Source organism: Deinococcus sp. Leaf326 (genome assembly GCF_001424185.1).
In the GTDB taxonomy this organism is placed as follows: Bacteria; Deinococcota; Deinococci; order Deinococcales; family Deinococcaceae; genus Deinococcus.
In genome coordinates, this window is sequence record NZ_LMOM01000001.1 from 275,251 (window position 1) to 387,660 (window position 112,410).

A 112,410-nucleotide genomic window follows, 5' to 3' on the forward strand; every position below is an offset into this window, starting at 1 on the left:
AAAGAACACCGCCAGCGGCCAACCTGCCGCCGGGGCCTCGCCCGACGGGGTATATAGGCGCGCGGGCAGTTCGGAGGCGGGGCCGGGCAGCGTCAGGTCGCGCACGGGGCCGATGCCCACGGGGCGGCCCGGCAGCGCCGAGACACTCTGGCCGGCGCGCATCTGCTCGATGCTGGTGGGCAGGGGCATCCCCGCAAGATGCTTCAGGAGAGCCTGGACGGAGGGATCAAGGGGCATGGTGAACCTCGGCTGTGAAAAGGGAGGGGCGAACAGGGCTAGAAGCCCGGCCACCGCAGGGCTGGGCTTCCAGGAACGACACCGGAAAAGGTGCGCGGAGTATACGCCTGGCCTATCGACTCTCTCCTGCGGGCACCTTTGAGGAGACCCCACGAAGTTCCAAGACCGTGCCACTACCTCGCCATTCCCGCTGCGGCGCCTTCTGTTCAATATTCGCGCTACCCAGTCGGTCCTAGACTTGGCGGTGTCCTCCCTACTCCAGCCGGTCGAGTCGGGTCCAGCCCAGACGCAGGCTGAGGGCCGTGCCCAGCACCGTCACCAGGGCCAGACCTGCCAGGCCCAGCAGCCCCTCGGGCGTGCCCAGGGCCGCGTAGCCGGGGTAAAGGTCGGGGCGCAGGACGCTGGCGGTCGCGGGCCGCGCGAGCAACAGCAGGCACAGCACCGAGTAGGCCAGCGACAGACCCATGAAGGCCAGTCCGCCGGGACTGACGCCGATCTCGCTGGGGTTGTCGGCCTCGAAACGCGGCGCGGCGGCCCCCAGCCCCACCCCCAGCGCCGTGATGACGAAGGCGTTGCTGACCGACACGAGCACGCTCAGCAGGAGCAGTGTGGGACCGAGGGCCATGCTCAGGGCGCTGGCGACCCCCATCACGAGGCCCAGCACGAGCGTGACCGGCAGCACGCCCAGAAACTTGCTAACCACCAGTTGCCGGGGGCTGAGGGGCGCGGTGCGCAGCAGCCAGTACGCCCGGCCCTCCTGCGACACGGCCGGAAAGGCGAGGCGCACTGCCACCCCGGCCACGATAAAGCCCTGAAACGCGAGCTGGATATACCCCAGGATGCTCCGGAACTGCGGCACCGGAATGGGCACGGCCCGCACGCTCACGAGGTATACGCCCGCCAGCGCCACCACGATCAGCAATTGGCTCCACTGCGTCGGGTCGCGCAGGGTCAGGCGCAGGTCCTTGAAGGCGAGGGAACCGCCGGTGCCCAGGCGCCCCAGCGCGCGCTCGCCCCAGGAGGCTGGGCGGGGCCGGGGATCAAGCTTCGGGCGGCTGGAGTCGAGTGCCCGCGCCCAGCCCTCCTGGTAGGCGCGGGCGGCCAGAGCGGCCGAGCCAAGCAGCAGCCCGGCCGTGAGCAACGCCAGTGGCAGCAGCGGCCAGACAAGCGTGCCGTGCGCCGCCCCCCAGATGCCCTGCGCGGCCCACGACGGCGGCAGAAAGGGGCTGGTGGGGCCGGCGAACTGCCGCAGCAGGGCGTCGAGCTTCTCGGGGTCCTGCGCGCGCTGCACGAGGACTTCGGGCCGCAGGGCGCGGATGGCGTACACCAGCCCCGCACTGATGAGGACGCCGAGCGCCGTGCTCACCTCGCGCACCCGGCCCACCGGGGCCACGCGCATGAGGAGCACCGCCAGCAGTGCCCCCAGCCCGACCGGCGCGGCAAAGGTCAGGAGATCGGCGAGCACCATGACCGGGTAGGCCCACGTGGGGGCACGGAAGTAGGCAGCGACGGTGAGGAGCAGCGGCAGGGTCAGGGCGACGGGCACGAGCGCTGCGTTCAGGAACGTCTCGAAGACCTTGAGGGCAAAGACGCGCCACGTGCTGATCGGCCCGGTGAGCAGAAAGTTCAGGTCGTCGCTGAGGTACAGCGTCTGGATGGCGGTGGTCGTGGCGCTGAAGGTCACGCCGCTCGTCAGGGTGATGAGGCCAATTTCGAGCACGCGCCCGAACACGTTCAGGCCCAGGTCGCCGAAACGGCCCAGGAACGTCAGCGCCTGCCAGGTGCCCCAGACCTCGGCCCACAGCAGTCCCGCGCCCAGCAGCGCCAGGAAGAGCAGCCCGGCGCGCGGCGCGCGGCGCAGGGCGTGCCCCAGGGCGGTGGCCTTGAGGCGCAGCAGGCTGGGACGGCGCGGGGACGTGCTCATGCGGGGCGCGGGCCGGACCGTCATCCGGCAGCCTGCTCGCGCTGGCGGGCGACCTCGGTCTGTTCGGCCTCCAGCAGCCGGAAGAAGATGCGCTCCAGGCTGTCGCCGTGGACGCCCCCCGCCTCGGTACCGGTCTGGGCGCGCAGGTCGTCAAGGGTCCCCTCGCCCAGCACGCGGCCCCGGTCGAGGACGACCAGGCGGTCGCACACGGCCTCGGCCAGCGGCAGCGAGTGGGTGGTGAGCAGCACCGTGCGGCCCCGGTCGGCGTGCGCCCGGAACAGTTCGCGCACCTGCCGCGCGGCGTGGGGGTCCAGGCCCACCATCGGCTCGTCCACGATCAGGACCGGCGGGTCGGGCAGCAGCGCGGCCACGATGGCGACCTTCTGGCGCATGCCGTGCGAGTAGGTTTCCAGCAATTCGTTGCCGAAGTCGGTCAGGCGGAAGAACTCCAGCCAGCGGTCGATCTCGGGGGCGGCGTTCGGCACGCGGTAGAGGTCGCCCACGAAGCGCAGCAGCTCGCGCGCCGTGAGCTTGCCGTACAGGTAGGGCCGGTCGGGGATGTACCCGAAGGCGGCCTTGGCGCGCACCGGCTCGCGCCACACGTCGAACCCCTGCACGCGCACCGTGCCCGAGGTCGGGCGGGTCAGGCCCACGAGCGCGCGGATGGTGGTGGTCTTACCCGCGCCGTTGCTGCCCAGCAGCCCGAACACCGCGCCCGGCTGCACCGTGAAGCTCAGGTCGGACACGGCCAGGTGGGTGCCGTAGCGCTTGCTGTAGTGGCTGACCTCGATCATGGCGCCCAGCGTAGGCGGCGGGGTCTGTCGGGGGTGTTACGGGGGGACGGGCAGACGGGTGAGGCTGCCTTTCAATCGCTGACCGGTTGCGGCTCCGGCAGCACCTCGCGGTAGATAAGGTCGCCAGTCACGCGCCGGGCCAGCGTCTCGAAGGCGGCCTGCCGCGCCGATGGCTCCGGGGCGGTCAGGAGGGTACGCAGTTCGGCGGCGAGGTCGGGCGCCCGGCCCCCCAGGTCGCGCGCCCAGTGCTCGCGCTTGACCATCCACCAGCCGTTCCGGGCATACAGCAGCGGCATGAGCTGGCGCGAGAGCGCCGTGAGCACCGTCACAGCGTGGACCGGGTCGCCTGCGTCAGCCTGCGCGCGTCCGTCCATCAGTTCCTCGATCAGGGCGAAGCGTTCGGCCTCGGTCGGCAGGCGTGGCGTGAGGCCGGCAGCGTAGCGTGCCCGCGCCTAGGCACACAGGTCGTCCAGCTCGGGGTGGGGCAGCGCGGGCCGCCCCTGGGCGAACATGGCGACGGTGGCCGCGTCCCCGGCGGCCAGCAGGGCGCGGATCTGGCGCGCGGGGTTGTGAAACACCTCGACGTGGACGCCCCGCACCGTGAAGTTGCTGCGCCAGCGCCGGTCGCCGTCCACCACAGCGTGGAAATCCAGGTCGCTGTGTTCATTCCCCTCGCCCCGCGCTGCCGAGCCACACCACAGCGCCGCGTACACGCCAGGGGTCGCCCGAAGGCGCTTTAGCGCACCGGGAAGAGCGGCTTCGAGGCGGACCTGGGCAGGGTCGGGCATGGGGCAGCGTAGCGGCTTCGCCCAGGCATCTGCCTGGGCCGAATGGCTCAGCCCCGGCCGCGCACCTCGAAGCCCTCGGCGCGCAGGATTTCGGCAGCGCGCGCGACCTCCTCGGGCGATTCGAGGCCGAGTTTCAGCGCGCCGCCCTCCTCGCGGATCGCCAGCACCTCGATATCCTTGATGTTCACGCCCGCCGCTCCCAGCGCCTGCGTCACCGCGCCGATCTGGTTGGGCCGGTCGGGCACCGCCACCACGAGGTCGTGCTTGGGGGGCAGCAGGCTGCGCTTGACCACCGGCAGGCTGTCGCGGGTGCGCTTGCCCTCGGTGGCGGCGGCAAGCAGTTCCTCGGGGTCGTCGAGATCGGCCTCCAGGCGCTCGAGCTGCCGCCGGAAACGCCCCAGGGCCTCGCGCAGGGCCAAGCGGTTCTCGACGACCATGTCGCGGCTCATACGCGGGTCGCCGCTCGCCACGCGGGTCAGGTCACGGAAGCCTCCGGCGGCCAGCAGGCTCAGACGCTCGTCGCGGGCCACCATGTGCGTCAGGGCGAGGCTGGCGAGGTACGGCAGGTGACTGACGGTCGCCACGAGCGCGTCGTGCGCGTCGGGCGGCATGACCACCGGGGCGGCTCCCAGGGCGACGACCAGTTCACGGGCGCGGCTCAGGGCGGTCAGGGGGGTGTGGTCCGTGGGGGTCAGCACCCACACGGCGTTTTCCAGCAGCGCGGCGCGGGCGTGCGTGACCCCGCCGCGCTCGCTGCCCGCCATCGGGTGCCCGGCGACGAACTGTCGCACGCCCAGCGCTTCCATCTCGGCGGCGATGCCCGACTTCACGCTGCCCACGTCGGTGACCAGGGCGGCCGGGTTCAGAAAGGGCGCGAGGTCGCGCGCCAGCGGCGAGAGGGTCCGCATCGGCGAGGCCAGCACCACGAGGTCGGCCGTGCGCAGCCATTCGCCGGGGCTGGTGCGAATCTCGTCGACCACGCCCAGCGCCTGGGCCTCGCGCAGCACCTCGGGGTTGGCGTCGTAGCCGATGACCCGGCGGGCCAGCAGCCGCTGGCGCAGCCCCAGCGCCACGCTGCCGCCAATGAGTCCCACGCCCGCCACCACCGCCGTCTCGAAGGGAAAGGTCGCGGTGTCGGGCAGCGAGGCGGCGCACATGGGGGCGAGGCTAGCACGGGCTTTTGTAGGCCGGACGTGGCCGGTTCAGACGGGCGGGGGCGTCCGGCCGGGCCGAACTCCCGCGCGGCGGCGGCTGCTACAGTCCGCTGGTGCCCGGCCCCGAAGTGCTGCTCTACGGTCTTCCCCTCGCCTTTCTGGCGGGCTTCATCGACGCGGTGGCGGGGGGCGGCGGCACCATCACGCTGCCCACGCTGCTCCTTATGGGACTGAACCCCGCCCAGGTCGTGGCGACCAACAAGCTGCTGGCCATCTTCGGTTCGGGCAGCGCCACCGTGCAGTACTGGCGCAAGGGCCATGTCGACCGGGCCCTGGTGCTGCGCCTGGTGCCGCTGGCCCTGCTGGGCAGCGCGCTGGGGGCCTACCTCGTGCACTTCGTGTCACCGGCCGCCTTCCAGACACTCGTCGGGGTGGTCATTCTGGGCGTAGGGGTGCTGGTGCTCGCCAACAAGCGCTTCGGGCTCGAAGACCGCTACCCCGGCCTGACGACCCGCACGCTGGTCCTCACCCTACCGGGCGCGCTGGTCATCGGCATGTACGACGGCTTTCTCGGCCCCGGCACCGGCACGTTCCTGATGTTTCTGTTCGCGCTCGCGGGCTTCAATCTGGTCCGGTCGAGTGGCAACGCCCGCGCCATCAACTTCGCCACGAACCTGGGCGCCTTCCTGTTTTTCCTCACGAGCGGCCAGATGGTGTGGTGGATCGGGCTGCCGATGGGCGTCGCCAACGCGCTGGGGGCCATGCTGGGCGCCCGGATGGCGATGCTGCGCGGCTCGGCGTTCGTCAAGTGGATGTACGGCGGCATCGTCTTGCTGGTGGCCGCACGCCTCTTTTTCCTGCGCTGAGGCCACTGACCCGGCGTCTTGACCTTGCTTTAACGCTCCGGCCCGACCGTGCCCTGCGTTTCCCTCCGCGGAGGCCGGACGCGCGAGACTGCCCCGATGACGAACGGACTTCAAGGCAAGGAACAGGCGATTTTCGCCGGCGGCTGCTTCTGGTGCACCGAAGCGGTCCTCAAGGATGTGCGGGGCGTGGATAGGATCGAGAGCGGCTACATCGGCGGCGCGGTGCCCAACCCCACCTACCGTGCGGTGTGCGGCGGCGAGACCGGCCACGCCGAGGCGGTGCGCGTGACCTTCGACCCTGCGCAGGTGAGCTACAAGGACCTGCTGGGCCTGTTTATGGCGACGCATGACCCGACCAGCCTCAACCGCCAGGGCGCCGACGTGGGCACGCAGTACCGCAGCGCCGTGTTTCCGCTCAGCGCCGAGCAGGAGCGTGAGACCCGCGAGGTCTTCGCCGAACTCGGCGAGCAGAACGTCTTCGACCGGCCCATTGTGACCACCATCGAGCCCGCGACCGAGTTCTACGTGGCCGAGGACTATCACCAGGACTACTACGCCAACAATCCCCGCCAGCCCTACTGCACCGCCGTGATCGCCCCCAAGGTCGCCAAGCTGCGCAAGTCCTACGGCGACCGCCTCAAGGCCCACACCCAGGTCTGAGCTTCCGGGCCGCGCCCCGCGGCCGAGCGGCGTTCTCCACAGCAAGTCGCTGGAGGACACTGTTCTTGTTCAGGATGTCCCGCGGCGTTCGGGGGTTCTCTGGCGGCCGTCTCCCGGCCTCAGAGGCCGCCCGGCTGGAGGGGTTTACGCGCCAGCTCCAGCAGTTCGGCCCGCACGGCGGCGGCGTCCCGGGGGCGGGCGCGGCGGTCCGGGCGCGTGAGCGAACGCCACAGCGGCGTCAGCGGGTCGCGGGTCATGGGCGCGGCGTCACCGGGCGTCAGGAGCTGACCGTGGATTCCCCAGCCCAGCAGCACGCCCACCCCGTACAAATCGCTCTCGGGACCCTGCGGCTCGCCGCGCGCCGCTTCGGGGCTCAGGAAGGCGCCGGTCCCGATCCGGGTGGGCAGCGGCAGCGGCTCGAAGGCACGGCCCGAGAGGTCGTAGTCCACCAGTTTGGCGGCGCCCTCCGGCTCCACGATGATGTTGTCGGGCTTGATGTCGCGGTGAACCAGCCCGCGTCCGTGCAGGTAGCCCAGGCCGTCGAGCAGATGCGTCAACGTGAGCAGGAAGGCCTGGCGCTCGGCCAGCAGCGCCGGACGCGAGACGTACCGCTGAAACAGGGTCTGCCCGCGCGCATAGGTCAGGATCAGGGCCGGGCTGCCCTCCAGGGTGGTGCGGGCCAGCACCGGAGCGAGGCGGGGATGGAGCAGCCCCGCACCGTGGGCGTATTCGCGCTCGGCAAATTCGGCGAGGTGATCCGGGAACACCTTGACCGAGCGCGGCTGGCCCTCCTGGTCCACGGCGAAATACACGGCGCTGTGCGACCCGCGCCCGAGCAGGCGAACGAGCCGCACGCCGTCTCCGATCACGCTTCCGGCAACTGCCATGCGTCTCACAATCTAGCCTATGTGCGGCGCAGGGAAGCCGCGAGGGCGGCGCGGGAAGGTGGCCCGGAGGTTCAGTTCAGGAGGCTCAGGGCGTATTCGCCCATGAGGCGCGGAATGTTCACGCCGGTGGTCGCCACGCTGTTCTTGAACTCCATGGTGTGGTTGATCTCGATGACCAGCAGGCCGCGCTGCGGGTCCTCGACGAGGTCGATGGCGACGATCTGGCCCTGCACCGCCGCCGCCGAACGCAGGGCAAGGTCGGCCAGTTCGGGCGTGACCTCGCACCGGCTCGCCTTGCCGCCGCGCGCCGTGTTCGTGATCCAGTGCCCCGAGGTCCGGTAGATCGCCCCGACGCACCGTCCGCCGATCACGAAGGCGCGGATGTCGCGTTCGGGCTTGTCGATCAATTCCTGCACGTAGAACACGCCGTGCTGCGGCCCGCCCAGCACTTCCTTGTGCTCGATGACCGCCTCGGCGGCGTCGCGGTCGTTGAGCTTGCTCACCATGCGGCCCCAGCTGCCGACCGTGGGCTTCAGGACCACCGGGTAGCCCATCTCCTCGATTAGCTCCAGCGCTGCCGCGCTGTCGAAGGCGACCCCCGTGCGCGGCGTGGGCAGACCGGCGGCCGCGAGACGCGAGTTGGTGGCGAGCTTGTCGCCGCACAGCTCGATGACGTGCGAGGGATTGACGACCTGCACGCCGAAGGCCTCGAGGGCACGCGTCACGGCGTGTCCCCGCGTCTGGCTCACGCAGCGCTCGATGGCGACGCGCCAGGGCACGTTTGCGCGCCCGGTTCCGTCGAAGGTCACCTTGAGCTGGGGCGTGTACACCTTGTCGTAGGGCACGCAGAGGTCGTCGAGCGCCTCGAAGAGCATCTTCTCGTCGGGACGGATGCGGTCGTACAGGACAGCGAGATCGGCCATGGCGTCTCCGGGGAAGGCTCAGGGCCGGGGGGCGGTCAACGGCGCACGCGCCCTGACCGCCCCCCGGTGCCCCGAGTCACTCGCCCCAGTCCTCCGCTTCCTGCGGAGCGGCTTCCAGACGGGGCGGGTCCACCGAGACGACTTCGTATTCCACGCCTGTGTCCTCGTCAATGACCAGTTCTCCCAGTTCGGGGTTGGTCAGTTCGATGAGGGCTCCAGTTTCAGGGTTTTCAAATTGAACAGTAGGCATCGTAATCTCCTTGCGTTTGATAGGTTAAAGGCAGATTCTTTTTTCGTTTGATATTGTCTAGGCAGCTTTAGAGCGTGGACATGTTCTGCTCGCCACCCTCCGCCTCGAACTCCAGTTCAATCCGCGCCTGGCAATGGGGACAGGCCACGAGGCTGACGGCCGCGCCGTCCGCACTCTCGATCATCGGCGCGGCGCTGAGCAGCTCATCTGTGACCTCGAATTCCTCGCCGCAGTTGGGGCACTCGGTGAGAATGCCCAGCAGTTCCAGCTCGAAGTCTTCTGCGCCGCCGTTACGGGTCACTTCCATCTCGGCGCTGCACGAATCGCAGACGATCACGTCGCCGGGGTGCAGCTCCGCACGGTCCTCGGCGCTGAGTTCCAGCACCTCGCCGCACACAGGACAGTCTATTTCCAGGGTTGCCATACCCCGATTCTACCGGGCGGCAAAAGGACCGGGCGGAGTGGCCTTCTTACTCTAGGTCGCCGGACTCCAGGGCGAGGCGGCCCAGACGCTGCGGGTCGAGCAGGTGGATGGTACCGCCGACCGTGCGCACCAGGCCCTGCTGTTCCAGGCGGCGCATGACGCGGGCGACCGTCTCGCGGCTGGCACTGATGCGGTTCATGATGTCCTGGGTTCCCAGAGGCAGAATCTGCGGCTGCGCGAGGCCCGCACCGACCCGCTGGGTGTGCAGGCTGCTCAGGACGTGGGCCAGGGCAGTCTCGGTGTTCTGGCCCAGGGCGATGAGTTCGTCATTGAGTAGGGTCACGCGGCGGGCCAGCAGGCGGCTGAGGTTCCACAGTACGCGCGGGTGCCGGCGCAGGATCTGTTCGAAGTGGTCGCGGTACAGCATCAGGACCGTCACGTCCTCCAGGGCACGCACGGTGGCGCTGCGCTCGCCGCCCTCCAGCACGGCCGTCTCGCCGACCACGCCGGGCGCGTAGATGTCGCCCATGACGCGCTCGCGGCCCGACACGCTCATGCGGATGACGCGCACCGACCCCCGCGTGAGCAGCAGCAGGGCGTCGCCGGGCACGTCCTGTTGCAGCAGGAGTTCGCCGCTGCGGAACTGGCGTTCGACGACGGCGCTGGCCGCGTCCTGCACCGCCTCGGGAAGGGCGTCTTGGAAAAGGAGGGATTGACGAAGGTCGTCCAGTCGGGACATCGGGGCGCAGTGTAGCGCAAAAACGCGTCCCACGCGCCGGATTCGTTCGGGCCGGCCCGTTCCCGGAGGCGGCCGGGGCGCGCGGCGGGTAACATGCCGCGCGTGAGCCTCCCCGCGTCTTCCGGAATCCCCGCCCTGCGGGGCGTCGAGCTGCGCCACGCTTTCGGGGAACGCGAGGTCCTGAGCGGCGTGACGCTGGAGGTGCGGCCCGGCGAGGTCGTGGCGGTCACGGGGCCGTCGGGCAGTGGCAAGAGCACCCTGCTGCACCTGCTTGGCGGCCTCGATACCCCGCAGAGCGGCGAGGTGTACTGGGCGGGCGAGCGCTGCGACCAGCTCGGTGTGCAGGAGCGGGCCTCACGGCGGGCCGGCCGCATCGGACTGGTGTTTCAGCACCACTACCTCCTCGAAGACCTGACGGTGCTGCAAAACCTCCTCATCCCGACGCAGCTTAGCGGGCGGGGCGGTCCAGAGCGGGCGCGCGAGCTGCTCTCGAGGGTAGGCCTGCTCGACCGCGCCGGCGCGCTGCCGGGGGTTCTCAGCGGCGGCGAGCGCCAGCGCGTGGCGGTGGCCCGCGCCCTGGCCGCGCAGCCCGCCGCCGTGCTGGCCGACGAACCGACCGGCAGCCTCGACCGCGCCGGGGCCGAGACGGTGGCCGGTCTACTCGTGTCTCTGGCCCGCGAGCAGGGCGCAGGCGTGCTGCTCGTCACCCACGACGACCGCCTCGCCGCGCGCGCCGACCGCACCCTGCACCTGCTCGACGGCCAACTTCAGGGCGGCGCCGAGGACTGAGGGGGCTGTTCCCGCGCAGGTAGCGGGTTTCGCCGCGCCTAACCCCGTTTTCGCCTGACCTAACCCTGCTACGCTCGCCGGATGGCCGCGTCTGCTCCCCCCTCCTCCGCCGTCTCCCCCATCCGGCTCGCCGCCCTGGGGGTCGTGGTCGCGCTGGGGGTGCTGGCCCTGAAATTCGTGGCCTACCGCCTGACCGGCAGCGTGGCCCTGCTCTCGGACGCGCTGGAGAGCATCATCAACGTGGTGGCCTCGGGCGCGGCGCTGCTGGCCCTGTGGGTCGCGGCGCGCCCGGCCGACGCGAACCATCCCTACGGTCACACCAAGGCCGAGTACCTGAGCGCGGTGGCCGAGGGTGTGCTGATCGTGCTAGCGGCGGTGGGCATCCTGCGCCTCGCCGTGCCGGACCTGTTCGCGCCGCGCCCGGTCGAGGCGGCGTGGCTGGGACTGGGCATCAACGTACTGGCGAGCGTCATCAACGGGGTTTGGGCGAGCGTGCTGCTGCGCGCGGGCCGGCGCACCCGCAGTCCTGCCCTGCTGGCCGACGGGCAGCACATCCTGACCGACGTGATCACCAGCGTGGGCGTGGTGGTCGGGGTGGTGCTCGCGGTGCTGACCGGCTGGGCGGTGCTCGACCCCCTGCTGGCGATCCTGGTTGCGCTGAACATCCTCTGGAGTGGCTGGGGCCTGCTGAGCCGCAGCGTGGGCGGCCTGATGGACGCGGGCGTGGACAGCCCCACCGAGAAGCGCATCCGGCACGCCATGCGCGAGCACGCCGAGGGCGCCCTGGAGATGCACGACCTGCGCACCCGGACCTCGGGCGCCGTGACCTTCATCGACTTTCACCTCGTGGTGCCGGGCGAGATGTCGGTGCGGGAGGCCCACGCCATCTGCGACCGGCTCGAAGACGCCCTGCGCGCCGAGCTGGAGGACGTGCAGGTCACCATTCACGTCGAGCCGCAGGACAAGGCCAAGCACCACGGCGTCCTCGTGCTGTAGGCCGCCGGGGCGCCGGAGCGAGGGTTGGTTTGAACCGGGACTATGTTTATACTGGGTCCAACATCAACCTGAGCGCGCGGCCCACATGCAGATGTGGCCGCCCTGTGGGCCGCCCGACCCGCCCGGGTGCCCGATCCACGACGAGGACCCCGCCAATGACCTTTTCCTCCCCTGCCAGCGCCACCCCGACCCCCCTGCCCGAACTGCCGCGCCCGTGGCTGGATCACTACGAGCCGGGTGTGCCGCGTGACTTCCGCGCCAGCGACCTGACCCTGCCGGAACTGCTGGAGCGCACGGCCGCCCGCGTTCCCGGCCGGGCCGCGATGACCTTTCTGGGCGCACAGACGAGCTACGCGGCGCTGTGGCAGGACGCCCGGCGCCTCGCGCTGGCCCTGCAGAAGATGGGCGTCAAGAAGGGCGACCGCGTGGCGATCATGCTGCCCAACTGCCCGCAGTTCGTAACCGCCTTCTACGGCACCTTGATCGCGGGCGCGGTGGCCGTGAATACCAGCCCGCTGTACGTGGCGCACGAACTCGAACAGCAGCTCGTGGACAGCGGCAGCGAAACGCTGATCGTGCTCGACACCTTCTATCCGCGCTACGAGGAGATCCGGGAGCGCGTGCCGGTCAAACGGGTGCTCGTGGCCGGGATTCAGGAGGCGCTGCCGTTTCCCAAGAACCTGCTGTATCCCCTCAAGGCCCGTAAGGACGGCAGCTGGACCGAGGTGGACTACGGCGACGCGGCGGTGCTGCCCTTCGCGGCCGCCGTGGCCTCGCAGCCGCCCGAGCCGCGCCCGGTCAAGCTGTCGAGCGAGGAGCCGGCGCTGCTCCAGTACACCGGCGGCACGACCGGGGTGCCCAAGGGCGCGGTCCTGACGCACGGCAACCTCATCGCCAACTGCAAGCAGTCGCGCGCGTGGATGAGCGACCTGCGCCCCGACGGGGAGATCACGCTGGCGGCCATTCCGTTCTTCCACGTGTACGGCATGACGGTCGGCATGAACCTGAGCGTCCTGACCGGCGCGACGATGGTGCTCGTCCCCAACGCCCGTGATATCCGCATGGTGCTGGGCCAGATTCAGGCGAGCAGGGCGACGCTGTTTCCGGGCGTGCCCACGCTGTACAACGCCATCAACAACCACCCCGACACCCCGAAGTACGACCTGAGCAGCGTGCGCGCGTGCATCAGCGGCAGCGCGCCCCTGCTGCACGAGACGGCCCGCCGGTTCCGCGAGATCACGAACGGAGCCAATCTGGTCGAGGGCTACGGCCTGACCGAGGCCAGCCCCGTCACTCACGTCAACCCGGTACAGGGCGGGCAGGAGGACGGCAGCATCGGCCTGCCGCTGCCGGGCGTGGACGCGCTGGTGGTCGGCGAGGACGGCCAGCCGGTGAACACGGGCGAGGTGGGCGAGCTGTGGGTCGCCGGCCCGATGGTCATGCAGGGCTACTGGCAGAAGCCCGACGAGACGGCCACCACCCTCAAGGAAGCCTTCGGGCGCATCTGGCTGCTGACCGGCGACATGGCGACGGTCGACGAGCGCGGGTTCTTCCGGATCGTGGACCGCAAGAAGGACCTGATCATCGCGGGCGGCCACAACATCTACCCGCGCGAGGTCGAAGAGGCGCTGATGTCGCACCCGGCCGTGCTGGAAGCCGCCGCCGTGGGCCTACCCGACGCCTACCGGGGCGAGACGGTCCACGCGGTCGTGGCCCTCAAGCCCGGCGCGCAGGCGACCGAAGCCGAGATCATCGCGCACTGCCGCCGCACCCTGAGCAGCTACAAGGCGCCGCGCAGCGTGGAATTCCGGGACGAGCTGCCCAAGAGCGCGGCCATGAAGATCCTGCGCCGCGAACTGGCGAAAGACGCCCGCGAGCGGCTCGGCAACGCGGCCGGCTGAGGCCCAGACCGGGCGGGCCTGCCAGGACAGTGTCTGGCAGGCCTTTTCTGTGGGCCCAGGCTGCGCGCTGCCTCCGGACCGCACCGTCTCGTCTGGCCTTCTGGCTCGCGTCTGTACGGTCCCGTCCTGCTAGCTATATGGTCGTCGCAGCCGCGGATGGGGCCGGTGAGGGGTTCCGGCCAGGAGGCCCGCCCCGCCGACGCACAAGCGTTGATCTAGGGAGCATTCATGCCCGCGGCGGGCGAGGTCTCTAGCGTGACCCTATGCCCGACCTTCTGCCAGACCTCGCCCGCCTGCGTGCCGACCAGACCACCGACGATCAGGCCTCGCCTTCGGTGCCCTACTACCACATGTGGACCGGTCCCGGAGGCGTCAGCCGACTGAACCCGGCCGCGATGACGGGATTCGGGCAGAAAAGCGTGGGCGGCGGCGCGGCCCCGCAGTGGCTGCGCCCCTTTCCCGGCGAGGTCGAGGCGGTGTCCTTCGCCGTGCTGCCGGTCGGCTGGGTGGGCGAGTGGCACGAAAGCCCGAAACCGCAGTGGGTCGTGCCGCTGTCGGGCCGCTGGTTTCTGGAGACGATGGACGGCGTGCGCGCCGAGATGGGCCCCGGCGACCTCCACTTCGGGCAGGACCAGGAGACGAACGGGGAGAAGGGCCACCGCTCCGGGCAGATCGGCGACGAACCCTGCGTGCAACTGATCGTGCAGTTCAGGGTCTCGCCCGGAGCGGCGACGCCCGAGCCGTTCTGAGCCGCCCGCTTCCCGCTCTTTTTCAGCGCGCAGCACGTCTATACTGCCAGGGATGACTTCACAGCACACCACCATTCGTGATCTCGCGGCGCATGTGGGCCAGAGCGTGACTCTGAGCGCGTGGCTGACCGACAAGAGCGGCAAGGGCAAGATTCAGTTCCTAAAACTGCGCGACGGCAGCGGCTTCGTGCAGGCGACCGTGTTCAAGGGCGACGTGAACGAGGAGGTCTTCGAGGCCGCCAAACGCCTGACGCAGGAGCAGGCCGTAATGGTCACCGGCGAGGTCCGCGCCGACGAGCGCGCCCCCGGCGGCGTGGAACTCAGCGTGCGCGGGCTCATGCCGGTGGGCGAAAACCACGCGGAGTACCCCATCACGCCCAAGGAGCACGGCATCGAGTTCCTGATGGACCACCGCCACCTGTGGCTGCGCCACCGCCGCCCCTGGGCGATCCTGCGGGTGCGTGACTGCATCCAGCGCTCGGTGGCCGAGTTCTTCCACGGCGAGGGCTTCGTGCGCTTCGACAGCCCGTTTTTCACGCCGAACGCCGCCGAGGATACGACCGAACTCTTCGAGATCGACCTGTTCGGCGAGGACAAGGCGTACCTGTCGCAGACTGGGCAGCTGCACGCCGAGGCGGGCGCGCTGGCCTTCGGCAAGGTCTACACCTTCGGGCCGACCTTCCGTGCCGAGAAGTCCAAGACGCGGCGCCACCTCCTCGAATTCTGGATGATCGAGCCGGAGGTGGCCCCGAGCAGCCACACCGAGAACATGGCCCTGCAGGAGCGCTTCGTGAGCTTCCTGGTGCGCCGCGTGCTGGCAGAATGCGCGACCGAGCTGGAGGTGCTGGGCCGCGACGTGAGAAGGCTGGCAGGCGCCGCCGAGGGCAACTACCCGCGCGTGAGCTACACCGAGGCGCTGGACATCGTGCGCCGGCACATCGAGGAGGGCGACCTGCCCGACAACGTGCAGGCCGACGTGCAGCCGGTCGAGTGGGGTGACGACCTCGGCGCGCCGCACGAGACGATCCTGGGCCACCACTTCGACCGCCCCGTGATCATCGAGAAGTACCCGGCGGCCATCAAGGCGTTCTACATGCAGCCCGACCCGGAAGACGCCCGCGTAGCCCTGTGCGACGATATGATCGCGCCCGAAGGGTACGGCGAGATCATCGGCGGCTCGGAGCGTATCCACGACTATGAGCTGCTGAAGTCGCGCCTCGAACACGAGGGCCTGCCCCTGGAAGCCTTCGACTGGTACCTCGACCTACGCCGCGTGGGCAGCGTGCCCCACGCCGGCTTCGGCATGGGCCTGGAGCGCTTCGTCGCTTGGATCACGGGCATCGACCACATCCGCGAGGCGATTCCCTTCCCGCGCATGCTGACGCGGATGAAGCCGTAAGCGAAAGCGCGTAGATGAGCTGTCGGCCCCCTCCCAGAAGTCGAGGGGGCCGTCCTCTGTTCTACAGGTCAGTGTTTGGTAGCGTCCCCCGAAGACCCTCGTGCACGAAGCGCGCAGGCCATTCCAACGGGCTCACAGCTGACCCCGACCTGAGCCGTCCCGCCGTACAACAGGGCGGCCTGCGCAGCGAAGACATTCCTGTCGGGGGGAAGATGGGAGGGAGGGCAAATAGACCCCGAACGCCTTCCAGAACCGGCTCTAACCTTCCCCCCGCTTACGCAGCAGCATCGTCCTCTTGCACCGCGCCACGAGGTCGCCGTGCTGGTTGAACCCTCGGTGCTCGACCGTCACCACCCCCTGCCCCGGCCGCGACCGGCTCTCCCGCGCCTCCACGACCTCCGACTCCGCCCGCAGCGTATCGCCGTGAAACACGGGCTTCGGAAACACCACGTCCGTCAGCCCCAGGTTGGCGACCAGCGTGCCGAGCGAGAGCTCGTGGACACTCAGGCCGACGAGCAGGCTCAGGGTCATCATCGAGTTGAACAGCGGGCGGCCGAACTCACTCGCGGCGGCGGCCTCGAAGTCGAGGTGCAGCGGCTGGGGGTTCATGGTCAGGGTAGTGAACAGGATGTTGTCCGACTCGGTGACGGTGCGCCGCAGCCGGTGGCGGATGACCGTACCGACCGGCAGTTCTTCGAAGTAACGGCCCTGGGGGCGGTCGAGGTCCTCGTTCACGCGCCCTCCCCCTGTGCCAGCAGCGCCCGCGCCGCCGCGAGCATCGGTTCGTCCACCATCTGGCCCGCGTAGGCGAAGGTGCCGCGCCCCTGCGCCGCAGCTTCGGCGGCGGCGGCCAGCAAGGCGTGGGCGCGCTCGCGCTCGGCCAGGGTCGCGCCGAATTCTCTGTGCGCCAGCGCGACCTGTGCCGGGTGGATGCACAGCTTGCCCGCGTAACCCAGGGCGCGGCCCTGCCGGGCGTCCTCCCGGAAGGCCGCCTCGTCGTTCAGGCGCGTGACCACGATGTCCAGCGCCGGCACGCCCGCGAGTCGCGCGGCGAGCGCCACCTGCGAGCGGGCGTACAGCACCTCAGCGTTGCCGGGGGTCCGCACGCCGCCCAGGTCGGTCACGTAGTCCTCGGCACCGAAGTACACCCAGGCGACCGGTGGCACCATGACCTCACGGGCGTTCCAGACGCCGGCCGCCGTCTCCAGACCCGCCATGATCGGCAGGGTCAGGCCGCGCGAGGCGAGCGCCGTCATCACCCGCGTCACGTCGCCGGCCGATTCCAGCTTGGGCACAACCACGCCAGCAAGCTCCGGGGTCAGAACCGCGAGGTCGTCCTCGAAATAGGGCGAGGCGACCGCGTTGACGCGCACGAACACCGCGAGGTGCGGCGCGGCGGCCACAAGGTCGCGCGCGGCGTCGCGGGCCACCGGGCGGCCTGCGGCCTTGGCCTCAGGTGTGGCGGGTACGGCGTCTTCGAGGTCGATGACCACTGCGTCAGGCGCGGAGCGCGGCAGCTTGGCGATCAGGTCGGCGCGGTTGCCCGGCGCGAACAGCACGCTCCGGGGGCGCGCGGGGGACTGGGCTGCCGGGGTCATCCTCTCCCCCGGTACGAACGAACGGTTGTTGGCACGGCCCCAGGATAACGGGGGGACACTGGGGACGCCCTAAGCTGGGGCCATGCGACTCGCCGTCTTCGGGGACATTCACGGCAACCTACCTGCTCTGCGGGGCGTGCTGGACGACATGCAGATCCAGAGCGCCGACGAGCGCCTGTGTCTGGGCGATGTGGCGACGGGCGGCCCCTGGCCCGGCGAATGCCTGCGCAAGGTCGCGGCGCTGGGGTGCCCGGTCATCTGCGGCAACGCCGACCGCGAACTGCTGGGGCCGCCCGTACCGTTCCGCGACCGGGGCTTTCCCGACGAGCGCGAACTGTACGACCAGGAACAGTGGTCGGCCACGCAGGTCACGGCCGCCGGGCGCGCGGCCGTGGCGGGCTTTCTGGCTACTACCACCTTTCCCGGCCTCCTGGCCTTTCACGGCAGTCCCGAGCGCGACGACGAGGTGCTGGACGCGCAGACGCCCGAGGGGAGACTGACTGAACTCCGCGCGGCCTTCGGAACGGCTCCCCTCTGGGTCGGAGGGCACACGCACCGGCCGCTGTTGCGCACGCTGGATGGCTGGACCCTGCTGAACCCCGGCAGCGTGGGCCTGCCCTTCGAGAAGCGCGGCGGGGTCTACGTGAACCCGGCCCGCGCCGAGTCCCTGCTGCTCGACCGCGTGCCCGGCGGGTGGCAGGCGACCTTCCGCCGCGTTCCCGACGCGGTGGAGGACATCCGCCAGGGCTTCCTCTCCTCGGGAATACCGCACGCAGAGTGGGCGGCGGCGGGCTGGGTGCCGGGCTGAACCGATCCTTTCAGGAAGGATGCTCTAAACTTCTGCGCGTGAGTGTCCACCTGAACGCCAAACCCGGCGAGATCGCCGAAACCGTCCTGCTGCCTGGCGACCCGCTGCGCGCCCAGCACATCGCCGAGACCTTCTTCGAGAACCCCGTGCAGCACAACTCGGTGCGCGGCATGCTGGGGTTCACCGGCACCTACAAGGGCCAGCGCGTGAGCGTGCAGGGCACCGGCATGGGTATCGCCAGCTCGATGATCTACGTCCACGAACTCATCAAGGACTACGGCTGCAAGAACCTGATCCGCGTGGGCACCGCCGGCAGCTACCAGGAAGGCGTGCACGTCCGCGACCTCGTGCTGGCGCAGGCGGCCTGCACCGACAGCAATATCAACCGCATCCGGTTCGGCGAGCGCACCTTTGCGCCCATCGCCGACTTCGAGCTGCTGCTGCGCGCCTACCAGATCGCCAAGGAGCGCGGCTTCACGTCGCATGTCGGCAACATCATGAGCAGCGACACCTTCTACACCGACGACGCCGAAGAGTTCAAGCGCTGGGCCGACTACGGCGTGCTGGCGGTCGAGATGGAAGCGGCGGGCCTCTACACCCTGGCCGCCAAGTTCGGGGTGCGCGCCCTGACCATCCTGACCATCAGCGACCACCTCGTCACACACGAGGTCACGACGGCCGAGGAACGTCAACTCACCTTCAACGGCATGATCGAGGTTGCTCTCGACGCCGCGCTGGGGCTGGACAAGAGCTGAGCACAGTAAGTGGTAGCGGGCAGATAACCGCTGCCCGCCCCTCCTTTAATTTTATTTTCGGCGCAACCGGGCGATGAAAAAGCCGTCCACTCCGTCCAGCGGTACGGTCAGCAGGCCATCGCCCGCCGGGACGTGCGGCACCTCGATGCCGGGCACGGCCTCGGCGGAAAAGTCGGGGTGGCTCGCCAGGAATCCGGCCACGACCTCCGGGCCCTCCTGCGGCGTCACCGAACACACCGAGTAGACCAGCACGCCGCCCGGCGCGACGAGGGCGGCGGCGTTGGGCAGCATCCGGGCTTGCAACTCGGCCATCTCGGTCACGGCCTCGGGGGTCAGGCGCAGCTTGATCTCGGGGTGGGCACGGAGGGTGCCGCTGCCCGTACAGGGCGCGTCGAGCAGCACGAAGGCGGCGGGCGGGGCGTCCAGCGGGGTGGTGAGGTCGTGGGACCGGAAATCGGCCCGGAGGTGCAGGCGTCCCAGGTTGGCGCGGGCCGCGTCGTGCTTGCGTGCCAGCAGGTCCACGCTCGTCACAGCCGCGCCGCGTGTGGCGAGCATGGCGGCCTTCACGCCCGCGCCGCCGGCGAGGTCGAGTACCCGCTCGCCCGCCACGTCGCCCAGTGCGTGCACGCACGCGAGGCTGGCCGGGTTGATGGGCTGGGCCTGACCCTGCGCGAAGGCGGCCGTCTCGCGCAGCGGGCGGTCGAGCTCGACGCGTTCCACGCCCTGCACACCCGGCAGCACGAGGCTGCCTTCCTCCTCCAGCGAGCGCACCCCCTCGTCCGAGAGGCTGAGCCACAGGGGCTGCGGCTCCAGCAGGCTCGCGGCCACCGCCTCCGCCTGGGCACCATAGGCTCCGGCGTACACGTCGGCCAGCCACGCGGGCAGCTCGGCGGTTCCTCCGTCCACTGCCCCGTCTGGCCGCTCGACGCGGCGCAGCACGGCGTTCACGAGACCGGGGGGTGCCAGACGCGCGCCGCGCGCGAGGTTCACGTACTCGCTGACCACCGCGTGGGCCGGGGTGCCCAGGTATAGCTTCTCGAACGCGCCGGCCAGCAGCAGGGCCCGCGCCTTGGGATGGGTGTCGCCGCGCAGCATGGGCGTCAGGGCGGCGTCCAGGCTGAGCACGCGGCGCAGCGTGCCGTACACGATATGGGTCGCCAGACCCGAGTCGCGCCCCGGCAGGCGGGCCGACTTCAGGGCGGCGTCCAGGGCCGGGGCCGCGAAGGTCTCACCGGCCAGCACGCGCAGCAGCACCCTCACCGCCACTTCGCGGGCAGGATTGAACGGACCAGGAGGACGGAAAGCGGCTTGACTCACCGGCGCAGCATACGGGGTCCGGCACCCAGGGAAACCGCCCCCACCCTCAGTCCGGAGGAGGGAGCGGCGCAGTCAGGCCCCGCCTAGGCGTGCGGCGCCGGGGCCACGGGCCGCACCTGCGGGCGGGCGACCAGGGTCCAGACCAGGAGCCCGAGCAGCACGCTGCCGCTGAGCAGGTACGGCGCGCCGTGCCCGACCGAGCCGTACAGCCCGGTGCCCAGCAGCGGCCCGGTCATGCGGCCCAGGGCCAGGGCGCTGCTGTTCAGGCCCGCGACCGCGCCCTGCTGGTCGTCGTTCGCGCTCAGGCTCAGGGCGGCGCTCAGGCTGGGGCTCAGGACCGCGCTGCCCACCCCGATCACCGCCAGGGCCAGCGTGATGGGCCAGTAGGCCGTCATGTGCGGCAGCAGCAGCATTCCGGCCGCCATGACGCTCAGCCCCACGGCGATCAGGGGGGCGGGAGGCAGCCGCTTGCTGAGGGGGCGGATGGCTCCGCCCTGCACGAGCGCCGCCACCACCCCGAACACTGCGAGCATCCCGCCGACCGTGCGGGCCGTCTCGGCGGGGGTGAGATTCAAGGTGTCCTGCACGTAAAAGCCGATGGTCTGCTCCATGCCCACACTGGCCAGAGTGGAGAGCGCACTGATCGCCAGGAACAGCAAAATCGGCCCACGCCCCAGCAGCTGCCGCCGGTTCGCCGGAGCCGCACTGGCCGCACCCGGACGACGGGTCTCGGGGAGGGTGCGCCACGCGACCAGGGCCGTCAGCAGCCCCAACCCCGCGCTGAAGAAGATGGGCGCCGTGAGCCCCAGCGTGCTCAGGAGCGCGCCGATCCCGGGACCGAACACCACTCCCAGACCGAATGCCGCCCCGATGAGACCCAGGCTGGCGGCGCGGTTTTCCTTGTCGCTCAGGTCGGCCATCATGGCCTGGGCAGTGGGCAGCGTGGCGCTCGACAGCACGCCGCCGACCACCCGCGACAGCACCAGCAGCCCGAACAGCGCGCCGCCCGCCAGGACGCCCTGCGTCCCGAGGTAGGCCAGCAGCCCGAACAGCCCGAAGCTGACCGAGAACCCCACCAGGCCCAGCAGCAGCACCGGCCGGCGGCCCACACGCTCGCTGCGGGCTCCCCACAGCGGCGCGAAGACGAACTGCATCAAGCTGTAGGCGGTCGAGAACCAGGCGGCCTGCGTCTCGCTCAGGCCCAGTTGCCGCGCGAGGGGCGCGATGATCGGAAACAGGACGCTCAACCCCAGCATGGCCGTGAAAATGGTGAAGAAGAGGATGACCTTGGTGCGGCCCATGGTCCTCTTTTGTGGAGAATCCGTCATGCCGGCGAGTATACACGTCCCCTGACCGCTCGGTCAGGACGGGAGGTCACCAGAGATCTGGGCGTGACCGTTCACACGGCCGGCCCTGATTGAACTCAGTCCATAAAAAGCAGAAAAGTCTGATTCATCGGTGAGAAAACGATTGCACCGACTTTCGCGGATCTCTTGTCTGCTGCCCACCGGACACGGTATGATCACTCTCGACCATTCTTCTGTTGGCCCCACCTTGACTGCCGGTGCATTTGTACAGTCGGCGCCTGGGTGTCTGCTGTGACGCCCATACGCGAAACCCTCTCTTGTCTGGAAGCGGTTCCTTTTCGGGCTCGCCCGGCGGCAGGCCGGCCGCCGCGTCTCTCCGGAACAGCAGGTGTTCAGTTTCTACTCGGCCGTCCTTATCCCGGATTCCCACTTTCCCCGGTTCGTCTCCGGATGAACTTTTTTCCCAGGAGTGCCATGAAAAAAGCCCTGACCATTCTCTCGCTCGCATTGCTGGGCCAGGCCAGCGCCGCCAACATCACCGTGTGGAGCCACTTCGGCACCGGAGAACTGACCTGGCTGCGCGAGCAGGCCGCCGCCTTCGACAAGAAGACCGGCAACAAGACCACCATCGTGACGGTGCCCTTCGACCAGATTCCCGACAAGCTCATCCAGAGCGCGTCGCGCGGCCAGGGCCCCGACGTGGTCGTGACACTGCCGCAGGACCGCCTCGGGCAGCTCGCGGCGGCGGGCGTCATCGAGCCGATGGACAAGTACGTGACGAGCAAGTCCGACCTCGACAAGACGGCGCTGCAGGCCATGACCTATCAGGGCAAGCTGTTCGGCATCCCGATGTTCGCCGAGTCGGTCGCCCTCGTCTACAACAAGAAGCTCGTGACCCAGCCCCCCACCACCTGGAGCGCCTTCCTGAGCGCCGCGCAGAAGAACACCGGCAACGGCACCTTCGGCTACCTCGCCGACCTGAGCAACGCCTACATGAACTACGGCGTGATCAGCGCCTACGGCGGCTACGTGTTCAAGAACACTGGCGGCACGCTGAACACCAAGGACGTGGGCCTCGCCAACGCGGGCGCCGACAAGGCCAGCGCCTTCCTGAACGACCTGCGCTACAAGTACAACCTCGTCCCCGAGGGTGTGGACGGAGCGGCGGCCAAGAGCGCCTTCACCGACGGCCGCCTGGCGATGTTCCTCACGGGCCCCTGGGACATGGGCGACATCAAGAAGGCCGGCATCAACTACGGCATCGTGTCCTTCCCCACCCCTCCCGGCGCGGCCGGCAAGTGGAGCCCCTTCGTGGGCGTGCAGGGCACCATGCTCAACGCCTACAGCAAGAACAAGGCGGCCGCCGCCCTGTTCGCCAAGCAGATCAGCACCGCCGACGCGCAGGTCGCCTTCAACAAGGCCGGCGGGCGCATTCCGGTGAGCCTCGCGGCGCGCACGAAGCTCAAGGCCGACCCGGTGGTCGCGGGCTTCGGCAAGAGCATCAGCGCCGGGACCCCCATGCCCAACGTGCCCCAGATGGGCGCGGTGTGGGGCCCCTGGAGCAACGCGATCGCCCAGAGCGTCCAGAAGGCCAACCAGAACTACTCGCAGATCCTGGACAAGGCCGTTCAGGAAATCAACGGCAACATCAAGTAACCGGCAGCACCTGGAGGCGGACAGGCCCTACGTGTCCTGTCCGCCTCTTCTGATTTTCCGGCCTCGCCCAGGCGTCCATGCCGCTCTCGACCGATTCTCGGCAGAGCGGCCTTATGTGGCCGGGAACCAAGATAGACGTTACATTTCAGCGCGCGTCTCGCAAAGGAGAGTGGATTTCCAAAATGACTGTCTCACAACGGTTGCCCGCCCGCCGGTCCGCCACCCCACCGGGCGGCGTGGCCGGCATCATGCTGGCGGTGCTGGTGCTCGCGGTGCTGCTCGGCGGCGCGGCCCTGATCGGCTGGGGCCTGAGCCTGCTCGTGGCCCAGGCCGTGCCGGGCGCACCCCCCTACCTGATCCTGGTGTTCATCGTCGCGGCCCTGCTCATCCTGATGCCGGTGGTGGGACGGCTGGTGCCCTGGATCGCCAACTGGTACTACCTGTTTCCGGCCATCGTCTTTCTGGCGGCCTTCACCATCCTGCCCATCGTGCTGACGGTGAACTACGCCTTTACCAACTACAACGCCGTCAACAGCGGCAACCCCGACTCGGCGGCGCGCACGGCCGCGGCCCTGAGCAGTGACCGCCGCGTCGTGACGTTGCAGGAGACGCCGGACGCCGCCAGCGTGCGCGAGTACCTGCGCTGCCGCGCCGAGAGCTGTGCGGGCGACACCATCGTCCTCTTCGACGAGGAGGCCTCGGTGCCGGTGCGCGCCCGAATCGAGAGCGTGAACGCCAATACCGTGACCCTCGCCGCGCCGCTCCCCGGCACGCTGGTCGTCGCCAACGCCACGCGCCTGAACCGCATCAGCGGGGTGGGGCTGGCGAACTTCCAGGAGATCTTCGGCAAGGCCAGCCGCGCGCTGTGGCCGGTGTTTCTGTGGACGGTGGTGTTCGCCTTCGCCACGGTGGTGCTGAACGCCGTCGCCGGCCTGATCCTGGGCATCCTGCTGTACAACAAGCGCCTCAAGGGCCGCAACGTGTACCGCACGCTGCTCTTTCTCCCCTGGGCCATTCCGGCCGTCATCAGCGTGCAGATGTGGGTGGCGCTGTTCAACCAGCAGTTCGGCATCGTGAACAAGACGCTGGGCCTGCTGGGCATCACCGCGATTCCCTGGCTGGGCGACCCGCTGTGGGCCAAGGTCAGCATCCTGCTCGTGAACCTGTGGCTGGGCTTTCCGTACATGATGACGGCCACCATCAGCGCCCTGGCGACCATCAACGACGACCTCTATGAGGCCGCCAGCATCGACGGCGCGAGCCGAGTACAGCAGGTCCAGGCCATCACGCTGCCCCTCCTGCGCGCGAGCTTCACGCCCATCTTGCTCTCGGGTTTCGCGTTCAACTTCAACAACTTCGGCATCATCTACCTGCTCACCAAGGGCGGCCCGGCCCAGGAAGGCCGCGAGGCGACCGCGCAGAGCACCGACATCCTGCTGTCGTGGGGCTACAACACGGCCTTTTCCAGCGGGGGCGGCCAGAACTACGCCCTGGCGAGCGCCATCGCCTTGATCATCTTCTTCCTGACGCTCGCCATCTCGCTGGTCAACTTCCGGGCGGCCGGCGTATTCCAGGAGGCCCGCAAATGACCGCCCTGCCAGATTCACAGTTGCCCCCCGGCGGCTATGTCCACCGCGAACCCGGTCCGCTGCGCCGCGCCCTGCCCTGGCTTGTGGGGGCGGCGGTGATCGTGGGCCTCCTCGTGCTCGGCTACTTCCTGGCGCGCAGCCTCCAGGGCTCGCAGCGCAGCTTCACCATCTTCTTCGTCGAGGGCGGCTGGAAACGCTTCTTACTGTTCCTGCTGGCGGCGGCGGGCGTGCTGGCCCTGACCAGCCTGCTCGGCCAGAAGATCGGCGAGGCGCGCCTGCGGCGCAAGATCAGCTACGCGGCGGTGCTGGGCGACCAGCTCACCCACCTGTTCCTGATGCTGGTCGTGCTCATCGCGGTCTACCCGCTGTTCTACGTGCTCGTGGCGGCCTTCGACCCGCGCAACAGCCTGTTCGCCTTCCCCAACTTCAGCGACCCCAACCTCTTCTACAAGACCGGTCTGCTCCCCCGGCTGGACGTGCTGAGCTTCGAGAACTTCCGGCAGCTGTTCGAGGGCGTGACCGTGCCCCTGTGGCAGTTGCTGCTGGCCATCGTCGGCGGAGCGGCGCTGGCCGCGCTGGGCCTGCTGGCGCTGGCCGGACGGTTCGGGCGCGACAGCGAGGGCCTGACGCGCACGCGGGCCTGGGTCACGCGCATCCTGATCGTGGCGGTGGCGGCGCTCGTGCTGTTCGTGACTCCGGCGCAGTTCCAGGGGACGACCAACGAGAGCAAATTCCTGCTGTCGGTGCGCAATACCCTGTTCGTGTCGGGCGTGACGGGCGCGCTGGCGATCCTGCTCTCGACGACCGCCGGCTACGCGATGGCGCGGCTGCGCTTTCCGGGCCGCTTCCAGACCCTGCTGTTCTTCATCTTCATCCAGATGTTCCCGGTGTTTCTGGCGCTCGTGGCCGTGTACTCCCTGATGGTCACGCTGGGCCTGAGCAACACCTTCACCGGCCTGATCCTGGCGTACTCGGGCGGGGCCATCGCCTTCAACACCTGGATCTACAAGGGGTACGTCGAGTCGCTGCCCGAGTCGCTCGAAGAGGCCGCCATGGTGGACGGCGCGACCCGCTGGCAGACCTTCGTGCGCGTGGTGCTGCCGCTGTCGGGCGGCATCCTGGTCTTCATCTTCCTCAACCAGTTCATCGGCACCTACGCCGAGTACATCCTGTCGAGCGTCCTGCTCACCGGGGTGGACAAATGGACGGTGGGCATCATGCTCCAGTCGTTCACGCAGGGGCAGTTCAACACCAAGTGGGGCGTGTTCTCGGCCGCCGCCACGCTGGGCGCCCTGCCGATCATCGCGCTGTTCTACGGCTTCCAGGGCTACTTCGTGGGCGGCACGGTGTCGGGCGGCGTCAAGGAATAACGGCGCTGCACGACAAAAGAGGGCTCCCATCATAGGGAGCCCTCTTCGTTGGTCGGGGTGGACAGACGGATAGACCAGAGGCGGCCCCGGCCGGGGGTCACACCACCTGGGGCAACAGCTGGCGCAGCAGCGCCTGGAGGGCATAGGTGAACTCGTCCTCGAACAGCGACTCGCCGATCACGCGGCTCGGGGGATCGTGCGGCTGCTGGAGGCGCGGGCCGAGCTCGGCGACCTGATGCCAGCCCACCGACAGGGCGTAGAGGTGCATGATGAGCCGCGCCGAGGTCTCGGGCGGGTAGGGCAGCTCCTGCACGATGTCGCGCAGCACCTGCCACATCAGCTGCTGGGCCTGCCGGATCCAGGTCTGCGAGGCGTTGCGCTCGAGCACGGAGCCGTAGAGCAGCAGCAGGCGGCGCAGCGGCTGGGCCGACTCGTGCCCGCGCAGAAGCGCCTCAGTGAGAGCGTCGGGGGTGCGGGGACGCTCCTCGCGCAGCCGCAGGACGCAGTCGGCGGCCCAGCGCTGGAGGTGGCTGGTCAGGAGGGCGAGAAACAGTTCTTCCTTGGTGTCGAAATAGAGGTACAGGGTTCCTTTGGCCAGCCGGGCCTCGGCGGCCACCTGGCTCATGCTCAGTTCGCTGTAGGAGGCGGTGGACCACAGACGCTCGGCGGCGTCCAGGATCTCAGTACGGCGGCGTTTTTTCTCATCTGCATTACGGGCGCGCAGGGGTCTGGGGGTGTCGTCGGGCACAAAGGCGAGCATATGCCGCCTGTGGGAATACCGGCCATGAAAGGCTTCACGTCCGCGCTACACCCGGGGTCAGCATGAAGTTTTGCTGAAGACAGGCCACTTCCGGACTGGACTCAAAGTCGGTCCTCATGGAAGACCCATAGCATGCGCGCTATGCGTCTCTCGACCCTGAACTCCCAGCTCGCGCTGGGGGCCCTGCTGTGCGCCTCTGCCGGCTTCGCCCAGACTGCGCCCACCACCCCGGCCCCCGCTACCCCGGCTCAGGCCACGCCGGCCCAGACTGCTCCTGCCGCCCGCCCGACCAATCCCGCCTCGGGCGCAACCAACCGGGTAGCAAGCGCGGTCGCCGTAACGGTCAGCAAGGCGGTCTCGGGCCAGATCGTGGGCTGCCCCGCCGGCCTGAAGGTCAGCGCGCAGGCCGTGTGTCTCTACAGCAAGCAGGCGGCGGCGACCGTGCGCCCGGCGGTGCGCGGCGCGCTGGGGACCCTGGTCCTGGGCGACTGGAAGACCTCCGGGCAGGCCAGCAGCCTGCTGGTGCGTGCCAGTGCAGGCGGGCCCCTAGGCGCCTACGTGCTTCTCAGTCCTGTGACGGCCCAGGAGACCCTGCTCGTCGTGGACGCGGCGGCCCCCTCGGCGGCGGCCAGCAGCGCCAAACCCGCCGCACCGGCCGGCGTGGTCAAGGGTCAGCCCTACCTGCTGGGCCGCGACCTGACCGGTGTAGTCAACGTCGTGAGCCTGGGCGCCGGCAAGTTCCGCCTGAACGTGGCGGGCGAGACGGCCCTGACTGTGACGGCCGGCCAGAAAACCGCGCAGCGGGCAGGCGGCAACATCGAGCTCCCCCTGACCCCGGCGACCGACGGCAAGAACCTGATCTTCCCGGTCGCAGGTCTGCGCGCCCTGGGGTGCACGGTCAGCGACAACGCGGGCGGCCTGACCATTGCCTGCGGTCCGGACAGCATCGGCGTCAAGCCCATCGTCTTCTGAGTCCGGGTACCTACGCCAGTCCTGCGCCGGCCCCACCTTCATGCTCTCTTGACCCAGGGCGCGCAGGCTGGCGGCCGGGAACGGCGCGGCCCCCCTACGCGTAATGATGACCGAGGAGGAACACCATGAGTATTTTTGACCGACTGTCCCGACTGCTGCGCGCCAACGTCAACGACATGATTTCCCGCGCCGAGGACCCCGCCAAGATCATCGACCAGGCCCTGCGAGACATGCGCGCGGCCTACACCGATGCCCGCAGCGAAGTCGCCGAGGCGATGGCCCAGAACGCCAAACTCGAGCGCGAGGCCAACACCAACCGCACCCTGGCGTCCGAATACGAGGGCAAGGCCGAAGAAGCCCTGCGCGGCGGCAGCGAGGACCTCGCCCGCGAGGCGCTGCGCCGCTCGCAGAACCACAAGGACCTCGCCAAGGGCTTCGACGAGCAGCGGGCGCTCCAGACGAGCACCGTGGACCAGCTCAAGACCCAATTGCGCGCCCTGGAAGCCAAGATCGACGAGATGGAGTCGAAAAAGACCCTGCTCGCGGCCCGCCAGAAGACCGCGCAGGCCGGCGCCACCCTGGGCCGCGTCTCGGGCTTCGACAAGTCCGGCAGTGCCATGGACGCTTTCAACGACATGGAGCGCAAGGTGGCGGGCATGGAAGACCGCAACCAGGCGATGACAGAGCTGAGCACCGAGAACGACCTCGACGCGCAGCTGCGTGACCTGGGCCGCAACAAGGACATGGACGACGCCTTCGCGGCCCTCAAGGCCAAGGTTCAGGGCGACAAGAAGGACTGAGTCCGGCCTGAAGTGGGGGCCGGGACTGCGGGGATCTCTCCCCGCAGTTCCCGGCCCCCCTTCATACTTTTGGGTGCTGCGGGGCACATGCCGGGCGAGAATGCTGAGACAATGACCGGTATGACATTTTTCTCCGTTCGCCGCTTCCGGGCGCGGCACTGGGCCAGCGGGGGCCTGCTGCTGCTAGGGACGCTGCTGGGAGCCTGCGCGCCCCGCGCCGCCGCGCCCGTCCCGGTCGGTTCCAGCACGCCTGTGGGCAGCGTGTCCTTCTATCCCCAGGAAGCCGGCCTGAACTGGACCTATCTGGGTGAGGGCGAGGCGCCCGGCCAGCCCGCCTACACCCTGCGGGCGCTGGGCCCTACCCTGTTCCAGAGTCAGCCGGTCCTGGCCTCACAGCTCACCGGACGCGGCGCCGAACAGACGTGGTACCGCACGAGCAGCGCCGACGGCGTGCAGCTTCTGGGGTTCCGCAAGCCTGGCGTGACCGTCACCCTGAGCCCGGCGTGGCGCGAGGCTCCTCCCGAGACCGCGTGGCGCGTCGGCCTGAGCTGGGAAGGCACCAGCCAGATCACGGTGCTCAGCGACGACGGCAAGGAGCAGGCGCGCGGCAGCCTGCGCTACCGCTACGACGTGCAGGACCGCCGCGAGGTCCGGACCCCGGCGGGGACGTTCACCGTCTACGTGGTCACGCGCCAGATCAGCGACGACGTAGGCGGGCTGTTTCCGGCCACGCAGCAGTACTGGTTCGCGCCCTTCGTGGGCGAGGTCCGGACTCCTGAAGGACTCTTGCTCACGGGCCGCAACTTCGTGGCCAGAGGAGGTGGCCGGTGACGCCCGACCCCAAACCGACCAAGACCGCGCCGGCTCCCGCTCTCACCGCCCCGAGTGCCGCCCTCCCCGCCAGCCTCACACCGCTGCTTGACGGGGTGAACAGCCCCGACGACCTCAAGCTGCTCTCCCGTGACCAGTTACCCGAGCTGACCCAGGAGGTACGCGACGAGATCGTGCGGGTGTGCTCGCAGGGGGGGCTGCACCTCGCGTCCTCGCTGGGGGCCACCGACCTGATCGTGGCGCTGCACTACGTCCTGAACTCGCCGCGCGACCGCATCCTGTTCGACGTCGGGCATCAGGCCTACGCGCACAAGATTCTCACCGGCCGCCGCCACCAGATGTCGACCCTGAAAAAGGAGGGCGGCCTCTCGGGGTTCACCAAGGTCAGCGAGTCGCCGCACGACGCGATCACGGTGGGGCACGCCAGCACCAGCCTCGCCAACGCGCTGGGGATGGCGCTGGCGAGAGACGCCCAGGGACAGGACCACAAGGTCGTGGCCGTCATCGGGGACGGCTCGCTAACGGGCGGCATGGCTCTGGCAGCGCTGAACACCATCGGCGACATGAATCGCAAGATGCTCATCGTGCTCAACGACAACGAGATGAGCATCTCGGAGAACGTGGGCGCTATGAATAAGTTCATGCGCGGTCTCCAGGTACAGAAATGGTTTCAGGAGGGCGAAGGCGCCGGCAAGAAAGCGGTCGAGGCAGTCAGCAAGCCGCTCGCCAACTTCATGAGCCGCGCCAAGAGCAGCACCCGGCATTTCTTCGACCCTGCGAGCGTCAATCCCTTCGCGGCGATGGGTCTGCGCTACGTGGGGCCGGTGGACGGCCACAACGTGCAGGAACTCGTGTGGCTCTTCGAACGCCTGCTCGACCTCGACGGCCCGACCATCCTGCACGTGGTCACGCGCAAGGGCAAGGGCCTGAGCTACGCCGAGGCCGATCCCATCTACTGGCACGGTCCGGCCAAGTTCGACCCTGAGACCGGCGAATTCAAGCCCTCGGACGCCTACTCGTGGAGTGCAGCTTTCGGTGACGCCGTGACCGAGCTCGCCGCGAACGACCCACGCACCTTCGTCATCACCCCGGCCATGCGCGAGGGCAGCGGCCTCGTGGGCTACAGCAAGGCGCACCCGCACCGCTACCTCGACGTGGGGATCGCCGAGGAGGTCGCCGTGACGACCGCCGCCGGCATGGCCCTGCAGGGGCTGCGTCCCATTGTGGCGATCTACAGCAGCTTCTTGCAGCGCGCCTACGATCAGGTGCTGCACGACGTGGCCATCGAGAACCTGAACGTGACCTTCGCCATCGACCGCGCCGGGATCGTGGGCGCCGACGGCGCGACCCACAACGGCGTGTTCGACCTGAGCTACCTGCGCAGCATTCCGGGCCTGCATATCGGCCTGCCGCGCGACGCCGCCGAGCTGCGGGGCATGCTGAAGTACGCCCAGGAAAATCCCGGCCCATTCGCGGTCCGTTACCCGCGCGGCAACACCGAGCGCGTGCCCGAGGGCACCTGGCCCGACATCGTCTGGGGCAAGTGGGAGCGTCTGAAGGCAGGCGACGACGTGGTCATCCTGGCGGGGGGCAAAGCGCTGGACTACGCCCTGAAAGCAGCGGCAGGTCTGGACGGCGTGGGTGTGGTCAATGCCCGTTTCGTCAAGCCGCTCGACGAGGAGATGCTGCGCGAGATCGCCGGGACGGCGCGCGCCGTCGTGACGGTCGAGGACAACACGGTCGTCGGCGGCTTCGGCAGCGCGGTTCTGGAAACCCTGAACGCCCTGCGACTGAACGTGCCGGTGCGCGTGCTGGGCATTCCCGACGAGTTTCAGGAACACGCCACCGTCGAGAGCGTGCACGCCCGCGCGGGCATCGACACCCAGGCCATCCGCACGGTCCTGGCGGAGCTGGGCGTGGACGTGCCACTGGGCGTCTGAGCCCGTCGCGGGCAGGGGGGCAGGGGCTCCCCTGCTTCCCATCCGCTCAGTCGCTGCCCGGTTCGTCCGGCTCGGGCACGTCACAGCTCTCGCGGCTCACGAACTGCGAGAGCCGTTTGCGGTGGCGGCTGCTCCAGTCGATGGACGGGCGTTTCTGGTCCTCGGGCAGGTACCCCAGGCGGTAGACGGCCATGAGTTCGAGGTCCTCGGGCACACGCAGCAACTCGCGCACGGCCTGCCACTGGCGCGGAATCTCCATCGGGGTGCTCACGAACTGGATGCCCATACTCAGCTCGCCGACCGCGTTCCAGACGTTCTCGACAGCCGCCCCCAGCCCAAACGCGCTGTAGAAGCCCGACAGCTCGCCGGGACGGTACTCGGCGCGGTCGAGCAGGGCGGCGAGCAGCAGCGGGCTGCCGGCCACCAGCTTGCGGTTGTCCTCCCCCAATTTCCTGGGGACGCCGAGCTGGCGCATCACGCGCAGGCCCGTATCCGAGAACACCTGCCGCGTGAAGGGCTTGAGCGGCCCCGGCAGGTGGTCGATGTGAATGCCGTCGCGCCGCGCGTCCATCTCGGCCTCGGTGAAGCGGAAGTAGCGGCGGTAGCGCTCGAAAAACACGCCCGCGTCGATGAGTTCGGTCATACTCTCGCCGGAGATGCGGGCGACCTCCGCGATGGTCTGCGGGTTCTCGACGAGCACGAAACGCCAGGGCTGCGAGTTGAAGTGGCTGGGCGCGGCCTGCGCCACGCGCATGAGGAGGTGCTGGTGCTCGCGCGACACCGGGTCCGGCCGAAAAGGCCCGTTGGTGGTCCTGCGGGCAAGCATGCCGTCGAGAAGGTTCATTGCGCGCCCAGGCTAGCAGGCACGGGCCCCCCTCTGGAGGCTCCGGGGAACGGTGCCCACGGCCCGGCCCGGCAAACCCGACACCCCCTGACCGGAATTGGGTGCACAGTGGGCGCATGGACGCTCCCGCCTTCTATGCCTACCTGACCCGCGCCCGCCGTGAGCTGTGGGACATGCTGCGTGCGCTGCCTGACGAGGAAGTCTCGCGGGGCGTCATACCGACGGAGGGCGCGCGCTGCCTCAAGGACCTCGCCATGCACGTCGCAGTGGTCGAGGACGGCTGGTTCCGGGGCGACCTGCTGGGGCAGCCGCTGGTCCTCGACGGCTTCGGCTGGCCCGAACCGGCCTCGGCCGACGAGTACTGGCACCACGGAGATAAACCGTTGGAAACCGTACTGGCCTACTGGGAGGCGGTCGAGGCGGCGACCCTGGCCGGGTGGCCCGAGCTGTTGGAGGTGGCCGCCTCCGACCGGCGGATTCCGGTGGACGAGAGCCGCCCGGAGACGCTCGCGGCCGACGAGGTGCTGTGGCACGTCATGCAGCATGAGGTGCGGCACACGGCCCAGATGGTGCAGATGCTCCGGCTGCTGGGGCACAAGCCGCCCTCGCTCGACCTAGTATTCCTCACGGCGCGCTAGGCCGCCCCCCACGCTCCCAGCCCGAAAGCCACCGCGCAGGCCAGGGCCAGCCGCCAGTGGGCCGGGGACCCCGGACGCGGGCGCGGCATGGCGAGCAGCAGCGCGAGCGCGGGCAGCAGCGCCCACCAGCGCCGGCCCGCCAGCGCCGCCAGCCCGCCAGACACGAACACACCCGCGCACACGGCAAAAAACAGCGCGTGATGCGGCCAGCGCGCCCGGCCCCGGCCATAGCCCAGTTGCAGCGACACCCCCAGCCCCATGAGCAGGGTCAGCAGCAGTCCCGTGACGAGCAGGGCCGCGCCGGCCACACTCACGGATCCGGCTCCTCTTCGAGCCGGGCCGTAACGCGCTGCTCGATCTGGCCCAGGCGGCGGGTGCTTGAGTCGCCCGCAACCACCACGGCGACCCCCACCGCCAGGGCGGCCGAGAGCGCGTGTAGCCGCAGGGGATCGAGGTCGGTGGGTCCCAGCAGCGCCGCCAAGCCGGCGCCCAGCAGCAGCGCCCACAGGCTGCGATCGGCGCGGCGCTCGGTGAGGCGCAGGGTGGTCCAGCGCAAGAAGGCCAGCGTGGCGAGAGCGCCCGCCAGCGGCCACGCCACGAACTGCTGCAGGGTCGCCGCCTGCTGCGCCGAGGCGCTGCTGATGCTGTGGCCCGCCCCTACACTGAGCATGACCACCGACAGCGTGAAGGGAAAGTGCCCGTACAGCCACGCCAGCATGGTGTTTACCCGCCCCTGGAGGTGCGCGCCGAGGAGCGGCAGGCTGCGCGCCTGATCGAAGTACAGCCGCCACAACGCCACGGCCAGGATGATGGCGCACAGCGCGGGCAGCAGCGTGGCGACGCTCAGGCGCTGCTGCCGGGCGCCGCCCACCACCTCGGTCACGATCTCGCCGAGCGCGATGATCTGGAGCAGGCCCACCCGCTCGGGCAGGTGGCCTGCATGTGGCAGGGCCGCGCGGCCTGCGTCGCGCGCCAGGACCGGCGTCAGGACTTCGAGCAGCAGGGCAAAGGTCCAGGCCAGCAGCTGTGCGCCGCCGCCCCACGGCAAAAGGGCCGAGGCGCACCACACGAGCGACGAGAGGCCGGTCGCCAGCCCCAGTCGCCGCGCGAACCCCCGCAGTTCGGGCGACTGGCGCGCCACCCACAGGTGCAGCCCCGCCTGAATGGCCCGGTTGATCCCGAAGGCCAGCGCGAAGAACCCGGCGATGTCGCTCAGGTCCCCGCGCAGCGTCAGGGCGATCATGCCCATCGAAACCAGCTCGCCCAGGGTGCCCCAGCGGTACAGGCGCCCAGCGTTGCCGTACCGCGCGGCGTAGGTCGTGTTGCCGGACCACGCCCACCACACCGCCGCGAACAGCAGCGTGAACTCCGCGACGTTCTCGAAGGTCGGCGCGCTCCCCAACCGCTTGGCGAGCTGGTCGAAGGCCACTACGAACACGAGGTCGAAAAACAGTTCGAGCCAGCTGACCTTCTGTTCCTCGGCGGCGTCTGTGCGGGCCGCTGCCGCCTCCAGTTCGCCGGCCACCCCGTGACCCGGGCCGCCGGGCGGCTGGCCGGCGCCGCGTTCGAGGTCGACGGTGTCCCCCACCGAGGGGTCCAGCCCCGAGGTCCCCGCTCCCGGCCGCCGGTCACTCAGGGGCGGGCCACCCCTCACCTCAGTTTGCCGAGCGACTTGCGGATCAGGGCGTCGGCGGTCTGCGCCGGGTCGGCGGCCAGCAGCTCGGACACGGCCGAGCGCACCTGTGCCTCGCGGAACCCCAGCGCCAGCAGCGCGTCCACCGCGTCGCGCCCGGCGGTGCTGTCCACCTGGGCCGGCCGCGCGCCGCCGGCCACCGCCCCGGCCGCGAGGTGCTCGGGCACCTTGTTCTGGAGTTCGAGCACCAGGCGCTCGGCCGTCTTCTTGCCCACGCCCGACACGCTGGAGAGCAGTTTCACGTCGCCCGAGAGCAGGCCCTGCGCCACCGCCGAGGGCGGCAGGGCCGAGAGCAGGGCGAGCCCGAGCTTGGGCCCCACCCCCGACACTCCGGTGAGCAGATCGAAAAGTTTGAGACTGTCGGCGTCGGAAAAGCCGAACAGGAGCTGGGCGTCCTCACGCACCACGAAGCGGGTGCTGAGTTCGGCGATTTCTCCCACCTTCAGGCGGCCCAGGGTGCTGGCCGGGCACTGCACTTCGTAGCCCACGCCGCCCGCCACGACGACGGCGCTCCCCTCTCGTACCTCTCGCACCATGCCGGACAGGTAAGCAATCATGTGGGCCGATTCTAGGGGCTGAGGTGGCCGTAACCTCGGGCGGCATTGACAATCGGGCGGGCTCGGGGCCAGGGTGACCCATGACCCCGCCCGACCTGCGCCTCGCCCGGCCCGACGACCGCGACGCCCTGTACCGCATCTGTCTACTGACGGCCGACAGCGGCGAGGACGGCACGGCGATGTACCGGGACCCCGAACTGGTCGGGCACGTCTACGCCGGGCCGTACCTGGCCGGGCAGCCGGACCTGACCTTCGTGCTGGAGGACGCCGGAGGCGTGTGCGGCTACGTGCTGGGCGCGCAGGACACGCGGGCCTTCGGGGCGTGGGAGGAGCGGGAATGGTGGCCGGACCTGCGGCGGCGCTCTCCCGACCCGGCCGGAATTCCGGCCGCGCGGCGCAGCCCCGACGAGCGGCTCGCCTTCCTGATCCACCATCCGCCACAGATGCCAGCGGAGGTACTGGACCGCTATCCCTCGCACCTGCACATCGACCTGCTACCGCGTGCCCAGGGCGGGGGCAATGGCCGACGGCTGCTGGAAAAGCTGTTTGCGGCGCTGCGGGAAGGCGGTTCGCCGGGCGTCCACCTGGGGGTGGGCATCAAGAACGTGCGCGCACAGGGGTTCTACCGGCACCTCGGCTTCACGGAGCTGCGCCGCGAGAACGGAGGCGCGCTGCTGGGGCTGCGGCTATAGCGGGGGCCAGGACCGCCAATGACCGACCCAGGGCGAAGAGGGCTGTTGTCGGCCGCCGGAGACGTCAGACACCTCCAGCCCTACCGGGAGGATTTTCCGTATTCTGGAGGGGTTGCCCGGCCTGCCTCCCATCAGGGTATGGCCGGGAAGGGAGCGCACATGACGAGCAGTCCGGTACAGCACAGCAGCCTAGAGCAGGGCATCGAATTTTTCATCACCACCGCCATCGACTACGCCAACGGGGCGCCGCATATTGGGCACGTCTACGAGAAGATCCTCGGGGACGCCATCGCGCGCTACCAGCGCCTCGCCGGACGCGACGTAACCTTCGTCATGGGCACCGACGAGCACGGCGAAAAGATCAGCAAGGCCGCCGCGAAGGGCGGCGTGACCCCGCAGCAGCTCGTGGACGACCTCTCTAACCGCGCCTTCCAGGGACTGTGGAAGCGGCTGGAGATCAGCTACGACGCCTTCATCCGCACGACCTCGCCCCGGCACAAGCAGTTCGTGCAAGAAGTCTTGCAGCGGGTCTACGACGCCGAGGACATCTACTTTGCCGAGTACGAGGGCCTGTACTCGGTGGGCGCCGAGCGCTACGTCACCGAGAAGGAACTCGTGGAGGGACAGGACGGCGTGCGCCGCTACCCCGGCGACAAGGACCCACCCGAGCTGCGGCGCGAGGCCAACTACTTTTTCCGCATGGAGAAGTACCAGGCCTGGCTGCTGGAGACGCTGCGCGCCCAGCCCGAGCTGATTCAGCCGGCCGGCTACCGCAACGAGGTGCTGGAGATGCTCAAGGAGCCCATCGGGGACCTCAGCATCAGCCGCCCGAAAAACCGGGTGCCCTGGGGTATCGAACTGCCCTGGGACCCGGACCACGTGACCTACGTGTGGTTCGACGCGCTCCTGAGCTACCTCACCCCCACGGTCAGCCAGGGCCGCGATCCGGCGACGGTCAGCGGGCTGGCGTGGCACGTGATCGGCAAGGACATCCTCAAGCCGCACGCGGTGTTCTGGCCGACCATGCTGCGCGCCGCCGGACTGCCGCTGTACCGCCGCCTGGTGGTGCACAGCCACATCCTGGCCGAGGACGGGCGCAAGATGGGCAAGTCGCTGGGCAACGCCATCGACCCCGAGAAGCTCGTCTCGGAGTACCCGGTAGACGCCATCCGTTACGCAATGCTGCGCGAGGCGACCCTGAGTGCCGACAGTCCCTTCGGCGAAGGCATCCTGATCTCGCGCCTGAACAGCGACCTCGCCAACGACCTGGGCAACCTGCTGTCGCGCACCCTGAGCATGATCGAGAAGTACCGGGGCGGCGTGATCCCGGTCCCCGGCGAGCTGGCCGAGCGTGAGAAGGCGATAGAGGCGGCGGCCCTGGCCTTGCCCGGCGAGGTCCTGCGGCTGGTCGACGAGCTGAAGGTGAACATGGCCATTGAGGCCGCCATGAACTTCGTGCGCGACCTGAACCGCTACATCGCCGAGAGTGCACCCTGGAACCTCGCCAAGTCGCCGGAGACGCAGGGCCGCCTGGACACCGTGCTGCACACTGCCGCCGAGGGCCTGCGCGTAGCGAGCGTGGCGCTCGAAGCCGTGATTCCGGCCAAGGCGCGCGAGCTGCGTGCCCAGCTCGGCCTGGGCCGGCAGGGCTACCCTCTGCGCGCCGCCTGGGGCCTGATTCCGGCCGGTACCCGCATTCAGCCCGGCAGCGTGCTGTTCCCCAAACCCGAACCCCGGACCGAGGCGACCCCCGCTCCCGCCGCCCCGAAAAAAGAGAAGAAAGCCATGACCCAGACCCAGGACGTTCAGCCATCCACCGAAGCCCCCACGACGCAGCCCGCCGCGCCCACCCAGGCCAGCGACACCCCGGCCGAGACGCAGGCCCTGATCTCCATTGACGACTTCGCGCGCATCGACCTGCGGATCGCGGAAGTGGTGGCCTGCGAAGCCGTGCCCAAGGCCGACAAGCTGCTCAAGCTGACGGTGAAACTGGGCGACGAGACCCGCACGGTCGTCAGCGGCATCCGCAAGTGGTACGAACCCGAAGCTCTGGTGGGCCGCAAGGTCGTGCTCGTCGCCAACCTCAAGCCGGCCAAGCTGCGCGGCATCGAGTCGCAGGGCATGATCCTGGCCGCCGAGGACGAATCGGGCAACCTCGACCTCGTGGGCACGGGGCTGGACCTGCCGAGCGGCACGAAGGTCCGGTAACGGCGCGCCGGCTACCGCCGAGGACGACTCAGGCCCCCTCCCCCGCCGGGTGGGGGCCTTTTCTTTCGGATGACCTCCACCCGGCAGGGCGCGCACTACACTGCCCCCATGCCGTTCGTGATCGTTTCCGGGCTTTCGGGCAGTGGCAAGAGCACCGTGCTGCGGACCCTGGAGGACGCCGGATTTTTTATTACCGACAACCTGCCGCCCGAGCTGTGGGGGGCCATGCACGACCTCGTGCGGGCGCGCGGCCTGAGCCGCGTGGCGGTGAGCACCGACGCGCGCACCCGCGACTTCCTGGCCTCGCTGGAATCGAGCTACGAGCGGCTCTCGCGCCGGCGCGAGGACCTGCAGGTGCTGTTTCTGGAGGCGACGGCCGAGGTGCTGCTCCAGCGCTACAACCTCAGCCGCCGCGAGCACCCGCTGGGCGAGAACCTGATGCTGGACTTCTCGCGCGAACGCGAGCTGCTCGCGCCGCTGCGCGCGATTGCCGACACGGTGATCGACACGACCAAACTCAGCGCGCCCGAGCTGTCGCGCCGGGTGATGGAGCTTTACCGTCTGGAACAGGACTTTTCGCTGCGGCTGCTGAGCTTCGGGTTCAAGCACGCGCCGCCGCGCGACGCCGACCTCGTCCTCGACGTACGAACGCTGCCCAATCCCTACTACGACCCCGAGCTCCGGCCCCGCAGCGGGCGCCGGCCCGAGGTGGCCGCCTACGTCTTTCAGGACGCTTCCAGCGAGGCCTTCTACGACGAGCTCCGGGGGTTCGTGCGCAGCGCCGCCGAGCGGGCGCAGGCCTCGGGCCGCCGGGGCTATACGGTGGCGGTCGGGTGCACGGGGGGGCAGCACCGCAGCGTGGCCGTGACCGAGCGCCTGCGCGGCGACCTGGCCGACCTGCACGCCGAGATCACCGAGCACCGCGACATGCACGAGCCGGAAGGCCTGTGAACCGGCCCACCGGGCGGGCCGGGGCGTGAGCCTGTCGCCGCCCCCGGAACCGGCCCCGCACGAGGACCCGGCCCTGCCCTCGCGGCTGGACCGGGCCACCCAGCGTGGTCAGGCAGCGCAGCGCCGCGCCCGGATGTGGCTGGAACCGGGCATCGGGGTCAAGCGCTGGCTGGTGCTGTTCGCCGCCTGCACCCTGGTCGGCGCAGTGGGGTTCCTGCACTTCACCTGGACGGGGCCGCTGCACTTTTTCGCCACGCGCTGGATCCTGTACCTCAATAATTTCACCAGTCCGGAGATCATGCCGCTGTACGTGGTGGGCATCGCGGTGATGGCGCTCGCGCTGCTTGGGGCCTTCACCTCCATCGTCATGCTCAACCGCAGCATGTTGCGCGGCACCGGCACGGCGCCCGAGACGGCCGTGGACCTGCTCTACGAGCGCCGCACCCTCGCGCGCGGGGCGAAGGTGGTCGCGGTGGGCGGCGGCACCGGCCTATCGAATCTCCTGAGCGGCTTGAAGGTGCACACGCGCAACATCACGGCGGTGGTCACGGTGGCCGACGACGGCGGCTCGTCGGGCCGGCTGCGGCAGTCGCTGGACATGGTGGCGCCCGGCGACCTCACCGACTGCTACGCGGCGCTCTCAGATAGCCCGGTACTCGCGCGGCTGCTGCTGCACCGGTTCGGACGCGGCGAAGGCCTCGAGGGCCACACCTTCGGCAACCTGCTGCTCGCCACCCTCAGCGAGGAGCAGGGTGGACTGGGCACCGCCATGCAGGATATCCACGACGTGCTGCGGGTGCGCGGCGCGGTGTTTCCGGCGACCACCCAGCCCACTACACTCGTCGCGCAGCTCGACGACGGGCGGGAGATCCGGGGCGAGAGCCAGTTCGCCTCTCTCGTGGACCCCTCGCGCATCCGCCGGGTCCAGCTTGACCCACCGGGCGTGCCCGCGCTGCCGCAGGTCCTCGAAGCCATCCGCGACGCCGAGCTCATCGTCCTGGGGCCGGGCAGCCTCTATACCAGCATCATTCCGGTCCTGCTGGTGCCGGAGATCTCACAGGCCATCCGCGATTCGGCCGCGCCCGTCCTGTACGTGGCCAGCCTGATGACCGAGCCCGGAGAGACCACCGGCCTGACGCTGGAGGGTCACGTTCACGCCGTGGTGGGGCACCTGGGCCGTATGCCCGACTGGGTGCTCATGAACAGCGCGCCCATCCCGGCCGACGTGCGCGAACGCTACCGCGCCGAGGGGGCCGAGGTCCTGACCCTCGACGGGGCCAGCCGCGACCTGAAGGAGCGGGTCCGCTACGCCCCACTGCTTCAGCCGGGCGCGGCCCGCCACGACCCAGCCGCACTGGCGAGTGCCATCGTGGGCCTCACCATCCGGCAGCGTTAGGACGCGCGAGGCGGCGCCTCAGAACCAGCTCGCCGTGCAGGTGCCCAGACGGACGTCGTTGGAGACCAGGGTGCCCCGGAAGGTCTGGCCGCCGGGTTCGGGATCGGCCACGCGGCACTCGTAGTCGGTGCCGCCGTCGTTCCAATAGAACAGTAGGGCGCTGCCCGTGGTGTTCAGGGCCACGGCTGCCTTCGAATCTCCGCGTCCCTGCTCGGCGGCGTTCAGGTCCGCGAGGCCGAGGTTGCTATAGATCCCGGGGCGCGCGTTGACAACCTGCGGCAGCGCGATGGTCACACTCGACCCCAGCAGGCGGCCCATCCCTTCGACCCGCCAGGTCTGCCCGGCGGCCAGCGGCGCCGAGGGCGAGGGAGCCTGACCGGCACGCTCAAGCAGGGTGGGCGAGCAGGCCGCCAGAAGCAGGGGCAGAGCCAGGGGCAACAGCTTGTTCATGGCCCGACTCTACGGGCTGGGGGCAGACCGGACATGACGGATTCTTAAGAAAAGGAGCGCACGCCGCCTCCCTGCAGGCTTATCCTGCGGGCATGGGATTCGTCATTCGTCTGCTGGTCAGTGCGCTGGCACTGTACCTGCTGACCCAGGTCTACAGCGGCGTGTATTTCGTGCCGGGCAGCGGTGCGGGCTCGGTCGTCATCGCGGCTCTGGTCATGGGCGTGGTCAACGCGCTCATCCGTCCCGTGCTGCTGCTGCTCTCGCTGCCGGTCAACGTGCTCACGCTGGGCCTGTTCACCCTGATCGTCAACGGCGTGGTGCTGTGGCTCGTCGCGGCCCTCACGGCCCTGAACGTCGCGGGATTCGGCGCGGCTGTGATCGGCGCCCTCATCCTCACGCTCATCTCGTGGGTGCTGGACGCGGCGGTCGGCGCGCTGGGGCTGGACGGCCGCCGTGGCTGAGGTCCTTACGCGGCCCGCGCCGCGCTGCCCCGAGCCGCTGCTGGTGGACACCCCCCAGGCGCTGCGCGCGGCCCTCGACGGGCGCGGGCGTGTGGGGCTGGTGCCCACCATGGGCTACCTGCACGAAGGCCACGCCGCCCTGATCCGGCGCGCCCGCCAGACCACCGACCGTGTGGTGGTCAGCGTGTTCGTCAATCCCCTGCAGTTCGGCAAAAACGAGGACCTGGGGCGCTATCCCCGCGACCTGGAACGCGACCTGCGGGTGGCGGGTGAGGCCGGCGCGGACGTGGTCTTTCACCCGGAGCCGGACCTCATGTACCCGGCCGGTTTCGCCAGCACGGTGCAGGTCGCGGGCGTCAGCGAACCGCTCGACGGCGCGGCGCGGCCGGGCCACTTCGCGGGGGTGGCGACGGTGGTCCTCAAGCTCCTGAACCTCGTGCAGCCCACACAGGCCTTTTTCGGCGAGAAGGACTGGCAGCAGCTGGCGGTCGTGCGGCGCATGGTCGCGGACCTCAATGTGCCTGCCGAAATCGTCGGGGTGCCCACCGTACGCGCCGACTCGGGCCTGGCTCTGAGCAGCCGCAACAGCTACCTCTCGCCCGAGCAGCAGGCCCAGGCCACGGCCCTGTCCGCCGCGCTGCGCGGAGTGCAGGAGGCCTACGCGGCCGGCGAGCGCGACGTGGCCGTGCTCAAACGGATCGGGTTGGACATCCTGGGCCGCGACTCCGCCGTGCAGCCCGAGTACCTGAGTGTGGTCGGGCCGGACCTGACCGAGCCCGCCGTGCTCAGCGCCCATCCCCTGAACCGGGTGCTGGTCGCGGCGCGGGTGGGCGGCGTGCGGCTCATCGACAATCTGCCCCTGCTGCCGGCCAGCGCCTCCGGCTTAGGCCGTGCGGATGCCCCTCTATGAGCTGCTGCGCGAACTGCTGACCCGCCGGGTCTCGGACATCCATCTTCAGGGGGGCGCCCCTCCCCTGGGCCGAATAGAAGGCCAGCTTCATGTCTTCGGCACGCAGCCCCTGTCCCACGCCGACGTGCTGGCGCTCGCCCAGTCGCTGCTGACCCCGGAGGAGTTCGGGTATTTCGAGGACCGCGGCCAGTACACCGCCGCCTGTCAGATCAAGGAACTGGGGCGTTTCCGCTGTCATGTCTTCCGGCAGTCGGGCGCGGTAACGCTGGCCCTGCGCACCATCGGCGCGACCGTGCCCAGCCTCGCCTCCCTGGGACTGCCGACCGACCTGATGACCGGGCTGGCCCTCGCGCCGCGCGGCCTGCTGCTGTTCGCCGGCCCCGGCGACAGTGGACGCACCACGAGCGCTGCCAGCGTGGTGGACCACCGCAACCGCCAGACCACCTCGCGTATCCTGACGGTCGAGGACCCGCCCGAGTACCTGTACGCGCCGGCGCGCAGCCTCGTCGCGCAGCGCGCGGTGGGGCACGACGTCCGCAGCGCTACGCAGGGACTCGCAGCCGCCCGCGTGCAGGACGCCGACCTTGTGTTCGTAGGCGAACTGCTCACGGCCGAGGAGGTGCGCGCCGCCCTGGAGGTCGCGCAGTCGGGGCGGCTGGTCGTGAGCACCTTTCTGGCGCGCGACAGCGGACATGCCCTAGCCCGGCTCGAACGGCTGTTCCCGCCCCACGAACGCGCCGACCTGCGCGCCGCCCTGGCCGAGACGCTGCTGGCCCTGGTCAGCCAGCGCCTGCTGCCGGGGCTGTTCGGCGGCGACCGCGTGCTGGCCCACGAGGTCCTGCCCGGCACCCCCGAGGTGCGCGCGGCGCTGGAGAGCGGCTCACCCGCGCGGGAACTGCGCGCCCTGCTCGCCGGCAGCCAGACGGCCGTGCTGCACCCGCTGGAGGCCCACCTCGCCGCGCTCGTGCGCCAGCAGCGCGTCTCGCCCGAGTCGGCCCTCGCGGCGGCGAGCGACCCGGCCGATCTGCGGGCGCGCCTGCCCGCGCTGGGCTGAGCGAACGCGCCTGCGGGCGCGGCGCCCCAGACCCTATACTCTGGCGGCATGACCAAGCAACGCATTCCCATGACCCAGCGCGGGCACGACAAGCTGACCGAGACGCTCCAGCATCTCAAGACGACCCGGCGCGAGCAGATCAGCGAGTACATGGGATCGGCCATCGCGGACGGTGACCTGCGGGAAAGCGCCGCCTACGACGAGGCCCGGATGCAGCAGAGCGAGAATGAGGGCCGGATCATCGAGATCGAGCATCAGCTCGAACGCGCCGTGATCGTCGCCGAGGACTCGACCGGAGCCATTGGCCTGGGCGCGAAGGTCACTCTGAAGGACGAGAAGGGCGCCGAACGCCGCTTCGAGCTCGTCGGTACATACGAGGTCGACGTGCTCAAGGGCAAGATCAGCGACGCCAGCCCCATCGGCGTGGCCCTGGCCGGCAAGCACGCGGGCGACGTCGTCGAGTTGCAGGGCCCCAAGGGCAAGACGGTGTTCACGGTCGTCAGCGTGGACTACGACTGAAGCCGGCTCCGGAGAGGCCTGATTCCAGCTACCGGGCGGCGCCCGGTCCCGGTTCAGGCCTCCTCTACTGCGGGCCACGCCCTCACGGCGGGCCGTGAACATTCGCTCAGTGTGCGCTTCCCCACGTTCTTCGGCCCTCTCCGGTAGACTCGGACCGACAGACTGGAACCCATTCCATTTTCCCAGTCGGATGGAGGACTTTACATGACGCTTCAACGCTCAAGCGGGGTGCTGCTGCACCCGACCAGCCTGCCCGGCCCCTACGGCATCGGGGAACTGGGGGCTCAGGCCCGGCATTTCGTGGACTGGCTCGCGCAGGCCGGACAGACCTACTGGCAGGTCATGCCCTTGGGGCCGACCGGCTACGGCGACAGCCCCTACCAAGCCTTCAGCGCCTTTGCGGGCAACCCCTACCTCATCGACCTCACGGCCCTCAAGGCCGAGGGACTGCTGCAGGAGAGCGACTTTGTCGCCATGCCCGACTTTCAGGCCGCCAAGGTCGATTTCGGGGTGCAGTACGTGTGGCGCAACCAGATGCTCGACCGGGCCTACGCCGCGTTCGCGTTCGGCGGCGCCCAGGACCTGCGCGCCGGCTTCGACGCCTTCCGGACCGAGGAAGCCGAGTGGCTCGACGACTACGCGCTATTCATGGCCCTCAAGGACGCGCACGGCGGCCTGCCCTGGAACGCCTGGGAAGCGGGCACCCGCGACCGCGACCCCGAGGTCCTGGCGGCCTCGCGCGAGCGGCTGGCCGGCGCCGTCGAACGTGTGCAGTTCGTGCAGTTCCTGTTCTTCCGGCAGTGGAACGCGGTGCGCGCCTACGCCCGCGAACGCGGAGTACAGGTCATCGGGGACATTCCGATCTTCGTGGCGCTGGACAGCAGCGACGCCTGGGCCAACCGCGACCAGTTCTACTTCGACGACCAGGGCCAGCCCACCGTCGTGGCGGGCGTGCCGCCGGACTACTTCAGCGAGACCGGGCAGCTCTGGGGCAACCCGCTGTACGACTGGGACGCCATGCGGAGCAGCAACTACGCGTGGTGGGTCAAGCGGTTCCAGGGCAGCCTCAAGCTCTACGACATCATCCGGATCGACCATTTCCGGGGATTTGCGGCCTACTGGGAGATTCCCTTCCCGGCCGAGACCGCCATCAACGGCCGTTGGGTGCCCGCGCCCGGCCACGAGATGTTTCAGGCCGTGCGTGACGCGCTGGGCACGCTGCCCATCATCGCCGAGGACCTGGGCGTCATCACGCCGGACGTCGAGCAGCTGCGCGACGATTTCGACTTCCCCGGCATGGCAGTGCTCCAGTTCGCCTTCGGCGGCGGGGACTTCAGCGTGAACGACTTCCTGCCGCACAACCTGCGCGAAAATCAGGTCGTGTACACCGGCACGCACGACAACGACACCACACGCGGCTGGTGGGTGTCGGCCGACGACAGTGAGCGCCACAACTTCCGCATCTACACGAGCAGCGACCCCAATGAGCAGACCTTCACGGCGCAGCTCATGCGCATGGCCTTCGAGAGCCGGGCCAAGCTGGCCGTCGTGCCGCTTCAGGACGTGCTCAATCTGGGCACTGAGGCGCGCATGAACCTGCCGGGCACGACCGGCGACCACAACTGGACGTGGCGTTACGACCCGGCCACCCTCCTGCCCAGCCTCGCCACGTCGCTGCGGACCCTGACGGAGAACACGGGCCGGCTCCAGCGCGGCGAATAACCTCCTCTTCCAGAGAAGGCCGTATCCATGCCCCCTTCCGCCGACAGGCTGGTTGGGGGCGTTCTTGTCCACGCTGGGAGCGCCTGTGGCCTCCGCGCGCCTTTACCGAGAGGCCACAGGCGTCCAGGCCGCCCCCCATAACCGACTACCCTGTGCCCATGAAGCTGTATACGAAGACGGGCGACGGCGGACAGACCGGACTGTACGGGGCCGACCGCGTGAGCAAGGGGCACCCCCGGGTCGAGACCTACGGCACGGTGGACGAACTCAACAGCGTGCTGGGTATGGCCCGGGCCGAGAACATGCGGCAGGAGGGGCCGGACACCGGCCTGGAGGCGGACCTCGAATACCTGCAGAACGCGCTGTTCGACCTGGGGGCCGACCTGGCTACCCGCGCGGGCGGCCCCTACGAGAGGCGGCTGAGTCGCCTGGACGCCGGCGACGTGACCCATCTCGAAACCCTGATCGACCGTTACCAGGAAGAGGCCCCGCCCTTTACCGGCTTCGTGCATCCGGGGGGCACGCCGGTCGCCGCCGCGCTCCAGCTCGCCCGCGCTGTGGCCCGCCGCGCCGAGCGGGATTTCGTTCGTCTGCTGGAGGTCGAGGAAGCCAACCCCCACGCCGGGGTGTACCTCAACCGTCTCTCGGACCTGCTGTTCATCATGGCCCGCGCCGCCAACGCCCGCAGCGGCATACATGAGGAAGCGTGGCTGGTCAAAGGACGGCGTTAGGAGGAAGGGCCACCCCTGAGCAGCCCGCCCCTTAGTCCATGTGCAGAAAGGTCAGGATCGCCCGGGCGATCGCGTTGCCGATGCGGTCGCGGTAGGCGGGGGTGGCGAGCAGCGGACCTTCCTTGGGGCTGCTCCCGAACCCGATCTCGGTGAGGATGGCGGCCGTATTCGGGTTGCGGATGACGTAGAAGGCGTCGGTATGCACGCCCCGGTTCAGCGCCCCCGTACTGCTGACGAGATTTTGCTGCACCTGCTGGGCGAGCTGTCGCGAGAAGCTGAGCTTGGCCTGCGCCACGATGTCGCCCAGTACGTTCTGCGCCTTGCCGGCGGCCTGGCGGGTCAGCTCCTGACCCACGCTGCCGCCGCCGTTTTCCGCGACCGCGAGGCTGCGGCTCTGGCCCCCGAGCGGCTGCCCGAAGTAGTAGGTCTCGATTCCCTGCGCCGAGGCTCCACCCGCATTGACGTGAATGCTGATGTAGGCGCTGACCTCGCCGGTCGTGGCGAGGCGGGCGCGGGCGTTGAGGTCCGTGGCCTTGTCGGCGCTGAGGTGCCGGTCGTTGTCGCGCACCATGACCACGTCCACGCCGCGCGCGCGCAGCACGTCGCGCACCCGGCGCGCCACGTCCAGGGTCACGTCCTTCTCGGTGACCCAGCGGCTGGTCATGCCGGGGTCCACGCCGCCGTGTCCCGCGTCAATGACCACCCTCGGGCGCGTCACGGTCCGGGTGCTGGCGGGGCGCACGGTCGCGGCGGCCGGACGGGGGGCCTGGGCCACCGGCCCGGCCGTCCCCTTCGCAGCGCTGGTCCGGGCCGCTCCGGCGCCGGTCGGTATGTCCACGACGAGCCGGGCCGGCTGCGCGCCGCTGCGGGGCAGGACGCTGGCCGTCGCCCGGGCGTGGCCGGGGGCCAGCGTGACGGTCACGGCGGCGCCCTTGACCGCGTAGGCGCGCACGCCCGGCGCCGAGAGGCTGCCCGACTCGGTCCGCAGCGTCTGGCCCAGCGTCACCTGAAGGCGGGTCCCCGTGAGGGTGGTCCTGGGCTTCGCCGCCGTCCCCGCGGCCGCCGGCAGGTCGAACACGAGGCGGGTATAGCCGCTGTGGGTGCCCACGCGCGGCGCGGCCTGTGCCCCCGGTGCCAGGAGGCCCAGTGTCAGCGCGCCCAGGGCGAGCACCGACCGGAGAGACGGCACACGGACAGCGGAAGAAGAACAGATCACGTCGCGCGGAGTTTAACGTTCAAGCCTTGGCTTTGCATGGGAACGCCGTGGCTGCGCCCCGGGTCACCCTCTTTCCGGGTGCGGCCCAGCCCACCTGAACTGGAACTGACGCACGCGCTCACGCCGCTCAGGGCCGCTCCGCTACCCTGCGGGAATGAAGTCGCTTCCCTTTGCCTCCACCCTCCGCAAGCCCGCCCGGCTCCTGACACTGCTGGCCTCGCTGTCGCTGGCCTGGGGCCTGGACTCCGCGCAGGCCGTGGCCTTCGGCAGCCTGAACGTCACGCCGCGCGGCGCGCAGAACCTCAACCTCGAAACGGGCTTCACCGACCTGCCCCAGGGCGGCACCGCCACCGACGCCAAGGGCGGCCTGACCCTCACGGCTCAGAAGATGCAGCTGCGGCCCAACGACCGACTGAACGCCCAGGGCGCGACCCTCAAGACCCGCCAGGGCGGCACCCTGAGCGCCGCGCAGCTCACATACGACCTCAAGAACGGCACGGTGACGGCCTCGGGCGGCGTGACGTACAGCGACGCGCGCATCCAGGGCCTTCAGGCGGCGGGTGTGGTGCTGTACGTGTCCAGCGGCTTCGTGGTCGCCTCGGGCGGCGTGAAGGCCGCCGCGCCCACCATGACGGGCGCGGCCCTCGTGTTCGACCCGCAGACCATGCAGGCGGTCGTAAGCGGTCCCTTCGACCTTCAGGCCCGCCTGGGCCGCAGCGCCGGCAAGGCGGGCGAGAAGCTGCTGCTCACTTTCGCAGGCAACACCCTGACGAACGCGACTGCCAAGCCCACCACCGACGATCTGGCGCGCTTCTCGGCCTACCTGAAGTGATCCCCTGAGGTGAACCCGCGCCGCACCCGCACCTGCTCAGGCAGCCCGGGCCTGATAGCCTGGGGGCATGTTGCGGGTGCTGTTTATCGGGGACGTGTTCGGCCAGCCGGGCAGGCGGGTGCTCGGCGCGCAGTTGCCGCGCATCCGTGCGGAGTTCGACTTCGTGATCGTGAACATGGAGAACTCGGCCGGGGGATTCGGGATGCACCGCGATGCGGCCGACGCCGCACTAAAGGCCGGGGCGAACTGCCTCACGCTGGGCAACCACGCCTGGCACCACCGCGACATCTACGCCCTCATGGGCGACGAGACGCGCTATCCCATCGTGCGCCCGCTGAACCTCAGCGACCCCGGCGCGCCCGGCCTGGGCTGGCGCACCTTCGAGGTCCGGGGCGAGCGCCTGACGGTCGTCAACCTGCTCGGGCGCGTCTTCATGGAGGCGGTCGCCAATCCCTTTCGGGCCATGGACGAACTGCTGGAACGTGACGACCTCGGGCACGTCTTCGTAGATATGCATGCCGAGGCCACCAGCGAGAAGATGGCGCTGGCGTGGCACCTCGACGGCCGGGTGGCGGCCGTAATCGGCACGCACACGCATGTGCCCACCGCCGACACGCGTCTGCTACCGCGCGGCACCGCGTACCAGACCGACGCCGGTTTCACTGGGCCGCACGACTCGGTGATCGGCTCGGCCCCCGCCGGCCCCATCGAGCGTTTTCTCACCGAGCGGCCCCACCGTTTCGGGGTGGCCGAGGGCCGCGCGGAGATGAACGGCGTGATTGTCCAGATGGAGGGGGGGCACGCCACCCACCTGGAGCGCTACCGTTTCGTCGAAGAGTAGGTGGGAACGGGAACACGGCGGGGGGCGCGGCGCAGGCCCCCCGCACCCGCGCCCGGGGGGAACGTATGGGCATTCGCAGTGACGTGAATCTGCTGGGACGCACGCTGGGTCAGGTGCTGAGGGAACAGGAGGGCGAGGCCTTCTTCGAGCTGGTGGAACGCACCCGCGCCCTGGTGCGCGACGTGCGCGCCGGTGGCGACGACCGCGCCCTGCGCGAATTGATCGCCGGGCTGAGCAGCGACGACGCCTCGAATCTGGCGCGGGCCTTCACGTGGTACTTCCAGCTTGTGAATCTGGCCGAGGAATACGAGCGGGTGCGCGTGCTGAGCGCCCAGACCGGCGTGCGGCCCCAGAGCCTGGAGCAGGCGCTGCTCGACCTCAAGGCGCAGGGCGTGAGCGCCGACGAGGCCGAGGCCCTGCTCGCGCGGCTGGAACTGGAGCTGACCTTCACCGCCCACCCGACCGAGATGCGGCGGCGCACGGTGCGCAACCACCTTGTCGAGGTGGCGCGCGACATCCCGCAGCTCAGCAGCACACATATTGACGAGGCGGCGGGCGAGCGCATCGCCGCGCACGTCGAGGCGCTGTGGCGCACGCCCGAGCTGCGCCGCCTGAAACCCACCGTGCAGGACGAGGTCAAGGGCGGCCTGAACTACGTCACCAGCATCGCCCAGGCCCTGCCGATGTTGCAGCGCGACCTCACGCGGGCCTTTGCGCGGGTGTACGGCCGCCCGACGGACGCGCGGCTGCCGCTGCGCTTCTCGTCATGGATGGGCGGGGACCGCGACGGCAACCCGTTCGTGACACCGCAGGCCACCCGCGAGACGCTGGCGCTGCACCGCGAACGCGCCCGTGAACTCATGCTGCGCGCCATCAGCCAGGCCTACGCCGACCTGAGCCAGGAGGACGAGGCGCAGGAGGACGGCCCGGAAGGCGGACAGACCCCCGAACACGCCCCCTACCGCACCGAGCTGCGCGAACTGCACAACGCGGTACGTGACGGGCAGGCCGTCGAGCTGCTGCCCCGCCTGGAGGCCCTGCGCGCACGCATGGAGGCCGACGGCCAGCACCGCAGCGCCGAGCAGCTCCTGACGCCGCTGCTGAGCCTCGCGCGGGTGTTCGGGCAGCACCTCGTGAGCCTGGACATCCGCGAGCACTCGGGCCAGACCGGCGCGGCCGTGGCCGAGCTGCTGCGCGCGGCGGGTGTGGAGGCCGACTACCTCGCGCTGCCCGAGCACGCCAAGCAGGAACTCCTGACGCGCGAACTCGGCTCGCGCCGCCCGCTATGGCCGGCGGGCGAGCCGATGTCGGAGACGCTGGACACGGCAGTCGGCCCCATCCGCGAGGTGCGTGACGCGGCGCGCACCGCCGGGCCGGGGGCCTTCGGGCACTACGTCATCAGCATGTCCGAGAGCGTCAGTGACGTGCTTGAGCCTCTACTGCTGGCGCGCGAGGTGGGCTTCCGGGTGCTGCCAGTGCCGCTGTTCGAGACGCTCGGCGACCTGGAGCGCGCCCCACAGGTCGTGTGGGAACTACTCTCGCTGCCCGAGTACCGCGCGGTGCTGGGCGGCGACGTGCAGGAGATCATGCTGGGCTACAGCGACTCGAACAAGGACGCGGGCTTTCTGGCCGCCAACTGGGCGCTGCACGAGGCCCAGCGCAAGATCAGCGACGTGTGCCGCCGCGCCGGGGTGCACTGGCGCTTTTTTCACGGCCGCGGCACGAGCATCGGGCGCGGCGGCGGCCCGGCCAGCCGCGCGATTCTGGGGCAGCCGGCCGGCACTATCGACGCGGGGATCCGCATCACCGAGCAGGGAGAGGCTCTGGCTGACAAGTACAGCCACCCTGTGCTGGCGCGGCGCAACTTGGAGCAGGCCATGTACGGCCTGATGCTGGCAGCGGCCCGCCCCACCCAGGACCCCCCCCAGGCCTGGATGGACGCGATGGACCGCGCCGCGTCCAGCAGCGCCGGGGCCTACCGCGCCCTGGTGGACGACCCCGATTTCATCGGCTTTTTCGAGCGGGTCACGCCCATCCACGAGATCTCACGCCTGAACATCGCCTCACGTCCAGTGCGGCGGCCCGGCGCCCCTACCCTGGGCAACCTGCGCGCCATTCCCTGGGTCATGAGCTGGACCCAGAACCGCGCCAACCTGCCCGGCTGGTACGGCCTGCACGGGGGCCTGGGCGAGATTGGGCTGGAGACGGCGCGCGACATGTACGCGAACTGGCCCTTTTTCCGGACCGTGCTGGACAACGCCCAGATGAGCCTCGCCAAGAGCGACCCCCTGATCTTCACCGAGTACCTGCGCCTGCTGAACGGCGTGGCAGGGGGCGAACGGCTGGCCACGCACCTGCAGGAGGCCTACCGCGACACCGTGGAGGCCGTGCAGGCGGTGGTGGGTACCGAACTGCTAGGCAATGAACCCCGCCTGCGCGAGAGCATCGGGCTGCGTAACCCGTACATCGACCCCATTCACCGCATCCAGGTTGAGCTGCTGCGCCGGTCGCGCGCCGAGGAAGGCGGCCTCGACGAGTACGAGCGCCCCCTCATGCTGAGCCTTCAGGGTGTCGCGGCAGGGGTGCGAAACACGGGCTGAGCCCTGGGCCGGGCAGCCGTGGGGCAGGGGGCGAGGCGTGACCGGCTTCGCCCTCCTACCCTTCATTCGAGCCGCAGGCGCAGCGGAACGTCTTGGCGCGGCGGCCACGCGCGGTTGTGGCCAGGCACAGGCGAACCGGGTCCGAGCAGGCCGAGGAAAGGCGGCGGGGCAGCGGCTGGGGGCAGAGGCAGCAGTGGGAGACCGGGCAAGGGAATAGAACGGACCATGGCAGACCTCCGCCAACAACAGATTGCTTGGCTTGGTTACGCCTTAAGCATAACAAAAGGTGACTAGGGTGTCAAAGTCGGGGTCGGGAGAAAGGCAAGCAGCAGGCCTGTCTGCTCCTCTGGTCGGTTTACCCCCCGTTCAGGCGTAGCCTGGGACCATGACGGACACGACGGTCAAGCGCAAACTCAACTGGAACTCGCACCACGTCACCCAGGGCGACGAACGCGCCCCCAACCGCGCCATGCTGCGGGCCGTGGGCTTTCAGGACGGCGATTTCGAGAAGCCGATCATCGGAGTGGCGCACGCGCAGAGCAACATCACGCCCTGCAACAACGGCCTGGGCGAGCTGGCCGGGCACATCACCGACGCGATCACGGGCGGCGGCGGGATGCCCCAGGTCTACGGCACGATCACCGTGTCGGACGGCATTTCGATGGGCACCGAAGGCATGAAGTGCAGCCTCGTGAGCCGCGAGGTCATCGCCGACAGCATTGAGACCGTCTCGCGGGGCCAGTCCCACGACGGCGTGATCGTGGTGGGCGGCTGCGACAAGAATATGCCGGGCGCCATGATCGGCATTTCGCGCCTGAACATCCCCGCCATTTTCGTGTACGGCGGCACCATCAAGCCGGGCAAGCTGAACGGACAGGACCTGACCATCGTCAGCGTGTTCGAGGCGGTCGGGTCCTTCGGCGCAGGCAAGATCACCCGCGAGGAGTTCGAGGCGGTCGAGAAGAAGGCCTGTCCCGGCAACGGCTCGTGCGGCGGCATGTACACCGCCAACACCATGTCCTCGGCCTTCGAGGCGATGGGCATGAGTCTGCCCTACTCCTCGACCATGAGCGCGGTGGACGCCGAGAAGGCCACCTCCAGCGCCGATAGCGCCCGCGCCCTGCTGAAACTCATCGAGAACGATATCCGGCCCAAGGACATCATGACCAAGGAGGCGTTCGAGAACGCCATCACGGTCATCATGGCGGTCGGCGGCAGCACGAACGCGGTCCTGCACCTCATGGCGATTGCCCACGCCGCCGACATCGACCTCACGCTGGAGGACTTCGAGCGCATCCGCGAGCGCACGCCGGTGTTCTGCGACCTCAAGCCCAGCGGCAAGTACGTGGCGACCGACCTGCACGACGTGGGCGGCATTCCGCGCGTGATGAAGATGCTCCTGAAGGCCGGGCTGCTGCACGGCGACTGCCTGACCGTGACCGGCAAGACGGTGGCCGAGAATCTGGCCGACGAGCCCGACCTGCCGGAAGCCGGCCAGGACGTGATCCGCGACTACAGCGACCCGCTGTACGTGCAGGGCCACCTCGCCATCCTGCGCGGCAACCTCGCGCCCGAGGGCAGCGTCGCCAAGATCTCGGGCCTCAAGAGCATCAAGATCACCGGCCCGGCCCGCGTGTTCGACAGCGAAGAGGACGCCATGCACGCCATCATGGGCGACCAGATCCGAGCCGGCGACGTGCTCGTCATCCGCTATGAAGGCCCCAAAGGTGGCCCCGGCATGCGCGAGATGCTCAGCCCGACCTCGGCCATCATCGGCAAGGGCTTGGGCGACAGCGTGGGCCTCATCACCGACGGGCGCTTCTCGGGCGGCACCTACGGCCTGGTCGTGGGCCACGTCGCGCCCGAGGCCTACGTGGGTGGCCCCATCGCCCTGGTCCATGAGGGCGACACCATCGAGCTGAACGCCGAGACCTGCGAGCTGACACTGCACGTGCCGGAAGACGAGATTGAGCGCCGCCGGGGCGAATGGGTGGCCCCGGCTCCCCGCTACACGCGCGGCGTGCTCGCCAAGTACGCCAAGCTGGTCAGCAGCGCGGCGGTGGGGGCCTACACCGACTGAGGACTGGGTGCCGAAGGGAGGGCCGTCCACCTGCGGGTGGGCGGCTTTTCCTTTGCCGGTAGCATGGGGACGTGCCCGTTCCCGATTACCAGACGTTCATGCGCCCGGTCCTCCTGATTCTCAGCGACGGCCAGACCTGGAAGATGCGTGACCTGTACGCCCGGCTGGCCGCCGACCTGTCTCTGACCGACGCCGACCTGGCCGAGATGCTGCCCAGTGGCCGGCAGTCGACGTACATGAACCGCATTGGCTGGGCCAAGACCTATCTGGTCAAGGCCGGAGCGCTGCACAGTCCCCAGCGCGGCACGGTCGAAATCACCGGGCGCGGACGGCAATTGCTCGCACAGTTTCCGGAGAGGGTGACGACCAGAGCGCTGTCCGCCTTTCCAGAGTTCGCGGAGTTTCAGATGGGTGGTCCGGCGCCTTCCGCAGAGCAGAACGGACCTGCCGTACCGCAGACCCTCTCGCCCGAGGAACAGCTCGACGCCCTGTATGCCGACCTGAACGCCTCGCTACACGCGGACCTGCTCGCGCAGGTGCGGGGGCTGACGCCCGCGCAGTTCGAGCGGCTGGTGGTGCAGCTTCTCGTGGCGATGGGGTACGGCGGCAACGTGCGCGACGCGGGGGCAGCGCTGGGCCGCAGCGGCGACAACGGCATAGACGGGGTAGTCAAACAGGACGCGCTCGGCCTGGACAAGATCTACCTTCAGGCCAAGCAGTGGGCCGGCAACGTCGGCAGTCAGGAGGTCCGCAACTTTTCGGGCAGCCTGACCTACCACAAGGCGGGCCGGGGCGTCCTGCTGACCACGGCCGGCTTCAGCCCCAGCGCGGTCGAGACGGCCCGTCAGATCGGCAATATCGTCCTGATCGGCGGCGAGCAGCTCGCGGAACTGATGACCGAATACGGCGTGGGCGTGCTGACCCGCAGCACCTACCTCGTGCGGCGGGTCGACGGCGAGTATTTCGAGGAGTTGTGACCTGGGGCGGCTGGCTAGGCATTGCCGACTCACGCCGTCCCCTCGTCACCTCAGAACCCCAGGACCGGGTGCGGGCGATACGGCTCCTCGAGGGCCGCCATCTGCTCGGCCGTGAGCCGCACCGACAGGGCCGCCACCGCGTCTTCGAGGTGGGGCATCTTGCTCGCGCCGATGATGGGCGCGCTCACGCCCGGCTGGGCCAGCAGCCACGCGGTCGCCACCTGGGCGGCAGGCACACCGATCTGCGCGGCGATCTCGGCCACGCGGGCCTGCACGGCGTAGTCGTCCTCGGTGCGGTACATCGACTCGCCGAACTTGTCGCTGCGGGCCCGGGTGGTCTGGGCCTCGCCGGCCTTGCGGTTGCCCGCCAGGAAGCCGCGAGCGAGCGGACTCCAGGGAATGACGCCCACCCCGTCCTCGCGGCACAGGGGCAGCATCTCGCGTTCCTCCTCGCGGTATACGAGGTTGTAGTGGTTCTGCATACTCACGAACCGGGTCAGGCCGTGCAGGTCGGCGGCATGCTGCATCTTGGCGAACTGGTAGGCCGCCATGCTGCTCGCGCCGATGTAGCGCACCGCCCCCATCCGCACGAGGTCATGCAGGGCCGTCATGGTTTCCAGAATGGGCGTCTCGGGGTCGAACCGGTGAATCTGGTACAGGTCGATATAGTCGGTGCCCAGGCGTTTCAGGCTGGCCTGCACGGCGCTCATGATGTGCCCGCGTGAGAGACCGTGGTCGTTGGGACCGTCCCCCATCTTGCCGTGCACCTTGGTGGCGATGACCACCTGATCGCGGCGAGCGAAGTCTTTGAGTGCCCGGCCGGTGATCTCCTCGCTGACACCCTGCGAGTACACGTCGGCCGTGTCGAAAAAGTTGATGCCCAGTTCCAGCGCACGCTGGTAGAAGGGACGGCTCTGGTCCTCGGGCAGCACCCAGTCGCGCCACGCCGGGTCGCCGTAGGTCATGGTGCCCAGAGAGATCCGCGACACCCTCAGGCCGCTCTGTCCCAACCGTACATAGTCCATGCGTGCACTGTAGGCCCGCGGGCGGCGGGTCAGATGGGCGGGGCCGTGGGGCCTTCTTCACCCCGGCCTTCCCCGGCACCCTCATCGGGGGCATCGGCCGGCGCAACCGGGGCCGGCGGACTCAGGCGGCGGTACACGGCGGCGGCCACCAGCCCGCCGGCCAGATACCACGCGGCGGTCAGCAGCGGGGTCAGGGGGCGGCGCTCGCCCGGCTGCCGGCCCAGACCCATCGGCTCCGGCAGCGTGACCGCTCCCACACCGGCCAGCAGCCCCAGTGCGGCGCCCCGGGTCATGGCCCCGGACGCGGCCCCCAGTCCCACCAGCCCGAAATACAGCGAGTTGGAGAGCAGATCGGCCCCCAGGGTCCAGCGGTAGAGCGCCGCGCCGCGCGGAGGCCGGGCGCCGGCGGCACTCACTACACCGCTCAGGGCGCGCTTACCGATCACCTCGACGCGCGGCGCGTGGGGCAGCACCTGACGCACGCCCTCGTTGAGGAGGTTGACCGCCAGGGCGCCTGCGAGCCCACTCAGCAGCGCCGGTCTCCAGGACGGTGCGGTCGAGGCGGAGGGCTGGGGGCCACGGGCAGGGTGAGAGGTCATAGCCGACTTGTACCCGATGACCCCCGGTTCAGCACCGTTCCTGAAGAAGCTCTCTGGACCGGGCAGGCCTCCGCCGTCGCTATACGTCTCCGCCCGGCTGGGCGAGCAGGCACCCTGACCTGAGATGAAGCGCGTTTCCAGGCCCCTACAAGCGACCGACGAACTCCTCTCGGGCGGTGCCCGACCCGCAGAGTCAGGGTGCCGGGCACCTGCTCCGAGTCCAGATGACCAGACCACGCCGTTCCTTCTCTCAATTGTGTTGTCTCTGTAGAAGTATCACCTTCATAGACGCAGTGCGCTCTAGGCTGGTCTGCATGACGACTTCCCTGCCCGGCGCGCGGCCGGGACCCCTGCCGGAGGGCGATTCGGCGGGTGGCCTTCCCCCCGAGCCCACGCCGGCCCTGCTGCTACGAACCTTCGTGGGGGTGGCCCTGGCGGGGGTCGGAGGCGGCCTGCCGGCCCATACCCGCCGGGCGGTGACGACGCGGGGGTGGCTGAGCGAGGAGGACTTCGCCGAGACGTTCACGCTCGCGCAGCTCACGCCCGGCCCGAACGCGGTGAACTTGGCGGCCATGATCGGCGCGCGGCTCGCCGGACGCGACGGAGCGCTGGCCGCCGTGTGCGGGGTCCTGCTGCCGGGGTTGATCGCCATGATGGCCGTGACCCTGGTGACGCTGAGCCTGCCCGGCGGCCTCCCCGCCTGGCTCCAGAGCGCGCTGCACGGCGCGGCCTGCGCGGCGCTGGCGATCATGCTCACGGCGGCGTGGCCGGTGGTGCGGGTGGGCGCGCGGGTGCGCGGCGGGCCGGTGCTCACCGCGCTGGCCTTCGCGGCACTGGGCGTGCTGCGGCTGGACCTGCTGCCGGTGCTGCTTGTGCTCGTGGGCGCCGGTCTGGTCCTGAACTGGCCCCGGCCCCAGGCCCGGCCGGAGCGCGGCGCGTGAGTGTGCCGGTCGGTCACGCCCTGAACGAGTGGCCCGCCCTGCTGCTGGAGTTCGCGCGGCTGGGCCTGATCTCGTTCGGCGGCACGAACATTGCCGAGATGGAACGCGTCCTCGTGGGTGAGCACGGCTGGATCACGGCGACCACCCTCGCCAACGGCTTCGCACTGGGCCAGCTCATGCCGGGGCCGAATATGCTGGCGGTCACGCACTACGGCTACGTGGCGGCCGGCCCGTGGGGCGCGCTGCTGGCCACGCTGGCCTTCTACGGCCCCACCGCCCTGCTCAGTGCCGTGGCCGCGCTGCTGTGGCGCCGGCACAGCGCGCATCCCTGGATGGGCGCTTTCCGCAACGCCCTGCTGCCCTTCGGCGGCGGGGTGATCCTGTCAGGGGCTCTGGTCCTGGGCCAGACAAGTGTGCGCGGCACGCTGGCGGCGGCCCTGGCCCTGGTGTGCCTGCTGCTGCTGTGGAAGACGAAGGTCAACTCGGCCCTGGTGGTGCTGGGCGCGGCGGCAGTCGGGGCGCTGCTGGGGCTGTAGCCGGCGGTCCCGCGTCCCAGTTCCCCCTATCCTCTTTCCCATGCCCTTTTCCGGAGCCCGCCCCTGATTCCGCGTACCTTGCAGGCCCGCGCCGTCATTCCCGGCACCCGGCAGGAGCTGCACCTCTACCGCCGGGGTGAGGACTACGCCATCACCATCGGCGGCGTGGACGGCGAGCTCATGAACAGCCGAATGCACGCCTCCGAGGACGCGCTGGCCGAACTCGGCTGCGCGCCCATCGCCGGGCGACCGGCGCCGCAGGTCCTCATCGGCGGTCTGGGCATGGGCTTCACGCTCGCGGCGGCGCTGCGGGTGCTGGGGCCGGGGGCGCAGGTCACAGTGGCCGAACTCGTACCCGAGGTCGCCGAGTGGAACCGGGGCGACCTCGGCGCGTGTGCCGGGCGACCCCTGGACGACCCACGAGCTGCTGTGGTGGTGGGCGATGTGAGCGCGCAGATCCGCGCGGGGGCCGGCCGCCTCGACGCCGTGCTGCTGGACGTGGACAACGGCCCCGGCGGCCTGACCAGCGAGTCGAACAGCTGGCTGTATTCGGCCGCCGGCCTGAAAGCGGCCGCACGCGCCCTGCGGCCCGGCGGCGCCCTCGCCGTCTGGTCGGCGCACGCCGCGCCCGCCTTCGCCGCCCGCTTTCAGGCGGCCGGATTCGGCGTGCAGGCCCACCGGGTCCGCGAACGTCCCGGCAAGGGCGCGGTGCATACTGTGTGGGTGGGGGTCCGGGGCGGCTGAGCGCTGAGGCCCCTTCCGAGTCCCGCCCTTCAGTCGGTGGGCACGCTGGGTACGTCCCTCAGCTCGCGCGCGTGCCTCAGCGCCGCTTCCGAGGTGTGGCCGCCCAGCATCCGGGCGATCTCTTCGAGGCGCTCGTCCTCGCCCAGCAGGCGCACGCGGCTGACCGTCCGGCCACCTTCGACCGTTTTCTCGACCTTGTAGTGGTGGTCGGCGCGGGCGGCGATCTGCGCGAGGTGGGTCACGACGAGCACCTGCCGGCTGCGCGCCAGCCGCGCGAGCTGCGAGGCCACCGCCAGCGCCGCCGAGCCGCCGATACCCGCGTCCACCTCGTCGAAGACCACCGAGGGCGTGTCGGCCCCCAGCACCGTGCTGATGGCCAGCATCACGCGCGACAGCTCGCCGCCCGAGGCCACGTCCGACAGCGGCCCCAGCGCCTCGCCGGGGTTCGCGCCGAACAGCAGCGTCACGTCGCTCAGGCCGTGCGCGGCGGGCTGCTCCAGCGGACTGAGGGCAAAGGTCATGCGCGCGTGCGGCATCCCCAGTTCACGGATCACCGCGAGCAGTTCCTCGGCCAGCGGTCCGGCCGCCGCCTGCCGCGCGGCGTCAAGTAGCTTCCCCTCGCGGCGCACGTCCCCGAGCAGGGCCGCCACCTCGTCCTCCAGCGTGCCCGCATCGCGCTCGTCCTGCTCCAGCGTCTCGAGCTCGGCGGCGGCCATGTCCCCGAAGGCCACGACGTCGTCCAGGGCCGGACCGTACTTGGCGCGCAGCTTGCCCAGCGCCGCGAGCCTCGTCTCGACGCGGGCGAGTTCCTCGGGGTCGGGGGCACTGTTCTCGGCTCGCTCGCGCAGCTCGCCCACGACCGCCCGGATGGCCTCCTGGGCCACGCGCAGCTCGTCTTGCAGCTGGGCCGTGAGGGGATCGTATTTCGCGCCGGCGTTCAGGGCGCGCACCGCCTCGGCGATCATACCCAGGCCGTTCATCTCGCCGTCGCTGAGCAGTTCCAGGCCCGCCGCCGCCGACTGCGCGACCGTGTCCAGGTTCGAGAGCCGCGCGAGATCGGTCGCCAGCGGCTCCTCCTCGCCCGACTGCGGCGCTACCTCACGGATCTCCTGGACCTGGAAGGTCAGCAGGTCGATCTGGCGGGCGCGCTCGCGCATGGTGGCGCGCAGGTCGTCGAGACGCGCGCTCGCCGCGCGCCAGCGGGCGTAGGCCTCCGCATAGGGCCGCGCCCCCACCCGGCGGTCGAGCAGCCCCCGCTGATTGGCGGCCGAGAGCAGACTCACCGCGCTGTGCTGCCAGTGGATCGTGAGGCGGCCCTGCGCCCACTCCTGGAGCTCGCGCAGGCTCACGACCTCGCCGTCCAGCCGCGCGTTGCCCCGGCCCTGCGCACTCAGGCGGCGGCTGGCGCTCTGCTCGCCGTCCCAGAAGCCCGTGACGAGCAGATCGTCCTCGCCGCTGCGGATGAGGTCGCTGCTGGCCCGCGACCCCAGGAGCAGTCCCAGCGCGTCCACGATGATGCTCTTGCCGGCGCCCGTCTCGCCGGTGAAGGCGCAGAACCCGCCGCCCAGCTCCAGCGACAGCTGCGCGATGGTGGCGAGGTTGCGGACCTCCAGCCGGGCGATGCCGGCGCCGGCCGACCCTGGCGCGTCGGGAGGAGAAACGGGCATGGACCGCCGGGCGGGGGCGTCCTGGGTCGGGGTGCGGGCCTTGCGGGTCACGCGCAAGAGTCTAAGCCGCCCTCCCCGGCCGGGTCGGCGACCAGGGCACAGTCGCGCGGTCGGGCGTGGCCCCGGTCCTGACCCGATGTCCACCCGAACATGAACCGGACGTTACATTTCACCCATAAACCGCCCCCGTAAGCGGGCGCACAATGGCTCTCATTGAACGCTGGACACCTTCGCCGGCGGGACCAAAGGAGCGAGACGATGACGAACGACACGACGGGCGGCAACAAGCGCAGCCTGATTCTTCTGGGGGCATTTGCCGCCCTGGCATTGAACAAGGACCTGCGCCGCCGTCTGGTGGAAGGCACCCATACCGTCTGGGATACGGCCCAGACCACCCTCGACGACACGGTCAAGCCCGCGCTGGAGCAGGCTGCCGCGCAGGCCCAGCAGCTCGGGGCCGTCGCCGCGCAGCAGGCGACCCAGGTGACCCAGACCCTGCGCGAAGAAGCCCCCGTGCGTGCCCAGCACCTGCTGGAAACCGCCCAGGCCGCCGCGACCACCCTGGCTGGCAGCGCCGCCGACCTGCGCGACGAGGCAGTCCAGACCGTGCAGAAGGCCGGGCACGATTACGGCCACAAACTCGGCGAACTGACGGCCGACCTGCGCGAAACCGCTGAGGACAAGCGCAAGGAAGCCGAGAAGGCCATCGCCGAAGCGCAGAAGACCGCCAGCCACCGCATCGCTGACCTTCAGGACGCAGCCGAGGCCCGGCGCCGGGACGCCGAGAAGGCGGCCGCACAGGCCAAGAAGGAAGGTCGCTACAAGCTGGCCGAGTTGCAGGGTGCCGCCGAGGACAAGCGCCGGGATGCCGAAAAGGCCCTCTCGCAGGGCAAGAAAGCCGGCACCGCGCTCGTCGCCGAACTGGGCAGCAAGGTCCTGTCCGTGCGTGACGAGGCCCAGGATCACTTCGCCTCGCAGCGCCGCGCCGCCGAAAAGCAGCTCTCGCAGGCCCGCCGCGACGCCGAGAAGGAACTGCGCCGTGCCCGCAAGAACTGGAACCCCGAGCAGCTGGAACGTGAAGTCGGCCGCCGCGTTGCGCCGCTGAGCAAGCAGCTCGACCGCGACCTCTCCCGTCTCCAGAAGCAGGCCGGGAAAAAGAGCCGCGAGCTGCAGCCCCGCTTCGAGCCCGAACCGAGTGGTGGCGTGAGTGGCGGCGTCGTGACGCTGGCCCTGCTGGGCACGACCGCCGTGGTGCTGGCCCGCGTGCCCGCCGCCCGCCAGGGCCTCCTGAAGGCCGTCGAGTCGGTCAACCCCCAGTGGGCCGAGTCGCTGCACCAGGCCGGGCGCACCGCCCGCAACCTCGTGGGCTCGATGTGGCTCGAACGCCTGGAAGAACCGGGCCAGGCCCCCAACGCCGGGGTCGCCAAGAGCACCCAGGGCGCCACGACCGGCGCGACCTGGGGCGCGACCCCCTCGCCCACCTCGGATGCGGCCGCCAAGCCGGCCCAGGCACCTGCCGACGCGGGCAAGCCCGGTGCCGGCAAGACGGACGCCCCCAAGCCCGACACCGACAAGAAGACCAACTGAGCCACTGAGGGCTGACAGGGGGGCGTGGCCGTCAGGGCCCGCCCCCTTTTCCGAAAACCTTCCGGCGTTTACAGGCCATGCTCTAGACTGCCGGCAGCATGTCCAAGTCCGACACTCCCCTGGCCCTGGTCGGGTATCCGCCCGCCGCCGCCCTGGCCCTGCGAGAACTGGGCCTGACTGCCCTCAGCGTGCCAGCCGCCGCCCCCGAGGAAGTGGTGCAGGCCTGCCGCGTCCTGGGTTTCGGCGGCGCCCTGATCGCCCCCGCGCACCAGGCCGCGTGGCTGGGGGCCGTGTCGCCCGACCCCGAGGCGCGGCGGGCCGGGCGGGTGGACGCGGTCACCTTTGGCGGCCTGACCCCTCAGGGCACCTTCGCCCACGCTGACGCCCTGAGCGACGCCCTGAGCAGCAGCGACTACGCCGCGCGCGGAGCTGCCCTGCTCGTACTGGGGCAGCAGGCGGGCGACCTGCTGCTCGCCGCGCCGCTGACCCGCCTGGGCTTCGCACAGATCGCTCTGGCCGCCCACTCGGCCCCCGAGGCCGAGAAGGTGTTGCGTGACCTGCCGGTAGGCCCCCGGTACTTTCCGATCAGCCGCCGCGACGGATCAGTGCAGGCCCTCGCCGAGCGCAGTGACCTCGTAGTCCTGACCTCCGGTGAACTGCCGCCCCGGCTGCTTCAGCCCTACCACACCCTCCTCGACCTGACTGGGCAGGCCAGGGCGGAGGGCACGGGCGCCACGGTGCTGGACCTCGAACATCTCGGCGCGCACCACCTGACCCGGCAGCTCTCACACGCGACCGGCCAGCGCCTGCACGCCCCCGAGGTGGCGGGCGCGGCGCGGGTGCTGCGGGGCGAGGGCAGCTGAGGGCAGCGGTAAGGGAGGCGGCTGAGCAAAGCCGCCTCCCTTACCGCTGCCTCTTAAGGCTCAGACCATCTGGAGCGGGCTGCTCAGGGCGGCCGACTCGGGGGTGAACCGCGGCAGCTCGGGCAACGGTAAACCGTCGGCGCCCAGAATCTTGCCGTACATCATGTGCGGTGTGGCGTGCTCGATGCGGACCCGCACGATGCCCGCGCCGTCCGCCCCGACCGCCTTGGGGACCACGGTGGGATGGTTGCCGCGCGTGTGACCTTCGAGAAACCCGGACTCGTGGGCGTCGCCGCGCAGCAGCACCTCCTGCACAGTGCCGACCTTCTCGGCGTTCTTGCGGTTGGACCACTCCTTCTGCCGGGCGATCAGGCGCTGGAGCCGCTCGGTCTTGAGCTCGCGCGGCAGGTCGGCAAAGTGCTTGTAGCTGGGCGTGCCGGGCCGGGGCGAGTAGATAAACATGTACGCCGAGTCGTAGCCCACCTCGTCGTACAGGGAGAGGGTCTCCTGAAAGTCTTCCTCGGTCTCGCCGGGAAAGCCCACGATGATGTCGGTCGCCAGAACGGCGTTCGGCATGTGCCTGCGAATCTGGGCGATGTGCTCCAGGTACTTCTCGCGGGTGTACTCGCGGGCCATGCGCCGCAGCACGCGGTTGGAGCCGCTCTGCACCGGCAGGTGCACGAACTCGCACACGGCGGGCGTCTCGGCCATCGCGGCCGCCACGTCCTCGGTGAAGTTCATGGGGTGCGAGGTCGTGAATTTGACCCGCCGCACGCCGCTCCGGCCCACCTGCCGCAGCAGGTCGGCGAAGGACGGGTAGCCGGCCAGCCGCGCGCCGCCGTCCACGCCGTAGGCGTTCACGTTCTGGCCCAGCAGCGTCACTTCCTGCACGCCCGCCGCGAGTTGCAGGTCGAGCTCGCGCAGGATGTCGTCCGGCGAGCGGCTGACCTGCGGGCCGCGCGTGGTCGGCACGATGCAGTAGGTGCAGTGGTGATCACAGCCGCGCATGATGGTCAGGTGGGCCTGCAACTTGCCCGCGGGCGACGGCGGGATGTGGCCGTGCAGCTCGTCTTTGAACTGCAGGCCCCAGAAGCGCTCGCTGCTCTCCAGCGCCTTGCCGATGTCGAGCAGACTGCCGGGTCCCAGCAGCACGTCCACCTCGAACTTGCGGGCGATCTGCTGGCCCTCTTCAAGCTGCGCGAGGCAGCCCATCATGCCGACGACCAGCGAGCGCTGCGCCTTTTGCTTACGCAACTCGCCCAGCAGCGAGCGGACCTTGTCCACCGGCTTGCCGCGCACGGCGCAGGTGTTGACCAGGACGAAGTCAGCCTCGTCCACGCTATCCACGATGTCCGCGCCGAAACTCACGAGCTGGCTCTGCACCAGGTGCGTGTCGTACTCGTTCATCTGACACCCGTAGGTGATCAGGTGTGCCTTCATGTCACTCCTCCCGGCCGAACGGAGGGATTCCGGGGCCGTCTTTCCGCCTGGGGGGCACTTTCTGTGCCGCCGCGCGGGCCGCTCGCCAGCATACCAGAGCGGAGAAACGGGGCCGGCCGGGAACCGGAGGCGCGTCCGGGGCGTACCGGGAGCATGCAGGGCTTCCTGGATTTCCTAGAAGGACTCGTGACCCTCTCGCAGCTCAGCGTCCGGGGCGGCGTGCTGCTGATGGGCCTGCTCGTTCTCGTGGCCGGTGGGCTCCTCGCCGTCGACGCGGTGGTGATCGCCGGATTGCTGCTCACCGCAGGCGCACTTCTGAGCTACCTCTGGAGTCTGCTGCGCTGGCTGGCCCGCCGGTTCTGAGCTTCAGGGCGTCGCCGTCACCTTGTTGAGCGTCACGTTGTAGGGAAACAGTTCCCGGCCCAGCAGGACGGTCTTGAGCTGCCCGGCGATGGTCCCGCCGCGCAGCTCACCGTGCAGCGCCGCGCGGTACTTGTCGCCGCCTTCGTACATGGTGAGGTCGATCGCCCCCCCACCCTCGGCCGGCCGGAAGCTGCCGGTCGCGGCGTAGGCCTTCTTGCTTTCCAGATTGGTCAGGACGCCGCTGGCCCGGCCCGCACGCTCCTGCACGTTCAGGACCAGCCGGTAGGGCACGCGGCCGGTGATGCCGTTGCCCACGCCCTCGTAGGTGCCGTTCACCGCCCGTTCCAGCGGCGTCTCGGGGTTGATGTACGCCCCGATGGCGCAGCCGCCCAGCGCGGGCGCGAGCAGGAGGGCGGCGAGGGGCAGTGCGGCGCGGGCAGGGGACATGGGCCGAGCTTACGGACCCCTCATGAACGGGGTCTGACGCGCGCCCAGACAGACGGCACTTGAGGTCTAGCGGCTGCGCCGCTCCTGCTGGCGCATGGGCATGGTATCGATGAGGCTGCCGACCGTCTTCAGACTGGGAGGCGAGCCGTAACGCGCCTTCACGCCCGTGTCCTTGCCGATCAGGGTCGCGGGGCCGTACTGCGCACCCGCCTGGCCACCGGGGTCGGCCAGCAGGGTGAGCATGAGGGTGCCGGGCCCCCGCAGCCGGACGTCGCCGGGCGGCAGCAGGGCCACCACGCGCAGGTCGTAACCCTGCAATACCGCGTCCTGGCGGCGCATCTCTGCCAGGTAGGCAGCGGAGGGCCGGTTTACGACGAGCACCCGCTCGCGTCCCAGGACGCCCGACAGCGACCAGGGTTGTCCGGCACCGGTCCGGAGATTCAGGGACGCGGTGCCGGCCAGCCCACTTCCCAGGGCCGTCACGGCGAGCAGGCGAGCAACGAGGGTCATACCCTCAGTGTGGGGCGGCGGGACGTGTGGGAAGTAGGAAGCAGAGCAAGGCCGCTTGAGGCCCTGGCCCCTGCCCCGCCCCAACTGCCCTACTCGCCCAGTTCCGCGAAGACGGCGCGGCTGATGACGAGTTGCTGGATCTCGCTCGTCCCCTCGTAGATTTCGGTGACCTTGGCATCGCGGTAGAGCCGCTCGACCGGGTACTCGCGGCTGTAGCCGTTGCCCCCGAAAATCTGGATGGCGTCGCGGGTCACGTCCACCGCCGCCTCGCTCGCCAGCAGTTTGGCGATGCTGGCCTCCTTGCCAAAAGGCCTTCCCTCCTCGCCCAGCCACGCCGCCTTGAGGGCGACGAGCCGCGCCGACTCGATGCGGGCGGCCATGCGCGCGACCTTGAAGGACACGCCCTCGAACTCGCGCAGCTTCTTGCCGAACTGCTCGCGCTCGCAGGCGTACTGCGCGGCGTGCTCCATCGCGGCGCGGGCGATGCCGAGGGCCTGCATGGCGATGCCCACGCGCCCGCTGTCCAGGCTGGCGAGCGCCACCACGAGCCCCTGACCTTCCTCGCCCACCATGTTTTCCGCCGGGACGCGCACGCCGTCGAAGGTGACGGTGGTCGTGTGGGCGGCGTGTAGGCCCATCTTCTCCTCGGGGCGGCCAGTGCTCAGGCCCGGCGTGCCCTTCTCGACGACGAAGCAGCTCACGCCGCGCGCGCCCGCGCCCCCGGTGCGCGCCATGACCAGAAACGTGTCGGCCTGGTTGCCCGAGGTGATCCAGGCCTTCGCACCATTCAGGACCCAGGTGTCGCCGTCGCGCTCGGCCCGCAGGCGCAGACTGGCCGCGTCGCTGCCCGCACCCGACTCGGTCAGGCAAAACGCCCCGAGGTGCTCGCCGCTGGCCAGGGGCCGCAGGTACTTCTCGCGCTGGGCGTCGGTGCCGTACCGCAGCAGCATCTTCTCCGGCAGGCCGTTCTGCACACTGACGATCACAGCCACACTGGCGTCGGCCGCCGCGATCTCCTCCAGGCATAGGGCGTAGGTCACGCCGTCCAGGCCCGCGCCGCCCCAGCGCTCGGGAACGGTCGCGCCCATCAGGCCCAGCTCGGCCAGCCCGCGTAACTGCTCGCGGGGAAATTCGCCGCTGCGGTCGTACTCGGCAGCCTTGGGAGCGATTTCAGCGCGGCAGTAGTCGCGGACATGCTGCACGATGAGACGCTGGTCGTCCGACAGGGCAAAAGCCATGCCGGGAGCGGCGGCGGTGGTGGTCATGATCCCAGGCTACCAAACGGTTGTTAGGAGATGCGGAGTGCTCGGTGCAGGGTAAGGGGCACAGGAAGGGCCGAGGAAAGAGGGAGCGGCTCCGTCCCCTCTGGCCTCACTCTCCGGCCACCTCCCGCGCCAGCGCCTCCTTGATCCCCCGGCCGCGCCACCCACTCTCGACGAAAACCGCCTCGCCGCCCTCCCAGCGCAGGTGTGCGCCGATCACAGCTCCACCGGCGATCGCCAGGGCGGCAGCGGCCAGGTCCGACAACGGCGCCCCGGGACACAGGCGGGCGGCGGCAGTTCTCAGCGCCGGGGCCAGAGGCAGAGGCGGGCGGGTCACGCGGACACGGGCAGGCAGGCTCACGCGGCCGAGTGTAGCGGGCGCGGCCTCCCCAAGGGGACCAGCACGCTCCTTCATGACGGCGCTCACGCCCGACCCGTACAATGCGCGCCGATGACAGGCCGCCCACGACCGACGGACCGAACCGGGAGGCGACCTTGCGTGCGCTGGCCTGGATACTGACTGTGCTGCTGGGGGTGCTGGGGCTGGGGCTGGCTGCGCTGGCGCTGGGCGCTTTCGCCTCGCTGAACCTCGCCGCGCCGCTGTGGCTGCGCTCGCTGGGCACCCTGAGCACCCTCGCGCTGGGCGGAGCTGGCGGTTTCGCGCACGCGGTCACCCTATCGTTGCTCGCCAGCGCGCTGCTGGGACTGGCGGCCTACCTCAAACCCCGCGCCTGAGCGGCGCGTGGGCCGGCCGCGTACAGGCACCCTACCCGCGCGGTAGAGGCCACCAGACCTCTGCTGACTGGCCGCTTTCCGCGCCAGTTCTCCGCGCTGCTCGGCCCCGGGCTTCCCCGGAGGCCGTATAAGATGGGACGGCCCGGGAGCGGGGCCCTGCCTGCCCGCCCCCGTCTGGAGGCCCCCTATGGAACCCCTGCTCATTCAAGACGTCCTGGCGACCCTCCCCCACCGCTTTCCCTTCGTCCTCGTGGACCGGGTCCTGAGTGTGGAGGGCGGCGTGGTCCACGCCATCAAGAACGTGACCATCAACGAGCCCTTCTTTCCCGGCCACTTTCCGCAGGAGCCGGTCATGCCGGGCGTCCTGATCACCGAGGCGCTGGCGCAGGCGAGCATGTTCTGCCTGCACGGCCAGACCGAACCCGGCACGGTGGGCTACCTCGCCGGCATCGAGGGCGCCCGCTTCAAGCGCAAGGTGATTCCGGGCGACCAACTGCACCTGCACGCCAAGCTGGAATTCCTGCGCCGGGGCCTGGGCAAGACGACCTGCCGCGCCGAGGTAGACGGTGTGGTGGCCGCCGAAGCGACGATCCTGTTCGCGGTGGCCAAGCCGTGACCGGGCGGTGGGCTGCGGGCCACGGGCCGTGCGCGTTCTCCGCTGCCCACGGCCCTGACGCCGCGGCCCCGGAGAGGGCCGCGTCTTGACCCGCCTCACCCGCCTCGTCACGGCCGAACTCGTACCGCCGCTGCTAGCGGGCACGCTGCTGTTCACGGCGATCCTGAGCTTCGGGTACTTCTTCATCTCCAGCCAGTGGCTCGCGGGAGTGCCCGTGAGCCTCATTGCGCGCTGGATCGGCTACCAGATGCCCGACACGCTGGTCAAGGTGCTGCCCATGGCGGTGGTCCTCATGACCGTGGTGGCCTTCGGGCGCATGAACACCGAGCGCGAGCTCGTGGCAGTGCAGTCGGGCGGCCTGAGCCTGGGGCGTCTGGCGCGGCCGGCGGCGGTGCTGGGGCTGCTCGTCACGGCACTGAGCGTATGGCTGAGCCTGTGGGTCGCGCCGCGCGCCAACGTCGAGACGCGTGGGCTGTACTGGGACGCCCTGACCGGCGCGGGTCTGTCGCAACTAAGCGGCAAGACGGTGGACCTGGGCGCGGGCCTGACCCTCTATATCCAGGGCTACGACGCGGCCAGCCGGGAGATGCGCGGCGTGCGCGTCGAGAAGTGGCAGGCCGACAACCCCAGACGCGGCACAGTCATCTTCGCCGACCGGGGCACCTTCGAAAACAACCAGCTCTCGCTGCGCGGGTACGGCGTGTACGGCGTGGACTACGGCGCGGTCAAGGCCCTGTCGGCCGTGCCGGACAACGACCCGGCGGCGCTCCAGGCCGCCGTGCAGGCCGTGTTTCCCAGCGTGGTGGTGCCGCAGAACGACACCGACCCGCTGAACGTAGACACGGGGCTGTCGCGCAAGCAGACGCTGGCGCAGTACGCCGATGCCATCGGCGCCGACAGTGAGGGCTGGCCGGAACTCATCACGGCCCTGACCGCCCCCGGCGTGAAGGACAGTGACCGCGCGGCCGCCCGGCTCAGCCTGAACCGCAAGCTGGCGCTGCCCTTCGCTAACCTCGTGCTCGTGCTCGCGGCCCTGCCCTTCGCCCTGCGCTTCGGGCGCACGCTGGGTGTCAGCCTGGGCGTGGCGCTCCTCATCGCGGTGGCCTACTACCTGCTGTTCTCGGTGGGCCTGAGCCTCGCCGGGCTGGTGCCGGGGCTGCCCGAGCTGGGCGTGTGGCTCGCCAATATCGTCTTCGCGCTGGGTGGGCTGTGGCTGCTGAGGCGCTCATGACGGGGGGCCAGATGGACGAACTGCGCGCGCTGTTCGTCTCGGCGTCCATCGGGTCGGGGCACCAGCAGGCGCAGCGGGCCGTGCAGGCGGCCCTGCGCGCGCGCGGCGTACCCTTTCAGGACTTCCACGGCGACGCGGTCGAGTACCTGAACGCTCCCGAGCGCACCCTCACGGTGGACCTCTACAACTTCGAGCTGCGGCACGCTCCATGGATGTACCAGGGCTTCTACCGCTTCACCGACCTTGAACATCCCATCAACTTCATCAGCAAGGGCTTTACTCGGGTGGGCCTGCGCGGGATGCTGGCCGATCTGGAGCGCAGCCGTCCCGACCTCGTTCTGAGCAGCTACTGGGCCTCGACGGCGCTGGCGGGCACGGCGCGGCGGCGCACCGGGCGCCAGTTCCTGAACGCCCTCATCGTCACCGACTACCGCGTGCACTACCACTGGGTCCGGCAGGAGGCCGAGTTGCTGTTCGTCGCCTCGCCCGAGACCAAGGAGCAGATGGTGGCGCGCGGCATGGCGGCTGGGAAGGTCGTCGTGAGCGGCATTCCTATCTCGCCGGTCTACCGTGAGCTGCTGGGCGCAGACCGGAATGACCTGCGCCGCCGCCACGGCCTGCGTGAAGACCGGCCCCTGATCCTGATCTCGGGCGGGGGCACGGGCACCTTCCGCGCGCAGGCGGCGGCGCTCGATACGCTCGCCAACCTGGGACGCGCGGTGCAGGTCCTCGTGCTGGCCGGCGCGCGTGAGCAGGGCACCGAGGTCCGCGGCGGCGCGACCATCCACCATCTCGGGTACACGGCCGCCTTTCCCGAGCTGCTGGCCGCCTCCGACCTCGTGGTGGGGAAAGCCGGCGGCCTGACGGTGGCCGAGGCGACTGCGCTGGGCATCCCTATGGTCGTCCACGCACCGATTCCGGGGCAGGAGGAACACAACGCCGACTACCTGGAACGCGGCGGCGCCGGCCTGTGGGCGCGCGGGCCCGCCGACCTGCGCCGGGCGGTGCTGCGCGCCCTGGACCCCGACGAGCACGCCCGCCTGAGTGCGGGCAGCCGCGTGCTGGGTGTACCCGACGCCGCCGACCGCGTGGCGGACGCCCTCCTGCGCGCCCTGGGCCGGGCGTGACCAGGGCTGGGAAGCGCGGCCGGGCGTGGGTGCCGGGCGCCGGCGCCGGACTGGGGCTGGTCCTGCTCGCCTCCATAGGCCTGCCCTACGTGCTCGTGCAGCTCGCCGGCCTGGGCCTGATCCGCGAGGGCCGCAAAGCCAGACGCGAGCTGGCCCTCACCTTTGACGACGGGCCCGATCCCCAGACCACACCCGCCGTGCTCGACGCCCTGGCGGCGGCTGGAGCGCAGGCCACCTTCTTCGTGGTCACACCGCGCGCACGCGCGCACCCGGAGCTCATCGCGCGGATGCTGGCGGAGGGCCACCAGGTCGAGCCGCACGCACAGCGCCATGTCCACGCCTGGCTGCGCACGCCCTGGGGAGCCGCCCGCGATCCCCTGTGGGCCGCGCGGCAGCTCGCGGCGATCACCGGGCAGCCCGCCACGTTGCACCGGCCGCCACACGGCGCCTACACGCTGGGCACGCTGTGGGGACAGCGCCGCGCCGGGGTCCGGGGAGCGCACTGGTCGGTCGAGGGCCGCGACTGGCACCCCGCCTCCACGCCCCGGAGCGTCCGCGAGCGGCTGGGACGGCTGGTGTACCCCGGCGCGGTGGTCGTGCTGCACGACGCCGGCCCCGGCGCCCGCGTGACCGTCCCGCTGCTGCCGGACCTGCTGGCCGACCTGCGGGCGCGCGGCTACGGTTTTGTGACCATGGGCGGGCTCGGCGGCGCGCAGCCCGGCGACCTCGCGGCGCTGCGGCGCCGGGCCTTTTTGCTCCTCGACCACCTGTTCGACCGCGCCGGCAACATCCGGCCGGTGGGTGGGCGGGCCGATACGCTGTTCCGGCTGGGTCCGGTGGCCTTTCCGCTGGCCGGCGTACGGCTGGCCGACGGCACGCCGGTCCCGAAGGGCACCCCCGCCGCCGAGTTCCATGTCAACAACCCGCTCATTGTAGATATCGGGCCGCGCAACGCCGTGCGGCAGGGCCGGTCGCGCGATCTGCCCTTCATGGCGCGCGACCTGGCGTCCCGCCCGGACCTGCGGGACGCCGAGGTGATCTTCTGCCTCTCGGCCCTGTCGCCGCTGCTGGGAATCGTGCATTTCGAGATGCAGACCATTCCGGCGGCCGACGAACGGCGGCTGCGGCGCTGGGCCAACGTGCTGCGCTGGGTATACGGCAGCCAGGGCGAGGCCCAGCCGCCGCGCCTGAGCATCCTGAGCCGCGCCGAATACCTGCGGCTGTACGGCGAACAAACGGAACCCGGCGCCTCCTGATCGGGACTGCGCCTGGTGACCTGCCGCGAACTCCTCCTGTTCTCCCTATTCCCTCTGGTTGGATGAACCCCGGAAGACTGCTGGGGACCGTGGAAGTCCGTATGAACGCTACCCTGGACAGCGTGGATTACGACGATTTCTCCGAGCTGTACGACCACCAGTACGACCTGTACCGCGACGACCTGCACTTCTACGCCGGGCTGGCGGAGCGCGCGCCGGGCCGCGTGCTGGAGATCGGCTCGGGCACCGGCCGCGTGACCGCCTTCCTGGCCCGCCGGGGGGCCCAGGTCACCGGCCTGGAACCCAGCGCCCGCATGATCGGGCGGGCGCGCGAGCGGGCGGAGCGCGAGGGTCTGAGCCTGGACTTCGTGCAGGGCGACGCGGGCAGCTTCGCGCTGCCGGAGCGTTTCGGCCTCATCCTGGCGCCCTTCAACGCGCTCATGCACCTCTACACGCCCGCCGAGCAGCTCGCAGCGCTGCGCAATATCCGCGCGCACCTCGCGCCGGGTGGGACCTTCGCCTTCGACCTCTACCTGCCGCGCTTCGGGGCACTGGGCACGCTGCGCCACGAGGGCGAGACCTTCTATGCGCCGGACGGCGCGCGTACCGACGTCTTCCTGGTGCAGCGCCATGACCCGCCCGCACAGCTGCTCACCACCGAGTATTTCGCCGATACGACCACGCCGCAGGGCCAGCTCTCGCGGCGGCACTACACCCTCACGCAGCGCTACTACACCCGTTTCGAGGCCGAGTGGCTGCTGCGCTGCGCGGGCTTCGCGGCTCCGCGCGTGACCGGGAGCTTTCAGGGCGGCCCCGTCACCGAGAACAGCGAGGTGATGGTCTTCCAGACGCAGGGCGAGTGACTCGGCGCGTTCCCTGGACCCGCTAGCCCTGCACCGGGTCGAGCTGCCAGAACGACGCGAGCTTCGGGCCCAGCGCCATGAAGTCGCCGAGCTGCATGGGCTTGGTCATAAAGGCGGTGGCTCCCAGCTCGTAGGCGCGCTGCTCGTCGCCCTTGGCCGTGGACGTGGTGAAGATGACGACCCGCAGCGCCCGCAGCGCCGGGTCGGCGCGCACGGCGCCCAGCACCTCGAACCCCCCCATGCGCGGCATGTTCAGGTCCAGCACGAGCAGGTCGGGCAGGCGCCCGCCGCCCGCCGCGCTCCGCAGGGCCGCCATCGCCTCTTCGCCGTCGTGGGCCAGGGCAATGTCCAGCGCCTCGCCGTGCTGCTCCAGAGCGGCTTCCAGCAGGTACAGGTCGGCTTCGCTGTCGTCCACGAGCAGCAGCCTGGGCACCTGACTCACCCCTCGCCTCCGGCCGAAGGCAGCGTGAAGGTAAAGGCGCTGCCCTGGCCCGGTCCCGACTCGACCGTCAGATCGCTGCCGTGCAGCTGCGCGATCTTGCGCGCTAGCGCCAGCCCCAGCCCGTTACCCGACGCGTCGTTGCGGCCCAGCCGCTGAAAAATCTGGAAGATCTTCTCGTGGTACTCGGGCGCGATCCCGGGGCCGTCGTCCCGCACGGTCACGGCCCAACCGCCCGCACCCGGCAACGCCCGCACTTCCAGCGCCACCCGCACCGGATACGGCGCGCTGAAGATCAGGGCGTTGCGCAGCAGGTGCGTGAGCAGTTCGCGCAGCCGCACCGGGTCGGCCCGGACGGTGGGCCACGTCTCGGGCAGTTCCAGCGCGGGCGTGCGCGAGGCGACCAGCGGCGCGAGTTCGGCAAGGGCCCCGCGCAGCGCGTCTTGCAGGCTGGTCTCGGTAGAGTGCAGCCGCGCGGCGGACTGCAACTCGGTGTAGGCGTACAGGTCGGTGGTCAGGCCACGCAGCCGCCCCGTCTCCCCCACGACGAAACCGATGAGCTGTTCGGCGCCGGGGTCGATCTGGCCGCCGTAGCGCAGCCGGAACAGCTCGACGAACTGCGAGATCAGCCGCACGGGCTCCTGCATGTCGTGCGCGATCACGAAGGCGTACTGCCGCCACTCGGCCGCCGAGCGTTCCAGCGCCTCGTTGAGCCGGCGCAGGGTACTCAGGCGCTCGCCCAGGGCGGCGCTCAGGGTGCGCTGCAGGTCGCGCGCCTCCTCCACCTCGCCGGGGTGCCAGGGCTCGCCGTAGGCCCGCACCCGCTCCAGATAGGTGTCGAAGGACCGCCGGGGGCCGAGGTCATCCTTGGCGCGGTCGGGAGTCGCGCCGCCCCAGGCGACCTCGCGCACGATCTCCGGCCGGAACCACAGCACGGCCTCATTCCAGCCGCGCCCCACACTCAGGGCCAGCAGCCCGCTCGCCTGCGCGATGACGGCCGCGCCCGGCGCCCAGTCGGTACTCAGCGACTCGGTGACGTACAGCGGATCGTCGCCCGCCTGCGCCCGCAGCCAGTCCAGCAGCTCACCCAGCAGTTCGGGCGCGGGGGCGGCTCCCAGGGTGCGCCACTGGCCCTCGAAGTGCAGGGCCGCCCCCCCGGCCGCGAGCAGGCCCGGCAGGTCCAGGGCAGGATCGGCCAAGGCCGCAAGGGGGGTCAGGGAGTGCGTGGCCGCCCCCGTGACCCGCTCGTGGCGCTCCCGCAGGGTCTCCCGGAAGGCGTCGGTGTCGGCGCGCGACTTGAGGCGCACCTGAAGGTTGAGCAGCCGCCCGAGGTCCTCCATGGCGCTGCGGACCTCGGGGGGTACAGCGTAGGGCGAGGTGTGGTGACAGGAGATCAGGCCCCACAGCCGACCGTCCACGACCACCGACACCGACAGGCTCGACGCCACGCCCATGTTGCGCAGGTAGCGCAGGTGCATGGGCGAGGTCGCGCGCAGCACCGCTCCGCCGAGCTGCGCGGGCGCGCCCGTCTGCGGATCGAGAAGCGGGCGCAGGGGCGAGGGCGGGGCGTCCACGTCGGCGGTCAGGCGCAGCAGGTGGCGCACATACAGCGCGCGGGCCTGCGCCGGAATGTCGGACTCCGGAAAACGGTGGCCCAGAAAGGGGTGCAGGTCTTCCCGGCGGTCCTCGGCGATCACCTCGCCGGTGTCGTCGGCCGCGAAGCGGTAGAGCATCACGCGGTCCAGCCCGCTGATCTCGCGCACGGCCCGCACCGCCGCCTCCGCGAGGGCCTGGAGCGTCGGCGCACTTTCCAGGGCGAAGACGGCGTTGCGCAGCGCGTGGGCCACCCGCCGGCTGGGCGTGCCCTCGGGCTCGAGCTCGACGATCAGGCGCTCGCCGGTCCGGTGGGCGGTCAGGGCGAGGTCGGCGGTCAGGGCGCCGCCACCAGCCACGACCCGCCCGCGGTACTGGAGGTGATCGGGCGAGCCGGGCGGCAGGGCCAGCTCCAGCGCTCCCGCCTCCTCCTCGCCGATGAGGCAGCCCAGCGGCTGACCCAGCACCGTTTCCGGACCGGCCACCAGGAACGCTCCCACATTCTCACTGGCCTGGACCACCTGTAGGCCGTCGCCGAGCACCAGCAGTGCGCCGTGCGGCTGGATGCTGCCCGGAATGTGGATCGCCTCCCGCTCGCAGTTGTCGGTGGTGATCTCGGGACCGCCCAGATAGATCGGAGGCAGCAGGTCGGTCACGGCGCGGGGACCGGTCATGAGGACCTTCTTTCGGAGGGTCCCCGGATGGGTCGCGTGGCGCGTGCAAGGGAGAGGGGGGCTCGGAGGTCAGGCACGGTCGTTTGCGAAGAATATCACACGGCCGACAGGGCATTTGGACTGCGGGTCAGTGGGAACGCCGCCCTATGGGGGTGTTCCCTTTCCCCAGGCATCCCAGTTTGGCCTGGGCCTGCGCGGCTCAGCGGCGGCGCAGTTTGCGGAGGCTGTGACGCACGCCGTGGTCGGGGTGGACACCGTCGGCGATGAGATGGAGCCACTGGCTGAGGTAATAGCCCAGCAGCAGGGGCACGGCAAATTTTGCACCCACGGGTTCGGGCAGCGCCGGCCACTGCCAGGCCGGAAAGAGGGCCCTGATCATACCAGCCACCAGCCCCAGCAGCACGGCCACATAGGCCAGCCGGGTCAGTGGGCCCAGCAGCCAGGTGTGCGACAGGCCCCGGTGGCTGAACATGCGCCCGTAGGGCACCCAGACGAACCCCAGGATGCCCCAGCGCCGCTTGCTGTCCACCCGGCCTTCCGAGAGGTCGAGGTCGGGCGAGAGCAGGAACGTCCCGGCCAGGAAACCCAGCGTGAAATTGATGGCCTGCGCGGGCGTCACCCCGATGAGGTCCTGACGGCTCGCGGCGAGCGCTCCGGCGGCCAGCACGGCGTAGGCGGCGAGGTTGATGAGGTTGTGAACACGGCCGCTGGGCATCGCGGCCCACTGTGGCACAAGTGGGCGGGCCGCAGCTAGGCGGAGCCGGACGCACGGTGCGCCGAGAGAGCTTCATGCAGCGGCGTCCGTTCATCTGCCGTCACGCTTCATACGCCATGCTGGGCAGGCATGAAGTTCATCACTCCGCGCCTGCTCCAGAGTCCGTCGGTTTCGCCCCTCGCGCTGCGCCGGGGCCTGACCGGCAGCCTGCTGGCCGCCGCCCTGCTGCTCTCGGCCTGCGACCAGACCCCGGGAGAGACGCCGAACACGGGGCTGTCAGGGACGGGGCTCCAAGCCCAGACCGTGCCGCTGGGGCAGGCAATCAGCGCGCCGGCCAGACAGCCCTTCTCCGGCACCTGGACGGTGCGGGGCGTGCCGGACTGGCTGACAGTCTCTCCGGCGTCGGGCAGCGGTGACGTGGCCCTGACGGTCAGTGCCGACCGCGCCGCCGGTACACCCCTGGACGCGGGGCAGAGCGTCCTGAACGGCAGTTTTCAGGTCGTGTGGACCCTGGCGAACGGCAGAGAGGGCCGCTCGACCTGGACCGTCCAGGCCGACCAGTTCCGCCTGAGCGGCCGCGTGGTGGACGCCGCACGTCTGGAGGGCGCCGACACCCGGACCAGGGACACCGACCTCGGTGTGGGCCGCGCCGCAGACAGCCGGGGAGTGATCGTCACCTACCGCGACGCCGGGGTCCGCGACGCCGTGCTGACGAAGAGGGGGAGTGTTCGGGCACAGGCGCAGGGCGGCGCGGCGGCCACGGCCCGCGCGACCCTGGACGGCCTGAGAATCGCGGCCGGGGCGCGCTCGCCGCTGGGAGGACGCGCGGCATTGCTCGGCACCCCAGCCACCGCCTCCACCCTCGCAGCGCTGCGGGCCGACCCGAACGTACTCACGGCGGTTCCCAACGTGACCCTCCACGCCCTGACCACGCCCTCCGCCGTGTCTCCCACCGACCAGTACGCCCCCCTGCAGTGGGCCTACCCGCTGCTGGGCTACGGCGCGGTGTGGCGCGACATGGAATCGGGCGGCTATACCCGGCCCGTGACGGTGGCCGTCGTGGATACCGGCGTGCGCTTCGATCACCCCGATCTCGTGGGACAGCTGTACGGCCCGGCCGACGGCGCCCTTGACGTGATCACCGACGCGGCCAACGGCGACGGCGACGGCGCCGACACCGACCCGACCGACCCCAGTGTCGCCGGGCGCACCAGCGGGAGCCACGGCACGCACGTCACGGGCATCATCGCCGCGCGCTGGGGCGAGAATACCGTCACCTGCGCCGGATGCAGCCCGACCGGCGTGGTGGGGGCCACCTACCGCGCGCCGGTCAAGGTGCTGCCGGTGCGCGCCCTGGACAGCAGCGGCGGCACGACGGCCGCCGACGTGGCGAACGCCGTGCGCTACGCCGCCGGCCTGAGCGTGACCCTGGACGGCAAGACCTATACCAACCCCCATCCGGCGCAGGTCATCAACCTCAGCCTGGGCGGGGCGGTGAGCGCGGCCGAGGGCCAGCCGATGTGCGACGCCATCGCCGACGCCCACGCCAGGGGCGCCCTGGTGGTCGCGGCGGCGGGAAACGACGGCACCACCCTGCCCTTCTATCCGGCGGCCTGTGCGGGGGCGGTGTCGGTCGCCAGCGTCACCCTGTCGGGCGCCAGCGCGCCCGCGCACGCCGTGTACAGCAACGCCTACCCACAGGTGCAGCTCAGTGCGCCGGGAGGCGCCAGCTATCTCGCGCGCACGACCTTCAACGGCGCGGTCCTGGGCGGCTCGCCCTTCCCCGACGAGATCTTCTCGACGAGCTGGGACTATGTCCGGGACCAGCCCAACTACGAGGCCGAGTCGGGCACCAGCCAGGCCGCGCCGCAGGTCGCGGCCCTGGCCGCGCTACTCCTGAGCAAGGGCGTGACCAGCGGCCCCGACGACACCCTTGCCCGCATGGTCTCTACCGCCACCGACCTCGGCGCGCCGGGACGCGACGACCTGTTCGGCTCGGGCATGATCAACGCCGCCGCTGCCCTGAATGCCCGGGCAGTCGGCGACACACTGGGCCTGCGCCTGCAGGACGACCGGGGCCGGGCCTTTCAACCCGCGCTGGACTCGCTGGGCCGCTTCACCGCGTACCTGGGGGACGGCAGCTACTCGGTCGTGGCCGGGCGCGACCGCAACGGCAACAGGGTCTACGGTGAGAGCGGCGAGCCACGCACCGAGCGCCGCGTGACGCTGGGGGCCACCGCGCCGGTCGCCGACCTGGGCGACCTGACGCCGGTTCCGTAGGAGATATGGGGGTCGGCCTGCCCCCCTGCCCCCCATACCCGAAAAGCGGCCCGGACAGATGAGGTCCGGGCCGCCTGCCGCGTCTTTCCTCAGAACGAGATCTGGGCCTGCAACTCCTCGGAGGTGCGCCACTCGCTTACCGTGGCTCCCGTCACCGAGTTGACGACCGAACCCCCGGCACTGACCTGCCCAAAGATGTTGGCGCTCGCGCCGATGCTCAGGTCCACGACGTTCCAGCCGGTCTTGGCGATCACGTCGATGGTCACGGGCAGGGTGGAAATCTGGGAGACGTTCAGCAGCTTGGCGCAGTCCACGCTGCCGCTCAGGCGGGTGTCCCGGTCCACGTACAGCCACGCGCGGCCGCCGACATTGCGGCTCAGGAGGCCGGTCTTGCTGCCCTGCACGGCGCTGACCGAGCGCGCACCCGCCGCGTCGCTCACCTGAAGGTTCGCCACAAGGTACCCCCGCGCCGAGGTGTCGCTGCTGCTCAGGCTGCCGGCGCACTGGAGGTTGGACATGACCTGTGCCGCGCCCTGCGAGCGGGACGCCATTTCCGTACCCTGCGGCAGGGTCAGGGTGAAGCGACCATCGGCGGCGGTGGCGGCCGTGACTCCCGCCAGATCCGCGACACTGACCGTGCCGGCGCCCGAGGCGCTCGTGACCCTGCCCTCAATGACGGTCACAGTGGGCTGCTCGGAGGCCTGGGGAGTCGAAGTGCCGCTGCACGAGGCGAGAACGAGCGCGAGGGTCCCGAGGGCCAGGAACTTCGGTGAGGGAAACATACCCCCCAAGGTAGGTACTCACCCTCACGCGTTTCTGACGAAAATGGGAGAGAACGCCGGGTTTCTTACACGCTCAGCATCATTAAGCCTTCAGGCGACCGGCTGAACAGGCGTCAGGCGTTCACATCTATCACGGTGCGCCCCCGCACCTGCCCAGCCAGAATGGCTTCAGCCAGGGCGGGCAGGTCTGTCAGCGACCGTGTCTGCACCATGTCCCCCAACTTCTCGGCCCCCAGGTCGCGGGCCAGCCGCGCCCAGGCGGCCCGGCGCCGGAGCACGGGGCAGGTGACCGAGTCGATGCCCGCCAGAGTCACGCCCCGCAGGATGAAGGGAAACACTGTTCCCCCCAGGGCGCTGCCCCCCGCCAGCCCGCAGGCCGCGACTGCGCCGTGGGTGCGCGTGCCGGCCAGAGCGCCGCGCAGGGTGTCGCCGCCCACCGTATCCACCACGCCGGCCCACTGCTCGCGCTCGAGGGGACGGGTGAGGGCGGGCAGGTCGCCGCGGCCGATCAGGCGGGCGGCGCCCAGACCACGCAGGTACGCCTCCTCCTGTAGGCGGCCAGTGCTCGCAACGACCTCGAACCCTGCCGCGGCAAGCAGGGCCACCGCCGCGCTGCCGACCCCACCCGCCGCGCCCGTGACGAGCACCTCGCCGCGTTCCGGGGTGACCCCGTGGTCCTCGAGGGCCATCACCGCCAGCATGGCCGTGAACCCCGCCGTGCCCACGCTCATGGCCCATTCGGGCGTGGTGCCAGGGGGCAGCGGCACCAGCCAGTCGGCATTGACCCGCGCGAGTTCGGCGTACCCCCCATCGCTGCGCTCGCCGATGCCCCAGCCGGTCAGCACGACCGCGTCGCCGGGCACATAGGCCCCGGTGGGGCAGCTCAGCACCTCGCCCGCGAGGTCGATGCCGGGCGTCATCGGGTACGTCTTCAGGACGCCGGGCCGGCCCGCCACGGCCAGCCCGTCCTTGTAGTTCAGGCTGCTGTAGGCGACGCGCACCAGGGTGTCGCCCGGCGGCAGGGCCGAGAGTGGCAGGGTCTGAATCTCGGGGTAGGCGCCCGAGTCGCCCCGGAGCATCCGCAGGGCGCGGAAGGTCTCGGGAAGGGGGCCGGAGACGGAAGACTGGGTCATGGACATTCACCTCGGGGGGAAGGGGTAGAGGCGGCGCGCCGAAGGAAGAAGGACCTGTAGGGTAGCGCCTGCTACGCCGCAGACCGGGTGAGGCGGCCGGAACGGGCGCCCTACCCCTTCATCTGGCCGGAGCCGTCCGGGTCATCCAAAAGTGGCTTGGGTTCCCTCATACCGGGCCGCTATGCTCGGGCCGTGCGCCGCCGTATCGTGATTTTCGTCCTCGTGCTCGCAGGTCTCGCTGCCCTGATCGCTCCCGCCGTACCTGCCCTGAGCCGCTACGCCACCCTGCCGCGCAAGGCCGACGCGCCGCTAAACATCGTGCTGGCCGGTCTGGACGCGCAGTACGACTGGAGTTCGGCCACCTGGCCGTATCCCGAGATTCCCCACAGCTTCGGCACCCGAACCGACACGCTGATTCTGGCCCAGTTCCGGCCGAACGGCGAGGTCAGGATGCTCAGCATCCCGCGGGACACGGTGGTCGACATTCCGGGCTACGGGCGGGCCAAGATCAACGGCGCGAACGTTCACGGAGGCCCCGAGATGGTCAAGGCGGCGGTGCAGAGCCTGACCGGGGTGCCCGTAGACGGCTACGTCTTTCTGGCCGTCAGTGCCCTGCGCGACCTGACGAACTCGGTGGGCGGCGTGAACGTGACCGTGGACAAGGCCATGAAATACGACGACAACGCCGGCAACCTCCACATCGACCTGCAACCGGGCCGGCAACGCCTGAGCGGCGAGCAGATGGAAGGCTACCTGCGGTTCCGCAAGGACAACACCGGCGATCTTGGCCGTGTCGGCCGCCAGCAGGAATTTCTGACCGCCGTCGCCGCCAAGATGAAAAACCCGCTGAACTGGTGGCGCCTGCCCGGCATGGTCGGCACGACCTACAACAACACCCGCACCGACCTGACCCGTAGGCAGGTGGCTGAGATGCTGGGCACCGCCGTCAGCGGCCTCAAGATTCAGACCGCCGACGTGCCGGGAACCTACGGCGACTCGACCTGGGTGGCCGACCGTTCCGCGCTGGCCCTCAAGGTGAACGAGATGTTCCGCGATCCCGGCGACCCGCGCGGCCTGCGGGTAGGCGTGGCGAACATCGACGCGCCGGGCGGCAGCGCGCGGCGGCTGGTGCTGCGCCTCCAGGCGGCCGGCTACCAGAACGTGAGCATCGTGGACGAGCCGCGACGCACCATGAGCACCACCGCCGTCGCGGGCACGGGCGCGTCGCGGCTGCTCCGCGACCTGGGCTACGGCGGCGTAAGCGGCGACAGCGCGCCGGGCCTGGACGTGACCGTGCGCCTAGGCAGCGACACGCCCGCCGAGTAGGCCGGGGAACAGAGCCAGAAAACGGGGCCAGCCCCGGACTCAGCCCACGCGCGCGCACACCGGCCCGCCGGGCTTGAGGGTCACGCCGGCCTGCAATGTGGTCGGCCCGCCGCCGGGAACGTCAAGCGTGAAGTCGCGCAGCACGAGCGCCGAGATCAGGGTGGCCTCGAGCAGCGCGAGGTGGTTGCCGATGCACATCCTGGCCCCCGCTCCGAAGGGCATGAAGGCGTCGGGCATCCGGGCGCCCTCCAGCCAGCGACCGGGGTCAAAGGTGTCGGGCCGAGGCCAGAAGCGGGCGCTGCGCTGGATGAGGAAGATATTCACGCTGACGTTGTCGTCCGGCGACACGGCGTAGCCGCCCACGGTCGCGGGCGCGGTCGCCTGCCGGGGCAGCAGCCATGCGGGCGGATAGAGCCGCAGCGCCTCCTGGATGCACGCCCCGAGCAGCGGCAGGGCGCGCAGGTCGGCGGCGGTGGGTGTCCGGTCCCCGAGGACCGCGCGCACCTCGGTCTGTACCCGGCACCGCCACTCGGGCGAGCGCGACAGCTCGAGCAGCAGGAAGGTGAGCAGCGTGGCGGTCGTCTCGTGACCGGCCAGGAACAGGGTCATCACCTCGTCGCGCAGCTCGGCGTCGCTCAGGCGGCCGCCCTCCTCGTCGCGGGCGGCGAGCAGCAGACCCAGCAGGTCGTCGCCCGCCGACGCGGCGGCCCGGCGCTCGGCGATGATGCGGCCCACCACGGCGTCCAGCGCCGCGCCCGAGGCCCTGGCCCGCCGGGCAGCCGGAGTGGGCAGCACCTCCAGATCAAGCACTGCGCGGGTGCGGGCGGTCGCGTGTTCCAGCACGGGCGGCAGCTCGCGCTCGACCACCCGCAGGTCCTCGTCACGCAATGCCGTGCCAAAGAGCGCTGCTGCCACCGCCCGTAGCGTGACGTGCAGCATCTCAGCCCCGAGTTCGACCTCCTGCCCCCCCGACCGCGCTGAGGCCAGGCGCGCGAGCAACGGAGCAGTTGCCCCCACGATCTCGTCCGAGAGGCGGTCCAGCGCCGCGCGGTGAAAGGCGGGCTGCATCAGGCGGCGGTGCGTGCGCCAGGTCTCGCCGTCGGCCGTGAGCAGGCCGTCACCCAGCGTGTCCCGCAGCTTCTGGATCCCCCGGCCTTTACGGAAACGTCCTGCCTGCGCCACGAGGACCTCGCGCGCCGCAGCCGGTTCACAGACCATGAGCACGTTGCGCGGCCCCAGGCGCATCCGGAACAGGTCACCGTAGGCCGCGCGCACGTGACGCAGGTAACCCAGCGCGTCCGTGCGCAGTTCGGGCAGGCTGCCCAGCAGGGCGTGGCCACGGGGACCGGCAGGCCAGTTCGGGGCCTTGCGGGCCTGGAGCAGGGGGCGCTGAAGCATGCGCCATTGTGCGCCCGGAGGGCCGGCCAGCGAAAGGCAGCCCCGCCGTCCCTCCCGGCTCAGCGTCGGCGCAGGCGTGCCCATGCTCCAACTGCCCGACCCCTGACCCCAGGCCATCAACCTAACGGGCGTTCGTTAGTCTCTTTTGCTATGCTGGGGCCACACATGACCGTAACCGATTCCAACGCCGCGGCGTCGTCGGCCTCTGTCTGGGCCGAGGCCCAGGCCCGCCTCGATACCGACCGCGCCCGCGTCCAGACCGGGGGCGGAGCCAAGGCCCAGGCCCGGCAGCACGACAAGGGCCGGCTGACGGCCCGCGAGCGCGTCGCCCGCCTCGTAGACCCCGGCACCCCCTTCGACGAACTCATGACCTTCGCCGGCTGGGACATGTACCCGGAAGCGGGGGGCTGCCCTTCGGGCGGCGTCGTCACCGGCATAGGCACCGTCGCGGGGCGGCCGTGGATGTTGGTCGCCAACGACGCGACCGTCAAGGCGGGGGCCTTTTTTCCCATCACGGCCAAGAAGGTGATCCGGGCGCAGACCATCGCCCTGGAAAACGCGCTGCCGGTAGCGTACCTGGTGGACTCGGCCGGCGTGTACCTGCCGATGCAGGACGAGATCTTCCCCGACCAGGACGACTTCGGGCGGGTGTTTTACCTCAACGCGCGGATGTCGGCGCTGGGCATCCCGCAGGTCGCGGCGATCATGGGCAACTGCGTGGCGGGCGGGGCGTACCTGCCGGTCATGTGCGACACGGTCATCATGACCGAGGGCTCGGGTCTGTACCTCGCCGGACCGGCCCTGGTGCGCGCAGCCATCGGGCAGGTCGTGGACTCGGAGGACCTGGGCGGGGCCGCTATGCACGCCGCTATCGCCGGCACGGTGGACTACAGAGAAAAAGACGACATGGCCGCGCTGGAGCGCCTGCGCGCCCTGGCCGACCTGTACGCGCAGGGCGACCTCGCCCCCTTCGCCCGGCGGCGACGTGAGGTGGTCCCCGCCCCGGAGCGCGACCTGACCGAACTTGTGGACTTCGGCGGCAACAAGCCCTACGACGTGCGCGACCTGATCAAGGCGTTGGTCGACGGCGGCCCGGACGGCCAGGAGAGCTTCCACGAGTTCAAGGCCGAGTACGGCGAGACCCTGGTGTGTGGCTTCGCGCGGGTGGGCGGCTACCCGGTGGGCTTCGTGGCGAACCAGCGGACCGTCATCAAGAAGAAGCTCAAGGCCGGGGGCGAGCCGGGCCTGCGCTCACGCATTGAGGTCGGCGGCGTCATCTACGGCGACAGCGCCGACAAGGCGGCCCGTTTCATCCTCGACGCCAACCAGGCGGGCGTGCCGCTGATCTTCCTGTCGGACGTGACCGGCTTCATGGTGGGCCGCGACAGCGAGCAAGAAGGCATCATCCGCCGGGGCGCCAAGCTGGTCAACGCCGTGAGCAACAGCGTGGTGCCCAAGATCACCGTGATCACGGGCGGCAGTTTCGGGGCAGGTAACTACGCCATGAACGGCAAGGCCTACGGCCCACGGTTCCTGTTCGCGTGGCCCAGCGCCAAGTACGCCGTGATGAGCGGCAACGCGGCGGCCAAGACCCTGCTCGACATCCAGCTCGCGGCCCTGAAGCGTGCGGGCCACGAACCCGACGACGAGGAACTCGCCCGCCTGTACGCCGAGGTCAAAGCCAAGTACGACACCGAGCTCGACCCCCGCTACGCCGCCGCGCGGCTGTGGGTCGACGAGATCATCGCGCCCAACGACACCCGCGAGCGCCTCATCCGCGCGCTGGAGGCCTGCGCCCAGAACCCCCGCCAGGAGGAGTTCAAGGTGGGCGTCTTCCAGGTCTAGCCCTCTCTTTTCCCCGCGTTCTCTACCCCACTTTCCCGCCGGAGGCCCCCCATGACGAGCACCCTGACCCCCCCCACCAACCCCAACGTGACCCCCCAGACCGGCGACCAGCGCACCATCTTGTCGGCGCTGCGGAGCTTCCTCAAAGACCGCGTGGAGCCCGGCGCGGCCGAACGCGACCAGACCGGCGAATTTCCGCACGACATCGTGCGCGGGCTGGGCGAACTGGGCATCATGGGCGCGCAGACGCCCGAGGCCTACGGCGGCTCGGAACTGGACACGGCCACCTTCGCCATGATCATCGAGGAGATCGCGGCGGTGGACGGCAGCCTGTGCCTGACGGTCGCCTCTCACAACTCGCTGTGCCAGGGCCACATCCTGATCGGCGGGACCGAAGCGCAGAAACGCAAGTTGCTGCCCGACCTCGCCAGCGCGCGCAAACTCGGCGCCTGGGGCCTGACCGAACCCGGCAGCGGTAGCGACAGCGGCGGTATGGCCTCGCGCGCCGCCGAGCAGCCCGACGGCTCGTGGGTCCTGAACGGCTCGAAGAACTTCATCACGCAGGGCAGCGTGGGCGGCACCTACGTCGTGCTGGCGCGCACCGACCCGGCCCGTGCGGGCAAGAGCAAGAACGACGGCATCAGCGCGTTCGTGTTCAACCGCGACGAGGTGCAGGGCTTTTCCATCGGCCGTAAGGAAGACAAGCTCGGCCTGCGCTCCAGCGACACGGCCCAGCTCATCTTCGAGGACATTCATCTGCCCGCCGACGCCCTGCTCGGCGAGCGCGGCAACGCCTTCAAGGACGTGATGCGCGTACTCGACGGCGGCCGGGTGGGCATCGCCGCGATGGGCCTGGGCCTGGGACGCGCCGCCTTCGAGTACGCCTCGCGCTACACGCTGGGGCGCGAGCAGTTCGGCAAACCCATCGCCCACAACCAGAACCTCGCCTTCCGGCTGGCCGACCTCGACACCCGGCTGGAAGCGGCCCGGCTGCTCATCCGCAAGGCTGCCGACCTCAAGGACGCGGGGCAGAACTTCACCGTGCCCGTCGCCCGCGCCAAGCTGTTCGCCACGACGGTCGGCGTGGAGGCCTGCGACGAGGCGATCCAGATGCTCGGCGGCTACGGCTACGTCAAGGAATACCCCGTCGAGCGCTTCTGGCGCGACAACCGCCTGACCCGCATCGGCGAGGGCACCGACGAGGTGCAGCGTCTGGTCATCAGCCGCGACGTCCTCAAGCGCTTCGCCCTGTAAGTGGTGGCAGGGCAGCTTCTTCCTGGATGGAGCTGCCCTGCGACGCGAACAGCCTGCGCCCGTCGCCTCAGTCCACGACCCGCGCGTACTTGAAGGTGTACTTCTTGGCCCAGTTCAGGGGCACGTAGGCGAAGCCCGAGTCACCCCAGCAGTCGCCCCAGGAATTGCGGATCACGAGGTAACCGCCCGTGGTCCAGCGGTTCTGCGGCAGGTACTGCTTCGTCTCGGCTTCGCTCAGGTAGTCCACGAGCACGACAGCGTGGTTGCTGCCGGGCGCCACACTGACCGGGAGGTCGGGCACGAAGCCCGAGGCATCGGGTTGCAGGTAACGTGAATCCACTGAGATGACCACCGGGGCCGTCCAGGAGGCCATCGCGTAGTTCTGGATGCGCGTGGTGTTGGCCGACGCGTTGGCCGAGGTGGTCTGCGGGCGGTACCAGGCGTCTACCTTGCTGCCCCAGTTGACCGGTTGCGCGGCGTACAGGTTGGTGTTGCCCGCGACGTTCAGGACCGCGCAGACCTTGAACCCGGCATTCACGCAGAAGACCGGATACTCGTGGCTCGTCTCGCTGCACCAGGTCTGATACTTGCCGGCCACCTTGGCGAAGGTCGCGTCGTAGCCCTTGCACACCCCGGCGTAGGTCTGGGTCTGGCCTGTGGGCACGCCGGGCCACTGCGCCCCCGCGTTGTAGTACCACGACGTCTCCAGCACCGGGCTGTAGCGGCGGTCGAACACGGCCTTGAAGGCGGCGATGGTATCCTCGCCGTCGCTGGCGGCCTGGGCCAGCAGCGTGCCGTCCTGGCGGTTCACGTCGTACTTCACGAAGGCGTTGGTGGCCTGCTCGCTGAAGTTCCATCGTTTGCCCGTGGCCTGAGCCTTGCGGTCCTCCAGGAAGGCGGTCAGCGCGAAGGCCCAGCACGTCCCCCGGTTGCCCTGCGCCTTGACGGCCGTCCAGCGCGCGGCACTGGGCAGGAAGCCGGCGTAGTGGTACAGGCCGGTGCTGCTCCAGCCCTCGCAGCGGCCCTTGCTGCCCGCGCGGTCGTAGTAGCCCTTGCCGAAGATGTTGATGGCCCCTTCTTCCTCGGTGGGGTTGTCGAGCGACAGGGCCGACAGCGTCTGTCCCGACAGCGACTTGAGCTCGCGCGCCGAGGACTTCAGGTTGCCGCCCACGCGGTTGACCGCCGTCTCCAGGCGGGCACGGGCGGCGTTCACCGTCTCCAGGTCAGCGCTTTCCAGCCGGCCCGGATCGACCAGTTCGTAGGGGCGCAGGTCCACGCCGCTCCGCGCCGCCGCGTCCTGCAACACTTGGTAGTCGCTGGCATAGGCCGGGCGCTGCACGGTCACATCGGCCAGGGCCCGCAGCGCCACGACGTAGCCGGGCAGCTCGGTCACGGGGCGGTTGATTCTCACGGTGCCCACTCCCCCATCGCCGGGCATCTTCAGGGTTTCGGTGTCGCCCGGCGTCCCGCTCAGGTCGCCCAGTACTCCCAGCAGAACCGGGTCAAGCCGCGAAATCTCACCCTTCCAGGCCTCGGCGCGCTGCGCCGCCCCGGTGTCGCGCCGGCGCAGTTCCTCCGAGGTCACGTACCGGAACTGCCCACTGGAGACCGCGTCGGCCAAGCTCGCGGCGTCTACCGTCTGCGCCCAGTCGGGAATGGCCGCTGGGTCTACCACCGGCCCCGCCTGCAGGGTCGCGCGCTGCTCGGCGCTCAGGCCGTCCACCGGGTCGGGCGGAGTGGTGCCGCCTCCCCCGCTCCCGCCACCGCACGCCGCCAGTACCAGGGCCAGTGTCACTGCCAGTCCGCTCAACCGTTTCCTGTTCATGGTGTTTCCCCCTGCGCGGCATGGTGCGCGGGTGGGCGTTGCACGGGCGTTTCAGGGGGGCGGCCCAGAAAAAACCCTTCCCGCTGGGGGAAGGGGCTAGCTGAGGCCGATTCTGGGGGGACGGTCAGGCCAGAATCTGACGGGGAACGGCCTGCTCGCCTCTCTCGAAGGCAACGCCGTTCTCGCCGAGAACCACGCGCACTTCCTCGCTGCCGCTGCCGATGAGCTCCAGGGCCAGCGGGTCCTCGATCTCCTCGCGCACCAGGGTCCGCAGCTGCCGGCTGCTGCCGACCGCGTGCTTGGGGCTGCGGGCCTTGAGCTTGCCGACCAGCCACGCGGCGATGGCGGGATCGAAGGTGACGTTCAGCTCGCGGCTGGCGAGTTCCTCACGCATCTCGCCCATGAGCTGCTGGGCCACCCGCACGAGTTCCTCCTCACCCAGCGAGCGGAACCGGATCACGTCGTCGAGGCGATCGAGGAACTCTGGCGTGAAGATGTGCCGCAGCGGCGCGTTGTTGTCGGGCGTGACCGGCGAGAAGCCCACCGTGGGGTTGACATTGAAGCCGGTATTGCTCGTCATGATGATGATCGTGCGCCGGAAGTCCACCGTGCGGCCCAGGCCGTCGGTCAGGCGGCCGTCGTCAAGCACCTGAAGGAAGGTGTTGTACACGTCCGGGTGCGCCTTCTCGATCTCGTCGAGCAGGATCACCGAGAAGGGCTGACGGCGCACGGCCTCAGTCAGGCGGCCGCCCTGCTCGAAGCCCACATAGCCGGGGGGCGACCCGATGAGCTTGGAGACACTGTGCGACTCCTGGAACTCGGACATGTCCACCCGGATCAGGGCGCGCTCGCTGCCGAAGAGGCTGCGGGCCAGCGCCTTGGCAAGGTGGGTCTTGCCGACGCCGCTCGGGCCGACAAATAGGAAGCTCGCGGCGACGCGGGTGCGCCCGCCCAGGCCCACGCGGGCGCGGCGCAGCGCCGAACTCAGGGCCTTGATGGCCTCGGGCTGTCCGTACACCTGATCCTGCAGGTTCTGGTCGAGGTCGCCCAGTTGCGCGGCCGTCTCCTCGCTGTAGATGCCGCCCATCGAGTTGATGACGGCCTCCATGTCCTCACGGGTCACGACTGGCTCGCCGTCCTCGTTCTCGGCGATGGGCAGGCCCACGCTCATGTTCAGGCGCACGCGGCTGGCCGCTTCGTCGATGAGGTCAATGGCCTTGTCGGGGAAGTTGCGCCCCGGCAGGCTGCGTTCACCGATACGCACGGCGAGTTCCAGGGCGTTGTCGGGAATCTGGACGCCGTGGTGCTCCTCGTACTTGGGCCGCAGCCCTCGCAAGATCTGGAGGGTCTCGGCAGGGCTGGGCTCCAGCACGATCACCGGCTGGAACCGGCGCTCCAGGGCGGCGTCCTTTTCGATGTAGCGGTGGTACTCGCCCGTGGTCGTCGCGCCGATCACCTGAATCTCGCCGCGTGACAGGGCGGGCTTGAGAATGTTCGCGGCGTCCAGCGTCCCCTCGGCGCCGCCCGCCCCGACCAGGGTGTGCAACTCATCAATGAAGGCCATCACCTTGGCGTTGCGCAGTTCCTCGATGATCTGGCGCAGGCGTTCCTCGAACTCGCCGCGGTACTTGGTCCCCGCGACGACGCCGCTCAGGTCGAGGCTGACCAGCCGGACGTTGTGCAGGTTGGGCGGGGTGCGCTTCTCATGGATGGCGAGCGCGAGGCCCTCTACGATGGCGGTCTTGCCCACGCCGGGGTCCCCGATGAGGACTGGGTTGTTCTTGGTGCGGCGGGTCAGGATCTGCGTGACGCGGCGGATTTCCTCGCTGCGCCCGATCACGGGGTCGAGTTTGCCCTCGCGCGCCCACTTCGTCAGGTCGCGGCCGTATTCGTCCAGGAAAGGCGTAGCGACCGGTTTGGCCGGCTTGCCGCCGGTCTGCTCTCCCTGGGCGAGGATGCGCCAGCGGATCGTGTCCACGTCCTTGGTCAGTTCCTGCAGGATGCGGAAGGCCACGCCGTCACCCTCGCGGATGATGCCCAGCAGGATGTGCTCGGTCGAGGTCACCTGGGCGCCCAGACCACGGGCCTCGCTGCTCGCGAGTTCCATGACGCGCCGGGCACGTGGGGTGATGCTGGGAGCGTCGTTGAGGCGGTTGCCCTCGCCGCGTCCGATGATCTCCTCGACGCGGCGGCGCAGGCCGTCCAGGGACGCTCCGAATTCGCCGAGGATGCCGGCGGCGGTGCCGCCCTCTCGCATCAGACCCAGCAGCAGGTGTTCCGGGCCAACCATCGCGTGGCCCAGGCGGTTGCCCTCCTCGCGGGCGTAATGAAACACCAGGCGGGCGCGGTCGTCGTATCGGTTGGTCATGTGGCTTCCCCCTGAGATGGGTGCGTGTCGGCGTCGAGAAGAGACCTGCCCGGCCGGGCGGCGCGGGACGGAAGAGTTCCCCTCCCCCGTCTCACGCGGACTGGGCCGAACCAGGCAGGATGTGGCACGCCGTCAGGATAGCGCCGCCGGGTGAGACGGAGCGCGCCTAGTCTTACCTTTGTCGGGGCCTGGAAACGGGGGGTGGGCCGCGGGCGTCATTTGTGCGCCGCCGGCGCCAGGGTCCCCAGGGCCACGTTCAGGACCGTGTCCTCACCGCGCGTGATCAGGGCGTCCAGGTCGGTCGCCGCCGCGAGCTCGGGCGTCATGCGTTCCGGCAGGGGCTGATCGTCGCGGCCGTAGGCCCGCAGCACCGTCACGGCCAGCACGCCGCCGTCGGGCAGGTTCTGAAACACCACGCCGCTGTTGCCCACGCCCCTAGTCGTCTCCCCCACCACGCGCGCCCCGGCACGCTGCGCATACACGCTGAACACCTCGGCGCACGAGGCCGTGTTCGGGCCGACAAGTACCGCCGAGGGCCCGGTCCAGACCCGCATGTCCGGCCCGGCGAACAGCGTATCGAGATACCGGCCCTCTTCTCCGTTCAGGCCGGTGTAGGTGAAGCCGCCCACCCGGAACTGCGTCTTGTAGACCACCGGGCCGTAGATGCTCGCGGCCGCCACACACTGGTTCAGACTGCCGCCGCCGTTGTAGCGCAGGTCCACCACCAGGGCGCGGGCCCCGGCCGCCTGCGCCTCACGCACCCGCGCCAGGAACTGCCGCGCCGAGTCGTCGGGCAAGAAGGTGGGGAAGTCGATGACGGCCACCTTGCCGTCCGCGCCTGCCCAGCTCAGCGTCGGCACGTCGCGGGCCTGGAGACGGGCAGTGATCAGGCTGAAGGTCTGGGCGGGCGCGCCGGCCCGCCGCACCGTCACCTCAATGGGCTCGCTGGCGCGTTCGAGCCGCACGAACTCGTTCGGGCCGACCGGCGCGCTCTGCCCGTCCCGCCGGCCCGCCGCCTGCCCCTGAACGGTCTCCAGGAGGTCGAAACGGCGCAGGCCCGCGCGTTCGGCCGGGCTGCCGGGCGAGACCGACACGACCAGAAGGCCGCCCTCGGCACGCACGGCGCGCAGACCGGTACGCTGCACAGCGAGGTTCTGGGAGATCTCACGCAGCCGCTCGGCGCCCTCGGGGTCGCGCACGTTCGTGTGGTCGTCCCCAAAAGTCTTGAACAGGTCCCCCAGCACCGCGCGACCGGTGGCGTAGTCGCAGGCCTCACCCTGCGGCGCGCAGCGGTCCGAGAGCTTCTGAGCGTACTCGCCGGCCAGCAGACTGAAATTCTGCGTGGCCCACCCGTAGTAGCTGTCGTTCACCGCCCGCGTGGCCGCGCTGTAGAGGTCGGTGGCCGGACTGGCGAGGGCGCCCCCTGCCAGCGGCAGGGAGAGCAGGGCCAGCAGGAGGGCGCGGCGCGGCGTGGGCACGCCCTCAGGCTAGCGCGCCGCGCCCGGGCGAGAGAGGGTCGAAAGGTGGATTTGCGCTCTCCTCTCCGCCAGAGGGCTGACCTGCGGCGGTCCCGGCCCGCCGGAGTCCCGCCTCAGCCGATCAGGGTCCGCAGGATGCCCACACCCTCGACCTCGACCTCGACCGTATCACCGCGCGAGAGCGGCCCGACGCCCTCGGGCGTGCCGGTCAGCACCACGTCGCCCGGCTCCAGCGTGACGTACCGGGTGATGTACACGAGGATCTGCACCACGTCGAAGATCATGAGACTGGTCCGGCCGTCCTGACGCGTCTGGCCGTTCACGCGGGTCTGCACACGCAGGTCGGTGGGGTTCAGGTCGGTCTCCAGCCACGGCCCCAGGGGGCAGAAACGGTCGGCGGCCTTGGCCCGGAACCACTGGAGGTCGGTCTTCTGGAGGTCGCGGGCCGTCAGGTCCAGCGCGCAGGTGTAGCCCAGCACGGCGGCCAGAGCGGTATCGGGCTTGAGGTCGCGGGCCCGCTGCCCGATCACAAGCGCGAGTTCGCCCTCGAAGTGAAAGTTCTCGGTCCACGCCGGGTACTCGACGACGCCGCCCGGCTCGGCCAGCGTGTTGGCCCCCTTGAGGAAGATGCCCGGCTCCTGCGGCAGCCCGGCCGTGTCGTTGCCCAGTTCGCGGATGTGGTCGAGGTAGTTGCGCCCCACACATACGACCTTGCCCGCTTCGGCGGGAGCCAGCAGCGTGAGAGTATCCAGCGGCGCCGAGGAGCCGTCACGCGCGCCGCCCATGCCCTGCGTAAAATGCACCGTCGCACCCTCGAGTTGACCCCAGCGCGCCGTTTCCTGATCGAGTACCCTGACGAGTTGCATGGGCTCAGCATAGCCTGCGGCCTCCGCCCGGCCGAACCAGACTGACGCGGACTTGACGCGCCGGACCATGTTCCTCATGTGGACTTCATAAGCAGGCCGGCTCCTGGGGGTAGGTTGACCGTGATGAAGCGCCACTCCGTGTCCCTCGGTCTCCTGACCGGGCTGAGCCTCCTGGCTCCGGCCCTGGCGGCGCCGGTCAAGCTCAGCAACCTGCCCGTGTCGGTCGAACCCAGCGCCAAGCTGCTCACCCTCACCGACGCCGGCATCCGCAGCGCCTTTCCCTCGGCCGCCGGCCGCCCCGACGCCGTGTTCATGACCGAGGACCGCAAGGTCAGCGTGGCTTTCGAGTGGCGGGACGGCAAGCTGGCTCCCAACGAGGTCGAGAAGCTGATCACCCAGTTCCCGACCGTCATCCGCTCGCAGGTGCCGGGCATCAAGAGCCTCAAGGCCGGCCTGGTCCAGGTGGGGGGCTCGCCGTGGGCCCAGTTCGTGTTCACCACGCCCGGCCAGGGCGACGACCTGCGCCGCGAGCTGATGATGACGAGCGTGGGTGGGCGTGTGCTCGTCCTCACCATCGCCGGCAACGTCAAGGACTACTCGCGCAATGAGGCGGTCATCCGTACCCTGACCGGTAGCGTCCGGCTGAACTGAGGCCGTCCCAGCCCGGATGATTCAGGACCCACCGCGCCAGCACGCTGCTCCCATATGCTTGCCAGAACCGCGATTTGGCGGTGTCATCGGCAATTGCGAGACAGCCCGGACTCGGTTCAGAGAGCAGCCTTTAGAATGACCGAATGTCGCCCGCCCCTCATCTGGACGTGACCCAGCCCCGGCTGCTCTACCGCAGCGGCGGCCTGCGCTGTGAAGGGGCGAGCTGGCGCCGGCGACCGGTCTTCATCAAGACACGCGAGAGCCACTCGCCTGCTACGGTCCGCCGCTTCTGGCAGGAGGGCGAGATCGCCTCGCGGGTATGTCATCCCCTGGTTGTGCCCCTGCTCGTCCGCACAGCTACCCAGCTCGTCTATCCCTGGATCGAGGGCCGGAGCCTGCGGGACCTGCTCGAACAGGGTCCGTTGTCCCCAGACGAGGCCACCTCTGTCGCCTGGGGCATTCTCGAAGCCCTGGCGTATCTGCACGGCCGCGGGATCACGCACCATGACCTCAAGCCCGAGAACGTGATGCTGGAGGGGGGCCGCGCGGAGGCGGGGGCCGTGCGCCTCATCGATTTCGGCATGAGCCACCTTCAGGACCTGCCGGACGGCGCCGAAAACCTGCGGATGGGCACGCCGCAGTTCATGGCGCCCGAGCAGTTCGGGGGGGTGCGCGGCGACCCGCGCAGCGACCTGTACTCGGTCGGCGCCCTGCTGTTCGACTGCGTGGCGGGCGAGCCGCCCCACAAGGACGCCCTGGCGTGGCTGCTGGGCCGGACCCAGCCCGACCCCGAGCTGCCCGGCCCGGACGCGCTGCACACCTTTTTTGGACGCACGCTGCAGCGCGACCCGGCGAGGCGCACGGCCGAGATCCGGGAGTTGCAGGCGTGCCTGAACCGGGCGCGGGGCCTGCTGGGCCTGCCGGAGCTGTCGGCGCAGGACGTGCTGGGCCTGCCGGACCTGCCATGGCGATAATCGCCTTCACTGGCAACCGCTTTCTGGCCGACGAGACGCTGCGCGACACCCTCCGGGCGCGGGGGTTCTCGCCCCGAGACTTTCCCCGCCTGGGCGGCGAGGACGTGAGCGCCGAGCAGCTTGGTCCCCACCTGTCGCCGGGGCTGTTCGGAGACGGCGGCGTGGTCGTGGACTTCGAGGGCCTCAAGCCCGACAAGGCGCTGCTGGAACTGCTTGCGGGTGCGGCGGTGACGGTCGCCATTCTCGACGAGGTGCCGCCCGCCACGCGCCTGAAGCTCTACGAGAAATCGGGCGAGGTCATCGTGTCGCCCGCGCCCAGCAAACCCGGCGACGTAACCGGCTGGGTCGTGGCCCGAGCCAAAAAGCAGAAGCTGGCGCTGGACCCCGCCGCCGCCGCCTATCTGGCCGAAGTGTTCGGCGCCGACCTCGCAGGCATCGCGGGCGAGCTGAACAAGCTGACCCTCCTTGACGGGCCACTGGGCCGCGAAGAGGTGGCCCGTGTGGTGGGCCGCGAGCCACCCGGCGACTCCTTCGCCATGCTGGGCGCTGCGACGGCGGGCCGGCCTGGCGAGGCCCTGACCCAGCTGCGGCGCCTGCTCGCCTCGGGCGAGGACCCCTTCCGGCTGATGGGCGCGGTCGTGTGGCAGTACAGCCTGATCGCGCGCTGCGTGGCCCTGCTTCAGGAAGAAGGCCGGATGACCGAGACGACCGCCGCCACCCGCCTGGGCGCCAAACCCTACCCGGTCAAGAAGGCGCTGGAGGTCGCGCGCCGATTGAACGAAAGTAAGATTCGCGGCCACCTGACCCGCATCCTCGACGCTGACCTCGCCATGAAGCGCGGCCAGGACGCAGGCGCGGCGCTCGAACGCCTCATCATCCAGCTCAGCGTGTAACCGGGACCTCGGCCCTGCCGGCGAGGACCTGCGCCGGGGTCACACACCGGCCGCTCGATCTCCTGCTAAAATTGAACCCAGTTCAAAACCAGACGCCACCCAGTCGGGGTGGCCCCAGGAGTGGTCATGGAGTTTACGCTGTCCGATGAACAACGTCAGTTGCAACAGCTCGCGCGCGATTTCGCCCGCCGCGAGATCATCCCGGTGGCGGCCGAGTACGACCGCAAGGAAGAGCTGCCGTGGCCCGTGGTGGACAAGGCCTTCGAGGTCGGGCTGCTGAACACCGCCATCCCCGAACATGCAGGCGGCCTGGGCCTGGGGATGCTCGACGAGTGCCTGATCGGTGAGGAGCTCGCCTACGGCTGCATGGGCATCTATACGGTGCTGATGGCCTCCGAACTCGGCATCACGCCGCTGCTCGTGGGCGCGACGCCTGAGCAGCAGAAGCGCTTTCTCGGGCCGATGACCGAGAAGGCCAGCCTCGCCGCCTTCGCGCTTTCGGAGCCGGGCAACGGGTCGGACGCCGCCAACATGCAGACCACGGCGGTCCTCGACGGCGACGAGTGGGTCATCAACGGCACGAAGATGTGGATCTCCAACGGGGGCGTGGCCGAGATCACGGTCGTCTTCGCCACGACCGAGCGCGGCGGCGGACATGCCGCGACCGTGGCGCTCGTGGTGCCCAAAGACGCGCCCGGATTCTCGTATCACAAGATCGGACACAAGATGGGCCAGCGCGCCTCCCTGACCTCGGAACTCGTGTTCGAGAATGTCCGTGTGCCGCGCGAAAACCAGCTGGGCGGCCTGGGCGACGGCTTCCGCATCGCCATGAAGACGCTCGATAAGACGCGCATTCCGGTTGCGGCTGGCTCGGTGGGCATCGCCCGGCGCGCGCTGGACGAGAGCGTGAAGTACGCCAAGGAGCGCGAGGCCTTCGGCAAGCCGATTTCGAGCTTTCAGGGCGTGAGCTTCAAACTCGCCGAGATGGCGATGGGCATCGAGACCGGCCGCCTGATGTACCAGAAGGCCGCGTGGCTGGTAGACGAGGGTCAACCGCACGGGTTCGAGAGTGCGATCGCCAAGGCGTACTGCTCGGACATGGCCTTCAGCGCCGCCAACGAGGCGATTCAGGTTCACGGCGGTTACGGCTACGTGGGCGAGTACCCGGTCGAGAAACTGCTGCGCGACGTGAAGCTCAACCAGATCTACGAGGGCACGAACGAGATCCAGCGGGTCGTCATCAGCCGGACGCTGCTGAAGTAACCGCGGCAAAGGGTGAGGGGCGCAGAATCAGCCCCTCACCTCTGTGTTCAGAAGATGCGCGGGTTCGGCTCGATGTCCAGGGTATTGGCCTCGTCCGTCTCGTCGGCCCAGACCTTCATCTGGGTGAGGCGGGCGCTGCCGAAAGTGGTCGAGAAGGCCACGTCGGAAGCGTCGCGGCCCTGGGCGATCAGGACGCGGCCGGTACGCGGCTTGTTGTGGCGCGCGTCGAAGGTGCGCCACTCGCCGTCGAGGAACGCCTCGAACCAGGCGTGAAAATCCATCGGCACGGGGTCGGGCACGATGTCGATGTCGGGCATGTACCCGCACACGTAGCGGGCCGGAATGTTCAGCGCGCGGCAGAACGCCACGCCCATATGCGCGAAGTCGCGGCACACCGCCCGGCCGCTGTCGAGCGCCTGCTTGGCGGTGGTGCTGGAGTTCGAGCCGTAACCGTACACGCACTGGTCCTGCAGATGGTCGCAGATGGCCTGCACCTGCGCCCAGCCGCCCTGGATATGCCCGAACCGCTCCCAGGCCTCGGCGCTCACGAGGTCGCTGTCCACGTAGCGGCTCGGCAGCAGGTAGCCGATGGTCTCGTCAGGCAGTTCCTCGACGCGCATCTTGCGCAGACCCGGCAGGATGGGGTCGGGCACGCGGCTCACCTCCGCGATCAGGTCGTGGCCGATGGTGAAGACGCCCGGCTGGGCCAGGATGCGCCAGACAAGGTTGCCGTGCGCGTCGGTGTAGGTGTGGATGCCCTGCGCCGCGCCCAGAGGCCTCTGGTCGACGATGCGCTGGCGGGTGCCGGTCGCGCCGAGACGGCTCTGGGGCTGCACGACGAAGAGCATCGGCGTGGGAAAGGGAACATCGAAAGTCAGGGAGAAGCCTGCACGAACACGAACGGGGCGGTCAATCGGGGCAGTCTCTGCATCGTGCGGGGCCATACCCCTACAGTGTGAGGCTTCTGGAGCCGGATGAGATGTGATGCCTATTTCACCGGGCCGGACCTCAACGGAACTTCAGCCTCCAGCGCCCTGCCCCGGTCTAGGCTGAGGCCATGAACCGCCTCGCTCAGGAATCCAGCCCGTATCTGCGCCAGCACGCCGGGAACCCGGTGGACTGGTGGCCCTGGTCGCCGGAGGCCTTCGCGGAAGCCCGGCGCCGCGACGTGCCGGTCCTACTCTCAGTGGGCTACTCGACCTGTCACTGGTGCCACGTCATGGCGCACGAGAGCTTCGAGAACGAGGCGACCGCCGCGCAGATGAACGCCGGCTTCGTGAACATCAAGGTGGACCGCGAGGAGCGCCCCGACATCGACGCGGTGTATATGGCGGCCACGCAGGCCCTGACCGGCCAGGGCGGCTGGCCCATGACCGTGTTCCTGACGCCGGACGCCGAGCCCTTCTATGCGGGCACCTACTTTCCACCGCGCGAAGGTCTGGGGATGGCCAGCTTCGGGCGCGTGATGGGCAGCGTGAGCGGCGCATGGGCCACCCAGCGCGACAAGATGCTCGGCAACGCGCAGGCCCTCACCGCCCACATCCAGGAGGCGAGCGCGCCGCGCCGGAGCGACGAAGCGCTGCCTGAGAACGCGGCCGAACTGGCCGTCGAGCACCTGCGCCGCGTGTACGACGCCGACCTCGGCGGCTTCGGGGGGGCGCCCAAGTTTCCCGCCCCCACCACGCTGGACTTTCTACTCACACAGCCGGGCGGGCGCGACATGGCGCTGCACACCCTGCGGCGCATGGGTGTGGGAGGCATCCACGACCAGCTCGGCGGGGGCTTTCACCGCTATAGCGTGGACGCGCAGTGGCTCGTGCCGCATTTCGAGAAGATGCTCTACGATAACGCGCAGCTCACGCGCACTCTGCTGCGGGCCTACCAGGCCAGTGGAGACGGGGCCTTCGCCGCCCTCGCCCGCAGCACTCTGAACTATCTGGAACGCGAGATGCTCTCGGCCGAGGGCGGTTTCTTCAGCGCCCAGGACGCCGATACACCCACCGAACACGGCGGCGTGGAGGGCCTGACCTTCACCTGGACCCCGGCCGAATTCCGCGCCGCGCTGGGCGACGGCGAGGACGCCGACCTCGCGCTACGGGCCTACGGCGTGACCGAGACGGGCAACTTTCTCGACCCCCACCAGCCGGAGTACGGGCGCCGGAGCGTGCTGCACCTGCCGACGCCCTTGGAGCAGCTGGCTCGCGACCTCGGGCCGACGCTGGGTGAGGACGTGCCCGCACGGCTGGAAGCGGCCCGCACCCACCTTCTCGCCGTGCGGCAGACCCGCACGCAGCCCGGGACCGACGACAAGGTGCTGACCTCTTGGAACGGGCTGGCGCTGGCGGCCTTCGCGGACGCGGCGCGTGTCCTGGGCGACGCCAAGTATCTGGAGGTGGCCCGCCGGAACGCCGAATTCGTGCGCCGTGAACTGCGGCTGCCCGACGGCACCCTGCGCCACACCTACAAGGACGGACAGGCGCGGGTCGAGGGCCTGCTCGAAGACCACGCGCTGTACGCGCTGGGGCTGGTCGCGCTGTTCCAGGCGGGCGGCGACCTCGCGCACCTGAACTGGGCGCGCGAACTGTGGACCGTGGGGCGGCGGGACTTCTGGGACGACAGGGCCGGGGTTTTTCACAGCGCGGGCGGCCGGGCCGAGCCCCTGCTCACGCGGCAGGCGCAGGGCTTCGATTCGGCGGTCCTGTCGGACAACGCGGCGGCGGCCCTGCTCGCCCTGTGGGTGGACCGCTATTTCGGGGATACGGAGGCCCTGGACATCGCCCGGCGCACCGTCCAGAGCTTCGCGGGCGACATGCTGGCGGCCACTGGGGGCTTCGGCGGGCTGTGGCAGGCGGCGGCCTTCCTGGAGGCCCCACACACCGAACTGGCGATCCTGGGTACGCCGGCCGAGCGCGCGCCGCTGGAACGGGCAGCGGCACGGCACTTCCTGCCCTTCACGGCGCTGGCCTTCACCGGGGCGGGCGGCGACCTGCCGGTGCTGGAGGCGCGCCCCGGCGGCGGGCAGGCCTACGTGTGTGTAGACCGCGCCTGCCAGTTGCCGACCCCCGACCCGGCCACACTCGAACGGCAGCTCGGGGTACTCGCCGGTCGCTGAGCCCAGTCAGTGCGGATAGACACCCAGGGAGCGCTCCTTCTGAGCGTCAGCGGCCACTCCGGGCGAACTTCAGCCCGGGGTCCAAGTCGCGGCAAGCTGACCGTTGGTGACGGTCAGGGTGGTGAAAGCCGAGCGTCCACCGGTGAGGTCGGCACGGGCGGTCACGCTCTGCCCGGTCTTGTCACACTTCAGGGTGGATTCGAGGCTGGTGAAGCGGGTCGCGCGCGTGTTCAGGACCGTGTAGCCGCCGGTCTTGGACAGGTGCAGGCTGCGCCCGGCCAGCAGGCCGTCCGGCGAGGGGTCCGAGGGACTGGCTCCGTCGAAGCGCAGCGCCACGGAGTCTCCAAGGGTCTGGTCGTCCTTCCAGGGAATTGCGGCGTCGCTCCAGGTCACGCTGCCGCAGGCCGCGATCACGGCGGCAGGCACCGTCACGGTGACGGCCTGGACACTGGGGCCACTGGTCTGAAAGCAGCCGGTCAGGAATGGAAGGGTCAAGAGAGGCAGCAGGCGTCGCATGTCCGGACCATAGCTGAGACGTATGAGACCTGTGCCACACTTGAGGCCCGCCCGGACCGGGACCGGGAAGGGAGACGGAATGAATCCCACCCTGCTGCGCGTGCTGATCACTGTGCTGGTGCTGGTCCTGACCGGGCTGGGGGTCTACACCCTGGCCTATGCCTTCGGCCTGGGCAGCCAGGGGCAGGGCGCGGCGCACCTGGGTCTTGCGGCAGCGGGCCTGCTCGCCCTCGCGGCGACGTGGCGACTGCCCCCAGCCGGGTTGCGGGTGCTGGGCGTGACGGCGCTCGTTGCCCTGCTGGCGCTGCTCTGGCAGATCGGCGGCTTCTGAACACCCAGCTTCCAGCTTTACGCCCTGAACAGAATAGACTCTGATACACTCATCTGATGACTTCCGCGCCCTCAGGTTCCCCGCTGCTCTCGCAGCTCAACGAAACGCAGGCGCAGGCCGCCGACCACTTCACCGGCCCCGCGCTCGTGATCGCGGGCGCGGGCAGCGGCAAGACGCGCACGCTGATCTACCGCATCGCGCACCTCATCGAGCAGTACGGCGTGCAGCCCGGCGAGATCCTGGCCGTGACCTTTACCAACAAGGCAGCAGCCGAGATGCGCGAGCGGGCCAGCCATCTCGTGCCCGGCGCGGGTGACCTGTGGATGAGCACCTTCCATAGCGCGGGCGTACGCATCCTGCGGGCCTACGGCGAGCACATCGGTTTGAAGCGCGGGTTCGTGATCTATGACGACGACGACCAGTCCGACATCCTCAAGGAGATCATGGGAAGCATTCCTGGGGTCGGGCCAGACACTACCCCCCGCACCCTGCGCGGGATTTTGGACCGCGCCAAGAGCAACCTGCTGACCCCCGACGATCTCGCCCGCAGCGGCGATCCGTACATCTCGGGCCTGCCGCGCGAGGTGGCAGCCGAGGTGTACCGCCGCTACGAGGCGCGCAAACGCAGCCAGAACGCCATCGATTTTGGCGACCTGATCACCGAGACGGTGCGGCTGTTCCGCGAGGTGCCGGGCGTGCTCGACAAGGTGCAGAACCGCGCAAGGTTCATCCACGTGGACGAGTACCAGGACACCAACAAGGCGCAGTACGAACTCACGCGACTGCTCGCCTCGCGCGACCGCAACCTGCTGGTCGTGGGCGACCCCGACCAGTCGATCTACAAATTTCGCGGCGCCGACATCCAGAACATCCTCGACTTCCAGAAGGACTACCCCGACGCCAAGGTCTACATGCTGGAGCACAATTACCGCTCGAGCGCCAGCGTCCTGAAGATCGCCAACAAGCTCATCGAGAACAACACCGAGCGCCTGGACAAGACCCTCAAGCCGGTGAAGGACGCGGGCGCGCCGGTCGCCTTTCACCGCGCGACCGACCACCGCGCCGAGGGCGATTTCGTGGCGCAGTGGATCACGCGTCTGCACGGAGAGGACCGCCCCCTGACCGAGATGGCCGTGCTGTACCGCACCAACGCCCAGTCGCGCGTGATCGAGGAATCGCTGCGCCGAGGCGGCATCGCGGCCAAGATCGTGGGCGGCGTGGGCTTCTACGATCGCCGCGAGATCCGGGATATCCTGGCCTACGCCCGGCTGGCGATCAATCCGGCCGACGACGTGGCCCTGCGCCGCATCATCGGGCGGCCCAAGCGCGGCATCGGAGACACGGCGCTGGAAAAAATGATGGCCTGGGCCCAGACGCACGGCAAGACGCTGCTGGAAGCCTGTGCCCGCGCCGTAGAGGACAACATCCTGGACCGCGGCGCCCAGAAGCCGGTCGAGTTCGCCGCCCTGCTGAGCGCCATGAGTGAAGCGGCCGAGAACTACGAACCCGCACCGTTCTTCCGTTTCGTGATCGAGACGAGCGGGTATCTGGACCTGCTGCGCCAGGAGGGGCAGGAGGGGCAGATACGCATGGAGAACCTCGACGAACTCGTGAACGCGGCTGAGGAATGGTCGCGCGAGAACGAGGGCGGCGTCCACGACTTTCTCGACGACGCGGCCCTGCTGTCGAGCGTGGACGACATGCGCACGAAAAAGGAGAACCGGGACGTGCCCGAGGACGCCGTCACCCTCATGACCCTGCACAACGCCAAGGGCCTGGAGTTCCCGGTGGTGTTCATCGTGGGAACCGAAGAAGGCCTGCTGCCCAGCCGGGGCGCCCTGACCGAGGGGCCGGGCGCCATTGAGGAGGAACGGCGGCTGTTCTACGTGGGCATCACGCGGGCGATGGAGAGGCTGTTCCTGACGGCAGCCGAGAACCGCATGCAGTTCGGCAAGACGAACGCCGCCGAGGACAGCCGCTTTCTCGAGGAGATCGGCGGCGAGTTCGACACCATCGACGCCTACGGCCAGAACGTCGAGTACCGCGCCAAGAGCTGGAAGACCTATCGCCCAACGGTCCCGACGACGGGCGCAGGTGGGGGCTACAGCAGCCCGGTCAAGAACACCAGCCCCCTCACCGCCGACATGGCCTACCGGGGCGGCGAGAAGGTCAGCCACCCCAAGTTCGGCGAGGGACAGGTGCTCGCGGTGTCGGGCGTGGGCGATCGCCAGGAGGTCACGGTGCATTTTCCGAGTGCGGGCACGAAGAAGCTGCTCGTGAAGTTCGCCAATCTCAGCAAGGTGTAGGCGGGGCTAGGAAGCTGGCGTTTCCGGTCTTCCCCGCCCTGTCTACCGCCGGCCGCGCTGCGTGAAGGCCGCGTAGCGTTGCAGAGCGTCCCAGCCCGCGCCCGCCCCCATGACCTCGCGGGCCTGCTCGACGCCCTCGCGGATGCTGCCCACGCGCCCGGCGGTGCGCAGGCCCGCCCCGGCGTTCAGGGCCACGATGTCGCGCTGCGCGGGGGTGCCGCCGCCCGTGAGCAGGGCGCGGGTAATCCCGGCATTCTCAGCGGGTGTGCCGCCCACGATGGCCTCTTTGGGATGCAGGCCCACGCCGACCTCCTCGGGGTGCAGGGTGCGGTCCACGACCACGCCGTCGCGCAGGCCCGAGACAGTGTTCACGCCGCTCACCGTGAACTCGTCGAGACCGTCGCCGTTGACCACGGTCGCGCCCTTGGCGCCCAGCAGCCGCAACACCTCGGCCATGACGCGCGTGAGGGCTGGGCTGAACACCCCGACGACCAGGTGTGTCGCCCCGGCCGGGTTGGAGAGCGGCCCCAGGATGTTGAACACGGTACGGGCCGCGAGGTCCGACCGCACCGCCGCCGCGTGCCGCAGGGCCGGGTGGTAGTTGCGCGCGAACATGAAGCCCACACCCAGGGTGTCGATCGCATCCACCACGACTTCTGGCGGTGCGTCGAGATTCACGCCCAGGGCTTCGAGGACGTCGGCGCTGCCTGAGCGGCTGCTCGCGGCGCGGTTGCCGTGCTTGGCGACCGGCACCCCGGCGCCGGCCAGCACGAAGGCGGTCGTCGTGCTGATGTTGAAGGTGTGCGCGCCGTCACCCCCGGTGCCCACCACGTCCAGCAGCACGTCGCGGGGCTGCACCCGCACCTGCACGGCGTTCTCGCGCATGGCCTGGGCGAACCCCGCGATCTCGCCCGGCGTCTCGCCGCGCACCCGCAGGGCCGCCAGCGCCGCCGCGAGGCGCACGCCGCTCAGTTCGCCCGACATCACGTCGCGCATGAATGCCGCCGCGTCCTCCTGCGAGAGAATTTCACCGGCCATCAGTCGGGCGTGGATCATGCGTGGGCCGCCTGACGCTGCCGCACGATCTCCAGAAAGTTGCGCAACATGTCCATGCCGCCCTCGGTGGCGATGCTCTCAGGATGGAACTGCACGCCATAGATGGGGTGCTCGCGGTGGCGCAGCGCCATCACGATCTCCTCTTCGGGGTCGGTGGTCCAGGCCGTCGCCTCCAGCTCTGGGGGCAGGTCGCGCACGACGAGCGAGTGGTAACGGGTGACGGTCACACCATCAGCCAATCCGGCGAAGAGGCCCTGGCCGCCGTGACGCACCGGGCTGGTCTTGCCGTGGACCGGTTGCGCGGCGCGGCCCACCCGCGCGCCGAAGGCCTCGCCGATGCTCTGGTGGCCCAGGCACACGCCCAGCGTCGGGTACTGCGGTCCCAGTTCGCGGATGACCCCCACGCTCAGGCCCGCCTCGGCCGGGGTGCAGGGACCGGGTGACACCACGATGGCGTCGGGATTCAGGGCGCGCGCCTCGTCCAGTGTGAAGCCGTCGTTGCGCCAGACCGTCAGCTCGCAGCCCAGTTCGCCGAAATACTGCACGAGGTTGTAGGTGAAGGAATCGTAGTTGTCGATCAGCAACAGGCGCAGGGCCTGGGGCTGAAGCTCTGGGACGGATGGGGATGCAGTCATGGCAGGGTCTCCTGAAGGGTGGGGAGGCAAGCTGGGGACAGGGCGCTGAGCGGTCACAGCCCCCCCGCCGCCAGCTCGACCGCCCGCATGAGCGCGGCGGCCTTGCTCCGCGTTTCCTGCTCCTCGGCGGCCGGATCGCTGTCGGCCACCACACCCGCCCCAGCCTGGATGTGCACGCGGCCCCGGGCGATGACCATGGTCCGCAGGGTCAGGGCCATGTCCATGCTGCCGTCGAAGGCGATGTAGCCGAAACTGCCCCCGTACGGCCCCCGGCGCACCGGCTCCATCTCGTCGATGATCTCCATCGCGCGGATCTTGGGCGCCCCCGACACGGTGCCCATCGGCAGCACCGAGGCCAGGGCGTGCAGCGGCGTCTGGCCTTCGCGCAGCTCGCCCGTCACGCCCGAGACGATGTGCATGACGTGGCTGTAGCGCTCGATGGAAAAGGCGTTCTCGACCCGTACCGATCCGAAACGGCTCACGCGGCCCAGGTCGTTGCGGCCCAGGTCGACCAGCATGAGGTGCTCGGCGCGCTCCTTCTCATCGGCGAGCAGCTCGGCCGCCAGGGCGTCGTCGGCCTCCTGGGTCGCGCCGCGCGGACGGGTCCCGGCAATCGGCTTGGTGATGACCGTGTGGCCGTCGCTGCGCAGCAGGCTCTCGGGACTGCTCGCCACCAGCGTCACGCCGCCCTCCTGCGCGTCCCCCAGCTGGAGGTAGCCCAGGTACGGACTGGGGTTCACGCGGCGCAGCGCCCGGTACAGCGCGAAGGGATGGAGGTCGCCCAGGTCGGCGCTGAAGCGCTGCGACGGCACGAACTGGAAGATGTCCCCGGCGCGGATGTACTCCAGACCCCGGCGCACCACGTCCATGTAGGCCTCCGGGGTGTGGTTGCTGGAAAACTGCGGCGCGGCGGTCGGCGTGCGGCCCGGCACGTCCCCAGGCAGCGGGCCGCGCAGCCGCGCGCTCAGGGCCTCGACCTCTATGTCGGCGCTCTGCTGTGTGGCAGCGGTCGCCACGGCGATCAGACGGTGCTTGAGGTGGTCGTACACCACCATGCCGCGCGGCGCGATGAACAGCGCGTCGGGCACGTCCAGCTCGTCGGGGTTGGCGTCGGGCAACTTCTCGTAGGCGCGGACGATGTCGTAGGACGCGTAGCCCACCGCACCCCCCACGAAGGCGGGCAGGCCGGGGGGCAGCGGCACGCGGCGGTTCGTGACGGCGTACAGCCGCGCCAGGGGGTCGGCCTCGGGGCCGGCGAAGTCCCCGAACACGCCGCTGCTGCGCGCCTCGCCCGCACGGTACACGAACCGTCCCTGCGCCCCCACCCCGATGAACGAGTAGCGGCCCAGCTTCTCGCCCGCCTCCACACTTTCGAGTAGGAAGGAGACGTCCTCGCCCTGCGCCACTTTCAGGTACGCGGTGACGGGCGTGTCGAGATCGGCGTTGAGTTCGCGGACGGCGATGGCCTGGGGAAGCTGGGCGGGGGCGGCAGGCTCGGGATGGGTCATACGGACTCCTGGGGGGGCGTGCGGGGACGCTGCTGAGCGGGAGGACAGATCAGGAGCAGAGAACAGGCAGAAAAAAAGCGCCCGGTGGAAAACTCCACCTGGGCGCGCGGTCCGGTCATGCAACGACAGCGGTCAATCCCAGGCGAAGCTGGGCCACCACCACGCGGCGTTCACGGTCATGGCGCGAGCATAGCGCGGGGCGCGGCGCGGCTCAAGCGGGCCGCCTACGCCGGCTGCCCACTGGCGGCATAGAACAGCAGCCCGATCAGGATGAGGTCCAGCGCCCAGCTGCCCGGCCGGCGCAGGCGCTCGTCAGTGCGGGCGCGCCACAGTTGCAGCCCCAACCGCACGACCAGCAGCCCCACCACGAGATACGGACTGGGCGGCGGCCCCCCACTGACGAGCGGCCACAGCAGCAGCAAGGCCAGCACCACCAACAGCCCGAGGCTGAGCATGGTGGCGGGGTCGGGGCGGCCCCTCGGCCCTGGGCTGGTCAACGTTCCTCACTCAAGACGGTCGCAGCCGGTTCTAGAACCAGGACGCCGTGGGGCGGCAGATTCAGCCTCAGCAGGCCCGTCTGGCCCTGCCAGCCTTCGTCCGTCGCCGTCAGGTCGCCCTGCACGGTCCCGAAGCCGCCGAACTCCAAGTCGTCGGTCGAGAGCAGCAGGTTGTACTCGCCCGCCTGCGGCACACCGACGGGGTAGGCCTCGCGGTACACCGGGGTCAGGTTGGCGACGATCAGGCTCCACGCACTACCCCTGGGGTCGCGGCGCACATAGGCGTACACGCTGGTGTCCGTGTCGTCGGCGGCCACCCACAGCATCCCCTCGTCCTCCAGGTCGCCCTTGTGCCAGTCGGGGCGCTCACGGTACAGGGCGTTCAGGCGCCGAACGAGGTTCATCACGCCGCGGTGGTCGGGCTGATCGGCCATGAACCAGGGCAGCGACTCGGCGTAGTTCCATTCGGTGCTCTGGGCGAACTCCTGACCCATGAACAGCAGCTTCTTGCCGGGCGTGCTCCACATCGTCGCCAGGAAGGCGCGGTAGCCGGCACGCTTCATGTACCAGTCGCCGGGCATCTTCATGACCGCCGACTCCTTGAGGTGGACCACCTCATCGTGGCTGATTGCCAGCATGAAGTTCTCGGTCGTGCGGTACGCGTTGAAGAAGGTCAACTTGTGGTGATCGTACTTGCGGTACAGCGGATCTTCCTCGAAGTAGGCCAGCGTATCGTTCATCCAGCCCATCGCCCACTTGTAGTCGAAGCCCAGACCAAACGGGGTCGGGGAGGTCACGCCGGGGAAGGCCGTGCTCTCCTCGGCGACCATCATGCAGCCGGGGGCCATGTGGTGCGCGGCCTCGTTCAGGCGCTTGAGAAAGGCAATGGCCTCGAGGTTCTCGCGCCCGCCGTGAACGTTCGGCACCCAGTCGGTGCGCGAGAAGTCGAGATACAGCATCGAGGCGACAGCGTCCACCCGCAGACCGTCCACGTGGAAGTCCTGAAGCCACTTGAGGGCCGAACCGATCAGGAACATCACGACCTCGTTGCGGCCGTAGTCGAAGATGTAAGTGTTCCAGTCGAAGTGGAAGCCCTTGCGCGGGTCCGCGTATTCGTACAGCGGTGAGCCGTCGAAGTTGGCGAGCGCGAACTCGTCGGTCGGGAAGTGGCCGGGCACCCAGTCCACGAGCACACCGATCCCCAGGCCGTGCAGGTGGTCCACGAGGTACTTGAAATCCTCAGGGTTGCCCATGCGGCTCGTCGGGGCGTAGTAGCCCGTGACCTGATAGCCCCATGACCCGTCGAACGGGTGCTCCATGACGCCCAGCAGTTCGACGTGGGTGTAGCCCATGTAGGTCACGTACTCGCCGAGGCGGTGCGCGAGGTCGCGGTAGTTCAGGAACCAGCCGTCGTCGCGCTGCTGCCACGAGGGCGCGTGGCATTCGTAGATGCTCACGGCCTCCGCAAAGCCCTGCGAGCGCTTCTCCATCCAGGCCGCGTCGGTCCAGTCGAAGGGCTGGTCCCAGACGATGCTGCTCGTATTGGGCCGCGTCTCGAAGAAGCTACCGTAGGGGTCGGCCTTGTCCACCGTGCGGCCGTCCGCTCCGGTCACGCGGAACTTGTAGCGCTGACCGTGGCGCGCGGCCGGCACGAAGGCCCCCCAGAACCCGAAGTCCAGGCGCTCCATGACGTTGTCGAACCCGTTCCAGCCGTTGAAGTCGCCCACCACGCTCACGTACCGGGCATTGGGCGCCCACACGGCGAAGCGCACCCCCTCCACCCCGTTCTCGGTGGTCGGGTGCGCGCCGAGCAGGTGGTCGGGCCGGACGAGATCGGCCGTCACGAGCTGTTGCAGGTGACCGTGATCGAGAGGAAGAGGCAGTGTCATACCCGGAGTGTACCGGCCCCTGCCCGCGCCCGCCCTCCACGCCTGCGGAGGTGAAAACTGTCTAAGGGCGCTGTCCAGACGGCGGAGCGTGCGGGGTCGGCGGGCCTGCTACGCGCCGGAAATCAGACCTTGACGATCCAGCCCTCGGGCGCTTCCCGCTCTCCAAACTGGATACCCACGAGTTCGTCGTAGAGGCGGCGCGTGACCGGGCCGACCTCCGTTTCGCTGTGGAAGACATGGAACTCGTCGCCGTGCTGGATCCCCCCGATGGGGGTAATCACCGCCGCCGTCCCACACGCACCCGCCTCGCCGAAACGCCCGAGATCATTGATGGCCACGTCGCCTTCCTCGACCTCCAGACCCAGGCGGTGTTCGGCAAGGTGCAGCAGGCTGTACTTGGTGATGCTCTCCAGGATGCTGGGGGACTTGGGGGTCACGAACTTCCGGCCGTCCGTGGTGATGGCGAAGAAGTTGGCGGCCCCGACCTCCTCGATCTTGGTGTGGGTCGAGGGATCGAGGTAGATCACGTCGGCGAAATGACGCCCGCCTTCCTGCGCGGCCTTGGCCTGAGCGCCGGGCAGGAGGCTCGCGGCGTAGTTGCCCCCCACTTTGGCGGCCCCAGTGCCGTTGGGCGCGGCGCGGTCGTACTGCGAGGTGATGAAGTTGTGCGGGGTCAGCCCGCCCTTGAAATACGGCCCGACCGGCACGCAGAACACGCTGAAGATGAATTCGGGGGCGGTGCGCACGCCGATGTTGTCCCCTACCCCGATCACGAAGGGCCGCAGGTACAGTGCGCCCCCGGTGCCGTGCGGCGGAATGAAGCGCTCGTTGGCCGCCACGACCTGCCTGCACGCCTCGATGAACATCTCCTCGGGAACTTCGGGCATCAGCAGGCGGGCGCAGGAGCGGGCCATACGCGCGGCGTTCTGGTCGGGGCGGAACAGGTTGATGCTGCCGTCGGCGGAGCGGTAGGCCTTGAGGCCCTCGAAACACTGCTGGCCGTAGTGCAGCGCGGTGCTGCCCTCGGCGATGTGCAGCGTGTTGTCCTCGGTCAGCGTACCCGCCTGCCACTCACCGCCACGCCAGTGGGCGAGGTAGCGCAGGTCGGTGCGGATGTAGCTGAAGCCGAGTTCGTTCCAGTCGATGTCGGCCTGCTGCCGGGCCTGTACGGGGTCGGGGGCCTGCGCGGCGCCGAGATGCTTTACGTCCATAGGCCCGATTCTAAGTGCGGGGCCGCGTGCGTGACGAGTTCACGGCCGCCCGTGTCCCGCGCCGCCGACCCCACCCGGCCCTCCCCCGGCGGGGGAAGGTAGAGAAAGCAAAAATTCAGGATCTCGTCACATCGCCTGCGTACCCTGGAGTCATGAAGACGACCTTCGCCCGCCTGACCCTGCTTCCCATGCTGCTGGGCGCCGCCCAGTTCGCCGCCGCCCAGACGCCCGCAGCGCAGACCAGCCCCGTGCGCGTCACGGCCTCGAACCAGCTCGTCACCCAGGTCACGGTTGACGGCAAGGTCACCGAGCGCCTGACCGAAGCCGGCAGCGCGCGCCCCGGCAACGTCCTCCAGCTCAACCAGAAGGTGGACAACGTGAGCACCGGCCTGATCCGGGGCCTCGCGCTGAACATGAACGTGGACCCGGCGACCACCTTCCAGACCGCGCAGTGCAACGTGACCGGCGTGACCACGCTGTTCAGCGCCGACGGCAAGACCTTCGCGCAGGCTCCCCTGAAAAAGACCGTCACGGTCACCGAGAACGGCCAGAGCGTGAAGAAGGAAGTCGTCGTGCCCCCCAGCGAGTACAAGGCGCTGCGTTGGCAGCTGCCCGACCTCGCGGGCGGCAAGAGCGCCAACTGCTTCATCCGCGTCAGCGTCCGCTGAGCGCGCCCGCCGGTCCGGACGTGCAGCCGCGCTGTCCGGACCGGCACAGGCAGGCCTGCGGCCCCCAGGGAATATCCGCGCGGTGAGGCGGCCTAGGCGGGAGCCTCATGTCGTCTTTCCGCTTCCGGAGGCGTGCTCTGGGCCGCCGTAGAATCGGGCTATGACTTCCGGCTCCCCAGACCCGTCCGGTCCCGACCGGTCAGACACCCCGGCGGCGGACCCGCGCCCGGCCCCCGATACGCTGGTCCTGATCGACGGCCACGCCCTGGCCTTCCGCTCATATTTCGCCGTTCCTCCCCTCAACAACAGCCGGGGCGAGTCGACCAACGCCATCGTCGGCTTTTTGCGTCAGACCCTGCGCCTGATGCGCCAGCGCAGCAACCAGGTCATCGTGGTGTTCGACCCGCCGGGGGGAACCTTCCGGCACGAGCAGTACGAGGGCTACAAGTCGGGCCGCGCCGAGACGCCCACCGACCTGCCCAAGCAGATCAACCGCATCCGGGCCGTGGTGGACGCCCTGGGTCTGCCGCGCCTGGAGGAGCCGGGGTACGAGGCCGACGACGTGATCGCCACCCTGACCCGCATGGCCGAGGGCACGGGAATGCAGGTGCGCATCGTGACGAGCGACCGCGACGCCTATCAGCTTCTCGACGACCACGTCAAGGTGATCGCCAACGACTTCTCGCTCATCGGGCCGGCGCAGGTCCTGGAAAAGTACGGCGTGAGCGTGCGGCAGTGGGTCGACTACCGCGCCCTGACCGGTGACGCCAGCGACAACATCCCCGGCGCCAAGGGGATCGGTCCCAAGACAGCGGCCAAACTGCTGCAGGAATACGGCACCCTGGAGGGCATCTACAGCGCCGCGCACGCCGGGAGCCTGAAGCCCGACGGTACGCGCCAGAAGCTTCTGGCCTCTGAGAAGGACGTGACATTCAGCCACGAACTGTCGTGTATGGTCACGGACCTCCCACTGAAGGTCGAGCTGGGCGTGGGCCGCCTCCCCGGCGATCCGGCACGGCTGAGCGAGCTGCTCGACGAGCTGGAGCTGCACACGGTCAAGCGCGACATCGCGGCGCTGGACGGCGTGGAATCGGCGTTGCCCGACGCCGTTCACGACCGCGACGCGGCGGCACGGCCAGAGGGCGACGCCCCCGGCGAGGCCGAGTTTCCCAGGCCCCCGGCCGAAACCCCGCGCATGGAGGCCTGGCGTACACCGAAGCCGGGCGTGGTATGGGGCTACGTCCTGTCGCGCGAGGACGACCTAACGGCGGCCCTGACAGCGGCGGCGACCTTCGAGGCAGCGCAGGGCGGCGGCGTGGTGCGCGAGGCTCCGGCCAACGAGCCCGACGAGTGGGCCGCGCTGGCGGTGGCCGACCCCGCACCGCTGTTCGGCGAGTTGACCCAGAGCGACAAACCGCTGACCAAGACGCAGCAGAAAGCCGCCGAGAAGAGCGTGCGCGACGCCGAGAAACGGGCCGAGAAGCTGCGCCAGCAGTACCCGGCGACCGTGGACGAAGCCGAGTTCGCCGGGCAGCCCACCGTGACGGCGGCGGCGGCCAAGGCGCTGGCCACCCACCTGAGTGTGCGCGGTCAGGTGACCGAACCGGGCGACGATCCCCTGCTGCACGCCTACCTGCTGGACCCGGCCAACACCAACATGCCGGTGACGGCGCAGCGGTACCTGGGCGAGGGCTGGCCGCAGGACGCCGCCGGACGCGCGGCCATGACGGCGCGGCTGCTGGAGCTGCTGCCGGGCCAACTCGACGAGCGGCGACTGGACCTCTACACGACCATGGAGCAGCCGCTCTCGGCCGTGCTAGCGCGTATGGAGGTGCGCGGCGTGCGGCTCGACAGTGACTTCCTGCGCGGACTGGCGGGGTCGGCGGCGGCGCGCCTGGAGACGCTCGAAGGCCAGATCCACGAGCTGGCGGGCGGCCCCTTCCAGACCCGCAGCCCCAAGCAGCTCGAAACGGTGCTGTACGACACGCTGGGATTGGCAAGTAAAAAGAAGACCAAACTCACCGGGCAGCGCAGCACGGCGGTCGCGGCGCTCGAACCGCTGCGGGACGAACACCCCATCATTCCGCTCGTGCTGGAATTCCGCGAACTCGACAAGCTGCGCGGCACCTACCTCGACCCTCTGCCCAATCTCGTCAACCCGGCGACCGGGCGGCTGCACACCACCTTCGCCCAGACGGCGGTGGCGACCGGCCGCCTGAGCAGCCTGAACCCGAACCTCCAGAACATTCCCATCCGCTCGGACGTGGGCCGTGAGATCCGCAAGGGGTTCATCGCCGAGGACGGCTTCGTGCTCGTCAGCGCCGACTATTCGCAGATCGAGCTGCGGCTGTTGGCCCACATCGCCGACGACAAGCTCATGCAGCAGGCCTTCCAGGAGGGTGCGGACATCCACCGCCGCACCGCCTCGCAGGTGCTGGGGCTCGACGAGGCCACCGTGACCCCGGGGCAACGCCGCGCCGCCAAGACGGTCAATTTCGGTGTGCTGTACGGCATGAGTGCCCACCGCCTGAGCAACGACCTCGCCATTCCCTTCGCC

Annotated in this window: 105 protein-coding genes (2 of these 105 cut by a window edge); 57 read left to right on the forward strand and 48 right to left on the reverse strand. The window is 69.9% G+C overall.

Features of this window, described 5'->3' with window-relative positions:
• The 6 genes from ASF71_RS01430 to ASF71_RS01450 form a co-directional block, all read right to left on the reverse strand.
• Positions 1 to 237: the 5' portion of an alpha/beta hydrolase gene (locus ASF71_RS01430; protein WP_056295038.1), read on the reverse strand. It extends 702 nt beyond the left edge of the window; only the first 237 of its 939 coding nucleotides appear in the window; its start codon is at positions 235 to 237; its stop codon lies beyond the left edge, outside the window.
• Positions 238 to 490: 253 nt separating this feature from the next.
• On the reverse strand, positions 491 to 2,185 hold the full coding sequence (locus ASF71_RS01435; RefSeq protein ID WP_056293759.1) for a hypothetical protein: 1,695 nt from the start codon (positions 2,183 to 2,185) through the stop codon (positions 491 to 493).
• Complete coding sequence (locus tag ASF71_RS01440; RefSeq protein ID WP_056293762.1) at positions 2,182 to 2,955, reverse strand: ABC transporter ATP-binding protein; 774 nt, start codon at positions 2,953 to 2,955, stop codon at positions 2,182 to 2,184. The genes ASF71_RS01435 and ASF71_RS01440 overlap by 4 nt, the downstream gene beginning before the upstream one ends.
• 71 nt (positions 2,956 to 3,026) lie before the next feature.
• Positions 3,027 to 3,329 carry a hypothetical protein gene (locus tag ASF71_RS01445; RefSeq protein ID WP_235514074.1) on the reverse strand — a complete coding sequence of 101 codons (303 nt, stop codon included), beginning with the start codon at positions 3,327 to 3,329 and terminating at the stop codon, positions 3,027 to 3,029.
• Between the two features lie 78 nt (positions 3,330 to 3,407).
• Positions 3,408 to 3,743, reverse strand: a complete 336-nt coding sequence (locus ASF71_RS24860; protein ID WP_235514075.1) for a hypothetical protein — start codon at positions 3,741 to 3,743, stop codon at positions 3,408 to 3,410.
• A 47-nt stretch (positions 3,744 to 3,790) separates the two neighbouring features.
• Positions 3,791 to 4,900 carry a prephenate dehydrogenase gene (locus ASF71_RS01450; RefSeq protein ID WP_056293766.1) on the reverse strand — a complete coding sequence of 370 codons (1,110 nt, stop codon included), beginning with the start codon at positions 4,898 to 4,900 and terminating at the stop codon, positions 3,791 to 3,793.
• A 110-nt stretch (positions 4,901 to 5,010) separates the two neighbouring features.
• Here ASF71_RS01450 and ASF71_RS01455 point away from each other — a divergent pair, with 110 nt between their 5' ends.
• Positions 5,011 to 5,763: a TSUP family transporter gene (locus tag ASF71_RS01455; RefSeq protein ID WP_056293768.1), complete on the forward strand. Its 753-nt coding sequence runs from the start codon at positions 5,011 to 5,013 to the stop codon at positions 5,761 to 5,763.
• A 96-nt stretch (positions 5,764 to 5,859) separates the two neighbouring features.
• The gene (gene msrA, locus ASF71_RS01460) at positions 5,860 to 6,423 is read left to right on the forward strand and encodes a peptide-methionine (S)-S-oxide reductase MsrA (protein ID WP_056293771.1); all 564 of its coding nucleotides are present in this window, start codon (positions 5,860 to 5,862) and stop codon (positions 6,421 to 6,423) included.
• Positions 6,424 to 6,542: 119 nt separating this feature from the next.
• Here msrA and ASF71_RS01465 read toward each other — a convergent pair whose 3' ends face one another.
• From ASF71_RS01465 to ASF71_RS01485, 5 genes are all read right to left on the reverse strand, one after another.
• Positions 6,543 to 7,310, reverse strand: a complete 768-nt coding sequence (locus tag ASF71_RS01465) for a serine/threonine-protein kinase (RefSeq protein ID WP_056293774.1) — start codon at positions 7,308 to 7,310, stop codon at positions 6,543 to 6,545.
• Positions 7,311 to 7,381: 71 nt separating this feature from the next.
• On the reverse strand, positions 7,382 to 8,233 hold the full coding sequence (gene lysX / locus ASF71_RS01470; protein ID WP_056293775.1) for a lysine biosynthesis protein LysX: 852 nt from the start codon (positions 8,231 to 8,233) through the stop codon (positions 7,382 to 7,384).
• 76 nt (positions 8,234 to 8,309) lie between these two features.
• Complete coding sequence (gene lysW / locus ASF71_RS01475) at positions 8,310 to 8,483, reverse strand: lysine biosynthesis protein LysW (RefSeq protein WP_056293778.1); 174 nt, start codon at positions 8,481 to 8,483, stop codon at positions 8,310 to 8,312.
• A gap of 67 nt (positions 8,484 to 8,550) precedes the next feature.
• Positions 8,551 to 8,907 (reverse strand): hypothetical protein, encoded by a 357-nt coding sequence (locus ASF71_RS01480; RefSeq protein ID WP_056293781.1) that lies wholly within the window; start codon positions 8,905 to 8,907, stop codon positions 8,551 to 8,553.
• Between the two features lie 46 nt (positions 8,908 to 8,953).
• Positions 8,954 to 9,646, reverse strand: a complete 693-nt coding sequence (locus ASF71_RS01485; RefSeq protein ID WP_056293784.1) for a Crp/Fnr family transcriptional regulator — start codon at positions 9,644 to 9,646, stop codon at positions 8,954 to 8,956.
• A 93-nt stretch (positions 9,647 to 9,739) separates the two neighbouring features.
• On the opposite strand from ASF71_RS01485, the gene ASF71_RS01490 reads away from it, so the two are divergent.
• The 5 genes from ASF71_RS01490 (at position 9,740) to asnS (ending at position 15,480) form a co-directional block, all read left to right on the forward strand.
• A complete protein-coding gene (locus tag ASF71_RS01490; RefSeq protein WP_056293786.1) occupies positions 9,740 to 10,435 on the forward strand; it encodes an ABC transporter ATP-binding protein in 696 nt (231 codons plus the stop codon).
• Positions 10,436 to 10,516: 81 nt separating this feature from the next.
• Positions 10,517 to 11,431: a cation diffusion facilitator family transporter gene (locus ASF71_RS01495; RefSeq protein ID WP_056293789.1), complete on the forward strand. Its 915-nt coding sequence runs from the start codon at positions 10,517 to 10,519 to the stop codon at positions 11,429 to 11,431.
• Between the two features lie 155 nt (positions 11,432 to 11,586).
• Complete coding sequence (locus tag ASF71_RS01500) at positions 11,587 to 13,332, forward strand: long-chain fatty acid--CoA ligase (RefSeq protein WP_056293792.1); 1,746 nt, start codon at positions 11,587 to 11,589, stop codon at positions 13,330 to 13,332.
• Positions 13,333 to 13,595: 263 nt separating this feature from the next.
• Positions 13,596 to 14,081 carry a cupin domain-containing protein gene (locus tag ASF71_RS01505; RefSeq protein WP_156372548.1) on the forward strand — a complete coding sequence of 162 codons (486 nt, stop codon included), beginning with the start codon at positions 13,596 to 13,598 and terminating at the stop codon, positions 14,079 to 14,081.
• 52 nt (positions 14,082 to 14,133) lie between these two features.
• Positions 14,134 to 15,480, forward strand: a complete 1,347-nt coding sequence (gene asnS, locus ASF71_RS01510; protein ID WP_056293795.1) for an asparagine--tRNA ligase — start codon at positions 14,134 to 14,136, stop codon at positions 15,478 to 15,480.
• Between the two features lie 258 nt (positions 15,481 to 15,738).
• Here asnS and ASF71_RS01515 read toward each other — a convergent pair whose 3' ends face one another.
• The gene (locus tag ASF71_RS01515; protein WP_056293798.1) at positions 15,739 to 16,215 is read right to left on the reverse strand and encodes a MaoC family dehydratase; all 477 of its coding nucleotides are present in this window, start codon (positions 16,213 to 16,215) and stop codon (positions 15,739 to 15,741) included.
• Complete coding sequence (locus tag ASF71_RS01520; RefSeq protein WP_056293801.1) at positions 16,212 to 17,078, reverse strand: CoA ester lyase; 867 nt, start codon at positions 17,076 to 17,078, stop codon at positions 16,212 to 16,214. Before ASF71_RS01520 ends, ASF71_RS01515 begins: the two co-directional genes overlap by 4 nt.
• A gap of 82 nt (positions 17,079 to 17,160) precedes the next feature.
• Between ASF71_RS01520 and ASF71_RS01525 the strand changes: the two genes are divergently transcribed.
• A complete protein-coding gene (locus ASF71_RS01525) occupies positions 17,161 to 17,886 on the forward strand; it encodes a metallophosphoesterase (protein WP_056293805.1) in 726 nt (241 codons plus the stop codon).
• 38 nt (positions 17,887 to 17,924) lie between these two features.
• Positions 17,925 to 18,641 (forward strand): purine-nucleoside phosphorylase, encoded by a 717-nt coding sequence (deoD, locus tag ASF71_RS01530; protein WP_056295044.1) that lies wholly within the window; start codon positions 17,925 to 17,927, stop codon positions 18,639 to 18,641.
• Positions 18,642 to 18,692: 51 nt separating this feature from the next.
• On the opposite strand, the gene ASF71_RS01535 is transcribed toward deoD, so the two are convergent.
• Together ASF71_RS01535 and ASF71_RS01540 are read right to left on the reverse strand one after the other, a co-directional pair.
• Positions 18,693 to 19,958: a transcription antitermination factor NusB gene (locus ASF71_RS01535; RefSeq protein ID WP_082505303.1), complete on the reverse strand. Its 1,266-nt coding sequence runs from the start codon at positions 19,956 to 19,958 to the stop codon at positions 18,693 to 18,695.
• A gap of 83 nt (positions 19,959 to 20,041) precedes the next feature.
• Positions 20,042 to 21,286, reverse strand: coding sequence for an MFS transporter (locus tag ASF71_RS01540; protein WP_235514076.1), 1,245 nt, complete (start codon positions 21,284 to 21,286; stop codon positions 20,042 to 20,044).
• A 453-nt stretch (positions 21,287 to 21,739) separates the two neighbouring features.
• Between ASF71_RS01540 and ASF71_RS01545 the strand changes: the two genes are divergently transcribed.
• The 3 genes from ASF71_RS01545 to ASF71_RS01555 all read left to right on the forward strand — a co-directional run bounded on the left by ASF71_RS01545 (position 21,740) and on the right by ASF71_RS01555 (position 25,880).
• Positions 21,740 to 22,921 (forward strand): maltose ABC transporter substrate-binding protein, encoded by a 1,182-nt coding sequence (locus tag ASF71_RS01545; protein WP_056293811.1) that lies wholly within the window; start codon positions 21,740 to 21,742, stop codon positions 22,919 to 22,921.
• A 182-nt stretch (positions 22,922 to 23,103) separates the two neighbouring features.
• Positions 23,104 to 24,510, forward strand: coding sequence for an ABC transporter permease subunit (locus tag ASF71_RS01550; RefSeq protein ID WP_056293814.1), 1,407 nt, complete (start codon positions 23,104 to 23,106; stop codon positions 24,508 to 24,510).
• Positions 24,507 to 25,880, forward strand: coding sequence for a sugar ABC transporter permease (locus ASF71_RS01555; RefSeq protein ID WP_082505305.1), 1,374 nt, complete (start codon positions 24,507 to 24,509; stop codon positions 25,878 to 25,880). Before ASF71_RS01550 ends, ASF71_RS01555 begins: the two co-directional genes overlap by 4 nt.
• Before the next feature lie 97 nt (positions 25,881 to 25,977).
• On the opposite strand, the gene ASF71_RS01560 is transcribed toward ASF71_RS01555, so the two are convergent.
• Complete coding sequence (locus ASF71_RS01560) at positions 25,978 to 26,628, reverse strand: TetR/AcrR family transcriptional regulator (protein ID WP_235514077.1); 651 nt, start codon at positions 26,626 to 26,628, stop codon at positions 25,978 to 25,980.
• Positions 26,629 to 26,781: 153 nt separating this feature from the next.
• Here ASF71_RS01560 and ASF71_RS01565 point away from each other — a divergent pair, with 153 nt between their 5' ends.
• The 4 genes from ASF71_RS01565 to dxs all read left to right on the forward strand — a co-directional run bounded on the left by ASF71_RS01565 (position 26,782) and on the right by dxs (position 31,183).
• Complete coding sequence (locus ASF71_RS01565; protein ID WP_369814942.1) at positions 26,782 to 27,612, forward strand: hypothetical protein; 831 nt, start codon at positions 26,782 to 26,784, stop codon at positions 27,610 to 27,612.
• Positions 27,613 to 27,737: 125 nt separating this feature from the next.
• Entirely contained in the window at positions 27,738 to 28,412 is a 675-nt protein-coding gene (locus ASF71_RS01570; RefSeq protein WP_056293822.1) for a PspA/IM30 family protein, read from the forward strand.
• A 120-nt stretch (positions 28,413 to 28,532) separates the two neighbouring features.
• Positions 28,533 to 29,243, forward strand: coding sequence for a hypothetical protein (locus ASF71_RS01575; protein WP_056293826.1), 711 nt, complete (start codon positions 28,533 to 28,535; stop codon positions 29,241 to 29,243).
• Positions 29,244 to 29,326: 83 nt separating this feature from the next.
• Positions 29,327 to 31,183, forward strand: coding sequence for a 1-deoxy-D-xylulose-5-phosphate synthase (gene dxs, locus ASF71_RS01580; protein ID WP_056295053.1), 1,857 nt, complete (start codon positions 29,327 to 29,329; stop codon positions 31,181 to 31,183).
• A gap of 46 nt (positions 31,184 to 31,229) precedes the next feature.
• Here the strand turns inward: dxs and ASF71_RS01585 are convergent, their stop codons facing one another.
• Entirely contained in the window at positions 31,230 to 32,027 is a 798-nt protein-coding gene (locus ASF71_RS01585) for a nitroreductase family protein (protein WP_056293829.1), read from the reverse strand.
• A 116-nt stretch (positions 32,028 to 32,143) separates the two neighbouring features.
• On the opposite strand from ASF71_RS01585, the gene ASF71_RS01590 reads away from it, so the two are divergent.
• A complete protein-coding gene (locus tag ASF71_RS01590; RefSeq protein ID WP_056293832.1) occupies positions 32,144 to 32,665 on the forward strand; it encodes a DinB family protein in 522 nt (173 codons plus the stop codon).
• Here the strand turns inward: ASF71_RS01590 and ASF71_RS01595 are convergent.
• The 3 genes from ASF71_RS01595 to ruvA are packed head-to-tail and all read right to left on the reverse strand — an operon-like array spanning position 32,662 to position 34,915.
• Positions 32,662 to 32,979 (reverse strand): hypothetical protein, encoded by a 318-nt coding sequence (locus ASF71_RS01595; protein WP_056293835.1) that lies wholly within the window; start codon positions 32,977 to 32,979, stop codon positions 32,662 to 32,664. The two genes, ASF71_RS01590 and ASF71_RS01595, sit on opposite strands and share 4 nt — an antisense overlap.
• The gene (locus ASF71_RS01600; RefSeq protein WP_235514078.1) at positions 32,976 to 34,319 is read right to left on the reverse strand and encodes a low temperature requirement protein A; all 1,344 of its coding nucleotides are present in this window, start codon (positions 34,317 to 34,319) and stop codon (positions 32,976 to 32,978) included. Before ASF71_RS01600 ends, ASF71_RS01595 begins: the two co-directional genes overlap by 4 nt.
• Positions 34,316 to 34,915 (reverse strand): Holliday junction branch migration protein RuvA, encoded by a 600-nt coding sequence (gene ruvA, locus ASF71_RS01605; protein ID WP_056293837.1) that lies wholly within the window; start codon positions 34,913 to 34,915, stop codon positions 34,316 to 34,318. The genes ASF71_RS01600 and ruvA overlap by 4 nt, the downstream gene beginning before the upstream one ends.
• 80 nt (positions 34,916 to 34,995) lie before the next feature.
• Here ruvA and ASF71_RS01610 point away from each other — a divergent pair, with 80 nt between their 5' ends.
• The 4 genes from ASF71_RS01610 (at position 34,996) to yvcK (ending at position 40,162) form a co-directional block, all read left to right on the forward strand.
• A complete protein-coding gene (locus tag ASF71_RS01610; protein ID WP_056293841.1) occupies positions 34,996 to 35,607 on the forward strand; it encodes a GNAT family N-acetyltransferase in 612 nt (203 codons plus the stop codon).
• Between the two features lie 159 nt (positions 35,608 to 35,766).
• Positions 35,767 to 37,815 (forward strand): methionine--tRNA ligase, encoded by a 2,049-nt coding sequence (metG, locus tag ASF71_RS01615; RefSeq protein ID WP_056295060.1) that lies wholly within the window; start codon positions 35,767 to 35,769, stop codon positions 37,813 to 37,815.
• A 108-nt stretch (positions 37,816 to 37,923) separates the two neighbouring features.
• Positions 37,924 to 38,766 carry an RNase adapter RapZ gene (rapZ, locus tag ASF71_RS01620; RefSeq protein WP_056295064.1) on the forward strand — a complete coding sequence of 281 codons (843 nt, stop codon included), beginning with the start codon at positions 37,924 to 37,926 and terminating at the stop codon, positions 38,764 to 38,766.
• 133 nt (positions 38,767 to 38,899) lie between these two features.
• The gene (gene yvcK / locus ASF71_RS01625; protein WP_056295066.1) at positions 38,900 to 40,162 is read left to right on the forward strand and encodes a YvcK family protein; all 1,263 of its coding nucleotides are present in this window, start codon (positions 38,900 to 38,902) and stop codon (positions 40,160 to 40,162) included.
• 18 nt (positions 40,163 to 40,180) lie between these two features.
• Here yvcK and ASF71_RS01630 read toward each other — a convergent pair whose 3' ends face one another.
• Positions 40,181 to 40,612: a hypothetical protein gene (locus ASF71_RS01630; protein ID WP_056293845.1), complete on the reverse strand. Its 432-nt coding sequence runs from the start codon at positions 40,610 to 40,612 to the stop codon at positions 40,181 to 40,183.
• 92 nt (positions 40,613 to 40,704) lie between these two features.
• On the opposite strand from ASF71_RS01630, the gene ASF71_RS01635 reads away from it, so the two are divergent.
• The 6 genes from ASF71_RS01635 (at position 40,705) to ASF71_RS01660 (ending at position 46,009) form a co-directional block, all read left to right on the forward strand.
• Complete coding sequence (locus tag ASF71_RS01635; protein WP_056293847.1) at positions 40,705 to 41,073, forward strand: phage holin family protein; 369 nt, start codon at positions 40,705 to 40,707, stop codon at positions 41,071 to 41,073.
• A gap of 61 nt (positions 41,074 to 41,134) precedes the next feature.
• A complete protein-coding gene (panC, locus tag ASF71_RS01640; protein WP_056295068.1) occupies positions 41,135 to 41,983 on the forward strand; it encodes a pantoate--beta-alanine ligase in 849 nt (282 codons plus the stop codon).
• On the forward strand, positions 41,970 to 43,037 hold the full coding sequence (locus ASF71_RS01645) for a type IV pilus twitching motility protein PilT (protein ID WP_056293851.1): 1,068 nt from the start codon (positions 41,970 to 41,972) through the stop codon (positions 43,035 to 43,037). Before panC ends, ASF71_RS01645 begins: the two co-directional genes overlap by 14 nt.
• Positions 43,038 to 43,085: 48 nt before the next feature.
• Positions 43,086 to 43,556 (forward strand): transcription elongation factor GreA, encoded by a 471-nt coding sequence (gene greA / locus ASF71_RS01650; RefSeq protein WP_056293853.1) that lies wholly within the window; start codon positions 43,086 to 43,088, stop codon positions 43,554 to 43,556.
• A 204-nt stretch (positions 43,557 to 43,760) separates the two neighbouring features.
• Complete coding sequence (gene malQ / locus ASF71_RS01655) at positions 43,761 to 45,278, forward strand: 4-alpha-glucanotransferase (protein WP_056293858.1); 1,518 nt, start codon at positions 43,761 to 43,763, stop codon at positions 45,276 to 45,278.
• A gap of 158 nt (positions 45,279 to 45,436) precedes the next feature.
• Positions 45,437 to 46,009, forward strand: a complete 573-nt coding sequence (locus ASF71_RS01660) for a cob(I)yrinic acid a,c-diamide adenosyltransferase (RefSeq protein ID WP_056293861.1) — start codon at positions 45,437 to 45,439, stop codon at positions 46,007 to 46,009.
• Between the two features lie 31 nt (positions 46,010 to 46,040).
• Here ASF71_RS01660 and ASF71_RS01665 read toward each other — a convergent pair whose 3' ends face one another.
• Positions 46,041 to 47,198: an N-acetylmuramoyl-L-alanine amidase gene (locus ASF71_RS01665; protein WP_235514079.1), complete on the reverse strand. Its 1,158-nt coding sequence runs from the start codon at positions 47,196 to 47,198 to the stop codon at positions 46,041 to 46,043.
• A gap of 181 nt (positions 47,199 to 47,379) precedes the next feature.
• Between ASF71_RS01665 and ASF71_RS01670 the strand changes: the two genes are divergently transcribed.
• From ASF71_RS01670 to ASF71_RS01690, 5 genes are all read left to right on the forward strand, one after another.
• The gene (locus tag ASF71_RS01670) at positions 47,380 to 48,057 is read left to right on the forward strand and encodes a hypothetical protein (protein WP_056293862.1); all 678 of its coding nucleotides are present in this window, start codon (positions 47,380 to 47,382) and stop codon (positions 48,055 to 48,057) included.
• A gap of 67 nt (positions 48,058 to 48,124) precedes the next feature.
• Positions 48,125 to 48,898 (forward strand): TIGR00282 family metallophosphoesterase, encoded by a 774-nt coding sequence (locus tag ASF71_RS01675; protein WP_056293863.1) that lies wholly within the window; start codon positions 48,125 to 48,127, stop codon positions 48,896 to 48,898.
• Positions 48,899 to 48,963: 65 nt separating this feature from the next.
• Positions 48,964 to 51,498 carry a phosphoenolpyruvate carboxylase gene (locus ASF71_RS01680; protein WP_056293864.1) on the forward strand — a complete coding sequence of 845 codons (2,535 nt, stop codon included), beginning with the start codon at positions 48,964 to 48,966 and terminating at the stop codon, positions 51,496 to 51,498.
• 385 nt (positions 51,499 to 51,883) lie between these two features.
• Complete coding sequence (gene ilvD, locus ASF71_RS01685) at positions 51,884 to 53,578, forward strand: dihydroxy-acid dehydratase (RefSeq protein ID WP_056293866.1); 1,695 nt, start codon at positions 51,884 to 51,886, stop codon at positions 53,576 to 53,578.
• Between the two features lie 71 nt (positions 53,579 to 53,649).
• Positions 53,650 to 54,555: a restriction endonuclease gene (locus ASF71_RS01690; RefSeq protein WP_056293868.1), complete on the forward strand. Its 906-nt coding sequence runs from the start codon at positions 53,650 to 53,652 to the stop codon at positions 54,553 to 54,555.
• 50 nt (positions 54,556 to 54,605) lie between these two features.
• On the opposite strand, the gene ASF71_RS01695 is transcribed toward ASF71_RS01690, so the two are convergent.
• Positions 54,606 to 55,580, reverse strand: a complete 975-nt coding sequence (locus ASF71_RS01695) for an aldo/keto reductase (RefSeq protein WP_056293871.1) — start codon at positions 55,578 to 55,580, stop codon at positions 54,606 to 54,608.
• Positions 55,581 to 55,609: 29 nt separating this feature from the next.
• Entirely contained in the window at positions 55,610 to 56,179 is a 570-nt protein-coding gene (locus ASF71_RS01700; protein ID WP_056293874.1) for a hypothetical protein, read from the reverse strand.
• A 314-nt stretch (positions 56,180 to 56,493) separates the two neighbouring features.
• On the opposite strand from ASF71_RS01700, the gene ASF71_RS01705 reads away from it, so the two are divergent.
• The 3 genes from ASF71_RS01705 to ASF71_RS01715 all read left to right on the forward strand — a co-directional run bounded on the left by ASF71_RS01705 (position 56,494) and on the right by ASF71_RS01715 (position 58,400).
• Positions 56,494 to 57,120 carry a chromate transporter gene (locus ASF71_RS01705; RefSeq protein WP_200939645.1) on the forward strand — a complete coding sequence of 209 codons (627 nt, stop codon included), beginning with the start codon at positions 56,494 to 56,496 and terminating at the stop codon, positions 57,118 to 57,120.
• A complete protein-coding gene (locus tag ASF71_RS01710) occupies positions 57,117 to 57,656 on the forward strand; it encodes a chromate transporter (RefSeq protein WP_235514080.1) in 540 nt (179 codons plus the stop codon). Before ASF71_RS01705 ends, ASF71_RS01710 begins: the two co-directional genes overlap by 4 nt.
• 180 nt (positions 57,657 to 57,836) lie before the next feature.
• Positions 57,837 to 58,400 (forward strand): hypothetical protein, encoded by a 564-nt coding sequence (locus ASF71_RS01715; RefSeq protein WP_156372575.1) that lies wholly within the window; start codon positions 57,837 to 57,839, stop codon positions 58,398 to 58,400.
• Positions 58,401 to 58,429: 29 nt separating this feature from the next.
• On the opposite strand, the gene recN is transcribed toward ASF71_RS01715, so the two are convergent.
• Positions 58,430 to 60,118 carry a DNA repair protein RecN gene (recN, locus tag ASF71_RS01720; protein WP_056295080.1) on the reverse strand — a complete coding sequence of 563 codons (1,689 nt, stop codon included), beginning with the start codon at positions 60,116 to 60,118 and terminating at the stop codon, positions 58,430 to 58,432.
• A 207-nt stretch (positions 60,119 to 60,325) separates the two neighbouring features.
• Between recN and ASF71_RS01725 the strand changes: the two genes are divergently transcribed.
• Both ASF71_RS01725 and ASF71_RS01730 read left to right on the forward strand, forming a co-directional pair.
• The gene (locus ASF71_RS01725) at positions 60,326 to 61,654 is read left to right on the forward strand and encodes a hypothetical protein (RefSeq protein WP_056293879.1); all 1,329 of its coding nucleotides are present in this window, start codon (positions 60,326 to 60,328) and stop codon (positions 61,652 to 61,654) included.
• Between the two features lie 98 nt (positions 61,655 to 61,752).
• Entirely contained in the window at positions 61,753 to 62,517 is a 765-nt protein-coding gene (locus ASF71_RS01730) for a hypothetical protein (protein ID WP_056293881.1), read from the forward strand.
• A 60-nt stretch (positions 62,518 to 62,577) separates the two neighbouring features.
• On the opposite strand, the gene miaB is transcribed toward ASF71_RS01730, so the two are convergent.
• Positions 62,578 to 63,957, reverse strand: coding sequence for a tRNA (N6-isopentenyl adenosine(37)-C2)-methylthiotransferase MiaB (miaB, locus tag ASF71_RS01735; RefSeq protein WP_056293884.1), 1,380 nt, complete (start codon positions 63,955 to 63,957; stop codon positions 62,578 to 62,580).
• Positions 63,958 to 64,110: 153 nt separating this feature from the next.
• Between miaB and ASF71_RS01740 the strand changes: the two genes are divergently transcribed.
• Positions 64,111 to 64,320, forward strand: coding sequence for a hypothetical protein (locus ASF71_RS01740; protein ID WP_056293887.1), 210 nt, complete (start codon positions 64,111 to 64,113; stop codon positions 64,318 to 64,320).
• Between the two features lie 3 nt (positions 64,321 to 64,323).
• On the opposite strand, the gene ASF71_RS01745 is transcribed toward ASF71_RS01740, so the two are convergent.
• The 4 genes from ASF71_RS01745 to ASF71_RS01760 form a co-directional block, all read right to left on the reverse strand.
• Positions 64,324 to 64,767 carry a hypothetical protein gene (locus ASF71_RS01745; RefSeq protein WP_056293890.1) on the reverse strand — a complete coding sequence of 148 codons (444 nt, stop codon included), beginning with the start codon at positions 64,765 to 64,767 and terminating at the stop codon, positions 64,324 to 64,326.
• Between the two features lie 66 nt (positions 64,768 to 64,833).
• Complete coding sequence (locus ASF71_RS01750) at positions 64,834 to 65,277, reverse strand: DUF4174 domain-containing protein (RefSeq protein WP_056293892.1); 444 nt, start codon at positions 65,275 to 65,277, stop codon at positions 64,834 to 64,836.
• 89 nt (positions 65,278 to 65,366) lie between these two features.
• Positions 65,367 to 66,542, reverse strand: a complete 1,176-nt coding sequence (locus ASF71_RS01755) for an acyl-CoA dehydrogenase (protein ID WP_056293895.1) — start codon at positions 66,540 to 66,542, stop codon at positions 65,367 to 65,369.
• 106 nt (positions 66,543 to 66,648) lie between these two features.
• On the reverse strand, positions 66,649 to 66,900 hold the full coding sequence (locus ASF71_RS01760) for a hypothetical protein (RefSeq protein WP_056295083.1): 252 nt from the start codon (positions 66,898 to 66,900) through the stop codon (positions 66,649 to 66,651).
• A gap of 134 nt (positions 66,901 to 67,034) precedes the next feature.
• On the opposite strand from ASF71_RS01760, the gene ASF71_RS01765 reads away from it, so the two are divergent.
• The 6 genes from ASF71_RS01765 to ASF71_RS01790 all read left to right on the forward strand — a co-directional run bounded on the left by ASF71_RS01765 (position 67,035) and on the right by ASF71_RS01790 (position 72,367).
• Positions 67,035 to 67,274: a hypothetical protein gene (locus ASF71_RS01765; RefSeq protein WP_235514082.1), complete on the forward strand. Its 240-nt coding sequence runs from the start codon at positions 67,035 to 67,037 to the stop codon at positions 67,272 to 67,274.
• 187 nt (positions 67,275 to 67,461) lie between these two features.
• The gene (gene fabZ / locus ASF71_RS01770; protein WP_056293900.1) at positions 67,462 to 67,890 is read left to right on the forward strand and encodes a 3-hydroxyacyl-ACP dehydratase FabZ; all 429 of its coding nucleotides are present in this window, start codon (positions 67,462 to 67,464) and stop codon (positions 67,888 to 67,890) included.
• An 85-nt stretch (positions 67,891 to 67,975) separates the two neighbouring features.
• Positions 67,976 to 69,121 (forward strand): LptF/LptG family permease, encoded by a 1,146-nt coding sequence (locus tag ASF71_RS01775; protein WP_056293906.1) that lies wholly within the window; start codon positions 67,976 to 67,978, stop codon positions 69,119 to 69,121.
• Complete coding sequence (locus tag ASF71_RS01780) at positions 69,118 to 70,248, forward strand: glycosyltransferase (protein ID WP_200939646.1); 1,131 nt, start codon at positions 69,118 to 69,120, stop codon at positions 70,246 to 70,248. Before ASF71_RS01775 ends, ASF71_RS01780 begins: the two co-directional genes overlap by 4 nt.
• Positions 70,245 to 71,504 (forward strand): polysaccharide deacetylase family protein, encoded by a 1,260-nt coding sequence (locus ASF71_RS01785; RefSeq protein ID WP_369814943.1) that lies wholly within the window; start codon positions 70,245 to 70,247, stop codon positions 71,502 to 71,504. The genes ASF71_RS01780 and ASF71_RS01785 overlap by 4 nt, the downstream gene beginning before the upstream one ends.
• A gap of 122 nt (positions 71,505 to 71,626) precedes the next feature.
• A complete protein-coding gene (locus ASF71_RS01790) occupies positions 71,627 to 72,367 on the forward strand; it encodes a class I SAM-dependent methyltransferase (protein ID WP_056295091.1) in 741 nt (246 codons plus the stop codon).
• Between the two features lie 22 nt (positions 72,368 to 72,389).
• Here the strand turns inward: ASF71_RS01790 and ASF71_RS01795 are convergent, their stop codons facing one another.
• The 3 genes from ASF71_RS01795 to ASF71_RS01805 form a co-directional block, all read right to left on the reverse strand.
• Positions 72,390 to 72,809, reverse strand: coding sequence for a response regulator (locus ASF71_RS01795; RefSeq protein WP_056293910.1), 420 nt, complete (start codon positions 72,807 to 72,809; stop codon positions 72,390 to 72,392).
• On the reverse strand, positions 72,806 to 75,073 hold the full coding sequence (locus tag ASF71_RS01800) for an ATP-binding protein (protein ID WP_056293913.1): 2,268 nt from the start codon (positions 75,071 to 75,073) through the stop codon (positions 72,806 to 72,808). The genes ASF71_RS01795 and ASF71_RS01800 overlap by 4 nt, the downstream gene beginning before the upstream one ends.
• Before the next feature lie 199 nt (positions 75,074 to 75,272).
• Positions 75,273 to 75,788, reverse strand: a complete 516-nt coding sequence (locus ASF71_RS01805; protein ID WP_056293917.1) for a metal-binding protein — start codon at positions 75,786 to 75,788, stop codon at positions 75,273 to 75,275.
• A 129-nt stretch (positions 75,789 to 75,917) separates the two neighbouring features.
• On the opposite strand from ASF71_RS01805, the gene ASF71_RS01810 reads away from it, so the two are divergent.
• Positions 75,918 to 78,068, forward strand: coding sequence for a S8 family serine peptidase (locus ASF71_RS01810; protein WP_082505307.1), 2,151 nt, complete (start codon positions 75,918 to 75,920; stop codon positions 78,066 to 78,068).
• Positions 78,069 to 78,157: 89 nt separating this feature from the next.
• Here the strand turns inward: ASF71_RS01810 and ASF71_RS01815 are convergent, their stop codons facing one another.
• Positions 78,158 to 78,850: a hypothetical protein gene (locus ASF71_RS01815; protein ID WP_056293920.1), complete on the reverse strand. Its 693-nt coding sequence runs from the start codon at positions 78,848 to 78,850 to the stop codon at positions 78,158 to 78,160.
• A 113-nt stretch (positions 78,851 to 78,963) separates the two neighbouring features.
• Positions 78,964 to 79,983: an acryloyl-CoA reductase gene (locus tag ASF71_RS01820; protein ID WP_056293923.1), complete on the reverse strand. Its 1,020-nt coding sequence runs from the start codon at positions 79,981 to 79,983 to the stop codon at positions 78,964 to 78,966.
• Between the two features lie 192 nt (positions 79,984 to 80,175).
• Between ASF71_RS01820 and ASF71_RS01825 the strand changes: the two genes are divergently transcribed.
• Entirely contained in the window at positions 80,176 to 81,309 is a 1,134-nt protein-coding gene (locus ASF71_RS01825; protein WP_056293926.1) for an LCP family protein, read from the forward strand.
• Positions 81,310 to 81,348: 39 nt separating this feature from the next.
• Here ASF71_RS01825 and ASF71_RS01830 read toward each other — a convergent pair whose 3' ends face one another.
• Positions 81,349 to 82,707, reverse strand: a complete 1,359-nt coding sequence (locus ASF71_RS01830) for a cytochrome P450 (RefSeq protein ID WP_235514083.1) — start codon at positions 82,705 to 82,707, stop codon at positions 81,349 to 81,351.
• Positions 82,708 to 82,872: 165 nt separating this feature from the next.
• Here ASF71_RS01830 and ASF71_RS01835 point away from each other — a divergent pair, with 165 nt between their 5' ends.
• Positions 82,873 to 84,552, forward strand: coding sequence for an acyl-CoA carboxylase subunit beta (locus ASF71_RS01835; protein ID WP_056293929.1), 1,680 nt, complete (start codon positions 82,873 to 82,875; stop codon positions 84,550 to 84,552).
• Between the two features lie 51 nt (positions 84,553 to 84,603).
• Positions 84,604 to 85,806 carry an acyl-CoA dehydrogenase family protein gene (locus ASF71_RS01840; protein WP_056293932.1) on the forward strand — a complete coding sequence of 401 codons (1,203 nt, stop codon included), beginning with the start codon at positions 84,604 to 84,606 and terminating at the stop codon, positions 85,804 to 85,806.
• 67 nt (positions 85,807 to 85,873) lie between these two features.
• On the opposite strand, the gene ASF71_RS01845 is transcribed toward ASF71_RS01840, so the two are convergent.
• The 4 genes from ASF71_RS01845 to ASF71_RS01860 form a co-directional block, all read right to left on the reverse strand.
• Positions 85,874 to 87,631 (reverse strand): C1 family peptidase, encoded by a 1,758-nt coding sequence (locus tag ASF71_RS01845; protein ID WP_082505309.1) that lies wholly within the window; start codon positions 87,629 to 87,631, stop codon positions 85,874 to 85,876.
• 124 nt (positions 87,632 to 87,755) lie between these two features.
• On the reverse strand, positions 87,756 to 89,999 hold the full coding sequence (locus ASF71_RS01850; protein WP_056293937.1) for an ATP-dependent Clp protease ATP-binding subunit: 2,244 nt from the start codon (positions 89,997 to 89,999) through the stop codon (positions 87,756 to 87,758).
• 215 nt (positions 90,000 to 90,214) lie between these two features.
• Positions 90,215 to 91,477, reverse strand: coding sequence for a S41 family peptidase (locus ASF71_RS01855; RefSeq protein WP_235514084.1), 1,263 nt, complete (start codon positions 91,475 to 91,477; stop codon positions 90,215 to 90,217).
• A 113-nt stretch (positions 91,478 to 91,590) separates the two neighbouring features.
• On the reverse strand, positions 91,591 to 92,343 hold the full coding sequence (locus tag ASF71_RS01860) for a fumarylacetoacetate hydrolase family protein (protein WP_056295103.1): 753 nt from the start codon (positions 92,341 to 92,343) through the stop codon (positions 91,591 to 91,593).
• 123 nt (positions 92,344 to 92,466) lie between these two features.
• Between ASF71_RS01860 and ASF71_RS01865 the strand changes: the two genes are divergently transcribed.
• The 4 genes from ASF71_RS01865 (at position 92,467) to ASF71_RS01880 (ending at position 96,124) form a co-directional block, all read left to right on the forward strand.
• The gene (locus ASF71_RS01865) at positions 92,467 to 92,994 is read left to right on the forward strand and encodes a hypothetical protein (RefSeq protein WP_056293940.1); all 528 of its coding nucleotides are present in this window, start codon (positions 92,467 to 92,469) and stop codon (positions 92,992 to 92,994) included.
• A gap of 143 nt (positions 92,995 to 93,137) precedes the next feature.
• Positions 93,138 to 93,968 carry a serine/threonine-protein kinase gene (locus tag ASF71_RS01870; protein WP_056293943.1) on the forward strand — a complete coding sequence of 277 codons (831 nt, stop codon included), beginning with the start codon at positions 93,138 to 93,140 and terminating at the stop codon, positions 93,966 to 93,968.
• On the forward strand, positions 93,959 to 94,861 hold the full coding sequence (holA, locus tag ASF71_RS01875; RefSeq protein WP_056293946.1) for a DNA polymerase III subunit delta: 903 nt from the start codon (positions 93,959 to 93,961) through the stop codon (positions 94,859 to 94,861). The genes ASF71_RS01870 and holA overlap by 10 nt, the downstream gene beginning before the upstream one ends.
• Positions 94,862 to 94,987: 126 nt before the next feature.
• The gene (locus ASF71_RS01880) at positions 94,988 to 96,124 is read left to right on the forward strand and encodes an acyl-CoA dehydrogenase family protein (protein ID WP_056293949.1); all 1,137 of its coding nucleotides are present in this window, start codon (positions 94,988 to 94,990) and stop codon (positions 96,122 to 96,124) included.
• 47 nt (positions 96,125 to 96,171) lie between these two features.
• Here the strand turns inward: ASF71_RS01880 and ASF71_RS01885 are convergent, their stop codons facing one another.
• On the reverse strand, positions 96,172 to 97,068 hold the full coding sequence (locus ASF71_RS01885; RefSeq protein WP_056293951.1) for a transglutaminase family protein: 897 nt from the start codon (positions 97,066 to 97,068) through the stop codon (positions 96,172 to 96,174).
• Positions 97,069 to 97,181: 113 nt separating this feature from the next.
• On the opposite strand from ASF71_RS01885, the gene ASF71_RS01890 reads away from it, so the two are divergent.
• Positions 97,182 to 99,236 carry a thioredoxin domain-containing protein gene (locus tag ASF71_RS01890; protein WP_056293954.1) on the forward strand — a complete coding sequence of 685 codons (2,055 nt, stop codon included), beginning with the start codon at positions 97,182 to 97,184 and terminating at the stop codon, positions 99,234 to 99,236.
• 69 nt (positions 99,237 to 99,305) lie between these two features.
• Here the strand turns inward: ASF71_RS01890 and ASF71_RS01895 are convergent, their stop codons facing one another.
• Positions 99,306 to 99,752, reverse strand: a complete 447-nt coding sequence (locus tag ASF71_RS01895) for a hypothetical protein (protein ID WP_056293957.1) — start codon at positions 99,750 to 99,752, stop codon at positions 99,306 to 99,308.
• Between the two features lie 79 nt (positions 99,753 to 99,831).
• On the opposite strand from ASF71_RS01895, the gene ASF71_RS01900 reads away from it, so the two are divergent.
• Positions 99,832 to 100,083: a hypothetical protein gene (locus tag ASF71_RS01900; protein ID WP_056293960.1), complete on the forward strand. Its 252-nt coding sequence runs from the start codon at positions 99,832 to 99,834 to the stop codon at positions 100,081 to 100,083.
• A gap of 56 nt (positions 100,084 to 100,139) precedes the next feature.
• Complete coding sequence (locus ASF71_RS01905; protein WP_056293963.1) at positions 100,140 to 102,389, forward strand: ATP-dependent helicase; 2,250 nt, start codon at positions 100,140 to 100,142, stop codon at positions 102,387 to 102,389.
• Positions 102,390 to 102,431: 42 nt separating this feature from the next.
• On the opposite strand, the gene trpD is transcribed toward ASF71_RS01905, so the two are convergent.
• The 6 genes from trpD to ASF71_RS01935 form a co-directional block, all read right to left on the reverse strand.
• The gene (gene trpD / locus ASF71_RS01910) at positions 102,432 to 103,445 is read right to left on the reverse strand and encodes an anthranilate phosphoribosyltransferase (RefSeq protein ID WP_056293966.1); all 1,014 of its coding nucleotides are present in this window, start codon (positions 103,443 to 103,445) and stop codon (positions 102,432 to 102,434) included.
• Positions 103,442 to 104,080 carry an aminodeoxychorismate/anthranilate synthase component II gene (locus ASF71_RS01915; protein ID WP_056293969.1) on the reverse strand — a complete coding sequence of 213 codons (639 nt, stop codon included), beginning with the start codon at positions 104,078 to 104,080 and terminating at the stop codon, positions 103,442 to 103,444. Before ASF71_RS01915 ends, trpD begins: the two co-directional genes overlap by 4 nt.
• Before the next feature lie 53 nt (positions 104,081 to 104,133).
• Complete coding sequence (gene trpE, locus ASF71_RS01920; RefSeq protein ID WP_056293972.1) at positions 104,134 to 105,588, reverse strand: anthranilate synthase component I; 1,455 nt, start codon at positions 105,586 to 105,588, stop codon at positions 104,134 to 104,136.
• Between the two features lie 224 nt (positions 105,589 to 105,812).
• On the reverse strand, positions 105,813 to 106,085 hold the full coding sequence (locus tag ASF71_RS01925) for a hypothetical protein (protein WP_056293975.1): 273 nt from the start codon (positions 106,083 to 106,085) through the stop codon (positions 105,813 to 105,815).
• The gene (locus ASF71_RS01930) at positions 106,082 to 107,974 is read right to left on the reverse strand and encodes a 1,4-alpha-glucan branching enzyme (protein ID WP_056293978.1); all 1,893 of its coding nucleotides are present in this window, start codon (positions 107,972 to 107,974) and stop codon (positions 106,082 to 106,084) included. The genes ASF71_RS01925 and ASF71_RS01930 overlap by 4 nt, the downstream gene beginning before the upstream one ends.
• Before the next feature lie 122 nt (positions 107,975 to 108,096).
• Entirely contained in the window at positions 108,097 to 109,185 is a 1,089-nt protein-coding gene (locus tag ASF71_RS01935) for a branched-chain amino acid aminotransferase (protein ID WP_082505311.1), read from the reverse strand.
• A gap of 152 nt (positions 109,186 to 109,337) precedes the next feature.
• Between ASF71_RS01935 and ASF71_RS01940 the strand changes: the two genes are divergently transcribed.
• On the forward strand, positions 109,338 to 109,853 hold the full coding sequence (locus ASF71_RS01940) for a hypothetical protein (RefSeq protein WP_056293981.1): 516 nt from the start codon (positions 109,338 to 109,340) through the stop codon (positions 109,851 to 109,853).
• 160 nt (positions 109,854 to 110,013) lie between these two features.
• Positions 110,014 to 112,410: the 5' portion of a DNA polymerase I gene (polA, locus tag ASF71_RS01945; RefSeq protein WP_235514085.1), read on the forward strand. The gene runs 435 nt beyond the window's last position; the window shows 2,397 of its 2,832 coding nt (coding positions 1-2,397); it begins with the start codon at positions 110,014 to 110,016; the stop codon falls past the right edge of the window.

Bases quoted from the DNA above. Each gene is read 5' to 3' on its own strand.
- ASF71_RS01570 (WP_056293822.1), top strand. From the start codon at position 27,738: ATGAGTATTTTTGACCGACTGTCCCGACTGCTGCGCGCCAACGTCAAC.
- ASF71_RS01940 (WP_056293981.1), top strand. From the start codon at position 109,338: ATGAAGACGACCTTCGCCCGCCTGACCCTGCTTCCCATGCTGCTGGGC.
- ASF71_RS01670 (WP_056293862.1), top strand. From the start codon at position 47,380: ATGAAGTCGCTTCCCTTTGCCTCCACCCTCCGCAAGCCCGCCCGGCTC.
- ASF71_RS01495 (WP_056293789.1), top strand. From the start codon at position 10,517: ATGGCCGCGTCTGCTCCCCCCTCCTCCGCCGTCTCCCCCATCCGGCTC.
- ASF71_RS01695 (WP_056293871.1), bottom strand. From the start codon at position 55,580: ATGGACTATGTACGGTTGGGACAGAGCGGCCTGAGGGTGTCGCGGATC.
- ASF71_RS01820 (WP_056293923.1), bottom strand. From the start codon at position 79,983: ATGACCCAGTCTTCCGTCTCCGGCCCCCTTCCCGAGACCTTCCGCGCC.
- ASF71_RS01585 (WP_056293829.1), bottom strand. From the start codon at position 32,027: ATGAACCTTCTCGACGGCATGCTTGCCCGCAGGACCACCAACGGGCCT.
- ASF71_RS01730 (WP_056293881.1), top strand. From the start codon at position 61,753: ATGTCCAAGTCCGACACTCCCCTGGCCCTGGTCGGGTATCCGCCCGCC.
- holA (WP_056293946.1), top strand. From the start codon at position 93,959: ATGGCGATAATCGCCTTCACTGGCAACCGCTTTCTGGCCGACGAGACG.
- trpE (WP_056293972.1), bottom strand. From the start codon at position 105,588: ATGACCCATCCCGAGCCTGCCGCCCCCGCCCAGCTTCCCCAGGCCATC.
- lysW (WP_056293778.1), bottom strand. From the start codon at position 8,483: ATGCCTACTGTTCAATTTGAAAACCCTGAAACTGGAGCCCTCATCGAA.
- ASF71_RS01715 (WP_156372575.1), top strand. From the start codon at position 57,837: ATGAACAGCCGAATGCACGCCTCCGAGGACGCGCTGGCCGAACTCGGC.
- ASF71_RS01805 (WP_056293917.1), bottom strand. From the start codon at position 75,788: ATGCCCAGCGGCCGTGTTCACAACCTCATCAACCTCGCCGCCTACGCC.
- ASF71_RS24860 (WP_235514075.1), bottom strand. From the start codon at position 3,743: ATGCCCGACCCTGCCCAGGTCCGCCTCGAAGCCGCTCTTCCCGGTGCG.
- ASF71_RS01870 (WP_056293943.1), top strand. From the start codon at position 93,138: ATGTCGCCCGCCCCTCATCTGGACGTGACCCAGCCCCGGCTGCTCTAC.
- ASF71_RS01500 (WP_056293792.1), top strand. From the start codon at position 11,587: ATGACCTTTTCCTCCCCTGCCAGCGCCACCCCGACCCCCCTGCCCGAA.
- ASF71_RS01835 (WP_056293929.1), top strand. From the start codon at position 82,873: ATGACCGTAACCGATTCCAACGCCGCGGCGTCGTCGGCCTCTGTCTGG.
- ASF71_RS01745 (WP_056293890.1), bottom strand. From the start codon at position 64,767: ATGTCCCCTGCCCGCGCCGCACTGCCCCTCGCCGCCCTCCTGCTCGCG.
- ASF71_RS01490 (WP_056293786.1), top strand. From the start codon at position 9,740: ATGCCGCGCGTGAGCCTCCCCGCGTCTTCCGGAATCCCCGCCCTGCGG.
- trpD (WP_056293966.1), bottom strand. From the start codon at position 103,445: ATGATCCACGCCCGACTGATGGCCGGTGAAATTCTCTCGCAGGAGGAC.
- ASF71_RS01800 (WP_056293913.1), bottom strand. From the start codon at position 75,073: ATGACCGGTCCCCGCGCCGTGACCGACCTGCTGCCTCCGATCTATCTG.
- ASF71_RS01550 (WP_056293814.1), top strand. From the start codon at position 23,104: ATGACTGTCTCACAACGGTTGCCCGCCCGCCGGTCCGCCACCCCACCG.
- ASF71_RS01755 (WP_056293895.1), bottom strand. From the start codon at position 66,542: ATGACCACCACCGCCGCCGCTCCCGGCATGGCTTTTGCCCTGTCGGAC.
- ASF71_RS01480 (WP_056293781.1), bottom strand. From the start codon at position 8,907: ATGGCAACCCTGGAAATAGACTGTCCTGTGTGCGGCGAGGTGCTGGAA.
- ASF71_RS01525 (WP_056293805.1), top strand. From the start codon at position 17,161: ATGCGACTCGCCGTCTTCGGGGACATTCACGGCAACCTACCTGCTCTG.
- ASF71_RS01885 (WP_056293951.1), bottom strand. From the start codon at position 97,068: ATGGCCCCGCACGATGCAGAGACTGCCCCGATTGACCGCCCCGTTCGT.
- malQ (WP_056293858.1), top strand. From the start codon at position 43,761: ATGACGCTTCAACGCTCAAGCGGGGTGCTGCTGCACCCGACCAGCCTG.
- ASF71_RS01445 (WP_235514074.1), bottom strand. From the start codon at position 3,329: ATGGACGGACGCGCGCAGGCTGACGCAGGCGACCCGGTCCACGCTGTG.
- ASF71_RS01900 (WP_056293960.1), top strand. From the start codon at position 99,832: ATGAATCCCACCCTGCTGCGCGTGCTGATCACTGTGCTGGTGCTGGTC.
- ASF71_RS01850 (WP_056293937.1), bottom strand. From the start codon at position 89,999: ATGACCAACCGATACGACGACCGCGCCCGCCTGGTGTTTCATTACGCC.
- ASF71_RS01450 (WP_056293766.1), bottom strand. From the start codon at position 4,900: ATGTGCGCCGCCTCGCTGCCCGACACCGCGACCTTTCCCTTCGAGACG.
- ASF71_RS01700 (WP_056293874.1), bottom strand. From the start codon at position 56,179: ATGACCTCTCACCCTGCCCGTGGCCCCCAGCCCTCCGCCTCGACCGCA.
- ASF71_RS01905 (WP_056293963.1), top strand. From the start codon at position 100,140: ATGACTTCCGCGCCCTCAGGTTCCCCGCTGCTCTCGCAGCTCAACGAA.
- ASF71_RS01540 (WP_235514076.1), bottom strand. From the start codon at position 21,286: ATGACGGATTCTCCACAAAAGAGGACCATGGGCCGCACCAAGGTCATC.
- yvcK (WP_056295066.1), top strand. From the start codon at position 38,900: ATGTGGCTGGAACCGGGCATCGGGGTCAAGCGCTGGCTGGTGCTGTTC.
- ASF71_RS01575 (WP_056293826.1), top strand. From the start codon at position 28,533: ATGACATTTTTCTCCGTTCGCCGCTTCCGGGCGCGGCACTGGGCCAGC.
- greA (WP_056293853.1), top strand. From the start codon at position 43,086: ATGACCAAGCAACGCATTCCCATGACCCAGCGCGGGCACGACAAGCTG.
- ASF71_RS01935 (WP_082505311.1), bottom strand. From the start codon at position 109,185: ATGGACGTAAAGCATCTCGGCGCCGCGCAGGCCCCCGACCCCGTACAG.
- ASF71_RS01635 (WP_056293847.1), top strand. From the start codon at position 40,705: ATGGGATTCGTCATTCGTCTGCTGGTCAGTGCGCTGGCACTGTACCTG.
- ASF71_RS01750 (WP_056293892.1), bottom strand. From the start codon at position 65,277: ATGACCCTCGTTGCTCGCCTGCTCGCCGTGACGGCCCTGGGAAGTGGG.
- ASF71_RS01680 (WP_056293864.1), top strand. From the start codon at position 48,964: ATGGGCATTCGCAGTGACGTGAATCTGCTGGGACGCACGCTGGGTCAG.
- ASF71_RS01485 (WP_056293784.1), bottom strand. From the start codon at position 9,646: ATGTCCCGACTGGACGACCTTCGTCAATCCCTCCTTTTCCAAGACGCC.
- rapZ (WP_056295064.1), top strand. From the start codon at position 37,924: ATGCCGTTCGTGATCGTTTCCGGGCTTTCGGGCAGTGGCAAGAGCACC.
- ASF71_RS01435 (WP_056293759.1), bottom strand. From the start codon at position 2,185: ATGACGGTCCGGCCCGCGCCCCGCATGAGCACGTCCCCGCGCCGTCCC.
- ASF71_RS01590 (WP_056293832.1), top strand. From the start codon at position 32,144: ATGGACGCTCCCGCCTTCTATGCCTACCTGACCCGCGCCCGCCGTGAG.
- ASF71_RS01880 (WP_056293949.1), top strand. From the start codon at position 94,988: ATGGAGTTTACGCTGTCCGATGAACAACGTCAGTTGCAACAGCTCGCG.
- metG (WP_056295060.1), top strand. From the start codon at position 35,767: ATGACGAGCAGTCCGGTACAGCACAGCAGCCTAGAGCAGGGCATCGAA.
- ASF71_RS01930 (WP_056293978.1), bottom strand. From the start codon at position 107,974: ATGACACTGCCTCTTCCTCTCGATCACGGTCACCTGCAACAGCTCGTG.
- ASF71_RS01845 (WP_082505309.1), bottom strand. From the start codon at position 87,631: ATGAACAGGAAACGGTTGAGCGGACTGGCAGTGACACTGGCCCTGGTA.
- ASF71_RS01780 (WP_200939646.1), top strand. From the start codon at position 69,118: ATGACGGGGGGCCAGATGGACGAACTGCGCGCGCTGTTCGTCTCGGCG.
- ASF71_RS01810 (WP_082505307.1), top strand. From the start codon at position 75,918: ATGAAGTTCATCACTCCGCGCCTGCTCCAGAGTCCGTCGGTTTCGCCC.
- ASF71_RS01840 (WP_056293932.1), top strand. From the start codon at position 84,604: ATGACGAGCACCCTGACCCCCCCCACCAACCCCAACGTGACCCCCCAG.
- ASF71_RS01630 (WP_056293845.1), bottom strand. From the start codon at position 40,612: ATGAACAAGCTGTTGCCCCTGGCTCTGCCCCTGCTTCTGGCGGCCTGC.
- ASF71_RS01505 (WP_156372548.1), top strand. From the start codon at position 13,596: ATGCCCGACCTTCTGCCAGACCTCGCCCGCCTGCGTGCCGACCAGACC.
- ASF71_RS01705 (WP_200939645.1), top strand. From the start codon at position 56,494: ATGACGACTTCCCTGCCCGGCGCGCGGCCGGGACCCCTGCCGGAGGGC.
- ASF71_RS01660 (WP_056293861.1), top strand. From the start codon at position 45,437: ATGAAGCTGTATACGAAGACGGGCGACGGCGGACAGACCGGACTGTAC.
- ASF71_RS01815 (WP_056293920.1), bottom strand. From the start codon at position 78,850: ATGTTTCCCTCACCGAAGTTCCTGGCCCTCGGGACCCTCGCGCTCGTT.
- ASF71_RS01830 (WP_235514083.1), bottom strand. From the start codon at position 82,707: ATGCTTCAGCGCCCCCTGCTCCAGGCCCGCAAGGCCCCGAACTGGCCT.
- ASF71_RS01725 (WP_056293879.1), top strand. From the start codon at position 60,326: ATGACGAACGACACGACGGGCGGCAACAAGCGCAGCCTGATTCTTCTG.
- ASF71_RS01675 (WP_056293863.1), top strand. From the start codon at position 48,125: ATGTTGCGGGTGCTGTTTATCGGGGACGTGTTCGGCCAGCCGGGCAGG.
- ASF71_RS01545 (WP_056293811.1), top strand. From the start codon at position 21,740: ATGAAAAAAGCCCTGACCATTCTCTCGCTCGCATTGCTGGGCCAGGCC.
- fabZ (WP_056293900.1), top strand. From the start codon at position 67,462: ATGGAACCCCTGCTCATTCAAGACGTCCTGGCGACCCTCCCCCACCGC.
- ASF71_RS01520 (WP_056293801.1), bottom strand. From the start codon at position 17,078: ATGACCCCGGCAGCCCAGTCCCCCGCGCGCCCCCGGAGCGTGCTGTTC.
- ASF71_RS01860 (WP_056295103.1), bottom strand. From the start codon at position 92,343: ATGCAACTCGTCAGGGTACTCGATCAGGAAACGGCGCGCTGGGGTCAA.
- ilvD (WP_056293866.1), top strand. From the start codon at position 51,884: ATGACGGACACGACGGTCAAGCGCAAACTCAACTGGAACTCGCACCAC.
- miaB (WP_056293884.1), bottom strand. From the start codon at position 63,957: ATGAAGGCACACCTGATCACCTACGGGTGTCAGATGAACGAGTACGAC.
- ASF71_RS01465 (WP_056293774.1), bottom strand. From the start codon at position 7,310: ATGGCAGTTGCCGGAAGCGTGATCGGAGACGGCGTGCGGCTCGTTCGC.
- ASF71_RS01895 (WP_056293957.1), bottom strand. From the start codon at position 99,752: ATGCGACGCCTGCTGCCTCTCTTGACCCTTCCATTCCTGACCGGCTGC.
- ASF71_RS01645 (WP_056293851.1), top strand. From the start codon at position 41,970: ATGCCCCTCTATGAGCTGCTGCGCGAACTGCTGACCCGCCGGGTCTCG.
- ASF71_RS01610 (WP_056293841.1), top strand. From the start codon at position 34,996: ATGACCCCGCCCGACCTGCGCCTCGCCCGGCCCGACGACCGCGACGCC.
- ASF71_RS01865 (WP_056293940.1), top strand. From the start codon at position 92,467: ATGAAGCGCCACTCCGTGTCCCTCGGTCTCCTGACCGGGCTGAGCCTC.
- ASF71_RS01440 (WP_056293762.1), bottom strand. From the start codon at position 2,955: ATGATCGAGGTCAGCCACTACAGCAAGCGCTACGGCACCCACCTGGCC.
- ASF71_RS01565 (WP_369814942.1), top strand. From the start codon at position 26,782: ATGCGTCTCTCGACCCTGAACTCCCAGCTCGCGCTGGGGGCCCTGCTG.
- asnS (WP_056293795.1), top strand. From the start codon at position 14,134: ATGACTTCACAGCACACCACCATTCGTGATCTCGCGGCGCATGTGGGC.
- msrA (WP_056293771.1), top strand. From the start codon at position 5,860: ATGACGAACGGACTTCAAGGCAAGGAACAGGCGATTTTCGCCGGCGGC.
- ASF71_RS01890 (WP_056293954.1), top strand. From the start codon at position 97,182: ATGAACCGCCTCGCTCAGGAATCCAGCCCGTATCTGCGCCAGCACGCC.
- ASF71_RS01915 (WP_056293969.1), bottom strand. From the start codon at position 104,080: ATGACTGCATCCCCATCCGTCCCAGAGCTTCAGCCCCAGGCCCTGCGC.
- lysX (WP_056293775.1), bottom strand. From the start codon at position 8,233: ATGGCCGATCTCGCTGTCCTGTACGACCGCATCCGTCCCGACGAGAAG.
- ASF71_RS01740 (WP_056293887.1), top strand. From the start codon at position 64,111: ATGCAGGGCTTCCTGGATTTCCTAGAAGGACTCGTGACCCTCTCGCAG.
- ruvA (WP_056293837.1), bottom strand. From the start codon at position 34,915: ATGATTGCTTACCTGTCCGGCATGGTGCGAGAGGTACGAGAGGGGAGC.
- ASF71_RS01555 (WP_082505305.1), top strand. From the start codon at position 24,507: ATGACCGCCCTGCCAGATTCACAGTTGCCCCCCGGCGGCTATGTCCAC.